At 74.2% G+C, this 115,343-nt stretch carries 40 protein-coding genes (2 of these 40 only partly in view); 12 read left to right on the forward strand and 28 right to left on the reverse strand.

Features of this window, described 5'->3' with window-relative positions; all coding sequences use genetic code 11:
• Positions 1-680 carry the 3' portion of a 4'-phosphopantetheinyl transferase family protein gene (locus OG403_RS07280; RefSeq protein ID WP_329562406.1) on the forward strand. Its footprint begins 61 nt before the window's first position, so only the last 680 of its 741 coding nucleotides appear in the window; the start codon falls outside the window, past its left edge; its stop codon occupies positions 678-680.
• 31 nt (positions 681-711) lie between these two features.
• Here OG403_RS07280 and OG403_RS07285 read toward each other — a convergent pair whose 3' ends face one another.
• Positions 712-984 carry a hypothetical protein gene (locus OG403_RS07285; RefSeq protein ID WP_329562409.1) on the reverse strand — a complete coding sequence of 91 codons (273 nt, stop codon included), beginning with the start codon at positions 982-984 and terminating at the stop codon, positions 712-714.
• 256 nt (positions 985-1,240) lie between these two features.
• Between OG403_RS07285 and OG403_RS07290 the strand changes: the two genes are divergently transcribed.
• On the forward strand, positions 1,241-2,191 hold the full coding sequence (locus OG403_RS07290) for a hypothetical protein (protein ID WP_329562411.1): 951 nt from the start codon (positions 1,241-1,243) through the stop codon (positions 2,189-2,191).
• 44 nt (positions 2,192-2,235) lie between these two features.
• Here OG403_RS07290 and OG403_RS07295 read toward each other — a convergent pair whose 3' ends face one another.
• The 8 genes from OG403_RS07295 to OG403_RS07330 are packed head-to-tail and all read right to left on the reverse strand — an operon-like array spanning position 2,236 to position 13,369.
• Complete coding sequence (locus tag OG403_RS07295) at positions 2,236-3,114, reverse strand: 4'-phosphopantetheinyl transferase family protein (protein WP_329562412.1); 879 nt, start codon at positions 3,112-3,114, stop codon at positions 2,236-2,238.
• Positions 3,111-3,464, reverse strand: coding sequence for a hypothetical protein (locus OG403_RS07300; protein ID WP_329562414.1), 354 nt, complete (start codon positions 3,462-3,464; stop codon positions 3,111-3,113). The genes OG403_RS07295 and OG403_RS07300 overlap by 4 nt, the downstream gene beginning before the upstream one ends.
• The gene (locus tag OG403_RS07305) at positions 3,461-5,371 is read right to left on the reverse strand and encodes an HAD-IIIC family phosphatase (protein WP_329562416.1); all 1,911 of its coding nucleotides are present in this window, start codon (positions 5,369-5,371) and stop codon (positions 3,461-3,463) included. The genes OG403_RS07300 and OG403_RS07305 overlap by 4 nt, the downstream gene beginning before the upstream one ends.
• Entirely contained in the window at positions 5,368-6,396 is a 1,029-nt protein-coding gene (locus OG403_RS07310; RefSeq protein WP_329562418.1) for a 3-oxoacyl-ACP synthase III family protein, read from the reverse strand. Before OG403_RS07310 ends, OG403_RS07305 begins: the two co-directional genes overlap by 4 nt.
• Before the next feature lie 17 nt (positions 6,397-6,413).
• Complete coding sequence (locus OG403_RS07315; protein ID WP_329562420.1) at positions 6,414-9,431, reverse strand: type I polyketide synthase; 3,018 nt, start codon at positions 9,429-9,431, stop codon at positions 6,414-6,416.
• Positions 9,431-9,754, reverse strand: coding sequence for an acyl carrier protein (locus OG403_RS07320; RefSeq protein ID WP_329562421.1), 324 nt, complete (start codon positions 9,752-9,754; stop codon positions 9,431-9,433). The genes OG403_RS07315 and OG403_RS07320 overlap by 1 nt, the downstream gene beginning before the upstream one ends.
• A 28-nt stretch (positions 9,755-9,782) precedes the next feature.
• Complete coding sequence (locus OG403_RS07325; RefSeq protein WP_329562422.1) at positions 9,783-11,549, reverse strand: acyl-CoA dehydrogenase; 1,767 nt, start codon at positions 11,547-11,549, stop codon at positions 9,783-9,785.
• Complete coding sequence (locus tag OG403_RS07330) at positions 11,546-13,369, reverse strand: fatty acyl-AMP ligase (protein ID WP_329562424.1); 1,824 nt, start codon at positions 13,367-13,369, stop codon at positions 11,546-11,548. Before OG403_RS07330 ends, OG403_RS07325 begins: the two co-directional genes overlap by 4 nt.
• Before the next feature lie 244 nt (positions 13,370-13,613).
• Between OG403_RS07330 and OG403_RS07335 the strand changes: the two genes are divergently transcribed.
• From OG403_RS07335 to OG403_RS07365, 7 genes are all read left to right on the forward strand, one after another.
• On the forward strand, positions 13,614-15,173 hold the full coding sequence (locus OG403_RS07335) for an acyl-CoA carboxylase subunit beta (RefSeq protein WP_329562426.1): 1,560 nt from the start codon (positions 13,614-13,616) through the stop codon (positions 15,171-15,173).
• Between the two features lie 16 nt (positions 15,174-15,189).
• Positions 15,190-15,423, forward strand: a complete 234-nt coding sequence (locus OG403_RS07340) for an acyl-CoA carboxylase epsilon subunit (RefSeq protein ID WP_329562428.1) — start codon at positions 15,190-15,192, stop codon at positions 15,421-15,423.
• Between the two features lie 135 nt (positions 15,424-15,558).
• Entirely contained in the window at positions 15,559-16,794 is a 1,236-nt protein-coding gene (locus tag OG403_RS07345) for a cytochrome P450 (protein WP_329562430.1), read from the forward strand.
• 93 nt (positions 16,795-16,887) lie between these two features.
• Positions 16,888-17,682: a hypothetical protein gene (locus OG403_RS07350; RefSeq protein ID WP_329562432.1), complete on the forward strand. Its 795-nt coding sequence runs from the start codon at positions 16,888-16,890 to the stop codon at positions 17,680-17,682.
• A gap of 260 nt (positions 17,683-17,942) precedes the next feature.
• A complete protein-coding gene (locus OG403_RS07355) occupies positions 17,943-19,157 on the forward strand; it encodes a cytochrome P450 (protein ID WP_329562434.1) in 1,215 nt (404 codons plus the stop codon).
• 58 nt (positions 19,158-19,215) lie between these two features.
• The gene (locus OG403_RS07360) at positions 19,216-22,248 is read left to right on the forward strand and encodes a condensation domain-containing protein (RefSeq protein WP_329562436.1); all 3,033 of its coding nucleotides are present in this window, start codon (positions 19,216-19,218) and stop codon (positions 22,246-22,248) included.
• A gap of 56 nt (positions 22,249-22,304) precedes the next feature.
• Entirely contained in the window at positions 22,305-24,128 is a 1,824-nt protein-coding gene (locus tag OG403_RS07365; RefSeq protein ID WP_329562438.1) for a non-ribosomal peptide synthetase, read from the forward strand.
• A gap of 99 nt (positions 24,129-24,227) precedes the next feature.
• Here OG403_RS07365 and OG403_RS07370 read toward each other — a convergent pair whose 3' ends face one another.
• The gene (locus OG403_RS07370) at positions 24,228-25,070 is read right to left on the reverse strand and encodes a patatin-like phospholipase family protein (RefSeq protein WP_329562440.1); all 843 of its coding nucleotides are present in this window, start codon (positions 25,068-25,070) and stop codon (positions 24,228-24,230) included.
• A gap of 87 nt (positions 25,071-25,157) precedes the next feature.
• Here OG403_RS07370 and OG403_RS07375 point away from each other — a divergent pair, with 87 nt between their 5' ends.
• Complete coding sequence (locus tag OG403_RS07375; RefSeq protein WP_329562441.1) at positions 25,158-25,721, forward strand: TetR family transcriptional regulator; 564 nt, start codon at positions 25,158-25,160, stop codon at positions 25,719-25,721.
• Positions 25,722-25,800: 79 nt separating this feature from the next.
• Here the strand turns inward: OG403_RS07375 and OG403_RS07380 are convergent, their stop codons facing one another.
• Together OG403_RS07380 and OG403_RS07385 are read right to left on the reverse strand one after the other, a co-directional pair.
• On the reverse strand, positions 25,801-26,625 hold the full coding sequence (locus OG403_RS07380; RefSeq protein WP_329562443.1) for an SAM-dependent methyltransferase: 825 nt from the start codon (positions 26,623-26,625) through the stop codon (positions 25,801-25,803).
• Between the two features lie 164 nt (positions 26,626-26,789).
• A complete protein-coding gene (locus OG403_RS07385) occupies positions 26,790-27,242 on the reverse strand; it encodes a MarR family winged helix-turn-helix transcriptional regulator (RefSeq protein ID WP_329562445.1) in 453 nt (150 codons plus the stop codon).
• Positions 27,243-27,322: 80 nt separating this feature from the next.
• Here OG403_RS07385 and OG403_RS07390 point away from each other — a divergent pair, with 80 nt between their 5' ends.
• Positions 27,323-28,222, forward strand: a complete 900-nt coding sequence (locus OG403_RS07390) for an alpha/beta hydrolase (protein WP_329562446.1) — start codon at positions 27,323-27,325, stop codon at positions 28,220-28,222.
• Positions 28,223-28,234: 12 nt separating this feature from the next.
• On the opposite strand, the gene OG403_RS07395 is transcribed toward OG403_RS07390, so the two are convergent.
• Positions 28,235-28,753, reverse strand: coding sequence for a DinB family protein (locus OG403_RS07395; RefSeq protein ID WP_329562447.1), 519 nt, complete (start codon positions 28,751-28,753; stop codon positions 28,235-28,237).
• A 104-nt stretch (positions 28,754-28,857) separates the two neighbouring features.
• Between OG403_RS07395 and OG403_RS07400 the strand changes: the two genes are divergently transcribed.
• On the forward strand, positions 28,858-29,346 hold the full coding sequence (locus tag OG403_RS07400; RefSeq protein ID WP_329562448.1) for a GNAT family N-acetyltransferase: 489 nt from the start codon (positions 28,858-28,860) through the stop codon (positions 29,344-29,346).
• A 148-nt stretch (positions 29,347-29,494) separates the two neighbouring features.
• Here OG403_RS07400 and OG403_RS07405 read toward each other — a convergent pair whose 3' ends face one another.
• From OG403_RS07405 to OG403_RS07475, 15 genes are all read right to left on the reverse strand, one after another.
• Complete coding sequence (locus OG403_RS07405; RefSeq protein WP_329562451.1) at positions 29,495-30,217, reverse strand: GntR family transcriptional regulator; 723 nt, start codon at positions 30,215-30,217, stop codon at positions 29,495-29,497.
• Between the two features lie 152 nt (positions 30,218-30,369).
• Entirely contained in the window at positions 30,370-31,524 is a 1,155-nt protein-coding gene (locus OG403_RS07410) for a M20/M25/M40 family metallo-hydrolase (RefSeq protein ID WP_329572161.1), read from the reverse strand.
• 23 nt (positions 31,525-31,547) lie between these two features.
• On the reverse strand, positions 31,548-33,020 hold the full coding sequence (locus OG403_RS07415; protein ID WP_329562452.1) for an MFS transporter: 1,473 nt from the start codon (positions 33,018-33,020) through the stop codon (positions 31,548-31,550).
• Entirely contained in the window at positions 33,017-35,155 is a 2,139-nt protein-coding gene (locus OG403_RS07420) for a molybdopterin-containing oxidoreductase family protein (RefSeq protein WP_329562454.1), read from the reverse strand. Before OG403_RS07420 ends, OG403_RS07415 begins: the two co-directional genes overlap by 4 nt.
• Positions 35,145-36,272 carry a hypothetical protein gene (locus tag OG403_RS07425; RefSeq protein WP_329562456.1) on the reverse strand — a complete coding sequence of 376 codons (1,128 nt, stop codon included), beginning with the start codon at positions 36,270-36,272 and terminating at the stop codon, positions 35,145-35,147. The genes OG403_RS07420 and OG403_RS07425 overlap by 11 nt, the downstream gene beginning before the upstream one ends.
• Positions 36,269-37,645, reverse strand: a complete 1,377-nt coding sequence (locus OG403_RS07430) for a DUF6002 family protein (RefSeq protein WP_329562457.1) — start codon at positions 37,643-37,645, stop codon at positions 36,269-36,271. Before OG403_RS07430 ends, OG403_RS07425 begins: the two co-directional genes overlap by 4 nt.
• On the reverse strand, positions 37,642-39,894 hold the full coding sequence (locus OG403_RS07435) for an FAD/NAD(P)-binding protein (protein ID WP_329562459.1): 2,253 nt from the start codon (positions 39,892-39,894) through the stop codon (positions 37,642-37,644). Before OG403_RS07435 ends, OG403_RS07430 begins: the two co-directional genes overlap by 4 nt.
• Positions 39,891-41,060, reverse strand: a complete 1,170-nt coding sequence (gene aepY, locus OG403_RS07440) for a phosphonopyruvate decarboxylase (RefSeq protein ID WP_329562461.1) — start codon at positions 41,058-41,060, stop codon at positions 39,891-39,893. The genes OG403_RS07435 and aepY overlap by 4 nt, the downstream gene beginning before the upstream one ends.
• Positions 41,057-42,040, reverse strand: a complete 984-nt coding sequence (locus tag OG403_RS07445) for an isocitrate lyase/phosphoenolpyruvate mutase family protein (RefSeq protein ID WP_329562463.1) — start codon at positions 42,038-42,040, stop codon at positions 41,057-41,059. The genes aepY and OG403_RS07445 overlap by 4 nt, the downstream gene beginning before the upstream one ends.
• A gap of 352 nt (positions 42,041-42,392) precedes the next feature.
• The gene (locus OG403_RS07450) at positions 42,393-43,160 is read right to left on the reverse strand and encodes a thioesterase II family protein (RefSeq protein ID WP_329562465.1); all 768 of its coding nucleotides are present in this window, start codon (positions 43,158-43,160) and stop codon (positions 42,393-42,395) included.
• Positions 43,161-43,187: 27 nt separating this feature from the next.
• Entirely contained in the window at positions 43,188-52,721 is a 9,534-nt protein-coding gene (locus OG403_RS07455; protein ID WP_329562466.1) for a type I polyketide synthase, read from the reverse strand.
• A gap of 84 nt (positions 52,722-52,805) precedes the next feature.
• Entirely contained in the window at positions 52,806-68,447 is a 15,642-nt protein-coding gene (locus tag OG403_RS07460; protein ID WP_329562467.1) for a type I polyketide synthase, read from the reverse strand.
• A gap of 58 nt (positions 68,448-68,505) precedes the next feature.
• A complete protein-coding gene (locus OG403_RS07465; protein WP_329562469.1) occupies positions 68,506-77,892 on the reverse strand; it encodes a type I polyketide synthase in 9,387 nt (3,128 codons plus the stop codon).
• Positions 77,893-77,935: 43 nt separating this feature from the next.
• Positions 77,936-113,305, reverse strand: coding sequence for a type I polyketide synthase (locus tag OG403_RS07470; protein ID WP_329562470.1), 35,370 nt, complete (start codon positions 113,303-113,305; stop codon positions 77,936-77,938).
• Between the two features lie 46 nt (positions 113,306-113,351).
• Positions 113,352-115,343 carry the end of a type I polyketide synthase gene (locus tag OG403_RS07475; protein WP_329562471.1) on the reverse strand. 14,190 nt of this gene lie beyond the right edge of the window, so 1,992 of the gene's 16,182 nt are visible here — the last part of the coding sequence; its start codon lies off the right edge, out of view; its stop codon occupies positions 113,352-113,354.

A 115,343-nucleotide genomic window follows, 5' to 3' on the forward strand; every position in this document is an offset into this window, starting at 1 on the left:
CGGCCGTGCTCTACCCCGAGGAGGAGGAGCTGATCCGCCACTCGGTGGCCATGCGGCGCGCCGAGTTCACCACGGTGCGCTGGTGCGCCCGGCGCGCGCTGGCCGGGCTCGGCCTGCCGCCGGCGCCGATCCTGCCCGGCCACCGGGGTGCGCCGCGCTGGGCGCCGGCGGTGGTGGGGAGCCTGACGCACTGCGCGGGCTTTCGCGGCGCGGCGCTGGCCCACGAATCGCAGTTCGCCTCGCTCGGGATCGACGCCGAGCCCAACGCTCCGCTGCCGGAGGGGATCCTCGACTCGATCGCGCTGCCGCAGGAGGGGCGCTGGGTCCGGCGACTGCTCGCCGAACGACCCGAGATCTGCTGGGACCGGCTGCTGTTCAGCCTGAAGGAGGCCGTCTACAAGACCTGGTTCCCTTATGTGGGACGGGAGTTGGACTTCGGCGACGCACTGATCAGCACCGACCCGGACACCGGCGCGTTCCGGGCCGAGATCCTGCTGGAGGCCGACGCCCGGCGGCTCGGCGACCCCCGGGAGTTCCACGGGCGCTGGCTGGCCGAGGACGGCCTGCTGCTCAGCGCGATCGCACTGCCCGCGCTGGCGCTGGCCCGGCCGGGGATCAGGCCCGTGAAACAGAGCACTCCCCACGGCGAGGCCGTGGGGAGCAGGTCCGGAAGGTGGTGAGACCGACCGGAAGGACGGGAGCCGGCTGGTGCTACGGCCAGCGGTCGTCGTCCAGCATGGTCGTACCGGGCGGGTTGGGCCAGCGGTCGTCCTGCGGAGCGACCTGACCGGGCCCGTCCGGCCAGCGGTCGTCCAGCGGCGCGACCAGAGCGGTCAGCGCGGGTGCCGGCGCCTGGTCCGCGACGACGGCGCCGACCCCTGCCTGGGCGATACCCTCCACCGCCGGGCTGAGCGCGACGACGGATATTCCGAGCAGGAGTCCCGCTACCGAAGCGCGGACCTTGTGCATTGCAGTCCCCTTCATGAAATCCCCCATTTGGCAGCCATTGAGCCAGTTCGTGGCTCCTGTCGGCGGGGCCGGATCCCGCTGCCGACATCGCTCACACTGCCGGACCTTCGGCGGGGGACACAGCGAAATCCCGCTGGCGTACAGTTGCGCTGCAGCAAGTTACGGAGCACCTGGCGGGGGCGGAATGTCACGGGCCGATCACTCTGGGTTTGGATTCGCAGAGCTGGATGACGCGAGCGCGGCCGCGTACCGCAAAGCCGTGGAACTAGGATTGTTCAATCGGAAACAGATCGCCAAGGAGCTCTCCCTCTCCGAGGACGAGGCCGTCAGGTCCGAGGCCACACTGCGTCAGCTCAATCTGCTGCAGCCGATGCCGGGTGCCCCGGAGGTCCTGGTCCCGGTGGGTCCCGACGTGGCGGCAGCCGAGCTGGTCTCGCCGACCGAGCAGGAGATCCACGAGCTGCAGCAGGCGGTCACCAGCGTGCGCACCAAGCTGCTCTCGCTGATGCCGGCCTACTTCGAGGGCCGCCGGCAGCGCAACCGGCTGGAGGCCTTCGACCTGATCACCGACGGCGCGATGGTGCAGTCGCTGATCGACGAGGTCGGCAAGCGCTGCCGCAGCGAGGTGCTCACCGTGCAGCCGGGCGGCGCCCGCCCCTCCGAGGCGCTGGCCTCCGCGCGCGAGGTGACCATGCAGTTCCTGGACCGCGGGGTCAAGGTGCGCACCATCTACCAGCACACCGCCCGCAGCGACCTGGCGACCCGCGCCTACGTGCGCGAGGTGACCGCGGCCGGCGCCGAGGTGCGCACCGCCGACCAGCTGATCGACCTGATGCTCATCTACGACCGGGAGCTGGTCTTCCTGCCGGAGCGCAGCGCGGCCTCGGGGCGGCCGGGTGCGGCCGTGGTGCGCGAGCCGACCCTGGTCGCCTTCCTCTGCTCGGTCTTCGAGTTCATGTGGGACAGCGCCTCGCCCTTCGTGGTGGAGTCGCAGAAGGCCACGGCCTCCTCCGACGACCTGAAGCAGTCGATCATCCGGCTGATGGTGCTGGGCTACAAGGACGAGATGGTGGCCCGCCGGCTCGGCATGTCGGTGCGCACCTGCCGGCGTCACATCTCGGAGATCACCGAGGAGCTGGAGGCGACCAGCCGGTTCCAGGCGGGCTACAACGCGGCCGTCTCGGACGCGCTGCGCGAGCTGCGACCACCCGGCGCGAGCTGAGGGCCCGCCTGGCGCGGGCCCGTCCGTCCGTCAGGGCTCGTTCGTCAGGCCTCGTTCTCCAGGGCCTCGTTCTCCAGGGCCTCGTTCTCCAGGGCCTCGGTGATCGCCTCCACGCAGTCCTGGTCGAGCATGGTGGTGATCTCGGTGTCCAGCAGGGTGCCGAACCCGGCGTCGTAGACGGCGGTGCTCACGGTGTAGCCGCTGTCCAGGACGAAGGTCCGGAACGCCCACTCCCGCCCGGTGCCGGTGGTCCCGTCCGGACGCTGCACCCGCACCGGCTTGCCGTCCGGCCCGAAGCCGAACTCGGTGAAGCGGAAGTGCATGCCCTGCCCGATCGCCTTGCTGTAGGCCTCCTTGAGCGTCCACAGCCGCACCAGGCTGGGGTTGCGCTCCGGCTCCGGCAGGTTGCGCAGCATCACCAGCTCGTACGGGGTGCAGACGTGTCGGCCGAGCCCGCTGCCGTACATCGGGCGGTCGGTGCGCTCGGCGTCCACGCCGACCAGGCCGCGGGTGGTCAACCCGACCAGCAGCAGGTCCTCGGTGTGGCTGAGGCTGATGTCGATCTGGTCGCAGCCGCGCAGGTAGGGGCGCCCGGTCGGGCCGTAGGCGAGTTCCAGGGCGCTCGGGTCGCCGCCGAGCACCGCACCGGCGGCGTGCTTGAGCAGCACCCGGGAGGCGGCGTAGCGGTCGCGGACCTCGGCGTGGCTGAGGTCCAGGAAGCGCGACCAGTCGCGGCCGAGCAGGGTGCGCAGCTCCTCGCCCTCGGGCAGCGCCTTGTACAGGTCGCTGAGCTGGGCGTACGCGAGTGCGGTGCCGTGGGCGACCAGGTCCTCACGCACCCGTGCCCAGTCCTGCTGGCCCGCGGTCACCGCGACCGGCTCGCCGAGCGGCGGCCCGAGCGGCGAGTTCCCTGGGGCGGTCATCCCTGTTCCTCCATCAGCGCGTGGATCTCCTTGAGGCTCTGGGCCTCCAGAATCTTTCGGACCGGGACTCGGCGGCCCGACTCCCGTTCCAGCAGGACCACCAGCCGTAGCAGATGGACCGAGTCCCAGCGGGGCAGGTCCGCCAGCCGGACGGTGGCGACGGCGGGGCCCTCGAGGTCCAGGCCCAGGTCGTCGCCGACCAGATCGAGGAAGCTCCGCAGGGTCATCGACCGATGACCCGGCCGCCGCACCGGCGGGTACGGCGACGCGTGCGGCGGCTCCTGCCGCGACGCGTGCGGCGGCTCCTGCGGCGACGTGTGCGGCGGCAGCTCGTCGGTGGCTCTGGTCATCGCACGGACTCCGGTTCGGGGGTGATCAGCCGCAGGTGCCCCGGCATCGCGGGGATCGATCGCAGGTCGTGGCGGTAGCCGAGACCGGGTCCGGCGGGCTCGGCGGGCTCGGCGGGCTCGGCGGGCTCGGCGGGGGTGAAGCCGACGGACGGGTAGCAGCCGGCCGCCCGGTGGTTGCGCCCGGTGGGCAGGTAGCGGGCGTGCACGGCCGGCAGCCCCTCGCCCCGGGCCCGGGTCAGCAGGGTGACCAGGCAGGCCTGTTCGAGGTCGCGGGCCAGCACCCGGCAGCTGAGCCAGAAATGCTCCAGGTGCAGCCCGTCGGCGGCCCGTCGGGCGAGCAGCGCCCCGACCAGGCCGTGCTCGCCGAACCGGTCACCGCTGCGGGCCACCAGCAGCAGGTCACCGTCGGGTCCCGCCGCGTGCGCGGCCAGCTCGGCCTGCGACAACCGGGCCCCGGTCAGGTTGAACTGGTTGGTGCGCTGAGTGAGTTGGGCCAACCTGGCCAGCTCGTGGCGGCGCGGCGGGCTGATCTCCAGCCAGCTCCCCAGCTCGTGCAGGAACTCCTGATGGGTACTCACCTGTGCGCCGAGCCGCGCTCGTTGCCGCTCCTGGCGGTGGTGCGCCGCCCGGCCGCGGTCCTCCTCGGTCAGCCGCAGGGTGGCGAACCAGCCGTCCCGCAGCAGGGTGTCCAGGTGCAGCGCGGGCTCCTCGTCGATCGGGACCACCGCGACGCCGCGGGCACCGTGGCGGACCTGGGCCCGCTCGGCCGGGGAGTCGTCCACGAAGACCAGCGCGTCCAGGCCGAGGCCGAGCTGCTCGGCGATCTCGCGCAGGTTTCCGTCCTTGGGCTGCCAGTTGGCGTTGATCACCGCGAAGTCGTCGGCCCGCAGGGCCAGATCGGGGTGGTCGCGCAGCACCTCGAGGACCGGTTCCCGGTCGTTCTTGCTACTGATCGCCAGCAGCACCCCCTGTGCTGCCAACTGGGCGATGCCGCGCTGGAACTGACCGAAGGCAGCGCCGCGCAGCGTGCCGGCGGCGGCGATGCCGTGCGGCCCGTCCTCGCTCAGCACGCCGTCCCACAGGGTCTGGTCGAGGTCGAGCACCAGTGCTTTGCGGCCCCGGCCGGTCAGCGTCCGGGCCAGCTGGGCGACCTCGCGCGCGTAGCCGGCCAGCAGCGGAGCGGCCAGCTGGGCACCTGCGTAGCAGGCCAGCCGCAGGTCGCGGACCGGGCCGCCCTCGGCGATCAGCGGATCCAGATCGAGCACCACCAGGTCCAGCCGGTCGGCTGCCAGACGCAGCAGAGCGGCATTGAACTCGCGCCACACCGCGCCGAGTTGTGCCCTGGCATGATAGTCGATCAACTGCCGGGCATAGTGCGCGGGCAGCGGCAGGGTGTTGAGCACCAGCAGGCCGCCGGTGCCGCGCTCGGCCGTGGCGGCCAGCCGGCGCAGCAGGTCGGCGGCGGCCCGCTCGACGTCGGCCACCTGCCAGGGGGTGGGGACGGTGGCGAAGACGGCCTCGGCGTCCAGCAGGCAGAGGGTGAGGTCGGGTTCGGCGCCCGCGAAGGCGCCGGCCGGGCTGCTCAGGTCGTGCGACCAGGCGCCGTGGTCGCCGAGCAGCGGGCGCAGCAGCAGGCCGTGCCTGGCCAGTTCGGCGGTGAGCGGGTCGATCAGCTCGCCGACCGTGGACTGGCCGGTGACCGCGACGGTGACCGCCCGGATGCCGGGGTGCTGGGCGAGCACGGCCGCCGGGTCGGCGGCGGCCAGCAGCCGACCGATCCGGGCCGGGTCGGTGGCGCCGGTGGCCAGGCCCTCGTCCGCCGCGAGCAGCGGCGCGACCTGGTCGTAGTCCGCTTCCAGCCGTCCCTGGGAGCGCAGTTCGCGCAGTCGCGCGATGGCCTCGCTCACCGCAGCACGGCTTTCTCCAGGGCGAACCCGGTCTTGATCCACTTGCTGGACTCGATGCTCACGGCGAGCGCCCGGTCCCCCTCGGCCAGGTCGCCCAGCAGCCGCTCCAGTTGCAGGAAGGGCAGCGCGTTCGCGGTGTTCCCGGTGGTCCGCACGCAGGAGACCTCGCGGGCACCGGGCAGCGCGATCCGCTCGACGATCCGCCCGGTCATCACCCCGGACAGCTGCGGCGGCAGCAGGTGGCCGACCTCCTCGGCCGCCCAACCGGTCAGCCCCAGCAGGTCGAGGACGGCCTCGACGGCCAGCTCCGGCACGCTGCTCTCGATCTCCCTGTAGTCCTCCAGCAGCATCCGGCGCGGCGAGTCGCGGTCGCTGATCCCGTACCAGTCCACCAGCTGGCCCGGCGCGCGGCCCAGGCCCACCAGGCGGTTGAGCACCGCCTTGACCTCGACGGCCTCGCCGAGCGGCTCGGTGCTCAGCACGGCGGCGCCCGCGCCGTCGCCGAAGATCAGGTAGTTGACCAGCTCCTCGGAGCTCAGTTCCACCGGGTCGCGGCGGATGTCCAGGTGACGGTGGGTCACATCACCGCCGATCACCAGGCCGGTGCGGTGCCGACCACCGAGCAGGGCGGCGGCCAGGTCGAGCGCCTGGACGGCGCCGGAGCAGCCCGCCTGCAGCTGGTAGACGGGCAGTTGGTCGAGGCCGAGCAGGTCGGCGACCTGGGTCGCGGTGGTCGGCAGCAGGGTGTCGGGCGTCGCGGTGGCCAGCACCAGGAACTCGATGTCGGCCGGCTCCAGGCCGGCCGCCGCCATCGCCCGGGCGCCGGCCTCGGCGCACAGCTCGGTCAGCGTGCGCAGCACCTCGCCGGTGGCCAGGTCCCAGCCGAAGTGCCGGGTCTCGGTGCCGACGAAGATGTCGATCCACTCGTCGCTGACCCCCAGCAGCTTGCCGAGCGTCGCGTTGTCCACCGGCTCGCCCGGCAGTGCGGTGCCGACCGCCCCCAGGAACGTCCTCGTGCCGTCCATCGTCTCCCCCCTCGCGATCACGCCACCTGCTCCGTGATCAGTTCCGCCAGAAAAGCTGTCAATGAGTCAACCGTGCGAAGGGCCGGCAAAAGTTCACGCACCGGGACAGCACCGAGCTGCGGCAGCCTGGTTTCGATCCGGTCCTTGAGCTGCATGGTCATGACGGAGTCGAAGGCGAGGTCCTCGTAGAACCGGGCCCCGCCCACCACGTCGCCCTCGTGGTAGCCGCCCAGCTCGACCACCGTCTCGATCACGGCGGCCAGCACCGGGGAGACCGGCTTCCCGGCGTTCGCGCCGGCGTTCACACCGGTGAGCGCACCGATGGGCCTGCCGACGGCCGCCGGGCGCGCCGCCGGAACACCGGCGCCGGCCAGCGGCCGCAGGGCGGCGCCCCCGACACCGGCCACCGCACCGCTGTCCGCACCGCCGCCCGCGGCACTCCCCGCAGCACTCCCCGCGGCGTTCCAGCGGAAGCGGTGCTCGGTGGCGAAGACGTAGGGCCGCAGCCGCTCGGTGCGCCGGTCCTCGGGCTCGTACAGCGCGTCCCACTCGGGGTCCAGACCGGCCCGGTAGAGCTCGGCGACCAGCTCGGCCAGCTCCCACCCGGTCGCCTCGGGGCCCGGGGCCGGGTGCAGCAGCGCGGCGCCGGGGGCCAGGCCGCCACGGCGCACCAGCGAGAGCAGCTGGCGCCTGGGGCCGATCTCCACCAGGTGGGTGGGCGCGGCCTGGGCGGCCAGGGCGGTGACCGCCTCGGCGAAGCGGACCGGTTCGGCGGCGTGCCCGGCCCAGTAGTGACCGTCCATCAACTCGGCGCCGAGCAGCTGCCCGCGCCGGGTGGAGGCCAGCGGGACGGCGGGCACCGCCGCACCGACGGTCAGCTCGCGCAGCCGCTCGGCGGCCGGTGCGATCAGCGGCGAGTGGAAGGCGCGGGAGACCCGCAGCGCCCGGCCGCGGATGCCGCGCGCGGTCAGCGCCGCCTCGATCCGGGCCAGCGCCGCCGTGCTACCCGAGAGCACCGTGTCCTTGGGACCGTTGACTGCGGCGACGGCCAACTCCGGCTCGTCGAGCAGCAGTTCGGTCAGCTCGGCGAGGCCGGCCCGGACCGCGAGCATGCCGCCCGGCGCGGTGGCCTCCATCGCCTCGGCCCGCACCACCACCAACTCGGCGGCGGTGTCCAGGTCGAGGGCGCCCGCGATGGTGGCGGCGGCGATCTCGCCCAGGCTGTGCCCGGTCACGGCGGCCGGCCGAACGCCGAGGTCGATCAGGGTGCGGGCCAGCGCGTAGCCGACCGCGAAGAGCGCGGGCTGGGAGGTCAGCGGGTCGTGGATCCGCTCGGCCCCACTGGTGATCAGCTCCGCCACCGAGAAGCCAAGATGGGCGCCGAGCGCCTGGTCCACCGCCGCCAGGTGCTGCCGGTAGCCGGCCGACTCGCGGTGCAGACCCGCCGTCATACCTGGGTACTGGCAGCCCTGGCCGGTGAAGACGAAGGCCACCACCGGCTGGTCCCAGGGCCGCTGCAGGATCTGCGGGCCGCTGTCCGGCCCGGCGGCCCGGCGCAGCTCGTCGGCCAGCTGCCCGCTGTCCCGCGCGGTGGCCGCGAAGCGGTACGGCAGGCCGGTCCGGGCCCGGTTGCTGCTCCAGCAGAGCGCGGCGGCGGCCGAGCGCGGGCGCTTGGCCAGCGCCTCGGCCTGCGCGGCCAGGTTGCGGCGCAGCGCCTCGGGGGTGTCGGCGGTCAGCGTGAAGACCCCGGCGGCGGGCTCGCGGCGCCGCAGTGGCGCGCGGCGGGGTGCCGGCGGGGCGCTGGCCAGCACGGCGTGCGCGTTGGTGCCGCCCATCCCGAAGCTGGACACCCCGGCCAGCTGCTCGCCGGCCGGCAGCCGCAGCGGGGAGCGCAGCAGGGTCAGGCCGCGCTCGGCGAGCCGCAGTTGCCGGTTGACCCGGTCGGCCCCCTTGCTGGCCGGCACGATCCGGTGGTGCAGCGCGAGCGCGACCTTGATCAGGCCGGCGATCCCGGCGGCGCCCTCGGTGTGCCCGAGGTTGCCCTTGACCGAGCCGATCGCCACCGGCTGCCGCCGCTCGATGCCGTGCACCGCGCCGAGCGCCGCGCACTCGATGGCGTCGCCGAGCGCGGTGCCGGTGCCGTGCGCCTCGATGAAGGCGATCTGCTCGGGGCCGACCCCGGCCCGGCGGTAGGCGGCCCGCAGCACCTGCTGCTGGGACCAGCGGTTGGGCGCGGTCAGGCCGTTGCTGCGGCCGTCCTGGTTGACGGCGGTGGACCTGAGCACGGCGTAGATCCGCTGCCCGTCGGCCTGCGCGTCCGCCAGCCGGCGCAGCACCACCACGCCCAGGCCGTCGCTGCGGCCGATTCCGTCGGCCTCGGCGCTGAACGGCTTGCACTGCCCGTCCGGTGCGGCCAGGCCCAGTTGGGCGTAGACCTGGTTCAGCGCGGGCGTGAGCTGGAGGTTGACCCCGGCGGCCAGCGCGGTGTCGCACTCCCCGGCCAGCAGCGCGTTGCCCGCCAGGTGCACGGCGACCAGCGCCGAGGAGCAGGCGGTGTCCACCGCGAGGCTCGGTCCGGTCAGGTTGAGGTGGTAGGAGATCCGGTTCGCGGCCATCCCGGCGCTGCTGCCGGCGCCGAGCTGGGGGGTGATCCGGGCCGTGTCGCCCATGGTGAGCCGACCCCACTCGCCGCCCATCACGCCGACGTAGACGCCGACCTCGGTGCCGGTGAGCCGGCCCGCCGGGCGGCCGGAGTCCTCCAGCGCCCGCCAGGCGCACTGCAGCAGCAGCCGGTGGTGCGGGTCCATCACCGCCGCCTCGCGCGGGGTGATGGTGAAGAACTCGTGGTCGAAGACGTCGGCGTCGGCCAGGAAGCCGCCCCGGGCCGGCGCCCCCGGCACGGCGGCGGGGTCCCAGCGCTGCGCGGGCACCTGGCCGGCCACCCGGCCGCCGCGCAGCAGCAGCTGCCAGTAGGCCTCCAGGTCCGCCGCGCCGGGAAACGCGCAGTCCATCCCGACGATGGCCAGCTCACCCATCAGCCGCGCTCCGCCGTCGGCTGGTCGAGACGTCCGCGCAGCGGCAGCTCCTCGGCCAGGAAGCCGAGCAGCGCGCGGACGGTGGGACGGTCCCAGAGCAGGGTCTGGTCCACCTCCAGGCCGAAGACCTCCTCGAGGTCCCCGCACAGGCTCAGCGCGCAGACCGAGTCCATGCCGTACTCGGCCAGCGGCACGTCCGGGTCGATCGCCAGGGCCGGGCGCTCCAGGTAGCAGGACAGGCGCTCCAGCAGCCAGTCCTGCAACGGGCGGCCGTCGACGAGCAGGGTGCTGAGGATCGCGGGCCGGTGCGCGGACGTTGTCATCACGAGTCTCCTTCGGAACCCGGCCGGGTCAGCCGGGAACGGGGGTGTTGAAGAGGTCGAAGCTGCGCAGCGTGGTGTGGCGCAGCTGGATCTCGTGGCGGATCCGCAGACCGCACTCGGGCGGCAGCTCGACCGGCGCGGTGCCCAGCCGCCGGGCGACCAGGTGCAGGGCGGCGGCCGCCCAGGAGGCGTCGGCCAGGAACGGGTCGTCGCCGCCCTGGCTGTGCTGCCAGACCCCGAGCACCGCCGCGGCCGCCAGCAGCAGCGCGTAGCGGTCCAGCAGGGCGAAGCAGGCGGCCCCGACCGGCAGCGCCCGGTCGCCCGCGGTCATCGCGAGCACCCGGTCGCGCAGCTCGGCCAGCTCCGCGCTGAGCAGCCCGGCCAGCTCGCGCAGCGCCCGCTCGGCCGGACCGCGCCCGGGGATCCGCTCGGCGGCGGTGACCAGCGCGGCGCTCAGGCTGTCGCGCCCGCAGGCCAGGCTGAGCGCCGCCGTGTCCAGCGGCGGCAGCGCGCCGTGCGGTTCGAACAGCGCGGCCGGCGCCGGCTCCTCGCGGAACCAGGAGCGGGCCGCCAGCCGGGGCAGTTGCGGGATCACGGTGGCCTGGCAGGCGACCGTGCCGGCGTGGCCGAGGCTGAGCACCGGCACGTCGCGGATGTGCTTCTGGAAGATCCCGCGGTTGCCCTCGTCGGTGTGGAAGCCGGCTCCGAGCACGATCGACAGGTCGTACATGGTGGCGATCGGCAGCTGCGGCAGCAGGTACTTGAGCGCGGCCGAGTAGACGCTGGTCTCGGCCGGGCGCACGTGCAGCGCCCGGGTGGCGACCACCGCGAGGCTGTCGTAGAGCAGCAGGTTGACGAAGGCTCCGGTGAAGGCGGACTCGGTGGTGGCCGAGTCGTTGCCGGCGGTGCGCCGGCCGCGGGTGCGGTGCTCGCCGTCGAAGCTGAGGGCGGTGCGCAGGTTGGTGTCCACCGCCGCCACCGCCAGCGCGCTGACCACGGTGCGGCTGATCTGGAACGAGCGCAGCGCGGTGGCGATGCCGCTGCCCTGCGGGCCGAGCAGCGCCTCGGGCGGGATCGGGCAGTCGCGGAACTCCAGGCCCGCGAAGGTCAGTCCGCGCAGGCCGACGGCCAGGTGCCGAGGCAGGATGGTGGCGTGCTCGCGCGGCAGCTCGCCGGGGTCGAGCAGCAGCACCGAGTGGCTGCCGCTGCCCGGGGCCGGGTCGGTGCGGCAGAAGAGCACCAGCGCCTCGGCCCGGTCCAGGTTGCTGATCATCGGCTTGGCGCCGTTCAGCAGGAAGCCGCCCGGCGCCTGCCGGGCGGTCATCTGGCTGCGCACGTAGTCGTTGCTGTGCGCGGTCTCGTGCTGGGCGATGGTGGCCCGCGCGCCGCCGAGCAGCAGGCCGGCCAGCCAGCGGCGCTGGCGTTCGTCGCCGGTGGTCCAGACGTCGTTGGCGGCCATGTAGCTGAGCATCCCGTAGCCCATGCCGAGGCCCACGTCACGGCGGAAGACCGGCCGCAGCATCCGGACCAGGTGGTCCATCCGCTCCAGCCGGCCGCCCAGCTCGCGCGGCACGAACTCGGTGTGGAAGGCGAGTTCGTCCAGTACCGCCTCGCCCTCGGTGAACGGCACCGCCGCCCGGTCGGCGCGCATCAGGGCGGCGAAGCCGAGCGGGTTGCCGGGGTCGGTCGGATCGCCCAGGCGCTCCTCCAGTTCGGCGACCCGCCGCGACAGCTCGACCGGGGCGGCGAGCGGGATGGCGGCGGCCGGGGTCCGGGCGGTGGCGGGACTGATCACGGGCGGGCCCCCTCGGTCAGGACGGGCGGCAGCAGGTCGTCGCCCAACGCCACGGCGCGGGACCTGACCAGCTGGTGCACCGCCGGGGTGAGCACCTCGTACTCGCCGCGCAGTGCGCCCTGGAGGAAGAGCCCGCGCATCGCGGTGCGCTGGATCTTGCCGCTGGTGGTGCGCCGCACGGTACCCGCCGGCACCAGCAGCACGTTGCCGGCCGGGATGCTGAACTCGCGGCCGATCAGCGCCTGGATCGCGTGCGCCAGGGTGCGCAGCGCCTGCGGGTCGGGGTTGGCGCCCCTGACCTCCTGGACCAGCACCAGCTGCTCGCGCTCGGCCTCGACGGCGAAGGCCGCGCCGACGCCCAGGGTCAGCACCGGGCTGACGGTGCGGGCCGCCCACTCGATGTCCTGCGGGTAGATGTTGCGACCGTTGAGGATCACCACCTCCTTGAGCCGCCCGGTGACGAACAGTTCGCCGCCGTCCAGCGCGCCGAGGTCGCCGGTGCGCAGGAACGGGCCCTCGCCGTCGGTCGGCATGGCGCCGAAGGTGAGTTCGCTCTCGGTGGGCCGCTTCCAGTAGCCCCGGGCCACGCTGTCGCCGCGCAGCCAGACCTCGCCGACCGCGCCGTCGGGCAGTGCCTGACGGGTGATCGGGTCGACGATCCGCACCGCGAGGTCGACCACCCGGCCGCAGCCGACCAGGGTGCGGGCCGGCTCGCCGGGCGCGGCGGCGACCAGCCGGTCGCGCTCGAGTGCGGCCGGGTCCACCCGGCGCTCGGTGTGCCCGGTGCCGGGCTCGCCGCCGGAGACCACCAGGGTGGCCTCGGCCAGGCCGTAGGCGGGGAAGAGCGCCTCAGGGCGGAAGCCGGTGGCCGCGAAGCGCTCGGCGAAGGCGCCCAGGCTCTCGGCCCGCACCGGCTCGGCGCCGTTCAGCGCCAGCCGCCAGCGGGACAGGTCCAGGCCCGCCAGCTGCTCGTCGGTGATCCGGCGCACGCACAGGTCGTAGCAGAAGTTGGGGCCGCCGGCCACGGTGACGCCGTACCGCTCGATCGCCTGCAGCCAGCGCAGCGGGCGCCGCACGAAGGAGTCGGGGGTCACCTGGACCGAGCAGCTGCCGAGCAGCACCGGGTGCAGCAGGTGCGCGATCAGGCCCATGTCGTGGTAGTACGGCAGCCAGCTGCCGAACCGGTCCGCCGCGGTGGTGCGCAGCAGGGTGCGCAGCGACTCCTGATTGGCCATCAGGTTCCGGTGCGTCACCATGACCCCGCGCGGGTCGGCCACCGAGCCCGAGGTGTACTGCAGGAAGGCCAGGTCGTCGGGGCCGGCCGGCACCTCGCGCCAGTCCTCGGGATCGCCGAGGCCGGGCAGGTCGACGGCCAGGCAGACGACGTCCTGGCGGTTGGCGCGGGCCAGCCAGAGCGAGACCTCGGGGGCTCCCTCACTGTCCGTCAGGACCAGGGTGGCGCCGGTGTCCTTGAGCACCGAGGTGGTGCGGTGCAGGCGCTTGCCGTGCCCGCCGTCGCCCGGCATCGGGGCGGGCACCGCGACGGCGCCGGCGTAGAGGCAGGCGGCGAAGGCGGTCAGGAAGCGGGCGGTGGAGGTGTGCGCCAGCAGCACCGGGGCGCCGGTGGCCCCCATCGACTGCAGGCAGGAGGCGATCCGGCGGGCCTCGCGGTCGAGCTGACCATAGGTCAGATGCTCGGCCACCGGTCCGCCGAGCGCGTCGCGCAGCTGGATGTGCACGTCCTGCTCCGGGAGTTCGGCCGCCCGGGCGCGCAGCAGCCCGGTGAACGTCTCGAATCGCTCTGCTCGCTCTGCGGCCATCGCGCTGTCCCCCCGGTGCAGTTCGTCTGCTGTCGAGATGGATCCTCGCCCATCGGCGCTAAAGCGGCCCTTAAGCGTTCTTCGAGTGACGCTCAGGGGTGGTCAGGGGTGCTCGGCGGCCGGTTCGCGGGGTGATCCTCGGTCGCACCACCGGCCCCGCTCCGGTCGGTCCTGCCGAGCGCGCGACGCCGGGCAGCGCGACCGCCGCGGGCCGACCGGCCTCGACCGACCAGATGGGTGGAGTATGTCTGCTACCGACCTCCGGGTGAGAGCGGCCGAACTGCGCGCGGTCAAGGAGGACGCCGCGTTCGGACCCTCGCTGGCCGCCACCGAGGCCCAGCGCCGGCGCGGCAAGCTCACCGTGCGCGAACGCCTCGACCTGCTCTTCGATCCGGGCACCTTCCGCGAGATCGAGCAGCTGCGCCGGCACCGGGCCACCGGCTTCGGCCTGGAGGACCGCCGCCCGCCCACCGACGGCGTGGTGACCGGCTGGGGCAAGGTCGAGGGCCGCACCGTCTTCGTCTACGCCCACGACTTCCGGATCTTCGGCGGCTCGCTCGGCGAGGCGCACGCCGAGAAGATCCACAAGGTGATGGACCTGGCGCTGGCCGCCGGCGCGCCGCTGGTCTCGCTCAGCGACGGCGCGGGTGCCCGGATCCAGGAGGGGGTCACCGCGCTGGCCGGCTACGGCGGCATCTTCCGCCGCAACGTGGCCGCCTCCGGGGTGATCCCGCAGATCTCGGTGATGCTCGGCCCGTGCGCGGGCGGTGCCACCTACTCCCCCGCGCTGACCGACTTCGTCTTCATGGTCCGCGACATCGCCCAGATGTACATCACCGGCCCCGACGTGGTGCAGGCGGTGACCGGCGAGCAGATCACCCACAACGGGCTCGGCGGCGCCGAGGTGCACTCCTGCGTCTCCGGCGCCAGCGCCTTCCTCTACGACACCGAGCAGGACTGCCTGGCCGAGGTGCGCCAGCTGATCTCGCTGCTGCCCCAGAACAACCGCGAACTGCCGCCCCGGGTGCGCCCCGAGGACCCGGCCGGGCACTCCGGCGAGCGGCTGCTGGAGCTGGTGCCGGCCGACCCCAACCGCTCCTACGACATGCGCGCGGTCATCGAGGAGATCGTCGACGACGGCGACCTGTTCGAGGTGCACGCCGGCTGGGCGACCAACATCATCTGCGCGCTGGCCCGGCTGGACGGCCATGTGGTCGGCGTGGTGGCCAACCAACCCGCCTCGCTGGCCGGGGTGCTGGACATCCACGCCTCGGAGAAGGCCGCCCGCTTCGTGCAGACCTGCGACGCCTTCAACATCCCGCTGGTCACCCTGGTCGACGTGCCGGGCTTCCTGCCCGGCGGCGACCAGGAGCACGGCGGCATCATCCGGCACGGCGCCAAGCTGCTCTACTCCTACTGCGCCGCGACCGTGCCCCGGGTCCAGGTGATCCTGCGCAAGGCCTACGGCGGCGCCTACATCGTGATGGACTCGCGCTCGATCGGCGCCGACCTGTCCTTCGCCTGGCCGACCAACGAGATCGCCGTGATGGGCGCCGAGGGCGCGGCCAACGTGGTCTTCCGCCGCGAGATCGCCGCCGCCGACGATCCGGAGGCGGCCCGCGCGCACCGGGTGAAGCAGTACAAGCAGGAGCTGATGCACCCGTACTACGCGGCCGAGCGCGGCCTGGTGGACGACGTCATCGACCCCGCCGACACCCGGGCGGTGCTGATTGACGCGCTCGACGTGCTGCGGATGAAGCACGCGCCGCTGCCCGAGCGCAAGCACGGCAACCCGCCGTTCTGACCCCCGAAGGCCAACGATGACTCCGAACCCCGAGGCCGCCGTTCCCGAGGCCGCCGTTCCCGAGCCCGCGCTGATCCGGGTGCTGAGCGGCCACCCGGACCCGGCCGAGCTGGCCGCCGTCACGCTGGCCGTGCTGCTGCGCGCCCGCGCGGCGGCATCGTCGGCCGGCACCGCGACCGCGACCCGCCGCCCGCGCTGGCGGGCGACCGCCCGCGGCTACCGCCAGGCCGGCAGCTGGGCGACCGGCTGACCTGCCCGACTTCGACCACCCGCTGAGGGGTGCGCGGCGCCCCGCTAGGGGTTCTCGCCCCGCCCAGCCCGCCGCTAGCTTTCCAGCCGGAAGGTCGCGCGGCACGACGGTTCACCACAGGCGAAGGAAACCCTGATGACTATTCCGGCGGGCGACCAGCTCCAGGAGCAGGCGAAGACCGCCACATTCGTGTGGCAGATGAGCGAACTCGGCGATCCTTACGCCAAGTTGCTGCTGCGCCAGGTCAATCCCTACCGCTTCTGCGAGCAGGCGAGGGAACTCGGCCCGATCCACCGCAGCAAGGTCGGCCCGTGGGTGACCGCGGACCACCAGCTGGCGCTGACCATCCTGCGCGACCGCCGGTTCGGCGTGCGCCGCGCCGACGGCACCCGCGACCTGGCCCAGTTCACCTCGATGGACGACTCCTTCCTCAAGCTCGACCCGCCGGACCACACCCGGCTTCGCCGGATGGTCACCCCGTTCTTCGGTGCCCGCCGGTTCAACGCGCAGCGCCCGCGGATCGAGGCGCTCTGCCACGAACTGCTGGACGCCGTCGACACCGAGGCGCCGTTCGACCTGATGGACCAGCTGATCAGGCCGCTGATGAACACCCTGGTCCGCGACCTGTTCCAGGTCCCCGAGGAGAGCGCCGAGCGCTTCGACCGCAACTGCACCACCACCGGACGGGTCTTCGAGGGCTTCGCCTCCCCCGAGCAGTACGAGGAGCTGGAGGCCGCCGTGGCCGACCTGCGCAGCGTGCTGAGCGAGCTGGTGGAGCTGCGGGCCGCCGAGCCGGGCGACGACGTGGTCAGCGAGCTGCTCACCGCCTACCGGGGCGGCGGGGTCACCATGGACGAGGTGATCGGGGTGCTCGGGCTGCTCTCGATCGCCGGCACCGAGTCCACCTCGCACCTGATGGGCAACGGCGTGCTGGCCCTGCTGGAGCACCGCGACCAGTGGGACCTGCTGTGCGCCGACCCGGAGTTGGCGACCAGGGTGGTGGACGAGACGCTGCGCTACGACCCGCCGAACCAGCTGATCAGCCGGGTCGCGCACGTGGACGTGGAGCTGGCCGGGGCCCGGATCGAGGCCGGCGACTCGGTGGTCATCCTCACCGGCGGCGCCAACCGGGACCCCAAGGCCTACCCGGACCCGAACCGCTTCGACATCACCCGCGAGGGCGGCCCCGAGTCCCTCACCTTCTCCACCGGGATCCACTTCTGCCTGGGCGCGGCGCTGGCCAGGACGGCGGCGGAGATCTGCTTCCGGGTGCTGGTCGACCGGCTGCCCACGCTGCGCCAGGCCGGCCCGGTGCGCCGCCGGATGGCCTCCTCGATCCGCGGCCTGCACCGCTTCCCGGTGTCGGCGTAGCGATCGCCCCCCGGGGCCGCTCCCGGTCCGCTCCCGGTCCGCTTCCGCTCCGCTTCCTGACGAACCTCGGCCTCACGCACTCTGGATGGGATCATGGCAACCACCAATTCCTGGGACATCATCAACGACACCGGCGAGGGCGCACTGGTGCTCGCCGTCGACTACTCGGTCAACGGCCGCCGGGAGGCGGGCTTTCGCGACCTGTCCGCCAACCTCGGCGCGGGCGTGACGATCTGGGAGACGCTGGCCCCGCCGGTCGGCGAGGAGACCGGGATGACCGCCGACGACTACCTGGCCCGCTGGCTGGACGAGGTGCAGGCCAGCGGCCGGCCGGTGCAGGCGGTGCTCGGCTACTGCGCCAGCAGCGCCTTCGCCAGCGCGATCGCCGAAGGCGTCGCCGCCTGGCAGCCGCAGGCGCCCAAGCCGGTGCTCTTCGACCCGACCCCGGCCACCGCCTGGACGATCCTGCACTTCGGCTTCTTCAAGGTGATCGAGACGCTGACCGCCTCGCTCTCCGAGGTCGACGTGATCGCCGCCCAGAAGGCCGGCTTCGAGGCCGCCGCCCGCAACGCCGAGGACCTGGCGACCTTCCGCACCGAGATCGTCGAGATCTACCGCGAGCTGGGCGACAAGGCCTTCGAGAAGCTGGGCCTGAAGGCCGAGTTGGGCGAGCAGCTGGTGGCCTGGTTCCGCGGCTACGTCGGCTACCTGATCGCGGCCGGCGAGTACACCGGCAAGTTCGACCTCACCGGCACCACCGTGGTCTGCTCCTCGGCGCTCGAGGAGAGCCCCGGCGAGGTGGCGGCCGAGTACCGCTTCGACGTCGACCACGCGGACCTGCTGCGCGACGTCGAGGTCGCCAAGGCGGTTGCCGAGATCCTCGGCTGACGATCCGTCAGTCGAACGAAGCGCCGGGACTCCCGCCCCCAGGGGAGCCCCGGCGCTTCGGCGTGCCCGGGTCTCCGGTCGCTGCCGCGGGGTGCCCGGGTACCCGCCGCGCCATAAGGGGCCGGGCGGCGCCGGATAGGGGATCTGTGCCAACCCCCGCATTGCTAGCGTCACTTGCGGCAGCGCCAGTTGCCGACGCGCCCGCAGCGCTCCCCTTCTCGCCCCCTAGGAGCACGATGCCCGCCCCGACGGACCAGGAAATGGAAGAGTATCTCCAGACCTCGCGGTTCATCTGGTACATGGGCGCGCTCGGCGACCCGTACGCGCTGCTGCTGCGCGGCCAGGAGGACCCGTACGAGCTGTTCGAGCAGGTCCGGGCCCGCGGCCCGCTGCACCTGAGCCGGCTGGGCACCTGGGTCAGCGCCGACCACGCGCTGGGCAACAAGATCCTGCGCGACGGCCGGTTCGGCACCCGCCGGGCCGACGGCGCCCGGGTGGCGCCCCAGTTCTCCTCGCTGGACGACTCCTTCCTCAAGCTCGACCCGCCGGACCACACCCGGCTGCGCCGCCTGTCGATCCCGCTGTTCAGCCCGAAGATGATGGCCGGCTACCGCCCGCACGTCGAGCACGTCTGCAACGAACTGCTCGACCGGCTCGACCTGGAGGGCGGCTTCGACCTGGTCCAGGACTTCGCCAAGCACCTGCCGATCGCGCTGATCCGCGGCCTGCTGGGGATCCCGGAGGAGTACCGGGAGAAGTTCGACCGCTGCTGCCACGGCTCCGCCCTGGTGCTGGAGGGCTTCGTCTCGCCCGAGCAGACCGAGGAACTCCAGCTCGCGGTGGACGGCCTCTACGAGGTCTTCAGCGACATGATGGAGCTGCGCGCCGCCGACCCCGGCGAGGACGTGATCAGCCGGCTGGTCGCCGCCGAGCGGGAGGGCCTGCTGACCCGCTCGGAGTCGATCGGCGTCTGCGGGATCATCGCGGTGGCCGGCACCGAGACCACCACCAACCTGGTCGCCAACGGCACCCTGGCGCTGCTGGACCGCCCCGAGCAGTGGGACCTGCTGCGCGAGAACCCCGACCTGGCCCCCGGCGTGGTCGAGGAGACGCTGCGCTGGGACTCCCCCGCCCAGCTGGCCACCCGGGTCGCGCACGCCGAGGTGGAGATCGCCGGCCAGACGCTGCCCGAGGGCTCGCTGGTCGCGATCCTGACCGCGGCCGCCAACCGCGACCCGGCGGTCTTCAAGGACCCGGACGTCTTCGACATCACCCGCAACTCCAAGACCGAGCACCTGGCCTTCTCCGGCGGCCCGCACTACTGCCTGGGCGCCCCACTGGCCCGGATGGAGGGCGACGTCGCGTTCCGCACCCTGGTGGACCGGCTGCCCCAGCTGCGCCAGACCGGCCCGGTGGACCGCTGGGTCTCCGCCTCCGCGCGCGGCCTGCGGCACTTCCCGGTCGCGGCCCGCTGAACCCCCGAACGCCCTTCGGGACACCCCTTACTGAGGACTGAGGACGGAGAACGGGGACATGGAACCTCGCGAGAACACGCCCGCGCCGCGGCCGGTGGCGCCGCGGCCGGTGGACCTGCCGGTCACCCGCAAGGAAGAGGCGATGTGGCTGCTGGAGCGGCTGGTGCCCGGCAGCAACGTCAACAACGTGCCCGGCGCCACCGTGCGGGTCGAGGGACGGCTGGACCAGCAGTTGGTGCTGGCCTCGGTGAACGCGCTGCTGCACCGCCACCCGGTGCTGCGCACCGTCTACACGGCCGAGGGGACCACGCTGCGCAAGGCGGTCCTGGCACCCGAGCAGGCCACCCTGCCGCTGCTGGCCCGCACCGTGACGGAAAGTGAACTCGCCGAGGCACTGCGCGAGTTCGTGGTCCGCACCTTCCCGCTGGACGGCAGCCCGCTGGTCCGCCTGGCGCTGTTCTCGACCGAGCGGGCCGACGTGCTCTGCCTGGCCGTGCACCACCTGGTCTTCGACAACACCTCCAGCACCGTCTTCCTGGAGGAGCTGGCCCACGTCTACGACCTGGCCGCCGCCGGGCAGGACCTGACGGCGATCCCGGTCGAGGAGGTGCCGACCTTCGAGGAGCGGCAGCCCGACGGGAAGAGCCTGGCGTTCTGGCGGACCCAGCTGGAGGGCTTCGACCCCGACAGCGGCGAGCTGTGGCTGGGCAGCCGCCCCGGCGGCTCCGGCACGCTGGCCGGCGACCACGTCACCCACCCGCTCTCCGCCGAGGCCTCGGCCGTGCTGCGCGGCGCCCAGCGCGCGCTGCGGGCCCCGGACGCGGTGGTCCTGCTGGCCGCCTACTTCCTGCTGCTCGCCCGGCACGGCGCGGGCCCCGACTTCGCGGTCGGCCTGCCGGTCAACATCCGTGACCAGAAGGTCCAGCGGACGATCGGCTACCACGTGAACATCCTGCCGCTGCGCACCACCGTCGACCTGAAGCTCAGTTTCAAGGACTTCGTCCGCCAGGTCCGCGACGCCTTCCTGGAGGCGGTCGCGCACGCCGACGCCCCGGTGGACGTGCTGCTCGCCGACGCCCCGCGGATCGAGGCCACCTGGCGCTCCGCGCTGTTCCGGCACGTCTTCAACTTCCTTCCCGGGCGCGGCACTCGGGAGTACCGGATCGGCGGGATGCCGGGCCGCCTGGAGATCGTGGAGACCGGGAGCAGCAAGTTCGACCTGGAGTTCCTGATCGTCCCGATCGGCGAGGGCTACGAGATCAAGGCGATCTACTCGACCGACGTGCACAGCGCCGAGGAGGTGGAGCTGCTGCTGCGCCGCTACGACGAGCTGCTCACCGGGCTCGGCGGCGCGCCCGAGCTGCCGCTGGCGGCCGTGCCGGCCTGGTCGGCGGCGGACCGCGCGGTGCTGGGCCGCGAGGTGCTCGACCGCGACGCGCAGGACCGTGAGGCGCTGCGCCGCGAGGTGCTGGACCGCGAGACGCTCGGCGCCGCGGCCGTCACCGCCTTCGACGGCCCCGGCCTGATCCCGGCGCTGGCCGCCCGGGTGGCCGCCGAGCCGACCGCCGTCGCCGTCCAGGAGCCGTCCCGCTCCACCAGCTACCGGCAGCTGTGGCAAGCCGCGCTGGCCACCCGCGAGCTGCTGGTGGCGCACGGCGTGGGCAGCGCGGACCTGGTGGGCATCGTCGCGCCGCCCGGCGCCGAGCTGGTCGCCGCCGCGCTGGGCGTCTGGCTGGCCGGCGCCGCGTATGTCGCCCCGGGCCCGCAGGAGGTGGCGGCGGACGTGAAGGTGCTGCTGGCCGCCCCCGGCGCCGCGCGGCTCGCGGCGCCGACCTGCCTGCCGCTGGTGGAGCTGACCGACGCCGACTTCCCCGAGCCGCTGGCGACCACGCCCGACCCGGACTCGGCCGCCACCACTGACCTGACACACCGTCAACTCTCGGTACTCCTGTCCCACTTCAGCACCGAACTGGCCGGCCCGGTGGACGCCGTGTGGCGCTCGCCACTGGCGGCCGAGGGTGCACTGCTCGAGGTCTGGCTGCCGCTCGCCACCGGCGGGCGGATCGTGCCGGCCGGCGCCGAGCCGGAGCTGGCGGCCACCCTGGACGCCCACCCGGGCGCGCTGCTGCAGGCGCCCGCCACCGACTGGTGGCGACTGCTCGCCACCGTCGAGGGACGGCTGCTGGACCGTCCGGTGCTGGTCGGCGGGGCGGGTCTGAACCACGCGCTGGCGACCCGGCTGCGCTCGGCCGGCGCCCGCCCGCACGCGGTGCGCGGCTGGTGGGGCGCGGCACCGGTGAAGGCGGACGCGGAGGCCGTGCTCCGCCCGCTGACCGGAGTGCGGGCCAAGATCACCGCCCCGGACGGCAGCGCGCTGCCGATCGGCGTGCGCGGCGAACTCCTGGTCGGCGCCGGGTCGGAACCCCTCTCCCCCACCGGCCTGCTGGGCCGCTGGACGCGCGGCGGCGAGCTGGCGGTGCTCGGTGACCTGGGGCGCCGGCTGCGGCGCAGGGGCGGCGCGGTTCAGCCCGAGCAGGTCGAACGGCTGCTGGCCGAGCACCCGTCGGTGGCAGCCGCCGCCGTGCTGGAGCTGCCCGGCCCGGCCACCGCACCGCCCGGCTCCGCGACGGCCGAGCCCGTGCTGGCGGCCCTGGTCCAGCGGATCCCCGGTCTGCGCCAGGACGACCCGCAGCTGATCGCCGAACTCCAGGACCTGACCACCGCCCGGCTGCCGCACGCCGCCGTCCCCGACCGGATCGCGGTCCTGCCCGCGCTGCCGACCAGGGCGGACGGCTCGCTCGACCACGCCGCGCTGCCCGCCGCGGCCACCGAGGCGCTCTCGCTGGCGGGTGAGCGGAGCAGCGAGCACCTGCCGCTGCTGGTCGGCCTCTGGCAGGAGCTGATCGGCCGTCCGGACCTCGACGCGGACGCCAACTTCTTCGCCAGCGGCGGCCATTCGCTGCTCGCCGCGCAGCTGGTGCAGAAGGTGGAGGAGCGCAGCGGGATCCGACTGAAGCTGGCCGACGCCTTCGAGCACCCCACCCCCGCGGCGCTGGCGACCCGGATGGCCGCCGTGGCACGGACGGCCTGACCGGCTCCGCTCGCCTCGATCTCCTCTTCCACTCCGCCTTCCAGGAGGACCCAGCTGTGGCAGGACCCGCGCCCCACCCCTCGCCGGACTGGAATCCGGCTCCCCACCCGCCGACCCGCGGGCAGACCGTGCACGAGCTGTTCGACTGGTGCGTCGAGCGCTGGCCGGAGGCCGTCGCGGTGCGCCACGGCGCCCGCGAGGTCTGCTACGCCGAGCTGGCCGAGGCCTCGTACGACTACGCCGCCGAGCTGGAGCGGCTGGGCGTCGGCCCCGGCAGCCTGGTCCCAGTGCTGATGCCCCGCTCCCCCGAGTTCCTGGCCGTCCTGCTCGCCGTGCTGCGGCGCGGCGCCGCCTACGCCGCGCTCGACCCGCGCTGGCCCCGCCCCCGGCTGGACGGCCTGCTGGAGCGGCTGGCCGGCCCGGTGCTGGTCACCACCGAGCCGGGCCCGTGGGCCAAGCCGACCTGGACCCCGCCCGCCGTGGACGCGGTCGAGGGCGGCCGGCGCCCCGGCGAGGTCACGGTGACCGGCGACGACCCGAGCGCCGTCTTCTTCACCTCCGGCAGCACCGGCACCCCCAAGGGCGTGCTCACCGCGCACCGCGGCAACGTGCGTCTCTTCGACCGCTGGGCGTTCGCCCCGGTCGGCGAGCGGGCCGTGATGCCGCAGTCGCTGGCCGCCACCTGGGACGCCTTCGGCCTGGACTCCTGGGCCGTGCTGCTCGGCGGCGGCACCATCGTGATCCAGCAGGACTCACTCGAACTGGCCCGCCGCCTGCGCGAGTTGATCGCCGATGAGTCCGTCGACACGGTCTTCCTACCGACCGCCGTCTTCCACCTGGTGGTCGACAGCGACCTGGACGCCTTCACCGGCCTGAAGGTGCTGGGCACCGGCGGCGAGCGGCTCTCCGCCACCCACGCCCGCCGGTTCCTCGAGCGCCACCCCGGCATCCCGCTGCACAACATGTACGGCCCGGTGGAGTGCACCATCGCCGCCACCGGCCACCTGGTCACCCTCGCCGACTGCGACGAGGCCACCGGCATCCCGATCGGCCGCCCCTACGACAACACCGCCGTGCACATCCTGGACCCCGAGGGCCGGCTCTGCGCCGTCGGCGAGAGTGGCGAGATCCACCTGTCCGGCGCCGGCCTGGCGCTCGGCTACCTGGACGACCCCGAGCTGACCGCACAGCGCTTCAGCACCCTGCCGCTGGGCCCGGACGGCGCGCCCGTCCTGGCCTACCGCACCGGCGACCTGGGCCGCTGGTCCGAGCAGGGCGTGATCCACTTCGAGGGCCGCGCCGACCGCCAGGTCAAGCTGCGCGGCTTCCGGATCGAGCTGGACGACGTCGAGCAGGCCGCCCGCACCACCACCGGTGTCGGCAGCTGCGCGGTCGTCCCGCTGACCGGCCCCGACGGCGCCTGCGAGGACCTCAGCCTCTTCTACGTCCCGGCGGGCGAGGGCGGTCTGACGGAGAATCAGCTTCGCACGGCGCTGACCGCCAAGCTCCCCGGCTACCTGGTCCCCGGCCAGATCCACCGCCTCGAGCAGCTCCCCGTCCTGGAGGACCGCAAGGTCGACCGCCACACCCTCACCGCCCTCGCCGTCCGCCTGCGCACCCAGGGCGCCGACGGCGACGCCCCGCGCGGCGCCACCGAACAGCTGCTCGCCGACCTGTTCCGCGAGATCCTCGGCATCGCCGCCGTCCCCCGCGACATCTCCTTCTTCGCCCTCGGCGGCACCTCCCTGACCGCCGCCCAACTCGCGGGCCGCCTGGAGCAGCAGTTCGCGGTCCGGCTGCGCCTCGCCGAGATCTTCGACGCCCCCACCGTGCGCGACCTGGCGACCGTGCTGGACGCCCACCCGGCACCGGTCGACTGAGCCGTCCCGCGCCGGACGCGTCGAGGCCCCGCCGAGTGGCGGGGCCTCAACGCGTCCGCGGGTCCACCGCCGTTCACCTGCAAGCGACCTGATCGGTGGTCAGACCGCGTCGGCGGCCGCCCGCCAGGTGGCGCGGAGCCGCGCGCCGAGATCGCCGGCCTGGCGAAGACCCGCCTGGTAGGCCGGCTCCCAGGCCGCCGGGTCGCCCAGGTCCGAGCCGAAAGCGCGCGCCGAGGCCGGATCGGGACCGATGGTCAGCACGGTGCCCAGCGCCGCCGACTCCTGGTCCAGCGGCTCATGGGGACGCAGGTGCGCCATCGGCTCGACCACGACCAGCGTGCGGGCGCCGGCCGCGAGATCGGCGTTGGTGCCCGACCGCAGCGCACCGTCCATGTACCGCCGGCCGTTGATCGCGACCGGCGGCGCGGCCCCGGGGAAGGCACTGCTCGCCGCGACCGCGGACACCAACGGCACGCCGCTGTCGCGGTCCCACACCGCCGGCTCACCCGTGGTCGCGTCCACTGCGGGGATCACCAGCCGCCGCTCCGGCCACGCCTCCGCGCCGATCAGGGCGGCGCGCCCCGCGATCAGCGCCTCCTCGGCCCGGGGGTCGGTGCCGTCGAGCGCGAGCCGGCCGACGCGGCGCCTGGCCTCCCCCGGTTCCAGACCGCGCTCGCCGAGCACCGCGAACACCGCGCCCATCCGCTCGGGATCCGCCGTGAGCCGGTGAGCGGCCAGGCGAGCCGGACTCGCGAGGCGCCCCGGGTCCTGCCCGGTGGCGAGCAGCGCTCCGACGATCGCGCCGGCCGACGTCCCGACGATCAGGTCGGCCTCGCCCAGATCCACGCCGTCGCGGCGCAACCCGTGGGCCAGCCCCGCCATCCAGGCCGTACCGGTATGCCCCCCGGGCCCCAGGACGAGCGCTCGGTCGAAGGTGTACATGGCGATCTCCCCCTCGTTGTTGAAACAGTCGTACCATATACGTCGGAGCCCTGTTTCGGCTCCGGAACTGCCGAGAGGAGAGCCGCCGTGGGGCGCCCCGCAGATCCCGACCGTCGCGACCGCACCCTGGCGCGGGCCACCGACTACGTGCTGGCGCACGGCCTGGCCGGACTGAGCCTGCGACCACTGGCCGCGGCCCTCGACACCAGCCCCCGGATGCTGCTCTACGACTTCGGCAGCAAGCAGGAGTTGGTCGCGGCGGTGCTCGCCGAGGCCCGCCGCCGGGGCGCGCTGCGGCTGGCCGGGCACCAGCCGCCGAGGACGGGCTCCGCGCAGGAGCGGCTGCGTGACATCTGGGCGTGGATCAGCGCGGACGAACGCGCGCCGTTCGTCCGGCTGTTCTTCGAGGTACACGCCGACGGCCTGGTCCACCCCGAGGCCTACCCCGACCAGGGCCAGGCGATCACGGACTGGTTCGGCACGCTCGGTGCCACCTTCCGCGACGTCTCCACCGGTCCTGACGACGTCGTCACGCCCACGCTGGTCATGGCCGTGATCCGGGGCCTGCTGTTCGACCTCACCACCACCGGCGACCGCGAGCGCACCGATCACGCGCTGGACCGCTTCGCCGAGCTCCTGGGCCGCGCGTGATGAAGGAGATACCCCCTTTCAGCACCAGGAGCTGGGCCCCTGTCGGCCCTGCTCGGCCCGGTCGCGAGCCACCGGCCGGCTACGGTTTGCGGGCCAGTGCGCAGGAGATCAGCTGCTCCCACACCGTCAACTCGGGCCCGCCCACGCCGTTGTCGGCGCCGCCGTCCCCCGGCGCGGGGTCCGGCCGCCACAGCGAGCAGTAGACCAGCCCCGGTTCGAGCAGCTCGAGGTCACCGAACAGGTCGATGATCTCCTCGTCGGTGCGCCAGCGGCCGCGGCCCAGACTGCCCTGCAGCTTCTGTTCCACCACCCGGGTCTCCCCGTTCTCGCCGGAGCGGAAGTGGGAGATGTAGAACCGACTGCCCGAGGGCACCCGGTCCGCCCACCAGCGCACCGGCTCGGCGGGCCGCTCGGCATCGTTGAGATGGTGCAGGACCCCGCTGAAGATGACGCCCACCGGCTCGTCGAAGTCGATCAACTCCCGTACGCCGGAGTCGTGGTAGATCACCTCCGGTTCGCGCAGGTCCGCCTGGACCACCGTGGTGCGGCCGTCGGCGGCCAGCAGGACACGGCTGCGGGCCACCACGCCCGGATCGTTGTCGACGTAGGCGACGCGCGCTTCGGCATTGTGCCGCCGGGCGACCTGATGCACGTTGTCGGCGGTCGGCAGCCCGCTGCCCAGGTCGACGAACTGGGAGATGCCGTCGCGGGCCATCGCACCCACGGCGCGAATCAGGGCCTGGCGATTGGCCAGCGCGATCGCCGGCGAACCGGGCAGTTCCTTGATGAAGATGTCACCGATCTCGCGGTCCACGGCGTAGTTGTCCTTGCCGCCGAGCAGGTAGTCGTAGACCCGGGCGATGCTCGGCTTCGACTGGTCGTCCGCTGTGGCGCGATCCGTCATGGGAACCAACTTCCTGCCCCCCGGACTGTTGTGACTTCAATCGTAGGGGAACCATCCCGGCCGAGGGCTTCCACCAACGGGTGATGTCGCGTGGAATCGGCGCACTTGCGGAGTCGCGACAGGCTGCGAGCAGCGACGAACCGGGCAGGCCGGCTGGTCTGGGGCTAGCCGGCGGGCATTCCCGCCGAGGCGTCCTCCAGCGTCCCGCGCAGCAGGGCGAGGGTGGAAGCCAACCGCTCCAGGGAGCCGGTTGTCAGCGGCTCGGCGAGCCAGGAGCGCAGCCCGTCCTCGAACGTGGGCGTGGCAGCGGCCAGCAGTCGGCCGCCATCGGGGGTCAGTTCCAGCAGGGACGAGCGGCGGTTGCTGGGATTGGGTCGCCGGACCACCCAGCCGGCGGCCGCCAAGCGGTCAACCGCCTTGCTGGTCGCCCCGACGGTGATGGCGGCCTCCTCGGCCAGGTCGTTGACCCGGCAGTCGTCCCGACTGTCGATGATGCGCAGGAACTCGAACTGGCCCATCGTCAGACCGTGTTCGACGCGCAGGTGTTCGCCCAGCGCGTTGTAGAGCCTGGTCTCGTAGCGGACGAGGTCCGTGAACACCCGTGTGAGGCCGGTCACACTCTGCTCCAGATTCGTGGGAATGACATTCCTAGGAATATAGTTCCTAGTGAAGAACAGCACTTCACCTGGAGGATCACATGAGCAAGGAACAGCGCGCGACAGTCGACGCCCTGATGCGGCAGGCCCCGTTCGACGGCAGCCTCCCGCCGGAGCGACTGCGCAAGGACTTCGAGGCCCAGATGACCTCGGGCCCGGCCCCGGCCGGGGTGACCGTCACCCCCTCCGTCCTCGGCGGGCGTCCCGCCCTGACCGTCGAGCCCGAGGGCAGCCCCGCCACCGGGACGATCCTCTACTTCCACGGCGGAGCCTGGGTCTTCGGCTCACCCGCCACGGCCCTGCAACTCACCGCCGCGCTGGTGCGCCGCACCGGCGTCCGCGCCGTCTCGCTCGACTACCGGCTCGCCCCCGAGCACCCCTTCCCGGCTGCCATCGAGGACGGCCTCGCCGCCTACCGCGACCTGCTGGACCAGGGCGTTCCGGCCGAGCAGATCGTCCTGGCCGGGGAGTCGGCCGGCGGCGGCCTCACCATCACCACCCTGCTCACCGCCCGCGATGCCGGACTGCCGATGCCGGCCGCCGCGGTCGCGTTCTCCCCAGGCCTGGACGCCACCCGCTCGGGCGAGAGCATGACCACCAAGCACGACGCCGACCCGCTCTTCACCCGCGCGGACCTGACCACCGTCTTCGCCCACTACCTGGCCGGACAGGACCCCGACCAGCCGCTGCTGAGCCCGGCCCTGCACGCCGACCTGACCGGGCTGCCCCCGCTGCTGCTCCAGGCCGGCTCCAACGAGGTCCTGCTGGACGACTCCACCCGGTTCGCCGTCCGGGCGGCCGCGGCCGGCGTCGACGTCCAGCTCGACATCACTGCCGACGTCCCCCACGTCTTCCAGGCCTTCGAGGGTCTGCTGGACGAGGCCGACGCCGCCCTGGCCCGCGCCGCCGGCTTCATCACCGCCGCACTGGCCCGCACCTGAACCGTTCCTCGACTAGTCGCCGGTGACGCCGTCGGTGAGCTCCCGGACGATGTCCAGGTGGCCCGCGTGACGGGCGTACTCCTGCAGGACGTGGAACAGGATCCAGCCCAGGGTCGGCCGCGCGGTGCCGTCGTCCGGGAAGCGCCCGCCGGCCGCGGCGACGGTGGACAGCGGCGTACCCGACACGACGGCTCGGGTGTACTCGCCGCCCGCGTGCAGCGCGGCGAGCAGGTCGGCGGCTGTCTCCTCCGGGCCGACGTACCAGCGGTCCGCCGGGCCGCGGTCGCCCCAGGGCGCCGATACCTGCTCGGCCCGGAAGGCCCAGCGCAGCCAGCGCTGCTCCATGTGCACGAGGTGCTTCAGCAACTCGAGCAGGGTCCACCCGGAAGGGAGCCGGCTGACACGCAGCTCCGCGTCGGACAGGCCCTCGGTCTTGGCGCTGACCACGGACCGGTAGTAGTCGAGATAGTCCAGCAGCAGCTCGCTGGGATCGGAGAGTTGCTGGTCCGGCTCGGGCAAGGAGGTAGTCATGGGCCTGAGTCTGCCACCACGCGGGCCGGCACCCGACGAAGCCCGCTGCCCGCTGCCCGCCGCGCTGGACGCGGGCATTGACCCTCGGCGGGCGTCTTGGTTCGATGACGTTCGTGCAGATCGTCGCCATGACCCAGGAATACGCGGCAGACATCGTCACCTGGCGGTACGCCGAGCCGTACGGACGCTACGACCTCGTTGCCGCCGATCCCGGGCTCTTCACCGACCCCGCCAACGGCTACGTCGCCCTCGTCGACGATGGGGTGCTCATCGGATACCGCTCCTTCGGCGTGGAAGGACGGGTACCCGGCGGCTCCTACGACGACTCCGCACTGGACACGGGCGGCGGTCTGCGGCCCGCGCTGACGGGGCTGGGGCGCGGCCTTGGCCGACAGGCGATCGCCACCGGCCTGGCCTACGGATACGAACGCTTCCGTCCTGCGGCCTTCCGGGTGACCGTGGCCGGCTTCAACACGCGGGCCCGCAAGGTCGTGGAATCGCTCGGGTTCGTCCACGTTGCCACGTTCCACGCCACCACTGACGGCACCAGCTTCGACATCCTCACCTGCCGGCAGTTCCTGGACCGACGGTAGTGCCAGCGCCCGTGATTCGTCATCAGGAAGCGCGTGTGCACCCGGCGTGATGGCCGTCGGTCCCTCGCCAAGGCGCTTCCAGAATCCGCCCGGCCAGCGAGCCGTTCCCGGTAGGTGATTGTGGCGCTGGGCGCTCGAACCACCCCCGTCAGACCCCGTACTCGTACCCGATGGTCAGCCGGGTCGGCAGGCACCACTCCGAGTACTGGATCACACCGTCCCCATCGCCCCACCGCGTGGCGCCGGCCAGGATCGGCGCACCGATGGCGAGCCCGAGGGCCGACGCCTCACGCGCGTCGGCCGCCCGGCCGTGCATGTCGTCGCGGGCGGTGGTGATGTGGCGGTCGGTGGCTTCCAGCACCCGGGCGGTGAGGCCGTCGTTCTTGCCGGGCGCCGTGCTGAGCAGGTCGGGCACCAGCACCGCGAACGGCGCCGGGAACCAGTCCACGGCGAACAGCGTCCGCACGCTGCTGCGACCCGCGACGTACTCCCGCCGGACCATCTGGTCGCCGTGGTCGAGGTCGAACAGGTCGGCCACGTAGACCGGCGGGAGCACGAGTTGAGCCGCCGTCACGATGCTGGTCGCGCCCTCCATGAACGTCCGCATGGTGTTGCGCACCGACGCGAGCCGATCGGCGGGGCTCGCGGTCGCCGGCGTCTCGTCCGCCACGAACGTGCCGCGCGGGCTGGTGCGGATCAGCTCCTCCACCTGGAGCTGCGAGAGCGCCTTGCGGACCGTCTCGACCGCGACGCCCCACTTGGTGGCGAGTTCCTTGTTGGTGGGCAGCTTCGCGCCTGCGGGGAGGTCGCCGGTGAGGATCAGGCGCCGGTAGTGGTCGGTGATTCGGGTGAACGTCTTCTCAGCAGGCATGTGGGCAACTCCGCAGGTGGCACCGTGTGCTGTCGGGACGGAGCGTACTGGTTGACCGGAATCGGTAGCGAGGAAGTCCAGGCTACCGCTCACTGACGGATCGTCATATCGGTGAGGTCGTCCTGGCTCCGGATGATCACCTCGTCGGTCCTTCAGCCCACCCGGGCCGCCCCCGCGAGCAGTTCCTCGACCAGGTGGGCCAGCAGCGCCGCGCGCTGCGGCAGGGCGGCGATCGAGACGTACTCGCCTTCCGCGTGCGCCCCGTCGCCGACCGCGCCCAGGCCGTCGAGGGTGGGGCAGCCGACCGCGGCGGTGAAGTTGCCGTCGGAGGCGCCGCCGACGGTGATGCTCTGCAGCCGGCCCAGGCCGAGCGACTCCGCCTGGGCGCGGGCCCGCTCGAACAGCGCGGTGCTCGACTCGACTGTCAGCGGCGGGCGGTGGGGGCCGCCGGTGACGGTCAGCGAGGTGCCGGGGACGACGGTGGTCAGGGCCTTCAGGGCGGCGTCGATGCGGTCGGCCTCGGCGTGGCTGCTGACCCGGACGTCCAACTCGGCGTAGGCGTGGGCCGGGACGGTGTTGTTGGCCGTGCCCGCCGCGCTCAGGGTCGGGGTGATGGTGGAGCCGAGGTCGGGCCGGGCCAGGGCGTCGACGGCCAGCAGCAGGTGGGCCAGGGCGGTCAGGGCGTTGGCTCCCTTCTCGGGTTCCAGGCCGGCGTGTGCGGCGCGGCCGGTGACCTCGAGGCGGTACATGCCGGTGCCCTTGCGTCCGGTCTTCAGCGCGCCGTGGCCGGAGGCTTCGAGGATCAGGGCGGCACTGGCCCGGCGGGCGGTCTCCTCGATCAGGTGCCGGCTGGTCTGCGAGCCGATCTCCTCGTCACAGGTCAGCAGGATCTCGACGCCGGACCGGTCCGCCAGCACCGAGACGGCGTGGAAGAGCTGCACGATGCCGGCCTTCATGTCGAAGCAGCCGGGTCCGGTGGCGGTACCGGCGGCCTCGTCCACGGCGAACGGCCAGCGCTCCAGCGTGCCCAGCGGCCAGACCGTGTCGAAGTGCCCGATCAGGGCGACGGTGGCGCCACCCGGGCGAGCGGGCCACCGCCAGCGCAGGTGGGTGCGACCGCCGGACTCGACGAACTCGGCCGGCTCCCCCAGGAGCTCCTTGCCGAGCTGGGAGACGACCTGCGCCCCGTCGGCACAGGCGGCCAGGTCCTCCGAGGGGGTCTCGGCGCGGACCAGCGTGCCCAGGTGCTCCACCATGCGGTCGGTGCGGCGGCGCAACTCGGCCGACCGGTCGTCCTTCTTGATCATCTCCACGCCACCATCATCGCCCATCATCGCCCGTCGGCTCCGTGCGCGGCGACTCCGGAGTGGATCGAGCGGAAGGCGACCAGCGCCGCCGCGGCCAGCAGGACGGCCGCCGTCCCCGCCGCCACCCGCAGGCCGGTGGCCATGCCGAAGCCCACGGGTGAGATCAGCAGGCCGAAGACGGTGACGCCCAGGACGCCGCCGGCCTGACGGCAGGAGCTCAGCAACCCCGAGACCACTCCGGCCCGTTCGGCGGGGACCGATTCGAGCAGGGCCGTCATCATCGGCGGCGAGGCCACGCCACCGCCGATGCCGATCGGCACCATCGCGAGCAGCAGCAGCCAGGTGGGCCCGTGCGCGCCGACCAGCAGGAGGGACAGGAAGCCGGCGGCCTCCAGGAGTTGGGCGCCCGCCATCGGATAGCGGGGGCCGATCAGCCGGGTGAGTCGGCCGGACAGGATGTTCGCGGCCAGCACGAAGACGGTCAGCGGCAGGAAGGCGAGGCCGGTACTGGCCGGCGACCAGCCGCGCTCCTCCTGGAAGATCAGCGAGAAGACGAACATGATGCCGTAGTAGGCGAAGTTGATCGCGAAACCGGTCAGCAGGCAGGAGGCGAAGACCGGCGACCTGACCTCGCGCAGGTTCACCATGGGGGCCAGGTCCCTTGACCGGCCCCGCGACAGGCCACGCGACAGGCCACGCGACTCGACCCGCAGGAAGCAGAGCGCGGCGGCGATCGAGACGAGCAGCGGGAGGAGCACCGCCGGTGAGTGCAGGCCCTTCGGCTCGATCTCGATCACGGCGAAGGTGAACCCGGTGAGCGCGACGATCGCGGCGAGCTGGCCGGGCAGGTCGATCGAGGAGCGTTGCGGCACCGACCGGGTGGCGCGGGCGACGCCCAGCATGGCCAGCAGGCCGAACGGGACGTTGACGAAGAAGATCGCCCGCCAGCCGAGCCCGGCGGTCAGGAAGCCACCGGCCACCGGACCGGCGGCGACGGCCGCCCCGCCGCCCGCCGCCCAGACGGCGATCGCCCTGGCCCGGGCCCCGGGGTCCGCCAGCGACTGGCGCAGCAGCGCCAGCGAGGCGGGCAGCACCGCGGCGGCGGCCGCGCCCTGCAGCACCCGGGCGACCACCAGGACGCCGGTGTCGGGCGCGAGTCCGCAGGCCGCCGAGGCGATCGAGAAGGCCAGCAGCCCGTAGCCGAACAGCCGGCTGGCGCCGATCCGGTCGGAGACCGCGCCGGCCGAGAGCAGCAGCCCGGCGAAGGCGAGCGTGTAGCCGGCCACCACCCACTGCAGACCGGACAGGCCCGTGTGCAGGCGCCGACCGATGTCCGGCAGCGCCACGTTCACGATGGTGGCGTCCAGGTTGATCAGGAAGAAGCCGAGACAGCAGGCCAGCACCACCAGGCCGGCCCGGGCCGGAGCGGCCGGCGCGGCGGGTGCCACCAGATCGGCGGGGCTGCCGTCCTGTTGACCGAGCGAGCTGGCGGTCATGCCTGGTTCGACCTTTCCTCGTGCTGCGCGCTGTCCTGCGTCGGATCCGGCGCGGCCACCGCCTCGATGTCCACCCGGTTGTCCTGGTACACGGCGCCCTGGCCCAGGTCGGCGTCGCGTTCGGCGACCGTGGCGTTGACGCCCGCCCCGCCGCTCAGCTTCGACCAGTACCCCTTGGTGGTCGCGGCCACGCCCGGCCGCACCGCCTCGCTGATCCGCAGCACGGCGGCGAACGAGCCCCGGTCGTTGAAGACCCGCACCCGCGTCCCGTCGGCCAGGCCGCGGCGGGCGGCGTCCTCGGGGTGCACGGCCACGCTCGGCGGTCCGGCGCGCTTGGCCAGGCCGGGGCGGTTGGCGAAGATCGTGTTCATGAAGTAGTGGGACGCGGCCGAGACCAGGACCAGCGGGAACCGTCGGGCCAGCGCCGGATCGGCCACCTCCCGCGCGGGCGTGTAGCCGGCCACCCGCTCCAGGCCCAGCGCCTTCGCGCCCTCGGAGACGAACTCCAGCCGGCCGGACGGGGTCGGGAAGCCGTCGCGGAACAGCACCTGGTCGGTGGGGTAGTTGAGCCGCGCCCAGCCCTCGGCGCGCAGCCGTTCGACGGTGATGCCCGCCAGCGACGGGTGCCCGCAGTCGAGGAGTTGGCGGGCCAGCTCCTCGTCCGAGTCGAACAGGCTCGGCTCGGTCAGCCCCAGCCGCCGGGCCAGCCGGCGGAAGATCTCGGTGGCCGGCAGGCACTCCCCGGGCGGTGCCACGGCCGGTTCGTTCCAGCCGAGGTAGAGGTGGCCGTAGCCGGTGTGCAGGTCCAGGTGCTCGGTCTGCATGGTGGTGGGCAGCACCAGGTCCGCGTAGTCGACGGTGTCGGTCGGAAACTGGTCGATGACCACGGTGAACAGGTCCTCGCGGGCCAGCCCGCGCAGCACGCCGGGCTGGTTCGGGGCGCTGGCCGCCGGGTTCGCCCCGTAGACGAAGAGGCATTTGACGGGCGGGTCGGCGAGGTCCCGCAGGCCCTCGGCGAGCCGGGTCATGGTCAGGGTGCGGACCGGCGCCCGGCGCAGGTCGTCGCGGCGCAGCGCGGCCACGTCGCCGCCGAAGGAGCCGCCGGTCGAGTAGGACAGGCCGCCGCCCAGGTGCTGCCAGTCCCCGGTCACCCCGGGCAGGCAGGCGAGCAGGCGCAGCGCGGCGCCGCCGCCCGCGTGCCGCTGCATGCCCATGCCCGCGCGGATCGCGGTCGGCCGGGTCCGGGCGAGCCGCTCGCCGAGTTCGCGGATCTGCCGCTCCGGCACCCCGGTGACGGCGGCCGCCCGGGCCGGCGGGAACTCCAGGACGCGTTCGCGGAACTCCGGCCAGCCGAGCGTGTGTTCGGCGAGGTAGTCGCGGTCCTCCAGCCCGAGGTCCAGGACCACGTGCAGCAGGCCGAGCACCAGCGCACCGTCGGTGCCCGGCAGCGGGGCGACGTGTTCGTCGGACTGCTTGCCGGTGCGGCTCAGCACCGGGTCGATCGCCACGACGTGGGCGCCGTTCTGCTGCGCCTCCTTGATGAAGCGCCACAGGTGGTGCCCGGTGGTGAGGGTGTTCACGCCCCAGAGCAGGATCAGCCTGGCGTGCGCCAGTGACTCCGGGTCGATTCCCTGCTTGGTCCCGGTGGCGAGCTTGACGCCTTCGGTGCCGGCCACCGAGCAGATGGTCATCCGGTGTTCGGAGGCGCCGAGCACGTTCCACAGGCGCTGGCCGGCCGGGCCGCGCATGCCCTGCAGGTGGCCGAGGCTGCCGGTGCCCCAGTAAGGCCAGATCGCCTCCCCGCCCCAGGTGCCGCGGATGGTGTCCAGCTGCTCGGCCAGTTCGTCCAACGCCTGGTCCCAGCTGACGCGTTCGAAGCGGCCGGCGCCCTTGGGTCCGACCCGGCGCAGCGGATGGCGCAGCCGGTCCGGGGCGGCGGTGTGCTCCAGGTACTGGTTCACCTTGACGCAGAGCGTGCCGCGGGTGAAAGGGTGGTCCCGGCGGCCGTCGAGTCGCACGGCGGTGCCGTCCTGGACGCCCACCGTCCAGCTGCAGCCGTCCGGGCAGTCCAGCGGGCAGGCGCCGGGCCGCTGGATCAGCGGCAGCTCCCGGCCACTGGGTCGGTCAGCGGTCACTGCGGGCTTCCTCGTTCCGTAGCCGGTCTCGTACCTCAGCCAACTCATCCGCCAGTGCGATGAGTTGTCCGGGTTCGGCGGTCGGGGGGAGCTTCAGGTGGGGTGCGCTCGCGGCCAGCACCCGGTCGGCGAACTCGGCGTTCCCGTGGCGGTCGACGGCCACGCCGTCCGCGCGTCCCCAGCGGGACTGCAGGTCGACGGCCTCGGCCTCGGTGATCCCGGGCGGCAGGTCCAGCGTGATCCGCCCCTCGGCCAGCCGCACGGGGTAGCCGCCGGGCAGGCCGAGCGGCCCGGGTACGTGCGCGCGGACCGCCCGTTCGCGCAGCAGGTCGCGCACCAGCAGCGCGGCGGTGTGCCCGGTCAGCTCGTGCAGCAGCCGCCGGTCGCAGGCCCGCATGGGTGCCAACCTGCGCCCGACGTCGGTGAGTTCGACGTCGCCGTGCCAGACCCGCGCCTCGTCGCGCGGGTCCGCGGGCGCGGCCAGGTGGTGGTGGTGCCCGAGCACCCGCAACCGCTGCCCGGGGTCGTCGGCGGCGCCGGCACCGAGGCCACCGCCGGGGTCGGCCAACGAGGCGGCCACGGTGGCGATGTTGCCGACCCCGCAGTGGATCGGGCCGCCGAGCGCCGCCAGCACCGGGTTGACGGCATCGGGCAGCGCCGCGTTCAGGAACAGCGTGCCGGGCCCGCCCGACCGGGCGACGGCCTCGCAGAGCCGCGCCGCGAAACTCGCGTGGAACGGCAGGGCCAGCGCGATGCCGGCCGCCCGGATCAGGTCGGTCCAGCCGGAGGGACGCGCCACGACCTCCGAAGGGGAGTGCGTGGAGGCGCAGTTGAGCACCACATCGGCGCCGACCGCGCCGACCAGCGCGGCCACCGAGTCCCCGGGCCGCTCGGCGTCCAGCCGGTGCGGGGTGAACCGCACCGGCGAGCCGAGCAGGGCGGCCCGGCAGGTCGCCACGTGGGCCATGGTGGACAGCCGGCCCGCGGAGCGGGCGATCAGGTGCACGGCGGTGGGCCCGGGATCGGTGTCGGCGAGCGCGTACACCACGCTCCGCGCCAGGGCACCGCTGCCGACCACCACCACCGTGCGCACCGGGCCGGTCGGCGCGACGTTCACCGGCCGGCTTCCACCGCGCGCCGCACCGCCCGGGTGAAGTCCTCGACGCCCTGGACCTGGACGCTGTGCGCGGGGCCGAGCTCGGTGTAGTCCTCGTCGCTGTAGCTGCCGGAGGCGTGGATCAGCACGTCGCGGTCGCCGATCAGCCCCCGGTCGATCCCGTTGAGCACTCCGGTCACCGCCATCACCAGACTCCACTCGCGCAGCCTGCGCGGGTCGGCGGGCAGGTGCACGCCGCCGGAGACCGCGATCAGGTCGCGGACCTCGTTGTAGCGCTGGAGGCACTCGTAGAGCGAGACGACGATCCCGGCGCCGCCGTTCTGCCGGATGACGGCGTTGATCCGCGGCGAGGTGACCGGCGTCCTGGAGTAGAAGGTCGCGTCCAGGTGCTCGGCCGGGTCGAAGGTGACCGAGGGGAAGTGCGGGTCCTGGTCCTGGACGTAGAGCCCGTCCGAGGCGCGCCGCCGGTAGGCCGGCACCAGGTCCGGGTCGAAGGAGTCGTGGTAGAGGCTGAGCACCATGTCCGGCGTGCCCAGGTGCTGGACCAGCATCAGCTGGAGGGCCGGCAGGTCGATGCCGAGCTTGGCGAGCTCGTCGTGGCCGAACTGCAGCCCGAGCAGGCCCAGGGCGCTCGACACCGAGTGCGCGTGGATCCGGCCGCGCCCGCTGTCGGGCATCAGGTCGTGCTCGGCCAGCGCCCGGACCATGTCCGCGACCATGTAGTTGCGCAGTTCGAGGGTGTGCCACAGGCGCACCCCGTAGCGCTGCTGGAACTCCTCGCTGTGCTGGGACATGAACTCGGCGATCATCAGCTTGACGTGCACCGGGACCTCGCACGGCAGCACCGCCATGGGGTTGAGCTCCCGCAGTCGCGGATCGTCGCTGAGCGCGGACGACCAGAGCTTGTGCCGCGAGGCCTCGGGGACCGCCGTGACGATCTGCAGCTCGGTGTCACGCACCAGGCCCACCGTCACCGCCCGTTCGACGGCGCTGCGCAGCGCCGTCGAACGGGCGGTGACGGTGGGCCTGGTGCGTGACGAGGGTGTGATGATGACGACCCGCTCGCCGGTGGTCCTGATGTGGTGCACCGCCCGCGCGACGTTGATCATCGAGCCGAAGGTCTTGGTGGTCCGCGTCCCGGGGTTGCCCATCAGGTTCAGCAGCCGCAGCGAGCAGTCGCCGTAGTCGCCCAGGTCGGCGACGCCGATCCCGGAGGGCTGGAGGAACTTCTCCATCGTGGCGTCGAGCACGGGCAGGTCGAAGTCCGGCAGGAACTGGTCCGAGGGGACGAAGTCGGCGGACCGCTGGTACCCGTTCATGGCGCCCTTGAGGACGTCGTAGTAGTGCGCCAGGGCGTTGTCGATGTGGTTCACGCGAGCCTCGCTGGTCTCGGGGTCCGGCCTTGGGATGTCTGCGGAGGTTCCCGGTGCGCCTCGGGCCCGGGGGCGGGCCTGCCGTCGAACGCGGCCCAGACGCCGTCCACCCAGCCGACGATCTCGCGCATCACGGCGTCGTTGTGCTGCGGACGCAGCGCCGAGAACTGGTAGGTGCTGCGGGCGGCGGCGGGCGGGCCGAACACGGTCAGCGCCTCGACCGGCCGGCCGTCCTGGCCGATCGGCCGGTAGTGCCGGTCGAGGTCCAGGAAGCCGGGCACGAAGTCCGGTTGGCCCGGGGTGGTGTTGCGCCAGAGCCGGATCAGCCCGCGGTCGACCAGGTTGCGGTAGAGCGGGCGGATGTCGCGGGCCGCGTCGAAGGGGTGCACCCGGCCGTCGAGCAGCACGTCCAGCGGCACCCGCAGCGAGGTGTCCCGGCCGTGCAGGACGAACCGCCCGTGCTCCTCGTCCAGCAGGACGGTGGCCCGCGGCCCGGCCGAGATGTCCAGCACGCCGTGTTCGACGAGCGCCCGGATCTTCGCCATCACCACCGGCGCGGCGCCGCCGGAGAGCTTGTTCTGGCAGCGGCGGTGCTCGTCCAGGAACCGGCGGTGCGAATCGGCGCTCAGCCCGCCGCCGTCCACCGCGTGGCTGACCACGAAGCGCAGGTCGCGCCAGACGCAGTCGACGGCGGCCTTGTACGGGTTGTCCAGGCTGCCGTGGTTCGCCCAGAGCAGATCGCGGTCCAGGAAGTCCAGGTAGGCCGCCTTGAACTCCTGTGCACTGGCGCCGGGCGGGGTCCGCACGGGGTGCAGCAGTTCCTGCCAGTCGAAGCGGTTGAGCGCCGGATCGGTCTCCAGCCGCCACCGGGAGGTCTGCGGCAGCACGACGGGCTCACGGCGGTGGCAGTCGAGCGCCACCGTGCCGGCCAGCTCCGGTCCGAAGACCACGGTCAGCCAGCGGGCCAGCGAACCGGTGGCGTCCCAGCCGGGCAGCGCGTGGGCGGCCGCGGCGAGCGAGCACCGGCCGGCCAGTACCTCGCGCAGCGCGTCACCGATCCGGTCGGCCATCCGGTCGACGTCCGGCAGCAGCCGCTCGACCGTCCCGGGCTCGATCGGTCCCGCCAGGAAGCGCTCGTAGGCGTCCCGCACCGCCGCCTCGATCAGGTCGCCGGCCGTCGGCCCGAAGAGCGTGCGGTAGTGCACGTACGCCATCTCCAGGACGATCAGCGGCAGCACGTGCGCCTCGAAGTCCAGCCGGGGCCGCTCGCCCTCCCCCGTCGCCAGGCCGACGGAGGCCCGCAGGCGGTCGATCGCCTCCAGGGTCAGGAACCGTCCCTGGTGCGGTCGGTCCTTGCGGCTCAGCGGCCGGGTGTACGGGAAGACCCCGCTCGGGCTGAACGCGTACACCGTGGCCGGCTCGGCACCGCAGGCCTGGTAGCTCAACCGGTCGCCGTCGGGCTGGAAGTGCCCGCCGCGCCCCTCGGTCAGGTAGAGGATCTGGTCGATCGCGGTCAGCCCGAGTCCCGCGCAGCCGACCGTGCCGCCGGGGGCCAGCGCCTGCGGCGACAGGCGCTGCTGCAGCGGATAGGCGCTCGGCAGGTAGCCGGCGCCGGTGCGCCGGGCGAAGTCCTGGTAGGCCTCGGGGCCGGGGTCGCCCGCGCAGTCGTTGCTGGAGTGCCCGGTGATCAGCAGTACCCGGTCGGCCGTGCAGTGCACGCCCGAGGTGGAGACCACCGCGAACCGGCCGTCCCCGGTGGGCGCCAGGTCGGTCACCTCCTCGGTGTGCAGCACGACGCCGACCCCGGGCACCCGACGCAGTTCCGCCAGGTAGCGGTCGAACATCTCCCGCAGTGCCAGGCCGTGTTGACGCCGGCGCGGTGAGTCGGCGGGCGCCAGGTCGAAGGCCGGGTCACCGGTCGCCTCGAACCGCCGGCGGCACCACTCGTGCAGGGTCGGCCGCTCCTTCGGCGCCCGGATCGGGTCCGCGCCCAGCACCGTCGGGTCGGCCGCGAAGGAGACCTGGGAGCCGGCCCGGTTGAGGTAACTGCTGTGCGGCTGCTCGGCGCTGTGCACCTGCCCGGCGCCGAACTCGCCGGCCAGCTCGTACACGTGGACGACCAGCCGGCGGCCGTTCAGCCGGTCGATGGTCGCGGCGAGCCGCTCCAGCGCGTAGGTCGAGCGCGGGCCACCACCCACCACCGCGAGCCGGAAGGCCTCGGACCGACCCCGGGCCCGTTCGTCCGTCATGCCCGCACCGCCCGGCCGAACCGGGCGGCCACCTGGGAGGGCGCCAGCGCCGGGCGGCCCAGCGCCGGGTCGGAGCCCGGCCGGATCCGCACCCGCAGGAAGTGCGGACCGGGCACCGCCTGGGACCGGCGCACCGCCTCGGCCAGCTCGTCGAGGTCCGCCACGTCCACCTGGCTGCGGTAGCCGCAGGCGGCGGCGATGGCGGCGAAGTCCACTCCGGCGGACTGGGTGGGCTGGCCGCCGGTCGACTCGTAGGACTCGTTGTCGAGCACCACGTGGGTGAACCCGCAGGCGGCGCTGCGGCCGATGGTCGCCATCGCCTCCATCCGCATCAGCACGGCGCCGTCACCGTCGATCACCGTGACGAAGCGCTCGGGCGCGTTCAGCGCCACACCGAGGCCGATGCTGGAGGCGCAGCCCATCGAGCCGACCACGTAGAGGTTGCCGCCCCGGTCCCAGTCCCGCTCCAGCTCGCGCGCGGTCTTGCCGGTGGTCGCGATCAGCAGCGTGTCCGGGTCCGAGGCCTCGACCACGGCGGCGATCGCCTCGCTGCGCAGCGCCAGTCCGGCGAACGCGCTCACCTCGTCGGAGGACGCCGCCGGGGCGGGGGTGTACGGCGCCATGCTCCCCTTCGGGACGATGAAGGCGAACGGCAGCCCGGTCTCGCGCATGTGCTCGGCCGCCCGCTCCAGCGCGGCGGGCAGCTCGGCCAGGTCCTGCGGGAAGAGCTCCGAGCGGACCTCCATCGAGGCCAGCAGGTCCGGGGTGATCCGGCCCATCAGGCGGTGCTGCGGCTCGTCCGGCTGTCCGGGCCGACCGCGCCAGGTGACCAGCATCAGCACCGGGGTGCGCAGCGTGTGGCAGAGCGAGGTGAGCGGGTTCACCGCGTTGCCGAGTCCGGAGTTCTGCAGGATCACCACCGGCTGCCGGCCGGCCAGCTTGGCCCCGGCGGCCAGCGCCACCGCCTCGCCCTCGTTGCCGGCCGCCTGGTACACCCCCGGGTGCCGTTCCTGGAGGACGCTGATCAGCGGCCCGAGGAACGAGCAGGGCACGCCGTAGAACGGGCCGAAGCCCGCTTCGAGCAGCGTCCGCGCGACGGCGGCGGCCTCCAGCGGCGTGGCGGTGGTGGCGGGCGCGGTGGCGGTGGCGGCGGGCGGCGGGGTCATCGCACGGCCCCTTCGACCTGGGCCGGGCCCGGCACGACCCCTTCGACCTGGGCCGGGCGCCGCACGAAGCGCTTCTCCGCCTCCAGGAACCGCCCCATGCCCTGCAGGTCGAAGACGGTGCTCAGCGGGGTGATCCGGTCCTCGATGCCGGTGGTGCGCCCCTCGCGCAGGATGGTGTCGAAGGCGGCGGAGACCGCCGTGATCGCCGCGCGCAGACCGTGGTTGGCGTAGATCACCAGCTTGGCGCCGGCCTCGGACAACTCGTCGGCGGTGACCGTGTGGTAGGTGGTCGGCACCACGGCCACCGGCTGCGGCATCCGCCACAGCTTGAGGAAGTCGAGGACCGGCTGCGGCGAGGAGCCCTTGGCGTGGATCAGCACCATGTCGGCGCCGGCCTCGGCGTAGGCCTCGCCCCGGGACATCGCCTCGTCCAGGTCCCAGCCGGCCACCAGGGCCTCCAGCCGCGCGATCACCACCAGGTCCGAGCCGGACTGCGCGCTCTTGGCCGCGGCGATCTTGCCGCAGAACTCCTCGGTGGGGACCAGTTCCTGACGTCCCGGGATGAAGCTGTTCACCTTCGGGAAGCACTTGTCCTCGATGCAGACCGCGGCGATGCCGGCGGCCTCGTAGCGGCGGACCATGTGCATCACGTTGTTCGCGTTGCCGTAGCCCGCGTCGCAGTCGGCGATCACCGGCACGCCGACGCCGGCGGCCATCGCCTGTGCCACCGAGAGCAGTTCGCTCATGGTGAGGATGTCGGCGTCCGGCAGCCCCTGGGAGGCGGAGATCTCCAGGCCGCTGGACCAGACCGCGTCGAACCCGGCGCGCTCGGCGAGCCGGGCCCCCAGCGGGTTGTGCGCGCCCGCGGCGCGTACCGGGCCGGGTCTGTCGAGCAGCTCGCGCAGCTTGGCGGCGGCGCTGGACCGCAGCACGGACTCACGCTGGACGGGGGTCGGCACGGGGAGTCGGTCAGCACTCAAGACGACCATTCCTTTCCAAGGCACACGGCGCGCACACGGCAGCCCGGATGACGAAGGTGCCAGAGTGGGGGGCGTCCTGACGGTCCATCAGGGAAATGGCCGATCGATCGTGCAGGACGCGGACTGGCTTTCGGATCCTCGCCGACCCCGTCTTCACGCGTCAACGACATCGTTGGACCCCGGCCACACTCGTGCAACTAGGACGTTCCCTGCCGCTCATCGGGCCGTCGCGGATCCGCCACGGACACCACAGGCCATCCACTTCACGGACAGCCAGAACACCCCCGGCCCGCAGCGGACTGCGGGCCGGGGGTGGCCGGGGTGGTGCGGGGGCGGCGGGCGCCGCCTTGGACTAACGGACCAGTTGGGCCATGGTCTGCGAGATCACCTCGATCACCCGGCCCGCGTGCTGCTCCAGGTAGAAGTGGCCACCGGTGAAGGTGTGCAGGTCGCTGGCCCCGGTGGTGTGGTCGGACCAGGCGCGGGCCTCCTCGACGGTGGTGCGCGGGTCGTCGTCGGCGGTCAGCACCACGATCGGGGCGCTGATCCTGGCCTCCGTGCCCCGGCTGTAGCGCTCCACGGCCCGGTAGTCGTTGCGGATCGCGGGCAGCACCATCTCCAGCAGCTCGGGGTCGCCGAGCACCCGGGAGTCGGTGCCGCCGAGGTTGCGCATCTCCCTGACGATGCCCGCGTCGTCGCGCAGGTGCACGTTCTCCTCGCGCAGCCGGCTGGGGGCGCGGCGGCCCGAGGCGAACAGGGCGACGGGGCTGACGCCGTCCCGCTCCTCGAAGCGGCGGGCCACCTCGAAGGAGAGCACCGAGCCCATGCTGTGACCGAAGAACGCGAACGGGGTGCCGTCGAGCACCGTCGGGGCGAGGGCGAGGTGGATCACGTCGGCCAGTTCCTCGATGGTGTCGATGAACGGGTCGGCGCGGCGGTCCTGTCGGCCCGGGTACTGGACGGCGAAGACGTCCAGCTCCGGCGAGAGGGCGGCGGAGACCGGGAAGTAGTAGCTGGCCGAACCGCCGGCGTGCGGGAAGCAGACCAGGCGGGCCCGGCTCTGCGGCGCCGGGTGGTAGTTGCGGAGCCAGAGGCTGCTGTCCACCACGGGAGTCGTCATCTTCGTTTCCTCTCTGAGGGGTTCAGGTCAGCGGGTCGCGGCGGCGAGCCGGTCGTGGACCAGCCGCGCGGTGGCGGCGGCGTCGGCGCCCAGGATCTCCAGCGGGTCGCCGGTCAGTTCGGCGCTGCGGTGCTCGCCCGGCCAGGCCGGGCGGTCGGCGCCGGTGGGGCCGGTCAGCGCCGGGCCCGCCGGAGTGAGCAGCAGGGTGGGGGTGGCGGTGAGGGCGGTGGGCTGCCAGGGCGGCAGGATCCGCCGGTAGCCGCCGGTGGCGATCAGCCGGGCGTCGTCGCCGACCAGCGGGTCGGCGGTCACCAGGCCGCCGACCAGCTCGACGGTCAGCGCCTCGGTGAGATCGGCACCGGGGGCCGGCGCGTCGATCAGGACCAGCGCGGCGGCGGGCGTGCCCCGCTCCTCCAGTGCCCGGGCCAGCTGGTACGCGACCAGGCCACCCGTACCGGCACCGAGCAAGGTGATCATACCGCTTGGCAGCGCGTCCAGTTGACGGTTGATCACCTCGTCGAACGAGGCGGGCACCCGCTCCCCCGGCGCGAAGCCGGGCGCGGGCAGGAAGACGGCCTCCCGCTCGCCGTCCAGCGCGGCGGCGAACCGCAGGTAGCGACCGGGGCCCGCCACGGCGGTCAGCGCGGAGCAGCAGACCAGCGTCTCGCCCGCCGGGCCGCCGGCCAGCCGCAGCGGCGCGAGGGCCGTGGCGCGGGAGCCGGAGCCGGCCTGGAGCGCGGCGGCCGCGCTCAGCAGGTCGAGCAACTCGCCGGTGCGGCCGGTGCCGCAGGCGGCGGTGAGCAGGGTCGCGAAGCTGCCGAGCGAGGGCGACAGGGCGGGGGCCGGGGACGGGGCGGGCTCGACCACGGGGGTGGGGACGGGGGCGGCGGGCGCCTCGGGTACCGCGGGCGGGAGCGACGCGGGCGCGGCGGGCGTGACCTCGTCCGGCCCGCTGCCGGCCAGCTCATCGGCCAGCAACTCCGCGAGGAAGTCGGCCAGTTCGACCGGCGTCGGGTAGTCGTACACCACCGCGACCGGCAGCGCCTGCCCGGCGAGCACGCCGAGGCGGTCGCGCAGTTCGACGGCGGAGAGCGAGGCGAAGCCCTGCTCCAGGAACTCCCGGGTCGCCTCCACGGTGTCCGCCGAGGCGTGGCCGAGCACCTCGGCCGCCTGCGACAGCACCACCTGCAGCAGCAGGCCCCGGCGCTCCTCCTCGTCGGTGGCACCGGCCAGCCGCTCCAGCAGAGTTGACGGTTCGTCAGAGATGTCGGCAGTCACCGGCTCGGCGAAGCCCAGCTGCTCCCGGCTGCGCCGCACCCACCCCGACAGCAGCGGCAGCGCGGGCCGCAGTGCCGCCAACTCCGCCTCCCCACCGTCCAGTGCGGCGGCCAGCTCCGCCAGGTCCTCGCGCTCCACGGCCTCCCAGAACCGCGCGTCCACCGACCCCGGCCGCACCACCGGCAGCGCGCCGTCGGCCTCGCGCAGCCAGTACCGCTCGCGCTGGAAGGCGTAGGTCGGCAGGTCCACCCGCCGCGCGCCGGTGCCGGCGAAGTACGCGGTCCAGTCGACCGGGACGCCGCGCACGTGCAGCCGGGCGACGGCCGCGGTCAGCGCCTGCGGCTCGGTCAGGTCGGCGCGGTCGGCGCGCTGGGTGGGGATGCAGCTGCCGCCCTCGCCCAGGGCGCTCAGCACACCGTCGGGGCCGAGTTCGACGAAGGTGGTCACGCCCTGCTCGCGCAGGGTGCGCAGGCCGTCGGCGAACCGCACGGCCTCCCGCACATGGCGCACCCAGTACTCGGGGTCGGCCGGTTCCGCGATCTTGCCGGTCAGGGTGGAGACCACCGGGATGCGCGGCTCGGCGTAGTCCAGCGACTGCGCGACGGCCCGGAACTCCGCCAGCATCGGCTCCATCAGCCGGGAGTGGAAGGCGTGGCTGACGGTGAGGCGCTTGACCTTGCGGCCCTCGGCACGCCACGTCGACTCAAGGGCCGCGACCTCCGCCTCGATCCCGGAAACCACCACCGCCGTGGGCCCGTTGACGGCCGCCACGTCGACCTCTCCGGTCAGCGCGGCCCGGACCTCCTCCTCGGTGGCCTGGACGGCGAGCATCGCGCCGCCGGCCGGCAGCGCCTGCATCAGCCGGCCGCGCGCCGCGACCAGCTTGCAGGCGTCCGCCAGCGACCAGACGCCGGCGACATGCGCCGCCGCCAGTTCGCCGATCGAGTGGCCGGCCAGCAGGTCGGCCCGCACCCCCCAGGACTCCAGCAGCCGGAACAGCGCCACCTCAAAGGCGAACAGCGCGGTCTGGGTGTAGAGGGTCTGGTCCAGCAGCTCGGCGTCGGTGCCGAACAGCACCTCCCGCAGCGGCTTGGGCAGCAATGGGTCCAGCTGCTCGCAGACCGCGTCCAGCGCGGCAGCGAACACCGGGTGGGCGGCCTGGAGTTCGCGGCCCATGCCGAGCCGCTGGCTGCCCTGGCCGGTGAAGAGGAAGGCCACCCGGGCCTCGGCCGCCAGCCCCTGCACGGTGCCCGCCGCCGGCTCACCGGCCGCGAACGCGTGCAGCGCGCGCAGCAGTTCGTCCCGGTCGCCGCCCGGCAGTGCCGCGCGGTACTCCAGCGCGGCCCGGCCGGTGGCCAGCGAGGCGGCCAGGTCGGCCAGTTCGACCTCCTGGTGTGCCGCCAGGTGCTCGGCCAGCCGCCGCGCCTGGCCGCGCAGCGCGCCGGCCGAACGGCCGGAGAGCAGCACCGGCAGGCCGCCCGGCAGTTCGGCCCGCTCGCCCGCCGGCTCGGCGGCGGCCGGCGCCTGCTCGAGGACCAGGTGCGCGTTGGTCCCGCTCACCCCGAAGGAGGAGACGCCCGCCCGGCGCGGCCGTCCGGTCCGCGGCCAGGGCAGCGCCTCGGTGGCCAGCCGCACCGCGCCGGCCGTCCAGTCCACGTGCGGGCTCGGCTCGTCCACGTGCAGGGTGCGCGGCACCACACCGTGCCGGATCGCCTGCACCATCTTGATCACGCCCGCCACCCCGGCCGCGGCCTGGGTGTGGCCGATGTTGGACTTGATCGAGCCGAGCAGCAGCGGCCGCTCCTCGGCCCGGCCCTGACCGTAGGTGGCGAGCAGCGCCTGGGCCTCGATCGGGTCGCCCAGCGTGGTGCCGGTGCCGTGCCCCTCGACCACGTCGACCTGGTCGGCCGTCAGCCGGGCACCCGCCAGCGCCTGGCGGATCACCCGCTGCTGGGACGGGCCGTTGGGAGCCGTCAGACCGTTGGAAGCGCCGTCCTGGTTGACGGCCGAGCCGCGCAGCACCGCGAGCACCGGGTGGCCCAGGCGCTGCGCGTCGCTCAGGCGCTCCAGCAGCAGCATGCCCGCGCCCTCGCCCCAGCCGGTGCCGTCGGCCGCCGCCGCGAACGGCTTGCAGCGGCCGTCGGCGGCCAGGCCGCGCTGGCGGCTGAAGTCGATGAAGACACCCGGCGTGGAGAGCACGGTCACGCCGCCCGCCAGCGCCATGGTGCACTCGCCGCCGCGCAGCGCCTGGGCTGCCAGGTGCAGCGCGACCAACGAGGAGGAGCAGGCCGTGTCGACGGTCACCGCCGGGCCCTCCAGGCCGAGCGTGTAGGCGATCCGGCCGCTGGCCACGCTGCCCGAGCTGCCGGTGCCCAGGAAGGCGTCGACGCCCTCGGGGAAGGAGCGCAGCCGGGAGGCGTAGTCGTGGTACATCACCCCGGCGAAGACGCCGGTCCGGCTGCCGCGCAGGCCCTGCGGATCAAGGCCGGCCCGCTCGAAGGCCTCCCAGGAGGTCTCCAGCAGCAGCCGCTGCTGCGGGTCCATGGCGAGCGCCTCGCGCGGCGAGATGCCGAAGAAGGCCGGGTCGAACTCGTCGGCGTCGTGCACGAAGGCGCCGTGCCGGGTGTAGCTGCGGCCGGGCAGGCCGGGCTCCGGGTCGTAGAGCGCCGTCAGGTCCCAGTCCCGGTTGCCGGGCAGCTCGCCGACCGCGTCCCTCTCGCTGAGCACCAGCTCCCAGAGCTGCTCGGGCGTGCTGACCCCGCCGGGGTAGCGGCAGGCCATGCCGACGATGGCGATCGGCTCTCCGGGCGCGGCGGCGGTCGGTGCGGCGGCGGCCCGGGTGGCGGCTGCCGTGGCCGCGCCCAGCAGGCTCTCGCCCAGGCGGCCGGCCAGCGCGCCCGGCGTGGGGTAGTCGAAGACCAGGGTCGCGGGCAGCCGCACGCCGGTGGCGCCGGCCAGCCGGTTGCGCAGCTCGACGGCCATCAGCGAGTCGAAGCCCAGCTCCTTGAAGGCCCGCCCGGCGCCGACCGCCTGCGCGCCCTCATGGCCGAGGACGGCGGCGGCCTGGGTCCGGACCAGGTCGAGCAGCGCGCGCTCGGCCTCGGCCGGCGCGAGCCGGGCCAGCTGCGCCGCCCAGTCGGGCGCGGTGTCGCCGGCCGCGGCGGCGACCCGGCGCGGCCGGTGCGGTACCAGGGTGCCGAAGAGCGGGGGCAGGCCGACCGCCGCCGCCTGCGCACGCAGTGCGCGCAGGTCCAGCCGGATCGGGACGGTCAGCGCCTGGCCCGAGAAGCAGGCGAGGTCGAAGAGCGCCATGCCGTCCTCGTTGGAGAGCGGCAGCACGCCCTGCCGGGCCATCCGGCGCCGGTCGCCGCTGCCCAGGTGCGCGGACATCGCGCTGCTCTGCTCCCAGAAGCCCCAGGCCTGCGAGACGGCGGGCAGCCCGGCGGCGCGGCGGTGGGCGGCGAGCGCGTCCAGGAAGACGTTGGCCGCCGCGTAGCCGGCCTGGCCCGCGCTGCCGACGATGCCGGAGAAGGAGGAGAAGAGCACGAAGGCCGTCAGGTCCAGGCCGGCGGTGAGGCGGTGCAGGTTCCAGGCGGCGTCCACCTTGGGGCGCAGCACCGCGCTGAGGCGCTCGGGCGTCAGCGCGTCGAGCATGCCGTCGTCCAGCACGCCCGCGACGTGCACCACGCCGCGCAGTTGCGGGCCGAGTTCGGCTATCAGCGCGGCGAGCTGGGCGTGATCGGCGGCGTCGCAGGCGCGCACCGAGGCCTCGGCGCCCAGCTCGGCCAGCTCGCGGACCAGTTCGGCGGCGCCCTCGGCGGCGGGGCCGCTGCGCCCGGCCAGCACCAGGCGGCGGACGCCGTGCTCGGTGGCCAGGTGGCGGGCGGTCAGCGAGCCGAGCAGGCCGGTGCCCCCGACCACCAGCACGGTGCCGGCCGGGTCCCAGACTGGGGCGGCCACCGCACCGTCGGCGGTGACGGCGGCCGCGCGGGCCAGCCGGGGCACTCGTGCCACGCCCTCGCGCAGCACGGCCTGGGTCTCGTCCGAGCCGAGCAGCCGGGCCAGCGCGGCCCAGGAGCTGGCGGTACGGTCCAGGTCGGCGAGGAGCAGGCGGCCGGGGTTCTCGGTCTGCGCGGTGCGGGCCAGGCCCCAGACGGCGGCGGCGGCCAGGTCGGTGGGGGCGGCCGGCTCGGTGGCAGTGTCGGTGTCGGTGTCGGTGTCGCCGAGCGGGGCGCCGCCGGTGGTGAGCAGCGCCAGCCGGGTCTCGGCCAGGTTCTCGGCCGCCAACCACTGCCGCAGCTCGCCGAGCACCGCGCCGGTGACCCGGTGGACGGTGGCCGGCAGGTCCTCCGCGTCCGGCGCGGTGTCGCCGTGCGCCTCCAGCAGCAGCACCTCGGGCGCGGGCGCACCGGCCGCGACGGCGGCGGCCAGCGCCGCGACGTCGGGGTGGCAGGTCAACTCGACGCCGAGCGCCGCCAGCGCGCCGGCGGTGCGCGGGGCGGGCGCGCCGAGCAGGGTCCAGCGCTGCCCGGTCGGGTCCTGGTCGGGCAGCGTCCGCTCGGTCCAGTCCACCCGGTAGAGGTCGTCACCGACCGTCGGCGCGGCGGCCTCGGCGGACATCGGGCGCAGCAGCAGCGGTTCGATGGTGGCCACCGGCGCGCCCTCGGCGTCGGCGACCAGGATCTCCACCGCGTCGGGGCCGGTGCGGCGCAGCCGGGCCCGCAGCACGGACGCGCCGGTGGCGTGCAGGGTGACCTGGTTGAAGGAGAAGGGCAGCCGGCCGGGGCTCTCGGGGTCGTCGTCGAAGAGGCCGCCCACCGCGATGGCGTGCAGCGCGGCGTCGAGCAGCGCCGGGTGCAGCGCGAAGCTCTGCGCCTGGGCGCGGAACTCGGCGGGCAGCGCGACCTCGGCGTAGACCTCCTCGCCCAGTCGCCAGGCGGCCCGCAGGCCCTGGAAGGACGGGCCGTAGCCGTAGCCGCGCTCGGCCATCGCGGGGTAGAGCGAGGCGGCCTCCAGTGCGGTCGCCTCGGCGGGCGGCCAGGCGGTGAGCGGCTCGGCGGTGTCGGGGGCCGGGGTCAGCGCGAGCACACCGGCGGCGTGCCGGGTCCACGGCTGGTCGTTCGGCGCCCAGGCGTCCTGGCCCTCGTCCGGCTGCGCGTGGACGGTGACGGTGCGCCGGCCCGACCCGTCGACGGCGCCGACCCGGACCTGCACCCGGACCGCGCCGCGCTCGGGGACCACCAGCGGGGACTCGACGGTCAGCTCCTCCACGCTCTCGCAGCCCAGTTGCTCGGCGGCGTGCAGGGCCAGTTCGAGGAAGGCGGTGCCGGCCAGGATGACGGTGCCGTTGAGCGCGTGGTCGGCCAGCCAGAGCTGCGCCTTGACGGAGAGCCGGCCGGTGAGCACCAGGCCGTCGTCCTCGGCGAGGGTGACGGCGGCCCCGAGCAGGCCGTGCTCGACGCCGCGCAGGCCGAGGCCGGCCGGGTCGCCGACCAGCGACGGGCGGGCCGGGGGCCAGTAGTCCTGGCGCTGGAAGGCGTAGGTGGGCAGTTCGACCCGGGCGGCGGGGGCGGCAGCGTGCTCGGCGGCGGGCTCGGCGGCGGGCACCAGGGTGCTCCAGTCGACCGCGACGCCACGGGTGAAGGCCTGGCAGAGCGAGCGCAGGAAGCGGTCCGGGCCGCCCTCCTCGCGTCGCAGGGTGCCCACGGCCACGCCGTCCAGGCCGAGTTCGGCCAGCGTGTCGTCGATCGCGGCGGCGATCACGGGGTGGGCGCTGGCCTCGATGAAGACCCGGTGACCGGCGCGCGCCAGGGTCTCGATGCCCTCCTGGAAGCGGACCGGGTGGCGCAGGTTCTCGAACCAGTAGTCCGCGTCCAGTTCCGGGCCGGACACCCAACTGCCGCGCAGCGTGGAGAGCATCGGCACGCTCGGGGCCAACGGCACCACGGGTGCCAGCGCCTGGCGGATCTCGTCGGCCAGCAGCTCCATCTGCGGCGAGTGCGAGGCGTAGTCCACCTTCACCCGGCGGGCGTCGACGCCGGCCTCGGCGGCGACCAGCATGAACTCGTCCAGCGCGGTGGCCTCGCCCGAAATCACCACCGAGCCGGGGCCGTTGACGGCGGCGATGCCGACCCGGCCCTCGAAGCCGGCCAGCAGCTCGCCGGCCTGCTCGGCGGAGGCGAAGAGCGACACCATGCCGCCCGAACCCGCCACCCGCGCAATGGCCTTGGCCCGCAGCGCGACGACGCGGGCCGCGTCCTCCAGCGAGAGCGCGCCCGCCACGCAGGCTGCGGCGATCTCGCCCTGCGAGTGGCCGATCACGGCGGCGGGCGTGACGCCCAGCGAGCGCCACAGGGCGGCGAGCGAGACCATCACGGCGAAGAGCACCGGCTGCACCACGTCGACGCGCTCCAGCAGCGCGGCGTCGGTGAGCGCGTCCGCCAACCGCCAGTCCACGAAGGGCTGCAGAGCCGCCGAGCAGGCCGCGATCGACTCCGCGAACACCGGCGAGGCCTCGATCAGCCCGGATGCCATCCCGACCCACTGCGAACCCTGACCCGGGAAGACGAAGACCGGCCGGCCACCGCCGGCGGCCACGCCCCGCAGCAGGCCCGGCGACTCCACCCCGGCGGCCAGCGCCTCGGCCCCGCGCAGCAGTTCGCTCCGGTTCCCGCCCAGCAGCACCGCCCGGTCCTCGAAGACCGAGCGCCCGGTCAGCGCTTCGGCCACCGCCGCCGGGTCCAGCTCCGCCGCGAACGCCACGAGCCGCGCCGCCTGACCGCTCAGCGCCTCGGCCCCGCGCGCTGACAGCACCCATGGCACGACCGGGAGTTCACCCAGCGGGCGCGGCGCCCGAGCGGGCGGATCGGCCAACTCCTCGACCGGCTCCGGCTCCGGCGCCTGCTCGATGATGGTGTGCGCGTTGGTCCCGCTCACGCCGAAGGAGGAGATACCCGCCCGGCGCGGCTCGCCGGTGGCCGGCCAGGCCACCTGCTCGGTGAGCAGCTCCACCCCGCCTACCGACCAGTCGATCTGCGAGCTCGGCGCGTCCACGTGCAGCGTCCTGGGCAGCACGCCGTGCCGGATCGCCAGCACCATCTTGATCACGCCCGCGACACCGGCCGCCGCCTGGGTGTGGCCCAGGTTGGACTTCACCGACCCGAGCCAGAGCGGCCGGTCCTCCGCCCGGTCGCGCCCGTAGGTGTTCAGCAGGGCCTGCGCCTCGATCGGGTCGCCCAGCTTGGTGCCGGTGCCGTGCGCCTCCACCACGTCGATCTGACGACTCGTCAGGCGAGCGCTGTCCAGCGCCTGCTGGATCACCCGCTGCTGGGACGGACCGTTGGGGGCGGTCAGCCCGTTGCTGGCGCCGTCCTGGTTGACGGCGCTGCCGCGCACCACCGCGAGGATCGGGTGACCCAGGCGCCGCGCGTCGCTCAGCCGCTCGACCAGCAGCACCCCGACGCCCTCGCCCCAGCCGGTGCCGTCCGCCGACTCGGCGAAGGCCTTGCACCGGCCGTCCTCGGAGAGGGCGCCCTGCCGGCTGAGGTCGACGAAGACCCCGGGCGTGCACATCACCGAGACGCCGCCGGCCAGCGCCAGCGAGCACTCGCCCTGGCGCAGCGCCTGGACGGCGAGGTGCAGCGAGACCAGCGACGAGGAGCAGGCCGTGTCGACGGTGACCGCCGGGCCCTCCAGGCCGAGCGCGAAGGAGACCCGGCCGGAGAGCACGCTGGCCGCGTTGCCGGTGCCGATGTAGCCCTCGGCGCCGTCCACCGTGCCGATCAGCAGGCCCGCGTAGTCCTGGCCGTTGGAGCCCATGAAGACGCCGGTGCGCGAGCCGCGCAGCTCGGCCGGGTCCAGGCCGGCCCGCTCGAAGGCCTCCCAGGAGGTCTCCAGCAGCAGCCGCTGCTGCGGGTCCATGGTGAGCGCCTCGCGCGGCGAGATGCCGAAGAAGCCGGCGTCGAACTCGGCGATGCTGTCCAGGAAGGAGCCGTTGCGGGCCAGCGAGGTGCCCAGCTTCTCCTGGTCCGGGTCACAGAGGGTCTCCAGGTCCCAGCCCCGGTCCTCCGGGAACGGGGTGCGGGCCTCGCGGCCGTCCGCGAGCAGCTCCCAGAGCTGCTCGGGGGTGCGCACGCCGCCCGGGAACCGGCAGCTCATCCCGATGATGGCCACGGGCTCGGGGGCGCCGCTCTCCACCTCGTGCAGCCGCTGCCGGGTCTGGTGCAGGTCAGCGGTCACCCGCTTGAGAAAGTAGCGGAGCTTGTCCTCGTTTGCGGTAGCCATGTCTGCTCTCACCTCAGGAAGTCACGGGAAGTCTTGGGGCCGGGTCCTGCCGGGGCCGGTACTGCGGACGGGGGCGGGGCGGGGTCAGGAGATGCCGAACTCCTTGCCGATGAAGTCGAAGACCTCGTCGTCGCTCGCCCCCTCCAGCACGTCGGGGACCGCCTCGGCGTCCGCCCCCGTCCGGGCGGTCTCCAAGGTGGAGAGCAGGGTGCGCAGCCGGGCGCCGATCGCCTCGCGCCGCTCCTGGTCAGCGCTGCCGAGCGTGGCCAACGCGGATTCCAGGGCGTCGAGTTCGCGCAGCCCGTGGTCGGCCTCGGCGTCCGCCTCGGGCGACAGCTCCAGGTAGAGGTGGTCGGTGAGGGCGAGCGGGGTGGGGTAGTCGAAGACCAGGGTCGAGGTCAGCCGCGAACCGGTCGCCAGGCTCAGGCGGTTGCGCAACTCGACGGCGGTGAGCGAGTCGAAGCCCATCTCGCGGAAGGCCCGCTGCGGGTCGATCGCCCCGGCCGAGGCATGGCCGAGGACCAACGCGACCTCGGTGCAGACCAGTTCCTGGAGCAGCCGGCGGCGCTCGGCGGCGGAGGCCGCCGCCAGCCGGCCGAGCAGCGCCGGGGCGGCGCTCGCGCTCTGCACGGCGGCCGCCGTGACGGCCTCGCGGGCGGCCGGGATCCCGGCGAGCAGCGGGCTGCGGCGAACGGCCGTGTAACCGGGGGCGAAACGCTGCCAGTCCACGTCGACCACCGCGAGCAGCGTGTCGTCCACCCGGACCGCCTGCTCGAGCGCGGTCACCGCCCGGTCGGCCGCCATCACGGGCAGGCCGCCCCGGCTGGTCCGCCCCTCGACCAGCGCGCTGTCGGCCACCATGCCGCCCTCGGCCCACGGGCCCCAGGCGATCGAGGTGGCCACCAGCCCCTGGGCGCGGCGCCACTGGGCGAACGCGTCCAGATAGGCGTTGGCGGCAGCGTAGTTGCCCTGCCCGGGACCGGCCAGGGTGCCCGCGATCGAGGAGAACAGCACGAAGGCGGACAGATTCTGATGCTGCGTCAACTCGTGCAGGTGGCGGGCGGCGGCGGCCTTCGCGGCGAGCACGGTGTCGAACCGGTCGGGCGCCAAGCCGTCGAGCACGCCGTCGTCCAGCACGCCGGCGGTGTGCACCACCGAGGTGAGCGGGTGATCGGCGGGAATCCCGGCGAGCACCCGGGCCAGCGCGTCCCGGTCGGCCGCGTCGCAGGCGGCCACCGTGACCCGGGCGCCGAGCGCGGTCAGCTCCTCGACCAACTCGGCCGCGCCCGGCGCCTGCGCACCGCGCCGGCTGAGCAGCAGCAGGTGCTCGGCTCCGTTGCCGGCCAGCGAGCGGGCCACCTGGGCGCCGAGCGCCCCGGTGCCGCCGGTGATCAGCACGGTGCCCTCGGGACGCCACGGGGTGCCCGGGTCGGCGACGGCCGAGGCCGCTACCGGCGCGTGGGCCAGGCGAGCGGCGAAGGTGCCGGAGGCACGCAGCGCCAGCTGGTCCTCCTCGCGCTGGGCCAGCACCGAGCGCAGGCGGCCGGCGATCCGGCTGTCCAGCAGCGGATGGGGGTCCCCCCAACCGGAGGCTGGGGGAAGGTCGATCAGGCCACCCCAGCTCTCCGGGCGCTCCTGCGCGGCCACCCGGCCCAGGCCCCAGACCATCGCCTGCTCGGGCCGCTGGACGGCGTCCTGTCCGCCGACCGACACCGCGCCCCGGGTCGCGCACCAGAGCGGGGCGTCCAGGTCCAGCTCACCGAGCGCCTGGATCAGCGCCGCCGTGGCCGGCAGCCCGGCCGGGGTGGCGGAACTGCCCGGCAGCGGCTGCGCGTCGAAGCCGAGCAGCGAGAGCACGCCGCTGACCTGGAACAGCGCGTCCAGCGCGTCGATGTCGGAGAGCGCGGTCTCCGCCAGGGCGTCGCGCAACTGCTCGGCGTAGGCGGCCCGGTCCGGCTTCGCGGCGTTCAGCCGGGCCCGGACCACGGTCGCGCCGCCGGCCTCCAAGGCCTGCGCCAGCTCCTCGGTCGGCTGCTCGGCCACGCCGGTGGCGGAGACCAGCAGCCAGCTGCCGTGCAGCGTGGCCGCCGACTCCGGGACGGCGGGCACCCAGTCCACCCGGTAGCGCCAGGCGTCCAGCACCGACTGGGCGCTGCGGCGGCGGTGGTAGGTGGAGAGGGCGGGCAGGAGTTGGCCGAGGGCGGCGGGGTCGGGGAGGTCGAGGGTGGTGGTGAGGGTGGCGAGGTCCTGCTGCTCGACGGCCGCCCAGAAGCGGGCGTCCAGGTCGGTGGCGGCTGTCGTGGGCGCCGGGGTGGTGGCTGCGGTGGGCCAGAAGCGGGTGCGCTGGAAGGCGTAGGTGGGCAGGTCGACGCCGTGGGCGTCGGCGGGCAGGGTGGTGGCCCAGTCGACGGCCGTGCCGCGCGTGTAGGCGCTCGCAAGGGCGGTGAGCAGGGTCTCCGCCTCGGGGCGCCCGGCTCGCTGGGTGGGGATGCAGCCGGTCTCGGCGGCCATCGCGGAGAGCACGGTGTCGGGGCCGATCTCCAGGAAGGTGCGCACACCATGGCCCTGGAGGGTGGCGAGGGCGTCGGCGAAGCGGACGGCCTCGCGGACGTGGCGCACCCAGTAGCCGGGGGTGGTGAGGTCCTCGGCGAGGGCGGTGACCAGCGGGATCCGGGGCTGCGCGTAGGTGAGGGACTCGGCGACCGCGCGGAACTCGGCGAGCATCGGGTCCATCAGGGCGGAGTGGAAGGCGTGGCTGACGGTGAGGCGCTTGACCTTGCGGCCCTCGGCGCGGAACGCCGACTCAAGGGCGGTGATGTCGGCCTCGGCGCCAGAGACGACGATCGAGTCGGGCCCGTTGACGGCGGCGATGTCCACCATGCCGGTCAGGGCGGCGCGGACCTCGTCTTCGGTGGCCTGGACGGCGAGCATCGCGCCACCGGCGGGGAGCGCCTGCATCAGGCGACCGCGCGCGGCCACCAGCTTGCAGGCGTCCGCCAGCGACCAGACCCCCGCGACATGTGCGGCGGCGAGTTCGCCGATCGAGTGGCCGGCCAGGTAGTCGGGCCGGACACCCCAGGACTCCAGCAGGCGGAACAGCGCCACCTCGATGGCGAACAACCCGGCCTGGGTGTAGGCAGTCTGGTCGAGCAGCGCGGAGTCCTGGTCGAACAGCACCTCGCGCAGCGGGCGTTCCAGCTCGGCGTCGAACCGCGCGCAGACCGCGTCCAGCGCGTCCGCGAACACCGGGAAAGCGGCGTGCAGTTCACGCCCCATCCCGGCCCGCTGACTGCCCTGCCCGGAGAAGAGCAGCGCCACCTTCGGGTCATCCGCAGCAGCACCACTGACCACACCCGGCACCTCGCGACCCTCGGCGAGAGCGGCCAGCCCGGCCAGCAGCGCCTCACGACCCCGACCGACCACCACCGCCCGACGCTCCAGCGCAGCCCGCTGCGTCGCCAACGAGAAGGCGACGTCGACGGGTTCGAGCGTGGGCGCCGCCGTCACCGTGGCCAGCAGGCGCGCCGCCTGCTGGCGCAGCGCGGCCTCACTCCTGGCCGAGAGCGGCCAGCCGACCACCTGGTCCGGCTGAGCCGTCGGCTCGCCCTCGGTCAACTCGGCCACTGCCTGGGTGACTTCGAGGATCGCGTGCGCGTTGGTGCCGCTCACGCCGAACGAGGAGACACCCGCACGACGCGGACCCTCACCCTCCGGCCACACCCGCTTCTCGGTGACCAGCTCCACCGCACCCGCCGACCAGTCGATCTGCGGCGACGGCTCATCCACGTGCAGCGTCTGCGGCACGACCCCGTGCCGCATCGCCAGCACCATCTTGATCACACCCGCCACACCCGCAGCCGCCTGAGTGTGCCCGATGTTCGACTTCACCGACCCCAGCAGCAGCGGCTTCTCGGCCGGACGACCCTGGCCGTAGGTCGCCAGCAGCGCCTCCGCCTCGATCGGATCACCCAACGCCGTACCCGTCCCATGCGCCTCCACGACGTCAACCTGACCAGCCGACAGACCGGCGCTTGCCAAAGCCTGCCGGATCACCCGCTGCTGCGACGGACCGTTCGGCGCCGTCAAGCCGTTCGACGCACCGTCCTGGTTCACCGCCGTACCACGCACCGTCGCCAGCACCCGGTGCCCCAACCGCTCGGCATCGGACAGCCGCTCCACCAGCAGCAGGCCCACGCCCTCACCCCAGCCGGTGCCGTCGGCCGCCGCAGCGAAGGCCTTGCAGCGACCGTCCGCCGCCAGGCCGCCCTGACGCCCGAACTCGGCGAACAGGCCCGGCGTGGACATCACGGTGACACCGCCGGCCACGGCCATCGCGCACTCGCCGTTGCGCAGCGCCTGGACGGCCAGGTGAAGAGCAACCAGGGAGGAGGAGCAGGCCGTGTCCACGGTGACCGCGGGGCCCTCGAAGCCGAAGGTGTAGGAGAGGCGGCCCGAGACCACGCTCGCCGCGTTGCCCGTCAACAGGTGGCCTTCGAGCCCCTCGGCCGCCGCCGTCGCGCTCAGCAGCGCCGGGTAGTCCTGGCCGTTGCTGCCGACGAAGACGCCGGTCGAACTCCCGCGCAGCGCCGAGAGATCGATCCCGGCCTGCTCGAACAGCTCCCAGGAGGTCTCCAGCAGCAGCCGCTGCTGCGGGTCCATCGCCAGCGCCTCGCGCGGCGAGATCCCGAAGAAGTCCGCGTCGAACTCGCCCGCCTCATAGAGGAAGGCACCGCGAGGCGTGAAGGAAGTGGTCGAACCGAGCTGCCAGCCACGGTCATTGGGGAACTCCGCGATGGTGTCGGTACCCGACTCCAGCAACTTCCAGAGCGCCTCGGGCGAAGCCGCGCCGCCCGGGAAGCGGCAGGCCATCCCGACGATCACCACCGGGTCGTCCTCGACCACCGACCGCACCGGCGTCACCATGTCGACGACCGCCGCCTCCGAGCCCGAGAGCTTGCCCAGCAGGAACTCGCCCAGCACCCTCGGTGTCGGGTAGTCGAAGACCAACCCGGCCGGCAGCCGCTGACCCGACAACTTCGCCAGCCGGTTCCGCAGTTCCACCGCCGTCAGCGAATCGAACCCCAGATCCCGGAAGGCCCGCCCCGCCGCCACCGCGTCCACCGAGCCATAGCCCAGCACCGACGCCGCCTCGGCACAGACCCAGCCCACCACCGCCGACAACCGCTCCCCCGCCACCAGACCCGCCAACCGACCAGCCCAACCGGCCGCCTGCGGCGCCGCTTCGGCCGGCGCACTCGGAGCACCGGAGGCCAGTCCTGCCAGCACATCGGCCAGCAGCGCGGACGGCCGCACCGAGACGAAGGAGGGCGCGAACCGCTCCCAGGCCACGTCGGCCACCGCGAGCGTGGTGTCACCCGAGGCCAACACCCGGCCCAGCGCGGTGAGTCCGGCCTGCGGCGCCATGCCCGGCAGGCCGCTGCGCCGCATCCGGGCACCGACCACCGCGCTCTCGGCCGCCAGGCCGTCCTCCGCCCACGGACCCCAGCCGATCGAGCTGGCCGCCAGGCCCTGCGAACGGCGGTACTCCGCCAGCGCGTCCAGATAGGCGTTGGCGGCGGCGTAGTTGCCCTGACCGGCCGCACCCAGGGTGCCCGCCAGCGAGGAGAAGAGCACGAACGCGGCCAGATCCTGACCCTTCGTCAGCTCGTGCAGATGCCAGGCCGACTCCGCCTTCGCCGCCAGCACCGCGTGCAGCCGCTCGGCCGTCAGCCCCTCCAGCACACCGTCATCCAGGACGGCGGCCGTGTGCACCACGGCCGTGAGCGAGAGACCGTCGACCAGCCGGGCAAGTGCGTCCCGGTCGGTCACGTCGCAGGCCACGATGTCCACCGCCGCACCCAGGCCGCGCAGTTCCTCGGCCAGTTCGCCGGCTCCCGGTGCCTGCGGGCCACGACGGCTCACCAGCACCAGGTGCTCGGCACCCTGCCCGACCAGCCAGCGCGCCACCTGCGCACCCAGACCGCCCGTCCCACCGGTCACCAGCACCGAACCCGAGACCGACCAACCGGCCTCCACCGCGATCCCCGGCAACGCCCGCTCCAACCGGGCCCCGAAGACCCCGGACGCCCGAACCGCCACCTGGTCCTCAACCGACTGCGCCAGCACCGCGCAGAGCCGCGCACCAGCCCGCGCGTCCAACTCCTCGGGAACGTCGACCAGACCACCCCAGCGCTCCGGGAACTCCAGCGCCGCCACCCGACCCAAACCCCACACCGGCGCGGCGCCCGGCGCCGTCAGCGCATCCGAGCGACCCACCGACACCGCACCCGACGTCACCCACCACAGCCGCGCCTCGATGCCGAGTTCACCCAGCGTCTGGAGCAGCCGCAGCTGCTCCGCCGGAGCGACCGGGGCCAGCGCGTCGCTGCCCGCCAGCGAGAGCACCCCGGCGAACTCCCGCCCGGCAACCGCCTCCGCCAGCCCCGAAGCGTCATCGATGACCTCGACCGCCTCGGCGCCACCGGCCCGCAGCGCCGCCAGCACACCAGCCGCGTCCCGGCCATGCGTCACCACCAACCAGGCGCCGGCCAGCGCGACACCGACCTCCACCGACACCGGCCGCCAGACCACCCGGTAGCGCCACTCGTCCACCACCGAGGCCTCACGCCGCCCACGACGCCACGCCGCGATCGCCGGCAGCACCTCACCGAACGGCTGCGCCCCATCGACACCCAGCGCATCCGAGAGCCCCGCCAGGTCACCACCGTCAACCGCCGCCCAGAAACCCGCCTCCGCCGGATCGACGGCCGCCGCAGCCAGCGCGGCCGCCGCGATCCCGGAGTCCAACCAGAGGCGCTCGCGCTGGAACGCGTAGGTCGGCAGCTCCACGCGCTCGACCTCGCCGCCGAACAGGCAGGACCAGTCGACGGTGGCGCCGTTGACGAAGGCCTCGGCCACGGAGGTCAGGAAGCGGGTGGCATCGCCCTGTTCGCGGCGCAGGGTCCCCAGCGCAATGCCGCCGCCGTTGGCGTCCAGGGTGTCCTGCACGCCCACGGTGAGCACCGGGTGCGGGCTGGACTCCACGAAGACCCGGTGCCCGGCCTTGGCCAGCTCCTCCACCGCGAACTGCAGCCGGACCGGGTGCCGCAGATTCTCGTACCAGTAACGCCCGCCCAGCTCACCGGCCTTGACCCAGTCACCGGTATACGTCGAGAACATCGGGATACTCGGCGCCAGACCCGTCACCGGCGCCAGCGCCTCGACAATCTCCGCCTCCAGCACCTCCATCTGCGCGGAGTGCGACGCGTAGTCCACCTTCACCCGACGGGCATCCACACCCACCGCAGCACACCGAGCCAGGAACTCGTCCAGACCAGCGGCCTCACCCGAAACCACCACCGAACCCGGCCCGTTCACCGCCGCGATGCCGACCCGGCCCTCAAACCCCGCCAGCAACTCACCCGCCGTCGACGCCGAAGCGAAGAGCGACACCATGCCACCCGAACCCGCCACCCGCGCCAGCGCCTTCGCCCGCAGCGCCACCACCCGCGCAGCATCCTCCAACGACAACGCACCCGCCACACAAGCCGCCGCGATCTCACCCTGCGAGTGACCCACCACAGCCGACGGCGTGACGCCCATCGAACGCCACAGCGCCGCCAACGACACCATCACCGCGAAGAGCACCGGCTGCACCACGTCAACCCGCTCCAGCAACGCGACATCCGTCAGCGCATCCTCCAACGACCAGTCCACAAAAGGCTTCAGCGCCTCAGCACAGGCCGCGATCGACTCCGCGAACACTGGCGAAGCCGCCAGCAACCCCGACGCCATCCCCACCCACTGCGAACCCTGACCCGGGAAGACCAGCACCACCCCACCGTCACCGACCGCCCGACCGGTCACCTGCTCGCCACCGAGCAGCACCGCCCGGTCCTCGAACACCGAGCGCCCGCGCACCAGCGCGGCAGCCAGCGCCGCCGGGTCAGCCTCGACCGCCGACAGCCGCTCGAGCTGCGCCCGCAGCGCCGCCTCGCCGCGCCCGGACACCACCAGCGGCAGCACCGAAGCGTCAACCAGCGGCGCCACAGCGGCAGTCGAGCGGGACTCCAGCTGCTCCTCGGTAACCTGCTCAAGAATCACATGCGCGTTGGTCCCGCTGATCCCGAAGGAGGAGACCCCCGCCCGGCGCGGCTCGCCCGTCTCCGGCCAGGCCAGCGCCTCGGTCAGCAGCTCGACGGCGCCCACCGTCCAGTCCACGTGCGGGGTGGGCTCGTCCACGTGCAGGGTCTGCGGCAGCAGTCCGTTGCGCATCGCCAGCACCATCTTGATCACACCCGCGACACCGGCAGCCGCCTGGGTGTGGCCGATGTTGGACTTGATCGAGCCAAGCCGCAGCGGTTCCCCCGCACCCCGATCACGCCCGTACGTCGCCAGCAGCGCCTGCGCCTCGATCGGGTCGCCCAGCGCCGTACCCGTGCCGTGCGCCTCCACCGCGTCGATCTGATCGGCCGTCAGCTTGGCGTTGGCCAGCGCCTGGCGGATCACCCGCTGCTGCGACGGACCGTTGGGCGCCGTCAGGCCGTTCGACGCGCCATCCTGGTTCACGGCCGTACCGCGCACCACCGCCAGCACCGGGTGGCCCTGGCGGCGCGCCTCGGAGAGCGGCTCGACCAGCAGCATGCCCGCGCCCTCGGACCAGCCGGTGCCGTCCGCGCCGGCCGCGAAGGCCCGGCAGCGGCCGTCGGCCGACAGGCCGCCCTGCTTGGAGAACTCGGTGAAGATCCCCGGCGTCGCCATCACGGTCACGCCACCCACCAGCGCCATCGAGCACTCACCACTGCGCAGCGCCTGGCCCGCCAGGTGCAGAGCGACCAGCGAGGAGGAGCACGCGGTGTCGACGGTGACCGCCGGGCCCTCCAGGCCGAAGGTGTAGGAGAGGCGGCCGGAGATCACGCTCGGGGTGTTGCCGGTGAGCAGGTGGCCCTCGACGCCCTCGGGGACGCTGACCAGGCCGGTGCCGTAGCCGGAGGCCGCGGCGCCGACGAAGACGCCGGTCCGGCTGCCGCGCAGCGAGCGCGGGTCGATCGCAGCCCGTTCGAAGGTCTCCCAGGCGGTCTCCAGCAGCAGGCGCTGCTGCGGGTCCATGGCCAGCGCCTCGCGCGGCGAGATCCCGAAGAACCCGGGGTCGAACTCGCTGGCGCCGTAGAGGAATCCACCGGACTGCACATAACTCGTGCCGGGCGTCTCGCCGTCGGGGTCGTAGAGGCCGTCCAGGTCCCAGCCACGGTCGGCCGGGAAGCCGCCGATCGCGTCGCCGCCGGTGCTGACCAGCTGCCAGAGCGCCTCGGGCGAGTCCACCCCGCCCGGGAAGCGGCAGGCCATCCCGACGATCGCCAGCGGCTCTTCCGCCATCGCCGCCGTCGCCACGGCGACACCGGCAGCCGAGGCGGCGACCCCACCCAGTTCGCCGGCCAGTTCGCCCAGCACGTACTCGGCGAGCAGCTGCGGGGTCGGGTAGTCGAAGACCAGGGTGGCCGGCAGCCGCAGACCGGTGGCTCCGCCCAGGCGGTTGCGCAGCTCGACGGCGGTCAGCGAGTCGAACCCCAGCTCCTTGAACGCCCGCCCCGGCTCCACCGCGTCCGCCGAACCATGGCCCAGCACGGCAGCCGCCGCACCACGCACCAGCTCCAGCACCGCGCGCCCGCGCTCGGCCTCGGCCAGCGGCGCGAGCCGCTCCACCAGCGCCGAACGCCCGCCGCCGGCGGCGGCACCGCCGACCACCCGGCGGCCGGTGCCGCGCACCAGGCCACGGAAGACCGGTGCCAGCGCCCCGGCAGCCGCCTGTCCACGCAGCACGGCGAGGTCGATCCGAAGCGGGACCAGCGCGGCGCTCGCCGAGCCGATGCCCGCGTCGAGGAGCGCCAGCCCCTCGGGGCGGGAGAGCGGCAGCAGACCGCCGCGCGCCATCCGCGAGACGTCCGCGCCGGCCAGCCCGGCCGTCATGCCGCCGCCCGCCTGGTCCCACGGTCCCCAGGCGAAGGAGGTGCCGGGCAGGCCCAGCGCGTGGCGGTGCTCCGCCAGACCGTCCAGGAAGGCGTTGGCCGCCGCGTAGTTGCCCTGGGCCGTGCCACCGAGGGTGGCGGCGGCCGAGGAGAAGAGCGCGAAGGCGGCCAGGTCCTGATCTATCGTCAGTTCGTGCAGCGCCCAGGCCGCACCGGCCTTCGGCGCCCAGACACCGGCGATCCGCGCGGCGTCCAGCGAGCCGATGACCCCGTCGTCCAGCACACCGGCGGTGTGCACCACGGCGGTCAGCGACCGGCCCGCCAACACGGCCGCCAGCGCGTCGCGGTCGGCCACATCGCACGCGACCAGCTCAGCGGTGGCACCCAACTCGGCCAGCTCGGCGACCAGTTCCACCGCACCGGCGGCCTTGGTGCCGCTGCGGCTGAGCAGCAGGAGCTTGCGGGCGCCGTGCTCACGCACCAGGTGGCGGGCGACCAGCGCGCCGAGCGAGCCGGTGCCGCCGGTGATCAGCACCGTGCGCTCGGGGTCCAGCGACTGTGGCACGGTCAGCACGACCTTGCCGATGTGCTTGGCCTGGCTGACGAACCGGAACGCCTCCGGGGCCCGGCGGACGTCCCACACCTTCACCGGCGACAGCTCGATGGCCCCCGCCGCGAACAGGTCCAGCAGCTCGGCGAGCAGTTCACCGATCCGCGCCGGGCCGGCCTCCACCAGGTCGAACGCCCGATAGGCGACGCCCTCGGGAGCCTCCGTGCGGATGTCGGTCTTGCCCATCTCCAGGAACCGCCCGCCGCGCGGCAGCAGTTCCAGCGAGGCGTCCACGAACTCGCCCGCCAGGGCGTTCAGCACCACGTCCACGCCGTCCCCGCCGGTGACGGCGAGGAACTTGTCACGGAAGCCGAGGTCACGCGAGGAGGCGATGTGGTCCTCGTCCAGACCCAGCGAGCGCAGCGTGTCCCACTTGCCGGGACTGGCGGTCGCGAAGACCTCCGCGCCCAGGTGGCGGGCCAGCTGGATCGCCGCCATGCCCACACCACCGGCGCCCGCGTGCACCAGCACCCGCTCACCGGCCTTGACCGCACCCAGATCGGTCCAGGCGTAGAGCGCGGTCAGGAAGACCGTCGGCACGGACGCGGCCTCGGCGAAGGACCAGCCGGCCGGGATCCGGGCCAGCAGCCGGTGGTCGGTGACCACCTGCGGACCGAAGCCGCCGACGAACATGCCGAGCACCCGGTCACCGACGGCAAGGCCCGTGACCCCCGGACCCACCTCGGCGACCACACCCGCGCCCTCGCCGCCCAACAGCCCGGCCGGGCCGGGGTACATGCCGAGCGCGTTGAGCACATCACGGAAGTTGACTCCGGCCGCCCGCACCGAGATCCGGACCTGACCCTGCGTCAACTCCTCGACCGGGGTCTCGAACAGCGCCAGCGCGTCCAGCGTGCCGCGCTCGGCGCTGTCCAGCCGCCAGGCCACCGCGCCGGCGGGCACGGCGAGTTCGGCGTCGACCGCGCCCCGGGCCAGCCGCGGCAGCAGGGCCGCACCGGCGCGCAGCGCCAGCTGCGACTCGCCGGAGGCCAGCGCACCGGGCAGCGCGGCCCAGGACTCCGGGGAGCCGTCCACGTCGACCAGCACCACCCGGCCGGGGTTCTCCGACTGCGCGGAGCGGACCAGGCCCCAGACGGCCGCGGCGGGCACGTCGCGCACCTCGTCGCCCGGGACGGCGACGACGGCGCCGCAGGTCACCACGGCCAGGCCGGCCTCGCTCAGCCGGTCCTCGGCCAGCCACCGCTGGAGCAGCAGCAGGGTCCGCTCGACGGCCACCGGACCGGTCAGGCCGGCCAGCGTGACCAGCGGCGCCCCGTCCGGCTCGGGGACCTCGGTCAGCGTGGCGATCGCCTGGACCGTCAGGCCCAGTCCGCGCAGCGGCTGCTCGGCCGCCTCGACGCCCTCGCCGAGCAGCAGCCAGCGGGCCTCGGCCAGCTCGGTCGGCCCGTTCGGCGCAGCAGTCGGCGCAGTGGTCGGCGCAGCGGGCGCAGCGGCGGGCGTCCAGTCCAGCCGCAGCAGCGCGTCGTCGGGCTCGTCCTGCGGCTGCTCCAGCTGCTGGGCGGTGACCCGGCGGACCGCAAGCGAGTCGACGGTGGCGACGACCTCGCCGGCCTGGTCGGTCACCAGCACGCTGACGGCGTCCGTCCCGGCCGGGGCCAGGCGCACCCGCAGCGCGGCGGCGCCGGTGGCGTGCAGCGACACGCCGCTCCAGGAGAACGGCAGCCGGCCCTCGCCGGCGGCCGGCGCCTCGCCGCCGACGAAGCGGCCCAGGCCGATCGCGTGCAGGCCGGCGTCCAGCAGGGCGGGGTGGATGCCGTAGTCGGCGGCGTCGGCCTCCTCCGGCAGCACCACCTCGGCGAAGACCTCGGTGCCGCGCCGCCAGGCGGCCCGCAGGCCGCGGAAGGTCGGGCCGTACCGGAAGCCGGTCTCGGCCCAGCCGGCGTAGAAGTCGCTGACGTCGATCGGGGTGGCCTCGGCGGGCGGCCACTCGGCCAGCGAGCCGACCGGCGCGGCCGCCGTCGCCAGCAGCTGGCCCTGGGCGTGCCGGGTCCAGGACTGCTCACCGGCCAGGTCGAGTTCGCCCGTGCCCTGGCGGCGCGAGTGGATGCTGATCGGGCGGCGCTCGGCCTCGTCCGGCGCGCCGACCCAGACCTGGAGCTGGACGGCGCCCTCGGCGGGCAGCACCAGCGGGGTCTCCAGGGTCAGTTCGTCGACCTGGCCGCAGCCGACCAGGTCGCCGGCCCGGATGGCCAGTTCGAGGAAGGCGGTGCCGGGCAGCAGCACGGTGCCGAGGATGCCGTGGTCGGCGATCCAGGGGTGGCTGCGCAGCGAGAGGCTGCCGGTCAGCAAGGTGCCCTCGGTGTCGGCGAGTTGGATCGCGGCGCCGAGCAGCGGGTGGCCGACGCCCGCCAGGCCGATCGCCGCCGCGTCGCCGAAGAGCGCGCCGCCGGGCTCCAGCCAGTAGCGGGTGCCCTGGAAGGCGTAGGTCGGCAGGTCGATCCGGCGGGCGCCGGTGCCGGCGTAGTAGGCGGACCAGTCGGGGGCCGTGCCGTGCACGGCCAGGCGGGCGATCGCGGTGGTCAGCGCGGCCGTCTCGGCCCGCCCGGCGCGGGCCAGCGGGACGGTGACCGTCGCGCCGTCGACGGTGTCGAGGGCGTCCAGGACGTGCTGGGCCAGCGCGGTCAGCACGCCGTCGGGGCCCAGCTCCACGAAGGTCCGCGCGCCGTGCTCGAGCAGGGTGGCGATGCCGTCGGCGAACCGGACCGCCTCGCGCACGTGGCGCACCCAGTAGCCCGGGTCGGTCAGGTCCGCGGCGAGCGTGCCGGTGAGGTTGGAGACCACCGGGACGGACGGCGCGTGGTAGGTCAGCGACTCGGCGACGGCTCGGAACTCGGCCAGCATCGGGTCCATCAGCGGCGAGTGGAAGGCGTGGCTGACCGGCAGCCGCTTGACCTTGCGGCCCTGGGACCACCAGGTCTCGGCCAGCTCGTCGACGATCGCCGCCACGCCCGAGACGACGACGGACTCGGGGCCGTTGACCGCCGCGATCGCCACGTCGTCCGCGCGCCCGGCCAGTTCGGCCCGGACCTCCTCCTCGGTGGCCCGCACCGAGAGCATCGCGCCACCGGACGGCAGCGCCTGCATCAGGCGGCCGCGCGCGGCCACCAGCTTGCAGGCGTCCGCCAGCGACCAGACGCCCGCGACGTGCGCGGCCACCAACTCGCCGATCGAGTGGCCGGCCAGCTGGTCGGGGCGCAGGCCCCAGGACTCCAGCAGGCGGAACAGCGCGACCTCGATGGCGAACAGGGCGGCCTGGGTGTAGACGGTCTGGTCGAGCAGCTCGGAGTCCTGATCGAACATCACCTCGCGCAGCGGGCGCGGGAGTCCGGCGTCGAACTGCTCGCAAATCTGGTCCAGGGCGGCGGCGAACTCCGGGTAGGCGGCGTACAGTTCACGGCCCATACCGGCCCGCTGGCTACCCTGGCCGGAGAACAGGAAGGCGGTCCGGCCGGTGACCACCGACCCGCGCACGGCGCTCGCGGCCTCGCCGTCGGTGGCCAGCGCGGCCAGGGCGGCGGTCAGTTCCGCGCGGGTGGCGCCGACCACGGCGGCGCGGTGCTCCAGCGCGGAGCGGGTGGTGGCCAGCGAGTGGCCGAGGTCGAGCAGGTCCAGCTCGGGCTGCTCGGCCAGCAGCACGGCCAGCCGGGCCGCCTGCTCGCGCAGCGCCTCGTCGGTGCGCCCGGAGAGCGGCCACAGGCCCAGCGGCAGCTCGCGGGTGGGCTCGGCGGCCGGGGCGGCCACCGGAGCCGGGGCCTGCTCGATGATGGTGTGCGCGTTGGTGCCGCTGACGCCGAAGGAGGAGATGCCGGCCCGCCGGGGGCGCCCGGTCTCGGGCCAGGCCACCGCCTCGGTGAGCAGCTCGACGGCGCCCGCCGACCAGTCCACGTGCGGCGACGGCGCGTCCACGTGCAGGGTCTGCGGGATGGTGCCGTGCCGCATCGCCAGCACCATCTTGATCACACCCGCCACACCGGCCGCCGCCTGGGTGTGGCCGATGTTGGACTTGATCGAACCGAGCAGCAGCGGTGCCGCCTCACCCCGGTCCTTGCCGTAGGTGGCGAGCAGCGCCTGCGCCTCGATCGGGTCGCCGAGCGCGGTGCCGGTGCCGTGCGCCTCGACCGCGTCCACCTGGTCCGGGGAGAGGCCGGCGCCGGCCAGCGCCTGGAGGATCACCCGCTGCTGGGACGGGCCGTTGGGCGCGGTGAGCCCGTTGCTGGCACCGTCCTGGTTGACGGCGCTGCCGCGCACCACGGCGAGGACGGGGTGGCCCAGGCGCTGGGCGTCACTCAGCCGCTCGAGCAGCAGCATGCCGACGCCCTCGCCCCAGCCGGTGCCGTCCGCACCGGCCGCGAAGGCCTTGCAGCGGCCGTCGCCGGCCAGGCCGCGCTGCTTGCTGAACTCGATGAACGGGCTCGGGGTGGACATGATCGTCACGCCGCCGGCCAGCGCCAGCGAGCACTCGCCCTGCCGCAGCGCCTGGGCGGCCAGGTGAAGGGCGACCAGCGAGGAGGAGCACGCGGTGTCGACGGTGACGGCCGGGCCCTCCAGGCCGAGCGCGTAGGAGAGGCGGCCGGACATCACGCTGGCGGCGTTCCCGGTGCCGCCGTAGCCCTCGACGTCCTGCGCGGCGCCCATCAGCAGCGCGGCGTAGTCCTGCCCGTTGGAGCCGACGAAGACGCCTGTCCGGGTGCCGCGCAGCGCCTGCGGGTCGACGCCCGCCCGCTCGATCGCCTCCCAGGAGGTCTCCAGCAGCACCCGCTGCTGCGGGTCCATCGCCAGCGCCTCGCGCGGCGAGATGCCGAAGAAGGCCGCGTCGAACTCGGTGGCACCGGAGACGAATCCGCCCTGGCGGGCGTAGGAGGTGCCGGGCCGGTCGGGGTCCTCGTCGAAGAGGCGGTCCAGGTCCCAGCCACGGTCGGTCGGGAAGTCGGTGAGCGCGTCCCGCCCTTCGGCGAGCACCTCCCAGAGCTGCTCGGGCGAGCGCACCCCGCCGGGGAAGCGGCAGGCCATCGCCACGATGGCGATCGGCTCCTGGTCGCCCTCCTCCAGCTCCCGCAACCGGCGGCGGGTCTGGTGGAGGTCGGCGGTGACGCGCTTCAGGTAATCGAGCAGCTTCTGTTCGTCGCTCATGTCTACTGGCCCCTCGGGAAGTTGTTCGGAAGAAGGTGCTCTGGCTGGAGCCAGCGACTCAGGACATGCCGAGTTCTTGATCGATGAAGGCGAAGACCTCGTCGGAGGTCGCCTCGTGCAGCTGGTCGGCGACGGCGGCGGCCTCGACCGGAGCGTTCGCGCTCCGCGCGGCCGAACCCGAACCCCACTTCGCCAGCACGGCGTTGAGGCGCACCGCGATCCGGGTCCGGTCGTCCTCCTCGGCCGTGAGCGCGGCCAGCGCCGCTTCCAGGCGGTCGAACTCCGCCAGCACCGAGGCCACGCCGCCCTGGTCCTGCGGGCAGAGTTCGGCGTGCAGGTGGGCGGCCAGGTCGACCGAGGTGGGGTAGTCGAAGACCAGGGTGGGCGGCAACTGCCGCCCGACGGCGGCGCCGAGCTGGTTGCGCAGCTCGACGGCGGTCAGCGAGTCGAACCCGAGGTCCTTGAACGCCCGGTTGGGCTCGACGGCCTGGGCAGAGCTGTGGCCGAGCACCAGCGCCACCTTGCCGCGCACCAGCGTGAGCAGCGCCTCCTCCCGTTCGGCCGGGGCCAGTTGGGCCAGCCGCTGGGCGAGGTCGGGAGCCGCCGGGTCGACCGCCCCGGCGGACTCCTGGAGCGAGGCCAGGATGCCTGCCACCTCCGGCAGTCGGTCGAAGAGGCGGCTCGGACGGGCAGCGGTGAAGCCGGGGGCGAAGCGGGCCCAGTCGATGTCCACGATGGCGAGCAGGGCGGGGCCGGTGCCGAGCGAGCGACGGTAGGCGGCGGTTGCCGCCTCGGGCGGCATCGCGGGCAGCCCGGCCCGCCGGGTGCGCTGCTCGACCACGCTGCCGTCCGCCGCCAGGCCGCCCTCGGCCCACGGGCCCCAGGCGATCGAGCTGCCGGGCAGGCCGGCGGACCGGCGCTGCTCGGCCAGGATGTTGAGGAAGGCGTTGGCGGCCGCGTAGTTGGCCTGACCCGCGCCGCCGATGGTGCCGGAGACGGAGGAGAAGAGGACGAACTCGCTCAGCTGCTGATCCAGCGTCAGCTCGTGCAGGTTCAGCGCGGCGGTCACCTTGGCGCGCAGCACGGGAGCCAGGCGCTCCGGCGTCATCCGGTCGGCGACGCCGTCGTCCAGCACACCGGCGGTGTGCACCACCGAGGTCAGCGGGTGGGCGGCCGGGATCGCGCCGAGCAGCTCGGCGAGCGCCGCGCGGTCGGCGACGTCGCAGGCCGCCACCGCGACCTCGGCGCCGAGCGCGGTCAGCTCGGCCGCGAACTCCTCGGCCCCTGGGGCGTCGAGACCGCGCCGGCTGACCAGCAGCAACCGCGCGGCGCCGTCCTCGGCGTAGGCGCGGGCCACCTGGCGGCCGAGCGCGCCGGTGCCGCCGGTGATCAGCACCGTGCCGTGCCGCGGCGCGGGCTCGGGCCGGGCGGCGGGAAGCGGCGCGCGCTCCAGGCGGCGTACGTAGCAACCGGACTGACGGATCGCCAGCTGATCCTCGCCCTCGGAGTCGGCGAGCAGCCGGCAGAGCAGGTCGAGGGCGGCATCGCCGGGCTCGGGCTCCAGGTCGACCAGACCGCCCCAGAGCGCGGGCGACTCCAGTGCCACGGCCCGGCCCAGGCCCCAAACGTGTGCCTGGAGCGCACCGCTGAGGCGCTCGCCGGGAGCGACCGCGACGGCGTCCCGGGTCAGGCACCAGAGCGGGGCGTCCAGCGCGTCGGCCGCGTCGCCGAGGGCCTGGAGCAGCGCCAGGGTGGCGGCCAGACCGGCCGGGACGGAGGGGTGTTCGGGGTGGGCGGACTCGTCCAGCGCGAGCAGCGACAGGACGCCGGCGGCCGGGGCCTCGGCGCGCAGCAACTCGGCCAGGCGGTCCCGGTCGAAGCGGTCGGCCGCCGAGAGCGCGAGGTGACGCACCTGGGCGCCGTGGCGGGTCAGCGCGGCGGCGGCCGCGGTGACGAACGGGTCCTCGGCCAGCTCGGCGGGGACGGCGAGCAGCCAGCTGCCACCGAGCCGGGCGGTGCCCGCGAACGGCGCGGGACGCCAGCTGAGGCTGTAGCGCCACGCCTCGGTCCGCGCGTCGGCGCTGCGGCGGCGGTGGTAGGTGGAGAGGGCGGGCAGGAGTTGGCCGAGGGCGGCGGGGTCGGGGAGGTCGAGGGTGGTGGTGAGGGTGGCGAGGTCCTGCTGCTCGACGGCCGCCCAGAAGCGGGCGTCCAGGTCGGTGGCGGCGGCTGCCTTGGGAGCGGCCACCACGGTGGGCCAGAAGCGGGTGCGCTGGAAGGCGTAGGTGGGCAGGTCGACGCCGTGGGCGTCGGCGGGCAGGGTGGCGGCCCAGTCGACGGCCGTGCCGCGCGTGTAGGCGCTCGCAAGGGCGGTGAGCAGGGTCTCCGCCTCGGGGCGCCCGGCTCGCTGGGTGGGGATGCAGCCGGTCTCGGCGGCCATCGCGGAGAGCACGGTGTCGGGGCCGATCTCCAGGAAGGTGCGCACACCATGGCCCTGGAGGGTGGCGAGGGCGTCGGCGAAGCGGACGGCCTCGCGGACGTGGCGCACCCAGTAGCCGGGGGCGGTGAGGTCCTCGGCGAGGGCGGTGACCAGCGGGATCCGGGGCTGCGCATAGGTGAGGGACTCGGCGACGGCCCGGAACTCGGCGAGCATCGGGTCCATCAGCGCGGAGTGGAAGGCGTGGCTGACGGTGAGGCGCTTGACCTTGCGGCCCTCGGCGCGGAACGCCGACTCAAGGGCGGTGATGTCGGCCTCGGCGCCAGAGACGACGATCGAGTCGGGCCCGTTGACGGCCGCGATGTCCACCATGCCGGTCAGGGCGGCGCGGACCTCGTCCTCGGTGGCCTGGACGGCGAGCATCGCGCCACCGGCGGGCAGTGCCTGCATCAGGCGACCGCGAGCGGCCACCAGCTTGCAGGCGTCCGCCAGCGACCAGACACCCGCGACATGTGCGGCCGCGAGTTCGCCGATCGAGTGGCCGGCCAGGTAGTCGGGCCGGACACCCCAGGACTCCAGCAGGCGGAACAGCGCCACCTCGATGGCGAACAACCCGGCCTGGGTGTAGCCGGTCTGGTCCAGCAGGTCCGACTCGGTGTCGAACAGCACCTCGCGCAGCGGGCGTTCCAGCTCGGCGTCGAACCGCGCGCAGACCGCGTCCAGCGCGTCCGCGAACACCGGGAACGCGGCGTACAGTTCACGCCCCATCCCGGCCCGCTGACTGCCCTGCCCCGAGAAGAGCAGCGCCACCTTCGGGTCATCCGCAGCAGCACCACCCACCACACCCGACACCTCGCGACCCTCGGCGAGAGCGGCCAGCCCAGCCAGCAGCGCCTCACGACCCCGACCGACCACCACCGCCCGACGCTCCAGCGCAGCCCGCTGTGTCACCAGCGAGAAGGCGACGTCCTGCGGACGCAACTCGCTGTCGTGCTCGACCCGTTGCAGCAACTGCCGCGCCTGGTCCTGGAGCGCGCGCTCCGTGCGGCCCGAAAGCACCCACGGAGTGACGCAGTCGACCGCCTCGGAAGCCACCTCAACGGTCTCCGGGGTGACTTCGATGATCGCGTGCGCATTGGTGCCGCTCACGCCGAACGAGGAGACACCCGCACGACGCGGACCCTCACCCTCCGGCCACACCCGCTTCTCGGTGACCAGCTCCACCGCGCCCGCCGACCAGTCGATCTGCGGCGACGGCTCATCCACATGCAGCGTCTGCGGCACGATCCCGTGCCGCATCGCCAGCACCATCTTGATCACACCCGCCACACCCGCCGCCGCCTGAGTGTGCCCGATGTTCGACTTCACCGACCCCAGCAGCAACGGCCGCTCAGCCGGACGACCCTGGCCGTAGGTCGCCAGCAGCGCCTCCGCCTCGATCGGATCACCCAACGCCGTACCCGTCCCATGCGCCTCCACGACGTCAACCTGACCAGCCGACAGACCGGCGCTTGCCAAAGCCTGCCGGATCACCCGCTGCTGCGACGGACCGTTCGGCGCCGTCAGACCGTTCGACGCGCCATCCTGGTTCACCGCCGTACCACGCACCGTCGCCAGCACCCGGTGCCCCAACCGCTCGGCATCGGACAACCGCTCCACCAGCAGCAGCCCGACCCCCTCACCCCAGCCGGTGCCGTCCGCTGCCGCCGCGAACGCCTTGCACCGGCTGTCCGCCGCCAGGCCGCCCTGACGCCCGAACTCGGCGAACGAGGCGGGGGTCGACATCACGGTCGCGCCACCGGCTACCGCCATCGCGCACTCGCCGTTGCGCAGCGCCTGGACGGCCAGGTGAAGAGCAACCAGGGAGGAGGAGCAGGCCGTGTCCACGGTGACCGCGGGGCCCTCGAAGCCGAAGGTGTAGGAGAGGCGGCCCGAGACCACGCTCGCCGCGTTGCCCGTCAGCACATGGCCGGCCACGTCCTCCGCAGCGGCGGCGAGCAGGGCCGGGTAGTCCTGGCCGTTGGTGCCGACGAAGACGCCGGTCGAACTCCCGCGCAGCGCCGAGAGATCGATTCCGGCCTGCTCGAACAGCTCCCAGGAGGTCTCCAGCAGCAGCCGCTGCTGCGGGTCCATCGCCAGCGCCTCGCGCGGCGAGATCCCGAAGAAGTCCGCGTCGAACTCGCCCGCCTCATAGAGGAACGCGCCCTGGCGTGCCCCCTCGCTCGCGGCGAAGAGCGACTCCAGGTCCCAGCCACGGTCGTTGGGGAACTCCGCGATGGTGTCGGTGCCCGACTCCAGCAGCCGCCAGAACTCCTCCGGCGAGGCGGCCCCGCCCGGGTAGCGGCAGGCCATCCCGACGATCACCACCGGGTCGTCCTCGACCACCGACCGCACCGGCGCGGCGACTTCCGCACCCACCGCCTGCGCGCCCGAGTCCGAGAGCTTGCCCAGCAGGAACTCGCCCAGCACCCTCGGCGTCGGGTAGTCGAAGACCAACCCCGCCGGCAGCCGCTGACCCGACAACTTCGCCAGCCGGTTCCGCAGTTCCACCGCCGTCAGCGAATCGAACCCCAGGTCCCGGAAGGCCCGCCCCGCCGCCACCGCGTCCACCGAGCCATACCCCAGCACCGACGCCGCCTCGGCACAGACCCAGCCCACCACCGCCGACAACCGCTCCCCCGCCACCAGACCCGCCAACCGACCAGCCCAACCGGCGAGTTCGGCCGTGGCCTCGGCCGAGGTGTCGGCCGCCAGCCCGAGGCTCTCCAGCACATCGGCCAGCAGTGCGGACGGCCGAACGGAGACGAAGGAGGGCGCGAACCGCTCCCAGGCCACCTCGGCCACCGCGAGCGTGGTGTCGCCGACCGCCAACGCCCGTGCCAGTGCGGTCAGTCCACCGGCCGGGGCCATCGCGGGCAGGCCGCTGCGCCGCATCCGGGCGCCGACCACCGCGCTGTCCGCCGCCAGACCGTCCTCCGCCCACGGACCCCACGCGATGGAGGTCGCCGGCAGGCCGAGGGTGGCGCGGTACTCGGCGAGGGCGTCCAGGTAGGCGTTGGCGGCGGCGTAGTTGCCCTGACCGGCCGCACCCAGGGTGCCCGCCAGCGAGGAGAAGAGCACGAACGCCGAAAGATTCTGACTCTTCGTCAGTTCATGCAAATGCCAAGCCGATTCCGCCTTCGCCGCCAGCACCGCGTGCAGCCGCTCGGCCGTCAGTCCCTCCAGCACACCGTCATCCAGCACACCCGCCGCGTGCACGACCGCCGACAGCTCAACGCCCTCGATGGCCTGGGCGAGCGCGTCCCGGTCCGCCACATCGCAGGCCACGATGTCGACCCTGGCCCCCAGGCCGCGCAGTTCCTCGGCCAGTTCGCCGGCTCCCGGTGCCTGCGGGCCACGACGGCTCACCAGCACCAGGTGCTCGGCACCCTGCCCGACCAGCCAGCGCGCCACCTGCGCACCCAGCCCGCCCGTCCCACCGGTCACCAGCACCGAACCCGAGACCGACCAGCCGGCCTCCACCGCGATCCCCGGCAACGCCCGCTCCAACCGGGCCCCGAAGACCCCGGACGCCCGAACCGCCACCTGGTCCTCAACCGACTGCGCCAGCACCGCGCAGAGCCGCGCACCAGCCCGCGCGTCCAACTCCTCGGGAACGTCGACCAGACCACCCCAGCGCTCCGGGAACTCCAGCGCCGCCACCCGACCCAGACCCCACACCGGCGCGGCGCCCGGCGCCGTCAGCGCATCCGAGCGACCCACCGACACCGCACCCGAGGTCACCCACCAGACCCGGGCGTCCGCCCCCAGCTGGGCCAGGGCCTGGAGCAGCGAGAGCTGACCGACCGGCGCGACCGGGGCGACAGCAGCGGGCCCCACCAGCGAGAGCACCCCGGCGAACTCGCGCCCGGCAACCGCCTCCGCCAGCCCCGAAGCGTCATCGATGACCTCGACCGCTTCGGCGCCACCGGCCCGCAGCGCCGCCACCACGGCACCAGAATCCTGACCATGCGTCACCACCAGCCAGGCGCCGGCCAGCGCGACACCGGCCTCCACCGACACCGGCCGCCAGACCACCCGGTAGCGCCACTCGTCCACCACCGAGGCCTCACGCCGCCCACGACGCCACGCCGCGATCGCCGGCAGCACCTCACCGAACGGCTGCGCCCCATCGACACCCAGCGCATCCGAGAGCCCCGCCAGGTCACCACCGTCAACCGCCGCCCAGAAACCCGCCTCCGCCGGATCCGAACCGGCCGCCGCACCGGCGCCGACCGCCGACTCCAGCCAGAGCCGCTCCCGCTGGAAGGCATAAGTCGGCAGGTCGACATGGACATCCGAGGTCAGCACGCGCGACCAGTCCACCGTGGCGCCGTTGACGAAGGCCTCGGCGACAGAGGCCAAGAAGCGACGCGCATCGCCCTGTTCGCGACGCAGAGTCCCCAGCGCGATACCGCCACCGTTGGCGTCCAGGGTGTCCTGCACGCCCACGGTGAGCACCGGGTGCGGGCTGGACTCCACGAAGACCCGGTGCCCGGCCTTGGCCAGCTCCTCCACCGCGAACTGCAGCCGGACCGGGTGCCGCAGGTTCTCGTACCAGTAACGCCCGCCCAGCTCACCCGGCTTGACCCACTCCCCCGTATACGTCGAGAACATCGGGATACTCGGCGCCAGACCCGTCACCGGCGCCAACGCCTCGACAATCTCCGCCTCCAGCACCTCCATCTGCGCGGAGTGCGAGGCGTAGTCCACCCTCACCCGACGGGCATCCACACCCACCGCAGCACACCAAGCCAGGAACTCGTCCAGACCGGCAGCCTCACCCGAAACCACCACCGAACCCGGCCCGTTCACCGCCGCGATGCCGACCCGGCCCTCAAACCCCGCCAGCAGCTCACCCGCCGTCGACGCCGAAGCGAAGAGCGACACCATGCCACCCGAACCCGCCACCCGCGCCAGCGCCTTCGCCCGCAGCGCCACCACCCGCGCAGCATCCTCCAACGACAACGCACCCGCCACACAAGCCGCCGCGATCTCACCCTGCGAGTGACCCACCACAGCCGACGGCGTGATCCCCATCGAACGCCACAGCGCCGCCAACGACACCATCACCGCGAAGAGCACCGGCTGCACCACGTCAACCCGCTCCAGCAACGCGACATCCGCCAGCGCATCCTCCAACGACCAGTCCACAAAAGGCTTCAGCGCCTCAGCACAGGCCGCGATCGACTCCGCGAACACCGGCGAAGCCGCCATCAGCCCCGACGCCATCCCCACCCACTGCGAACCCTGACCCGGGAAGACCAGCACCACCCCACCGCTGCCCTCACCCCGGCCGGTCAGCCCGCCACCGGCGGCGATCTCGCGCAGCCCGGCGAGCAGCTCGTCCCGGTCGGTACCCAGCACCACCGCGCGGTCCTCGAAGACCGAGCGCCCACGCACCAGCGCCGCACCCACCGCCGCCGGCTCGCCCTCGACCGCCGTCAGCCGCTCCGCCTGCGCCCGCAGCGCCGCCGCTCCCCGCCCGGAGAGGACCCACGGCACCACCGGCGACTCGAGCGCCGCAACGGCGACAACCGGGGCCTCCGAGACCTCATCTGACACGTCATCAGCGAGCGCGGCGACCGGCGCCTGCTCAAGAATCACATGCGCGTTGGTCCCGCTGATCCCGAACGAGGAGACGCCCGCCCGGCGCGGCTCCCCCGTCTGCGGCCAGGCCGCCGCCTCGGTCAGCAGCTCGACCGCACCGGCCGACCAGTCCACGTGCGGGGTCGGCTCGTCCACGTGCAGCGTGCGCGGCAGCAGGCCGCCGCGCATCGCCAGCACCATCTTGATCACACCCGCCACCCCGGCCGCCGCCTGGGTGTGGCCGATGTTGGACTTCACCGAGCCGAGCAGCAGTGGCGCGCGGCCCTCCTCGCGGCCCTGGCCGTAGGTGGCCAGCAGCGCCTGGGCCTCGATCGGGTCGCCCAGCGGGGTGCCCGTGCCGTGCGCCTCGACCACGTCGACCTGGTCGGCCGTCAGCCGGGCGTTCTCCAGCGCCTGGCGGATCACCCGCTGCTGCGAGGGGCCGTTCGGCGCCGTCAGGCCGTTCGACGCGCCGTCCTGGTTCACGGCCGAGCCCCGGACCACGGCCAGTACCTGGTGGCCCAGCCGCTCGGCGTCGCCGAGCCGCTCGACCAGCAGCATGCCCACGCCCTCGGAGCTGCCGAAGCCGTCGGCGGCCGCCGCGAAGGCCTTGCAGCGGCCGTCGGCGGCCAGACCGCGCTGCTTGCTGAACTCGGTCAGCGTGCTCGGGTTGGTCATCACGGTCACGCCGCCGGCCAGCGCCATCGAGCACTCGCCGCCGCGCAGCGCCTGCACCGCCAGGTGCAGCGCCACCAGCGAGGAGGAGCAGGCCGTGTCCACGGTGACCGCCGGGCCCTCCAGGCCCAGCGTGTAGGAGACCCGGCCCGAGGCGGCGCTGGTCACGTTGCCGGTGAGCAGGTGGCCTTCCAGGCCCTCGGGGAGCGGGTAGACGCCGGTGGTGTAGCCGCTGTAGGCGGCGCCGACGAAGACGCCGGTCCGACTGCCTTGCAGGGTCGCGGGGTTGAGCCCGGCCCGCTCGACGGCCTCCCAGGCGGCCTCCAGGACCAGGCGCTGCTGGGGGTCCATCGCCAGCGCCTCACGCGGCGAGATCCCGAAGAAGCCGGGGTCGAAGTCCGCGGCGCCGGTCAGGAAACCGCCGCCGCGGACGTAACTGGTGCCCGGGCCCTCGGCGTCGGGGTCGTAGAGGGCGCCCAGGTCCCAGCCCCGGTCCTCGGGGAAGCCGCCGATGGCGTCCTGCTCGCCGAGGACCAGCTGCCACAACTCCTCGGGAGAGGAGATCCCGCCGGGGAACCGGCAGGCCATGCCCACGATGGCGATGGGCTCCTGCTCGGCCGCCTCGATCTCGCGCAGCCGCTGCCGACTGCGACGCAGATCGGCGGTGACGCGCTTCAGGTAGTCCCGGAGCTTTTCTTCGTTCTCCACGTGAATCACCTATCGAGGCAGCCAAGCATGACGTGAGGTCAGCTCAGGACAGCCCGAACTCTTCGTCGATCAGATCGAAGAGGTCGTCGTCCGTCGCTGTGTCGATCTCCCGGGCCCCGGCCTCCGGGCCGGTACCGGTGTCCTGGATCGCCCGCCACTTGGACAGCAGCGTCTCCAGGCGGGCGGTGACCGCCGCCCCCGTGCTGTCGCCGGGTGCGATGGCCGCCAGTGCGGCTTCCAGGGCGTCGAGTTCGCGCACGGCCGGGGTCGGCGCCGCCGACTCGTCCAGCTTGAGCTCGACGCGCAGGTACTCCACCAGGGCCTTGGGGCTCGGGTGGTCGAAGACCGTGGTCGCGGGCAGCCGCAGGCCGGTGGCCGCGCCCAGGCGGTTGCGGAACTCCACCGCCGTGAGCGAGTCGAAGCCGAGTTCCTTGAACGGGCGCTCGACGTTGACCGCGCTCGCCGACTCGTGGCCGAGCACCACCGCCACCTGGCCGCAGACCAGGTCGAGCAGCGCCCGGTCCCGCTCGGCGGGGGCCAGCCCCGCCAGGCGCTGGGCCACGCTCGCCTCGCCCTCGGTGCCGGCCGGGCCGGCGGTGGCGGTGCGGCGGACCGGGCCCCGGACCAGGCCGCGCAGCAGCGGCGACAGGCCGCCGTGCGCCGCCTGGGTCCGCAGCGCGGCCAGGTCCAGCTCGATCGGGACCAGCAGCGCCTCGGGCCGCGTGAGGGCGGCGTCGAAGAGCGCGAGTCCGGTCTCGGTGGCCAGTCGCAGGGTGCCGCCACGGGCGGTCCGGCTGAGGTCGGCCTGGTCGAGGTGGCCGGTCATCGTGCTGGACTGCTCCCACAGGCCCCAGGCCAGCGAGCTGCCGGGCAGGCCGTGGGCCTGCCGGTGCTGCGCCAGTGCGTCCAGGTAGGCGTTGGCCGCCGCGTAGTTGCCCTGTCCGGCCGCTCCGAAGGTGGAAGCGGCGGAGGAGAAGAGCACGAAGGCGGCCAGGTCCAGGTGGGCGGTGAGGCGGTGCAGCTGCCGGGCGGCGTCCGCCTTGGGCCGCAGCACGGTGTCCAGGCGCTGCGCGGTCTGCGAGCCGATCACGCCGTCGTCCAGCACGCCCGCCGCGTGCACCACCGCGGTCAGCGGGTGCTCGGCCGGGATGGCGTCGAGCACGGCGGCCAGTTCGGCGGCCTCCGCCACGTCGCAGGCCTCCAGCTGCACGGTGGCGCCCAGCTCCTGGAGCTCGTCCAGGAGTTCCGGTGCACCGGCGGCCTTGAGACCGCTGCGGCTGAGCAGCAGCAGGTGCTTGATGCCGTGCTCGGTGACCAGGCGGCGGGCCACCAGGGCACCCAGGGTGCCGGTGGCGCCGGTGACCAGGGCGGTGCCCTGCGGGTCCAGCGGCCGGGGCACGGTCAGCACGACCTTGCCGATGTGCTTGGCCTGGCTGACGAACCGGAAGGCCTCGCGGGCCTCGCGGACGTCCCAGGTGCGCACCGGCAGGGTGCGGATCGCCCCGGCGGCGAAGAGCCGCAGCAGTTCGGCGAGCAGTTCGGCGGTGCGCTCCGGCCCGGCCTCGGCCAGGTCGAAGGCGCGGTAGCGGATGCCCCGCGGCGCCTCGGAGCGGATGTCCGTCTTGCCCATCTCGATGAACCGGCCGCCGCGCGGCAGCAGTTCGAAGGAGGCGTCGACGTACTCCCGGGCCAGCGAGTTGAGGACCACGTCCATGCCCTCGCCGCCGGTCACCGCGTGGAACTTGTCGCGGAAGTCCAGGTCGCGCGAGGAGGCGATGTGGTCGTCGTCCAGGCCGAGTTCGCGCAGCGTGTCCCACTTGCCGGGACTGGCGGTGGCGAAGACCTCCGCACCCAGCCGGCGGGCCAGCTGGATCGCGGCCATCCCGACACCGCCGGCGCCGGCGTGCACCAGCACCCGCTCACCGGCGCGCAGGCCGGCCAGGTCATCGAAGGCGTAGAGCGCGGTGAGGAAGACGATCGGCACCGAGGCGGCCTGGGCGAAGCTCCAGCCCTCGGGGATCCGGGCCACCGTGCGGTGGTCGGTGACCGCCAGCGGGCCGAAGCCGCCGGTGACCATGCCGAGCACCCGGTCGCCGACCGCGAGGCCGGTGACGGCGGCGCCGGTCTCCACCACCACACCCGCGCCCTCGCTGCCGAGCAGCGACGGGTCCGGGTACATCCCGAGCCCGATCAGCACGTCGCGGAAGTTCAGGCCGCCGGCCCGCATCGCCAGGCGCACCTGGTGCGGCTCCAGCTCCCGTTCGGCGTCCGGGGCGGCCTGCAGTGCCAGGCCCTCCAGGGTGCCCTCGTCCACCACGGCCAGCCGCCACGGCGCGGTGGCCGTGGCCGGTACCGGGATCGGGGTGGACAGGGCCGCCGCGGTGGCCGTCCGGGCCAGTCGCGGGGTGAGCACCGCGCCGCCGCGCAGCGCGAGTTGCGGCTCGGCACAGGCGAGGGCGGCGGCGAGCGCCTCGGCGGAGTCCACCGTGTCGTCGGTGTCGACCAGTTGCAGGCGCAACGGGTTCTCCGACTGCGCGGAGCGCACCAGACCCCAGACGGCGGCCGCCGCCAGGTCGGTGACGTCCTCGCCGGCGCCCGTGGCCAGCGCGCCACGGGTGACCACGCTGAGCCGCAGCGCCTCGAAGGCGGGCTCGGCGAGCCACTGCTGGAGCAGCTCCAGCGCCTGGTGGGTGGCCGGGTGCACGTCCTGGGCGGGGCCGTCGGACGACAGCCGGACGACCACCGGGCGACCGGCCGCCGCCAACTCGGCGGCGTGCGGCACCAGATCGGCCAGCGTCTGACGGTCCGTCAGAGTCCAGGGCTCGACCGCCGAGGCGGCGTCGGCGGCGTCGGCCGCGCGGACCCACTCCATCCGGTAGAGGGACTGGGCGGCGGGGCCCTCCTGGGCCGCGTTCAGCAGTTCGGCGGCGATCGGCCGCAGCGTCAGCGCGTCGGCCAGCGCCACCGGGGCGCCGGTGGCGTCCGCCACCTCGACCGAGACGGCGTCGGCGCCGGCCGGGGCCAGCTTGACCCGCAGCGCGGTGGCGCCGCCGGCCAGCAGCGAGACGTTGGACCAGGCGAACGGCAGCAGGGCCCGGGGCCCGGCGTTCTCGTCCACCAGGCCGACCTTGGCGCCCAGGCCGATGGTGTGCAGGGCGGCGTCGAGCAGCGCGGGGTGCAGGCCGAAGGCCGCGGCCTGGGGCCGCTCCGCCTCGGGCAGCCGGACCTCGGCGAAGACCTCGGTGCCGCGCTTCCAGACGGCGCACAGGCCCTGGAAGGACGGGCCGTAGCCGTAGCCGCGCTCGGTCAGGCCCTCGTAGAGGCCCTCGATGTCCACCGGCTGCGCACCGGCCGGCGGCCAGCTGCGCAGGTCGGTGGCGGTGCCGGCGGGCGCGCCCTGGGCCAGGATGCCGCTGGCGTGCCGGATCCAGATCTCCTCGGTGATCCCGGCCTCGCCGGCGCCCTCGGGGCAGGAGTGGACCTCCAGCGTGCGCCGACCGTCGGCGTCCGCCCCACCCACCCGGGCCTGGAGGCGCACGCCCCCGCGCTCGGGCAGCACCAGCGGGCTCTCCAGGGTCAGCTCCTCGATCAGGTCGCAGCCGACCTGGTCGCCCACGTGCACCGCCAGTTCGACGAACGCGGTGCCGGGCAGCAGCAGCGTGCCCAGCACGGCGTGGTCGGCGATCCAGGGGTGGGTCTGGGTGGAGAGGCGGCCGGTGAAGAGCAGGCCGGCGCCGTCGGCCAGCGCGATCGCCGCGCCGAGCAGCGGGTGCTCGGCGGTGCCGAGACCGGCGGTGGTCACGTCGCCCGTGCGGGCGGCGAACATCGGCGGCCAGTACCGGCGGCGCTGGAAGGCGTAGGTGGGCAGGTCGACATGGTCGGTGCTGCCGTAGAGCCGGTTCCAGTCGACAGTGGCGCCGTTGACGAAGGCCTCGGCGAGCGAGGTCAGGAAGCGGGTCGCGTCGCCGCGGTCGCGGCGCAGGGTGCCGAGCGCGATGCCGCCGCCGTTGGCGTCCAGGGTGTCCTGGACTCCGACGGTGAGGACGGGGTGCGGGCTGGACTCGACGAAGACGCGGTGTCCGGCCTTGGCCAGTTCGGCGATGGCGTCCTGGAGCCGGACCGGGTGGCGCAGGTTCTCGTACCAGTAACGCCCGCCCAGCTCACCGGGCTTGACCCAGTCGGCGGTGTAGGTGGAGAACATCGGGATGCTCGGCGTGAGCGCGACCACCGGGGCCAGCGCCTCGGTGATCTCCGCCTCCAGCAGCTCCATCTGCGCCGAGTGCGAGGCGTAGTCCACCTTCACCCGGCGGGCGTCGACGCCCGCCTCGGCGCAGACCACCATGAACTCGTCCAGCGCGGCGGCCTCACCCGAGACCACCACCGAGCCGGGACCGTTGACGGCGGCGATGCCGACCCGGCCCTCGAACCCGGCCAGCAGCTCACCCGCCGTCGAAGCGGAGGCGAAGAGCGACACCATGCCACCCGAACCCGCCACCCGTGCCAGCGCCTTGGCCCGCAGGGCCACCACGCGGGACGCGTCCTCGAGCGAGAGCGCACCGGCCACGCAGGCGGCGGCGATCTCACCCTGCGAGTGGCCGACCACGGCGGACGGCGTGATGCCCATCGAGCGCCAGAGGGCGGCCAACGACACCATCACGGCGAAGAGCACCGGCTGCACCACGTCAACCCGCTCCAGCAGCGCGGCATCCGTCAGCGCATCCTCCAACGACCAGTCCACGAACGGCGCCAGCGCCGCCGAGCAGGCCGCGATCGACTCCGCGAAGACCGGCGAAGCGGCCAGCAGACCGGAGGCCATGCCGACCCACTGCGAACCCTGACCCGGGAAGACCAGCACCATCCCGCCACTGCCCAGCGCCCGGCCGGTCAGCGCGTTCTCGAAGTCGCCGTCCAGCACGACCATCCGGTCCTCGAAGACCGAACGCCCGCGCACCAGCGCCGCGCCGACCGCCGCCGGCTCCGGCGCCAGCTCCGGCTCCGTGCCGAAGGCGGCCAGCCGCTCGGCCTGCGCCCGCAGCGCGGACTCGCCCTTCGCGGAGAGCACCCAGGGCACCACCGGAGCGTCGATCACCATGTCGGCCTCGATGCTTGACGGAACGTCAGCGACCGGCGCCTGCTCCAGGATGGTGTGCACGTTGGTGCCGCTGACCCCGAAGGAGGAGACCGCCGCACGGCGCGGGGCCGCGGTCGCGGGCCACTCGGTCGCCTCGGTGAGCAGTTCCACCGCTCCGGCCGTCCAGTCCACATGCGGGGTGGGCTCGTCCACGTGCAGGGTCTTCGGCAGCACGCCGCTGCGCATCGCCATGACCATCTTGATCACGCCCGCGACGCCCGAAGCCGCCTGGGTGTGGCCGATGTTGGACTTGATCGAGCCCAGCCGCAGCGGGTTCGCGGCGTCCCGGTCGCGGCCGTAGGTGGCCAGCAGCGCCTGCGCCTCGATCGGGTCGCCCAGCGTGGTGCCGGTGCCGTGCGCCTCGACCACGTCGATCTGGTCGGCCGTCAGGCGGGCGTTGGCCAGCGCCTGGCGGATCACCCGCTGCTGCGACGGACCGTTGGGCGCCGTCAGACCGTTCGACGCACCGTCCTGGTTGATCGCCGAGCCCCGCACCACCGCGAGCACCGGGTGGCCCAACCGCTGCGCGTCGCTGAGGCGTTCGACCAGCAGCATGCCGACGCCCTCGCCCCAGCCGGTGCCGTCGGCCGCCGCCGCGAACGGCTTGCAGCGGCCGTCGGCGGCCAGGCCGCGCTGGCGGCTGAACTCGATGAAGGCACCCGGGGTGGTCATGATCGTCACACCACCGGCCAGTGCCATCGTGCACTCGCCGTTGCGCAGTGCCTGGACCGCCAGGTGCAGCGCGACCGAGGACGAGGAGCAGGCGGTGTCGACGGTGACCGCCGGGCCCTCCAGGCCGAAGGTGTAGGAGAGCCGGCCCGAGACCACACTGGCCGCCGCGCCGGTGCTGCCGTAGCCCTCGGCGGTCTCCGGCGCACCGAGGAAGAGGGCCGGGTAGTCCTGGCCGTTGGAGCCGACGAAGACACCGGTCCGCGAGCCGCGCAGGCTCTGCGGGTTGAGACCGGCCCGCTCCATCGCCTCCCAGGAGGTCTCCAACAGGAGCCGCTGCTGCGGGTCCATGGCCAGCGCCTCGCGCGGCGAGATCCCGAAGAACTCGGCGTCGAACTCGCCGGGCCCGGTCAGGAAGCCGCCGGTGCGGACGTAGGAGGTGCCGCGCTGGTCCGGGTCCGGGTCGTAGAGCCGCTCCAGGTCCCAGCTGCGGTCGGTCGGGAACTCGCTGACCGCGTCCCGCTCCGCCACCACCAGCTCCCAGAGCTGCTCGGGCGTGCTGACCCCGCCGGGGAACCGGCAGCTCATCGCGACGATGGCGATCGGCTCGCCGTCAGCGGTACCGGCGGCGGTGGTGAGCTGCTCGGCGCCCGCGTCGCCCAGCAGTTCGACGCGCAGCAGGGCGGCCAGGTGCTCGGCGGTCGGGTAGTCGTAGATCAGCGTGCTGGGCAGGCTGAGCCCGGTCACCGCGTTGAGGCGGTTGCGCAGTTCGACGGCGGTCAGCGAGTCGAAGCCGAGGTCCTTGAAGGCGCGGCCGGGGTCGACCGACTCGAAGGACGGGTAGCCGAGCGCGATCGCCACCTGGTTGCGGACCAGGGTGAGCAGGATCCGGGCCCGCTCCTCCTCGGTGCGGTCGGCCAGGTCGCGGAGCAGGCCGTTGGACTGCTCGTTCTCGGCGGCGGCGGTGCGCTCCAGCTCGGCGATCGCCTCGCGGGCCTCGGGGATGCGGCGCAGCAGCCGGCTGGGCCGGGCCGACACCTGGGCGGAGACCAGGCGGCTCCAGTCGATGTCGGCGACGGTGACCAGCGTGTCGTCCTGGTCCAGGGCCTGCTGCAGCGCGTTGATCGCGGCCTCGGGCGCCATCGGCAGCACCGCGCCACGGCGCATCCGCTCCTCGGCCGCACCCTGGGCGGCCATGCCGCTCTCGGCCCACGGGCCCCAGGCGATCGAGGTCGCCGGGAGTCCGGCGGCCCGGCGCTGGGCGGCGAGCGCGTCCAGGTGGGCGTTGGCGGCGGCGTAGTTGCCCTGGCCGGGGCCGCCGAGGGTGCCGGCGATGGAGGAGAAGAGCACGAAGGTGTCCAGCTCCCGCTCCTCCCGGGTCAGTTCGTGCAGGTGCTGGGCGGTGGTCGCCTTGGCGGCGAGCACGGTGTGCAGCCGCTCGGGGGTCAGGGTGTCGAGGATCCCGTCGTCCAGCACGCCGGCCGCGTGGAACACGGCACCGAGCGGACGCTCGGCCGGGATCCCGGCGAGCAGCGCCCGGACCGCCTCGCGGTCGGCCATGTCGCAGGCCGCCACGGTGGCTTCGGTGCCCGACTCGGCCAGCTCGGCGACGAGTTCCGCCGCGCCGGGGGCGGCCGGACCGCGCCGGCTGGTCAGCACCAGGTGCTGGGCGCCGTTGCGTGCCAGCCAGCGGGCCACCTGGGCGCCGAGCGCGCCGGTGCCGCCGGTCAGCAGCACGGTGCCGCGCGGACGCCACGGGCCGTTCGCCGGGGTGACGGCGGGCAGCGCCCGCTCCAGCCGAGCCCCGTAGAGGCCGGTGGTGCGAACGGCCAGCTGGTCCTCGGCGCCCTGCAGCAGGGCGGTGCCGATCCGGGTGGCGCTCGGCCCGTCCAGTTCGGCGGGGAGGTCGAGCAGGCCGCCCCAGCGGTCCGGGTGCTCCAGCGCGGCGACCCGGCCGAAGCCCCAGAGCTGCGCCTGGGTCGGCACCGCGCCACCGTCGGCGGCGTTCACCGCGACCGCGCCGCGGGTGGCGCACCAGAGCGGCGCGGCCAGCTCGGCGTCGCCGAGTGCCTGGAGCAGCAGGAGCGTCGCGGCGAGCGGCTCGGGGTCGGTCAGCGCGAGCAGCGAGAGCACCCCGGCGGGCGTCTCGCCCTCAGTGGCCTCCCGGGCCAGCCGCTCGGCCAGCTCGGCGCGGGACGGCGAACCGTCGACCAGCAGCTGACGGAGGGTGAAGCCGGCCGCGGCGAGGGCCTGGCCGATCTGCTGGACCTGGTCGTCCTGGTCGGCCGAGTTCACCACCCACCAGGTGCCGGACGGCGCCGACGGGGTGGCGCCCGCCAGCGACTCCCAGCGCAGCGCGTACCGCCAGCCCTCCAGCAGTCGCTGGCCCTGGTGGCCGCGCCGCCAGGCGGAGAGCGCCGGGAGTACCTCGCTCAGCGAGCCCGCGCCGTCCAGCCGCAGAGCGGCCGCCACGGACTCCAGGTCCTCGCGCTCGACCGCCTCCCAGAACAGCGCGTCCACGCCGTCCTGGTCGTCGGCCGCGCCCGGGCGGCGGGCACCGCTGGCGATCTCCGGCCAGTAGCGGTCGTTCTGGAAGGCGTAGGTCGGCAGGTCGGTGGTGGCGGACCCGGTGCCGGTGAAGACGGCGGACCAGTCCAGCTCCAGGCCGCGCACATAGGCGCCGGCCAGGCCGGTGAAGAGCGCCTCGACCTCGCCGCGCCCGGCCCGGGCCACCGGCAGCGCGGCGGCCGCGTCGGGAACCAGGGCGGCGAGCACGCCGTCGGGGCCCAGCTCCAGGAAGGTGCGGACACCGTGCTCCTGGAGGGTGGCGACGCCGTCGGCGAACCGGACGGCCTCGCGGACGTGGCGCACCCAGTAGCCGGGGTCGGTCAGGTCCTCGAAGCCACCGGTCAGGTTGGAGACGACCGGGATCCGGGGCTGCGCGTAGGTGAGGGACTCGGCGACGGCCCGGAACTCGGCGAGCATCGGGTCCATCAGCGCGGAGTGGAAGGCGTGGCTGACGGTGAGGCGCTTGACCTTGCGGCCCTCGGCGCGGAACGCCGACTCAAGGGCGGTGATGTCGGCCTCGGCGCCCGAAACGACGATCGAGTCGGGCCCGTTGACGGCGGCGATGTCCACCATGCCGGTCAGGGCGGCGCGGACCTCGTCCTCGGTGGCCTGGACGGCGAGCATCGCGCCACCGGCGGGGAGCGCCTGCATCAGGCGACCGCGAGCGGCCACCAGGCGGCAGGCGTCCGCCAGCGACCAGAGGCCCGCGACGTGCGCGGCGGCCAGCTCACCGATCGAGTGGCCGGTGAGGTAGTCCGGGGTGACGCCCCAGGCCTCGAGGAGGCGGAAGTAGGCGACCTCGATCGCGAAGAGTCCGGCCTGCGTGTAGACGGTCTGGTGCAGCAGCTCGGAGTCCTGGTCGAACAGCACCTCGCGCAGCGGGCGGGCCAGCTCGGCGTCGAACTGGGCGCAGACCGCGTCGAGCGCGTCGGCGAACACCGGGAACACGGCGGACAGCTCGCGGCCCATCCCCACGCGCTGGCTTCCTTGACCGGACATCATCACCGCCACCCTGCCCCCAGCAGTAACCCCGCGCACCACTCCCGGTGCCTCTCCGCCGGCGGCGAGCGCATTGAGCCCGGAACGGAACCCGTCCGCTCCTGCCGCGATCACCACCGCACGGTGTTCGAACCTAGAGCGACCCCGGGCCAGCGAGAACCCCACATCGGCCGGGCTCGACCCCGCACCGTCCCCTAGCCAGGCCGCCAGCCGCCCCGCCTGCCCGGCAAGAGCAGCGGTTCCCCGGCCCGCGAGCACCCACGGGACGACCGGGAGGTCCACCCCTGCCGCCGGCTCGGGGGCCGGGGCGGGCAGGCCCTGTTCGATGATCACGTGGGCGTTGGTGCCGCTGATCCCGAAGGCCGAGATGCCGGCCCGGCGCGGCCGCTGGTGCTCCGGCCAGGCGGTCTGCTCGGTGAGCAGCTCGACGGCGCCGGCGGTCCAGTCGACGTGCGAGGACGGGGCGTCCACGTGCAGGGTCTGCGGCAGCACCCCGTGCCGCATCGCCATCACCATCTTGATGATGCCCGCCACACCGGCAGCCGCCTGGGTGTGGCCGATGTTGGACTTCACCGAGCCGAGCAGCAGGGGTGCCGCCGCGTCCCTCCCCTGACCGTAAGTGGCCAGCAGGGCCTGCGCCTCGATCGGGTCACCGAGCGCGGTGCCGGTGCCGTGCGCCTCCACCGCGTCCACCTCGGCGGCGCTCAGGCCGGCGCTGGCGAGCGCCTGGCGGATCACCCGCTGCTGGGACGGACCGTTGGGCGCCGTCAGGCCGTTCGACGCACCGTCCTGGTTGACGGCCGAACCACGGACCACCGCGAGGACGGGGTGACCCAGCCGCTGCGCGTCGCTCAGCCGCTCCACCAGCAGCATGCCGACGCCCTCGCCCCAGCCCGTACCGTCCGCCGCCTCCGCGAAGGCCTTGCAGCGGCCGTCGGCGGCCAGGCCGCGCTGGCGGCTGAAGTCGATGAAGACACCCGGGGTGGACATCACGGTCACACCGCCGGCCAGCGCCATCGTGCACTCGCCACTGCGCAGCGCCTGCATCGCCAGATGCAGCGCGACCAGCGAGGACGAGCAGGCCGTGTCCACCGTCAGCGTCGGACCCTCAAGACCCAGCGTGTAAGCCACCCGGCCCGACACCACCGCAGCCGCGTTGCCCGTGCCCAGGTGGCCCTCGGCCGACTCCACCGCACTCAGCAGCAGCACCGGATAGTCCTGACCGTTCGTCCCGACGAACACACCCGTGCGGGAACCACGCACCGACAGCGGATCAACCCCCGCCCGCTCGAACGCCTCCCAGGAGGTCTCCAGCAGCAACCGCTGCTGCGGATCCATCGACAGCGCCTCACGCGGCGAGATCCCGAAGAACGACGGGTCGAAGCCGCCCGGCTCCTCCAGGAAGGCACCCACCCGGACATACGAGGTCCCCGCGTGATCGGCATCCGGGTGATACAGCCGCTCCAGATCCCACCCGCGATCGGCCGGGAACTCACCCACCGCGTCCACACCCGACGCCAGCAGCGACCACAACCCCTCGGGCGAGACGATCCCACCCGGGAACCGGCACGCCATCCCGACGATCGCCACCGCGTCGTCCACCGACGCCTGGACGAGGCCGGTGGACTCCAGCAGCGCCTCGGGCGCGGTGCCCAGCAGTTCGCCGGCGAGGTACTCCGCCAGTACGGCGGCCGTCGGGTAGTCGTAGACCAGCGTGGTCGGCAGCCGCAGGCCGGTCATGCCGTTCAGGCGGTTGCGCAGGTCGACGGCGGTCAGCGAGTCGAACCCCAGGTCGTGGAACGGCCGTTCGGCGTCCACGGCGTCCGCCGTGGCGTGGCCGAGAGCCAGGGCGGCCGACAGGCGGACCGCCTCCAACAGGGCCGCCGCCCGGTCGGCCGGCGAGAGCGCGGCGAGCTTGCCGGCGAAGCCGGACTGCTCACCACTCTCGGTGTCGCTCGGCCGCGAACCGGCCTCGAGCGCCCGCACGGCCTCCGGCACGCCGTCCAGGACCGGCAGGCGGCGAGCGGCGGTCAGACCGGGTGCGTAGCGCGACCAGTCGATGTCGGCGACGACCGCGGTGGTCTCGCCCTTCGCCAGCAGGAGTTCGAGCGCCTGGAAGGCACCCTCCGCCGTCAGCGGGGCGAGCCCGCCCCTGCGCATCCGGTCCTCGACCACGGACTCGTCGGCGGCCATTCCGGCGCCCGCCCACGGACCCCAGGCCACCGAGGTGGCCGGCAGACCCAGCGAACGACGGTGCACCGCAAGCGCGTCCAGATAGGCGTTCGCGGCCGCGTAGTTGCCCTGACCCGCCGCACCCAGCGTCCCCGAGAGCGAGGAGAAGAGCACGAACGCATCCAGCTCCTGACTCTGCGTCAACTCGTGCAGATACCAGGCCGCATCGGCCTTGGCTGCCACTACCGAACGCAGCCGCTCGACCGTCAGACCCTCGAGCACGCCGTCGTCCAGCACGCCGGCCGTGTGCACCACGGCCGACAGCTCGACACCCGCCAGCACCTCCGCCAACGAGTCGCGATCGGCCACATCAGCGGCAACCAGCGACACCTCGACACCGCTGCCGCGAAGCTCCTCAGCAAGGTCGGCAGCACCCGGCGCATCCGCACCACGACGGCTCAGCAACACCAACCGCTCAACACCCCGACCCGCCAACCAGCGCGCCACCCGCACACCCAGCGCACCCGTCCCGCCGGTCACCAGCACCGTGCCGCGCGGCTCCCAGCCTTCGCCGTCGGTGGCCAGGGCGGCCCGCTCCAGCCGGGCCGTGAAGACGCCCGACCCGCGCACCGCCACCTGATCCTCGACCGACTGCCCCAGCACCGCACACAACCGAGCCGCAGCCCGCGCGTCCAACACCTCCGGAACATCGACCAGACCACCCCAGCGCTCCGGGAACTCCAGCGCCGCCACCCGACCCAGACCCCAGACCAGGCCGCCCCTCGGAGCGGTGAGCACATCCGAACGCCCCACCGACACCGCACCCCGGGTCAAGCACCACACCGGCGCAGCCAACCCCAACTGCACCAGCGCCAGCACCGACTCGACATCGTCCAGCAGCGACACCACGGCACGGAAGTCACCGTCGCTCACCGCCTCGACCGACTCCGCACGCACCACCTCAGCGGCACCATGCGCCAGCAACGCCGCAGCAACCGCATCCGCCAGACCATCCGCCGCACCCACCAGCAGCCAACGACCGGACAGCGAAGCCTTGTTCGCACCCGCCCACGGCTTCCAGCCGAGCCGGTACTGCCGGCTCTCGCTCGCCGACTGCTCACGCCGGCGACGGCGCCAGGAGGAGAGCACCGGGAGCACCGGCGCCAGCGCCTCCAGCGGGGAACCGCCCTCCAGGACCGCGAGCGCGTCCAAGTCCTCGCGCTCGACGGCCTCCCAGAACCGCGCCTCCACCGGATCGCCCGCACCGGCCACCGGCGCGACGGCGCCGGGCAGGCCCATCTCCAGCCAGTAGCGGGTGCGTTGGAAGGCGTAGGTGGGCAGCTCGACCCGGCTGGCCGGCGAACCCGCGAAGTAGGCCGGCCAGTCGACCGCGACACCGCGCACGTGCAGCGCACCGAGCGCGGCGACCAGCGTCCGCGGCTCCTCGCGGTCCCGGCGCAGCGCGGCCACCAGGCGGGACGGCGTGCTCTGCGCCGCCTCCCGCTCGGCCAGCACGTCCGCGGCCATCGCGGTCAGCACGCCGTCGGGGCCCAGCTCCAGGAAGGTGCGCACGCCCTGCTCGTGCAGCGTCCGCACGCCGTCGGCGAAGCGCACTGCCTCGCGGACGTGGCGCACCCAGTAGCCGGGGTCGGTCAGCTCGCCGGCCAGCGAGCCGGTCAGGTTGGAGACCACCGGGATCCGGGGCTGCGCATAGCTCAGCGACTCGGCGACCGCACGGAACTCCGCCAGCATCGGCTCCATCAGCGGCGAGTGGAAGGCGTGGCTGACCGCCAGCTTCTTCACCTTGCGACCCTCGGCCCGCCAGGCCGTGGCCAGCTTCGCGACGGCCGTCCTGCTGCCGGATACCACGACCGACCGCGGGCCGTTGACCGCCGCGATGTCCACCCGACCGCGCAGCGCGGCGCGGACCTCCTCCTCGGTGGCCTGCACCGCGAGCATCGCACCGCCCGCCGGCAGTGCCTGCATCAGCCGGCCGCGGGCGGCAACGAGCGTGCAGGCGTCGGCCAGCGACCAGACACCCGCGACATGCGCGGCGGCCAGCTCACCGATCGAGTGCCCCGCCACGAAGTCCGGGGTCACCCCCCACGACTCGAGAAGCCGGAACAGCGCCACCTCGATCGCGAACAACCCGGCCTGGGTGTAAGCGGTCTGGTCCAGCAGGTCCGAGTCGGTGTCGAACAGCACCTCCCGCAGCGGCCGGTCCAGCTCCGCGTCGAACCGCGCGCAGACCGCGTCCAGCGCGTCCGCGAACACCGGGAACGCGGCGTGGAGTTCACGCCCCATCCCGGCCCGCTGGCTGCCCTGCCCGGAGAACAGCACCGCGGACTTGGCGGCCGAGGTGCTGCCCCGCACCGCGCCCGGCGCCTCGCCGTGCTCGGCGAAGGCGGCCAGCGCGTCGAGCAGGGTGGCGCGGTCGGTGCCGGTGATCACCGCGCGGTGCTCCAGGGTGGCGCGGCCGGTGGCCAGCGAGTAGCTGACGTCCAGCGGCGCGGCCTCGGGGTTCCGGGTCAGATGCTCGTGCAGGCGCGCGGCCTGGGCGAGCACCGCCTGCGAGTCGCGCGCCGAGACGAGCAGCGGCAGCACGGCCGGGGCCATCCCGTCGGCGTCCTGCGCGACCTCGACCGGCGCGGCCTGCTCCAGGATGACGTGCGCGTTGGTCCCGCTGACGCCGAAGGAGGAGACGGCGGACCGGCGCGGGCGGCCGGTCTCCGGCCATTCCTGATGCTCCGTCAGCAGCTCGACGGCGCCCGCCGTCCAGTCCACGTGCGGGGTGGGCTCGTCCACGTGCAGGGTCTGCGGCAGCAGTCCGTTGCGCATCGCCAGCACCATCTTGATCACACCCGCGACACCGGCGGCCGCCTGGGTGTGGCCGATGTTGGACTTGATCGAGCCCAGCCGCAGCGGTGCTCCCGCACCACGGTCGCGACCGTAGGTGGCCAGCAGCGCCTGCGCCTCGATCGGGTCACCGAGCGCGGTGCCGGTGCCGTGCGCCTCGACCGCGTCGATCTGATCGGCCGTCAGCTTGGCGTTGGCCAGCGCCTGGCGGATCACCCGCTGCTGCGCGGGGCCGTTGGGAGCGGTCAAACCGTTCGAAGCGCCATCCTGGTTGACGGCCGAGCCGCGCACCACGGCGAGCACCGGGTGGCCCTGGCGACGCGCCTCGGAGAGCGGCTCGACCAGCAGCATGCCCGCGCCCTCGGACCAGCCGGTGCCGTCCGCGCCGGCCGCGAAGGCCCGGCAGCGGCCGTCGGTGGAGAGCCCGCCCTGCTTGGAGAACTCGGTGAAGATCCCCGGCGTCGCCATCACGGTCACGCCGCCCACCAGCGCCATCGAGCACTCACCACTGCGCAGCGCCTGAGCGGCGAGGTGCAGGGCCACCAGCGAGGAGGAGCACGCGGTGTCGACGGTGACCGCCGGCCCCTCGAAGCCGAAGGTGTAGGAGAGGCGGCCGGAGACCACGCTCGGGGTGTTGCCGGTGAGCAGGTGCCCCTCGACGCCCTCCGGCATGCTCAGCAGGCCGGTGCCGTAGCCGGAGGCCGCAGCGCCGACGAAGACGCCGGCCCGCGAACCGCGCACCGTGGCCGGGTCGATGCCGGCCCGCTCCAGGGTCTCCCAGGCGACCTCGAGCAGCAGGCGCTGCTGCGGGTCCATGGCCAGCGCCTCGCGCGGCGAGATGCCGAAGAATCCGGGGTCGAACTCGCTGGCGCCGTAGAGGAATCCGCCCTCGCGGACGGAGGAGGTGCCGGCCCGCACGGCCTCGGGGTCGTAGAGGCCGTCCAGGTCCCAGCCACGGTCGGTCGGGAAGTCCCCGATCGCGTCGCCGCCGGTGCTGACCAGCTGCCACAGTGCCTCGGGCGAGTCCACCCCGCCCGGGAAGCGGCAGGCCATCCCGACGATCGCCAGCGGCTCTTCCGCACCGACAGTGGTCACGACCGCCGCCGCAGTGGCAGCGGAGGCCGTCACCCCGCCCAGTTCGCCCGCCAGTTCGCCCAGCACGTACTCGGCGAGCAGCTGCGGCGTCGGGTAGTCGAAGACCAGGGTGGCCGGCAGCCGCAGGCCGGTGGCTCCGCCCAGGCGGTTGCGCAGCTCGACGGCGGTCAGCGAGTCGAACCCCAGCTCCTTGAACGCCCGCCCCGGCTCCACCGCGTCCGCCGAACCATGGCCCAGCACGGCAGCCGCCGCACCACGGACCAACTCCAGCACCGCGCGGCCACGGTCGGCCTCGGCGAGCGGCACGAGCCGCTCCACCAGCGCCGAGCGGCCACCGGTCGCGGTCGCCGCGCCCGCCACCCGGCGCACCGTGCCGCGCACCAGACCGCGCAGCACCGGCGGAAGCGCCCCGGCGGCAACGGCACCGCGCAGCGCGGCCAGGTCGATCCGCAGCGCGACCAGCGCGGCACCGGCCGAGTTGATGCCCGCGTCGAGGAGCGCCAGGCCCTCGGTGCGGGAGAGCGGCAGCAGGCCGCCGCGCGCCATCCGCGAGACGTCCGCGTCCGACAGGGCGGCCGTCATGCCGCCCGACTGGTCCCACGGGCCCCAGGCGAAGGAGGTGCCGGGCAGGCCGAGCGAGTGCCGGTAACCGGCCAGACCGTCCAGGTAGGCGTTGGCGGCGGCGTAGTTGGCCTGGCCGCCGGCGCCCAGGGTGCCCGCGACGGAGGAGAAGAGGACGAAGGCGGCCAGGTCCTGACCCAGCGTCAGCTCGTGCAGCGCCCAGGCCGCACCGGCCTTCGGCGCCCAGACGCCCGCCAGGCGCTGCGCGGTCTGCGAACCGATCACGCCGTCGTCCAGCACACCGGCGGTGTGCACCACGGCGGTCAGCGACCGGCCCGCCAACACGGCCGCCAGCGCGTCACGGTCGGCCACATCGCAGGCCACCAGCTCGGCGGCGGCACCCAACTCGGCCAGCTCGGCGACCAGTTCCACCGCGCCGGCGGCCTTGGCGCCGCTGCGGCTGAGCAGCAGCAGGTGCTTGATGCCGTGCTCGGTGACCAGGTGGCGCGCGACGAAGCCGCCCAGGGTGCCGGTGGCGCCGGTGATCAGCACCGTGCGCTCGGGGTCGAGTTGCCGAGGCACGGTCAGCACGACCTTGCCGATGTGCTTGGCCTGGCTGACGAAGCGGAAGGCGTCACGCGCCTGGCGCACGTCCCAGGACCGGACCGGGGAGAGCTCGATGGCCCCGGACGCGAACAACTCCAGCAGCTCGGAGAGCAGTTCACCGATCCGCGCCGGACCGGCCTCCACCAGGTCGAACGCCCGGTAGGCGACACCCTCGGGAGCGGCGGCGCGGATGTCGGTCTTGCCCATCTCCAGGAACCGGCCACCGCGCGGCAGCAGGCTCAGCGAGGCGTCGACGAACTCGCCGGCCAGCGAGTTGAGCACCAGGTCCACGCCTTCGCCACCGGTGACGGCGAGGAACTTCTCGGCGAATCCGAGGTCACGGGAGGAGGCGATGTGCTCGTCGTCCAGGCCGAGTCGGCGCAGCGTGTCCCACTTGCCGGGGCTGGCGGTGGCGAAGACCTCCGCGCCCAGGTGGCGGGCCAGCTGGATCGCCGCCATGCCGACGCCGCCGGTGCCGGCGTGCACCAGCACCCGCTCACCGGCCTTGACCGCACCCAGATCCGTCCAGGCGTAGAGCGCGGTGAGGAAGACGATCGGGACCGAGGCCGCCTGCGCGAAGCTCCAGTCCTGCGGCAGCCGGGTGACCATCCGCTCATCGGCGATCGCCAGCGAGCCGAAGCCGCCCGCGAACATGCCGAACACCCGGTCGCCGACAGCAAGGCCGGTGACGCCCGGACCCACCTCGGCGACCACACCCGCGCCCTCGCCGCCCAGCAGGCCGGCCGGACCGGGGTACATGCCCAGCGCGCTGAGCACATCACGGAAGTTGACGCCGGCCGCCCGCACCGAGATCCGCACGTGGCCCTCGGGCAGCTCGACCTCGGCGTCCGGGGCGGGCACCAGGCGCAGCGCGTCCAGCGTGCCGCGCTCGGTGCTGTCCAGCCGCCATGCCACCGACTCGGCCGGGACGGCGAGTTCGGCCTCGGCGGTGACCCGGGCCAGGCGCGGCGCCAGGGCGGCGCCGCCGCGCAGCGCGAGCTGGGCGGTGTCAGCGGTCAGACCGGCCAGGGCGCCGGGCAGCGCGGCCCAGGAGTCGGCCGTGCCGTCCACATCGGCGAGCACGAGGCGGCCGGGGTTCTCGGCCTCGGCGGAGCGCACCAGGCCCCACAGGGCCGCGCCCGCCAGGTCGGTGACCGGCTCGCCGGGCACGGTGGCGACCGCGCCCTGGGTGAGGATCACCAGGCGGGCGGCGGCGAACCGGTCCGCCGCCAGCCAGCGCTGCACCAGTTCCAGCACCCGCTCGGGCGCTCCCGCGCCGCCGCTGGGCGCGAGCACCAGGGCGGGGGCGGGGTCGGCGAGGGCGTCGAGGTCGGCGACGGACACGACCGCCAGGCAGGCGGCGGCCGGGTCGAGCGCACCGAGCACGGTCAGCGGCTCGGTGACCACGGCCGGAGCCTCGGCGGGCAGCGTCTCCCAGGCCAGCCGGTACATCGGATCGTGGTCGGGCGCCGGTTCGCTGCGCAGCTGCTCGGCGGAGACCGGGCGCAGCACCAGCGAGTCCACCGAGGCCAGCGGCGCGCCGGCCGGGTCGGCGATGGTGAGCGCCACCGCGTCGGGCCCGGCGGCGGACAACCGCACCCGCAGCGCGGACCCACCGGTGGCGTGCAGCGAGACACCGGTCCAGGCGAACGGCAGCCGGCCCTGGCCGGCGGCCCGCTCGGCCTCGGTGACCGCGATGAAGTCGCCCAGGCCGACCGCGTGCAGGGTGGCGTCGAGCAGCGCGGGGTGCAGGCCGTAGGCAGCCGCGTCGGCCTGCACGCCCTCGGGCAGCACCACCTCGGCGAAGACCTCGGCGCCGCGCCGCCAGGCGGCGCGCAGGCCCTGGAACATCGGGCCGTAGCCGTAGCCCTGGGCGGTCAGGTGCTCGTAGTGGCCACCGACCTCCAGCACGGTCGCACCCGCCGGCGGCCACTCCAGCAGGCTCTCGGGCGCGCTGCCGGCAGTCGCCGGGCTCAGCTCGCCGAGCGCGTGGCAGGTCCAGCTCGCCTCCGCGTCGAGCGCGGCGGTGGCCGCCTCGGCCGGGCGGGAGGAGATGGTGACCGAGCGCCGGCCGTCCTGGTCCGCGCCGCTGACCCGCACCTGCACCCGGACGGCCGCGTCCTCGGCGAGCACCAGCGGTGTCTGGAGGGTGAGTTCGTCCAGGCGGTCGCAGCCGAGCAGGTCGCCCGCGTGCAGCGACAGCTCGACGAACGCGGTGCCGGGCAGCAGCACCGCACCCAGGATCGCGTGGTCCGCGAGCCAGGGGTGGGTGCGGGTGGAGAGCAGGCCGGTGAGCACCAGGCCCTCGTCATGGGCCAGGTGGACGGCCGCGCCGAGCAGCGGGTGCTCGGCCGGGCTGAGCCCGAGGCCGGTCGCGGAGCCGACCGGCGCACCGGTCAGGCGCGGCCAGATGTGGCTGCGTTGGAAGGCGTAGGTGGGCAGCTCGACGCGCTGGGCGCCGGTGCCCGCGAAGTAGGCACTCCAGTCGACGCGCACGCCCTGGACGTGCAGCCGGGCGACGGCGGTGGCCAGGGCCTGCGCCTCGGGGCGGCCGGCGCGCTGGGTGGGGACGCAGGTGGCGTCGGCGACCATCGCGGAGAGCACGCCGTCGGGGCCCAGCTCCAGGAAGGTGCGCACGCCCTGCTCCTGGAGGGCGGTGACACCGTCGGCGAAGCGGACGGCCTCGCGGACGTGGCGCACCCAGTAGGCGGGGGTGGTGAGTTCCTCGGTGAAGGTGCCGGTGAGGTTGGACACCACCGGGATGCGGGGCCGCGCGTAGGTCAGCGACTCGGCGACGGCCCGGAACTCGGCGAGCATCGGGTCCATCAGCGCGGAGTGGAAGGCGTGGCTGACGGTGAGGCGCTTCACCTTGCGGCCCTCGGCCCGCCAACTCGCCTCCAGGGCAGTGACATCCGCCTCGACGCCGGAAGCCACCACAGCCTGAGGCCCGTTGACGGCGGCGATGTCCACCGTGCCGCGCAGCGCGGCGCGGACCTCGTCCTCGCTCCCCTGCACCGCGAGCATCGCACCGCCCGCCGGCAGCGCCTGCATCAGGCGACCGCGCGCGGCCACCAGCTTGCAGGCGTCCGCCAGCGACCAGACGCCGGCGACATGCGCCGCCGCCAACTCGCCGATCGAGTGCCCGCCCAGGAAGTCCGGACGCACCCCCCAAGACTCGACGAGCCGGAACAGCGCCACCTCGATCGCGAACAACCCGGCCTGCGTGTAGACGGTCTGGTCCAGCAGCTCCGATTCGGTGTCGAACAGCACCTCGCGCAGCGGGCGTTCGAGTTCCGCGTCGAACTGCGCGCAGACCGCGTCCAGCGCGTCCGCGAACACCGGGAACGCGGCGTGGAGTTCACGCCCCATCCCGGCCCGCTGGCTGCCCTGGCCGGACATCAGCACCGCGAGCGGGTCGGCGCCGCCGCCGTCCGCCACGCCCCGGACCAGGCCCGGGTGCTCGGCGTCCGTGGCGAGGGCGGTCAGCGCGGCCGTCAGCTCGGCGCGGTCGCCGCCCAGCAGCACCGCGCGGTGCTCGAAGGCGGAGCGGCTGGTGGCCAGCGAGTGGCCGAGGTCGAGCGGTGCGAGGCCGGGCTGCTCGGCCAGCAGGGCGGCCAGCCGCTCGGCCTGCTCGCGCAGCGCCTCGCCGGTCCGGCCGGAGAGCGGCCACGGGACCACCGGCAGGTCACGGGCGGGCCCGGTGACCGCCGCCGCCTGCGGGGCGGGGGCCTGCTCGATGATGGTGTGCGCGTTGGTGCCGCTGACCCCGAAGGAGGAGACGGCGGCCCGGCGCGGCTGTCCGGTCTCGGGCCAGGCCACCGCCTCGGTGAGCAGCTCGACGGCGCCCGCCGTCCAGTCCACGTGCGGGGACGGCGCGTCCACGTGCAGCGTGCGCGGCAGCACGCCGTTGCGCATCGCCAGCACCATCTTGATGATCCCGGCCACACCGGCCGCCGCCTGGGTGTGCCCGATGTTCGACTTCACCGAACCGAGCAGCAGCGGCCGGTCCTCGGCGCGGCGGCGGCCGTAGGTGGCCAGCAGCGCGTCGGCCTCGATCGGGTCGCCGAGCGCGGTGCCGGTGCCGTGCGCCTCCACCGCGTCGACCTGCTCGGCCGCCAGACCGGCGTTGGCCAGCGCGGCGCGGATCACCCGCTGCTGGGACGGGCCGTTGGGGGCGGTCAGGCCGTTGCTGGCGCCGTCCTGGTTGACGGCGCTGCCGCGCACCACCGCGAGGACGGGGTGGCCCAGGCGCTGCGCGTCGCTCAGCCGCTCCACCAGGAGCATTCCGACGCCCTCGCCCCAGCCGGTGCCGTCCGCACCGGCCGCGAAGGCCTTGCAGCGGCCGTCGGTGGCCAGGCCGCGCTGGCGGCTGAACTCGATGAAGACACCCGGGGTGGACATCACGGTCACACCGCCCGCGAGCGCCATCGTGCACTCGCCGCTGCGGATCGCCTGCGCGGCCAGGTGGAGTGCCACCAGCGAGGAGGAGCAGGCAGTGTCGACGGTGACCGCCGGGCCCTCCAGCCCGAAGGTGTAGGAGAGGCGGCCCGAGACCACGCTGGCCGCGTTGCCGGTGCCGAGGTGGCCGCCCAGCTCGTCCTGGGCGCCGACCAGCAGGTGGCCGTAGTCCTGGCCGTTGGTGCCGACGAAGACACCGGTCTGCGAACCGCGCAGCGTCTGCGGGTCGAGGCCGGCCCGCTCGAAGGCCTCCCAGGAAGTCTCCAGCAGCAGGCGCTGCTGCGGGTCCATGGCGAGGGCCTCGCGCGGCGAGATGCCGAAGAAGCCGGGGTCGAAGGAACCGGCCTGGTCGAGGAAGGCGCCGACCCGCACGTAGGAGGTGCCGACGTGCTCGGGGTCGGCGTCGAAGAGACTGCCGAGGTCCCAGCCACGGTCGGTCGGGAACGGGCCCACCGCGTCGCCGTCCGCCGCCAGCAGCTGCCAGAGCTGCTCGGGCGTGCTGATGCCGCCGGGGAAGCGGCAGGCCATCCCGATGATCGCCATCGGCTCTTCTGCGGCCGGCGCGGTGGTGGCGCGGGTCGCCGGGACGGCGGCTGCCGCCTCGTCGCCCGGCTGGTCGCCCGGCTGGTCGGCGGCGAACAGCTCGCCGTGCAGCCAGCCGGCCAGCACGGCGGGGGTCGGGTGGTCGAAGACCAGGCCGCCGGGCAGCCGCAGGCCGGTGGCCCGGCTGAGCCCGTTGCGCAGTTCGACGGCGGTCAGCGAGTCGATGCCCAGCTCGCGGAAGGCCCGGTCGGCCTTGACCGCGTCGGCGGAGCTGTGGCCCAGGACCAGCGCGGTGTGGGTGCGGACCAGCTGGAGCAGCGCGCGCTCGCGCTCGGGGGCGGCCAGCGCGGCGAGTTGGGCGGCCAGGCCCTGGCCGGCGGGCGTGGCGGCGGTGTCGGCGGCGGCCTCGGGGGCGGTGCTGCGGGCGTCCGGCAGGTCGGCGAGGTAGCGGGCCGGGCGGGCGGCGGTGTAGGCGGGGACGAAGCGGTCCCAGTCGATGTCCGCCACGGCCAGCACCGGCTCGTCCTCGGCGACGGCCTGGGCGAGGATCGCGATCGCGGGCTCCCCCGCCATCGGGCGCAGGCCTCCCCGCCGCATCCGCTCCTCGACCAGCGCCTCGTCGGCGGCCATGCCGGTGCCCGCCCACGGACCCCAGGCGAGCGAGGTGGCGGGCAGGCCGAGCCCGTGGCGGTGCACCGCCAGTGCGTCCAGATAGGCGTTGGCAGCGGCGTAGTTGGCCTGTCCGGCGGCGCCGAGCGTGCCGGTGGTCGAGGAGAAGAGCACGAAGGCCGCCAACTCCTGGTCCAGCGTCAGCTCGTGCAGGTTGCGGGCCGCGTCCGCCTTTGCGGCGAGCACGGCGCGCAGCCGCTCGGGGGTCAGGGCGTCGAGGACACCGTCGTCCAGCACGCCGGCCGTGTGCACGACGGCGGTCAGGGTACGGCCGCCGATCGCCCGCGCGAGATCCTGACGGTCCGTCACATCGGCGGCGATCAGCGAGACCTCGGCGCCCAGCTCGCGCAGCTCGGCGGCGAGTTCGGCGGCGCCGGGGGCCTCGGGGCCACGGCGGCTGAGCAGCACCAGGTGCTCGGCACCCCGGCCGGCCAGCCAGCGGGCCAGCTGCCCGCCGAGCGCGCCGGTCCCGCCGGTGACCAGCACGGTGCCGGACGGCGTCCACTCCCCGACCGCGAGTTCGGCGCGCGGTGCCCGGGCCAGGCGGGCCGCGAAGAGGCCGGAGGCGCGGATCGCAAGCTGGTCCTCGCCGCCGCTCTGCGCGAGCGCGGCGCAGAGCCGGGCGGCGGCGCGCTGGTCCAGCTGGGCCGGGAGGTCGAGCAGACCGCCCCAGCGGTCCGGCTGCTCCAGGGCCACCACCCGTCCCAGGCCCCAGAGTTGCGCCTGCTCGGGCGCGCTCAGGGTCTCCGAGCGGCCGACCGAGACCGCGCCCCGGGTGAGCAGCCAGAGCGGGGCTGCGACGGCGGCGTCGCCGAGCGCCTGCACCAGGGTGAGGGTGGCGACCGCGTCGTCCAGCAGCGAGAGCACACCGTGCACCCCGCCGGCGGCGGCCTGGCCGAGCAGCTCGGCCAGTTCGGCGCGGGTCGCGTCGGCGCCCACCGTCAGGCGGACCGGCTGCGCGCCGTGGGCGGTGAGCGCGGCCTCGATGGCGGCCGGGTCACTGGCGGCCGGGTCACTGGCAGCCGGGGTCAGCAGCAGCCAACTGCCGTTCAGCGCGGCGGCGGTGAGGTCGGTGACGGGCTTCCACTGGGTGCGGTAGCGCCAGCTGTCCGTGGTGTGCCGCTCACGGCGGCGGCTGCGCCAGGTGGCCAGCACCGGGAGCGCCGGGGAGAGCGCCTCGGCGGCCGACTCGGGGTCGGCGACGTCCTCGGAGCGCAGCACGGCGGCGAGCGCGGCCAGGTCCTCCTGCTCGACGGCGGCCCAGAAGGAGGCGTCGAGCGTGTCGGTGGCGGCGGGCGCGGGGGTGGCGACGGCGATGGTGGGCCAGTAGCGGGTGTTCTGGAAGGCGTAGGTCGGCAGGTCGATCCGGCTGGTGCCGGGGTCGGCGAAGTAGGCCGTCCAGTCGAGCGGGGTGCCGTGGGTGTGCAGGCGGGCGACGGCCGTGACCAGGGTCTCGACCTCGGGGCGCCCGCTGCGGGCGACGGGCACCGCGAGGGCCGCGTCCGGGACGAGGGCGGCGAGGACGGCGTCGGGGCCGACCTCCAGGAAGGTGGTCACGCCCTGCTGGTGCAGGGTGGCGACGCCGTCGGCGAAGCGGACGGCCTCGCGGACGTGGCGCACCCAGTAGTCGGGGTCGGTGAGGTCGGCGGTGAGGGTACCGGTCAGGTTGGAGACGACCGGGATGCGTGGGGCGGTGTAGGTCAGGGACTCGGCGACGGCCCGAAACCCGGCGAGCATCGGGTCCATCAGCGCCGAGTGGAAGGCGTGACTGACGGTCAGGCGCTTGACCTTGCGGCCCTCGGCGCGGAACGCCGACCCCAGGGCGGTGATGTCCGCCTCGGCGCCCGAAACGACGATCGAGTCAGGGCCGTTGACGGCGGCGATGTCCAGCACACCCGTCAGGGCGGCGCGGACCTCGTCCTCGGTGGCCTGCACGGCGAGCATCGCGCCACCGGCGGGAACCGCCTGCATCAGGCGACCGCGAGCGGCCACCAGGCGGCAGGCGTCCTCCAACGACCAGAGACCCGCGACGTGCGCGGCGGCGAGTTCGCCGATCGAGTGACCGGTGAGGTAGTCGGGCCGGACGCCCCAGGACTCCAGCAGGCGGAAGTAGGCCACCTCGATGGCGAACAAGCCCGCCTGGGTGTAGACGGTCTGGTCGAGCAGCTCGGACTCGGTGTCGAACAGCACCTCGCGCAGCGGGCGGGCCAGCTCGGCGTCGAACTGGGCGCAGACCGCGTCCAGCGCGTCCGCGAACACCGGGAAGGCGGCGTGGAGTTCACGCCCCATCCCGGCCCGCTGGCTGCCCTGGCCGGAGAAGAGCAGGGCGGTGCGCGGTGCACCCTTGGCCTCGCCGAGCACGACGGCCGGCGAGGGCAGACCCTCGGCCAGCGCACTCAGCGCGGTGCGGAGCTCCTCGCGGGTGGCGCCGACCAGGACGGCCCGCTGCTCGAAGGTCGAGCGGGTGGTCGCGAGCGAGAAGGCGAGGGCGTTCAGGTCGAGTTCGGGGCTCTGCTCGACGAAGGCGGCCAGGCGGCGCGCCTGGTCGGCCAGCGCCTCCTCGGAGCGGGCGGAGACCAGCCAGGGCAGCACCGCGTCGCCCGGACGCTCGGCGGCAACCTGCGGAGTCGGCGAACTCGGCTGCGGGGCCTGCTCGATGATGGTGTGCGCATTGGTGCCGCTGACGCCGAAGGAGGAGATGCCCGCACGGCGCGGACGGCCGGTCTCCGGCCATTCCTGACTGTCCGTCAGCAGCGCGACGGCGCCGGCGGTCCAGTCGACGTGTGAGGACGGAGCGTCGACGTGCAGGGTCTGCGGCAGCACCCCGTGCCGCATCGCCATCACCATCTTGATGATGCCCGCCACACCGGCAGCCGCCTGGGTGTGGCCGATGTTGGACTTCACCGAACCGAGCAGCAGGGGTGCCGCCGCGTCCCGACCCTGACCGTAGGTGGCCAGCAGCGCCTGCGCCTCGATCGGGTCACCGAGCGCGGTGCCGGTGCCGTGCGCCTCCACGGCGTCGACCTCGGCGGCCGACAGGCCGGCACTGGCCAGCGCCTGGCGGATCACCCGCTGCTGGGACGGACCGTTGGGGGCCGTCAGACCGTTCGACGCGCCGTCCTGGTTGACCGCGCTACCACGCACCACCGCGAGGACGGGGTGGCCCAGGCGCTGCGCGTCGCTCAGCCGCTCCACGAGCAGCATGCCGACGCCCTCGCCCCAGCCCGTACCGTCCGCCGCCTCCGCGAACGCCTTGCAGCGGCCGTCCTGCGCCAGACCACGCTGACGACTGAACTCCACAAACGTCGCCGGGGTCGACATCACGGTCACACCGCCGGCCAGCGCCATCGTGCACTCGCCACTGCGCAGCGCCTGCATCGCCAGATGCAGCGCGACCAGCGAGGAGGAGCAGGCCGTGTCCACCGTCAGCGTCGGACCCTCGAGCCCCAGCGTGTAAGCCACCCGGCCCGACACCACCGCAGCCGCGTTGCCCGTGCCCAGGTGGCCCTCGGCCGACTCCACCGCACTCAGCAGCAGCGCCGGATAGTCCTGACCGTTCGTCCCGACGAACACACCCGTGCGGGAACCACGCACCGACAGCGGATCGACCCCCGCCCGCTCGAACGCCTCCCACGAGGTCTCCAGCAGCAACCGCTGCTGCGGATCCATCGACAGCGCCTCACGCGGCGAGATCCCGAAGAACGACGGGTCGAAGCCGCCCGGCTCCTCCAGGAAGGCACCCACCCGGACATACGACGTCCCCGCGTGATCGGCATCCGGGTGGTACAGCCGCTCCAGATCCCAGCCGCGATCGGCCGGGAACTCACCCACCGCGTCCACACCCGACGCCAGCAGCGACCACAACCCCTCGGGCGAGACGACCCCGCCCGGGAACCGGCACGCCATCCCGACGATCGCCACCGCGTCATCGGCGGCAGCGGCGGAGACCGAGGCCTCGAGGGCGGCACCGGTCTGCGCGCCCAGCAGCTCGCCGCGCAGGAACTCCGCCAGCACGGCCGGCGTGGGGTGGTCGAAGACCAGCGAGCTGGGCAGCGCGAGGCCGGTGACGGCGGTGAGGCGGTTGCGCAGCTCGACGGCGGTCAGCGAGTCGACGCCGAACTCCTTGAAGGCCCGGTCGGCCTCGACGGCGGCCACGGAGGCGTGGCCGAGGGTCGCGGCGACATGGGTGCGGACCAGGTCCAGCACCGCGCGCGCCTGGTCGGCCTCGGTCATCGCGCGCAGCTCGCGCACCAGGACCGCGCCGGCGGGCTCGTCGGCCGAGGCGGTCGTCGTGGCCACCGCCTCGATGGCCTGGCGGGCCTCGGCGATGCCGCTGATCAGGCGGCTGGGCCGGGTCGCGGTGAAGGCCGGGGCGAAGCGGGCCCAGTCGATGTCGGCGGCCACCACGGCCGCCTCGGACCGGCCGACCGCCTGCCGCAGCGCGGCAAGGGCCAGCTCCGGGGCCATGGCGGGGATGCCGGCCTTGCGCATCCGGTCCTCGACTGCCGCCTCGTCGGCGGCCATTCCGGCGCCCGCCCACGGACCCCAGGCCACCGAGGTGGCCGGCAGACCCAGCGAACGACGGTGCACCGCAAGCGCGTCCAGATAGGCGTTGGCCGCCGCGTAGTTGCCCTGACCCGCCGCACCCAGCGTCCCCGCCAGCGAGGAGAAGAGCACGAAGGCATCCAACTCCTGACTCTGCGTCAACTCGTGCAGATGCCAGGCCGCATCGGCCTTCGCCGCCAGCACCGAACGCAACCGCCCGACCGACAGCCCCTCCAGCACACCGTCATCCAGCACGCCGGCCGCATGCACCACGGCCGACAGCTCGACACCCGCCAGCACCTCCGCCAACGACCCGCGATCCGCCACATCGGCGGCAACCAGCGACACCTCGACACCAAGCGCACCCAGCTCAGCCGCCAACTCCACCGCACCCGGCGCATCCGCACCACGACGGCTCAGCAGCACCAGCCGCTCAACACCCCGACCCGCCAACCAGCGCGCCACCCGCACACCCAGCGCACCCGTACCACCCGTCACCAACACCGTGCCACGCGGCACCCAACCATCAGCGGCACCAGCCCCCAGCGCAGCCCGCTCCAGCCGGGCCACGAACACACCCGACCCACGCACCGCCACCTGGTCCTCGACCGACTGCCCCAGCACCGCACACAACCGAGCCGCAGCCCGCGCGTCCAACACCTCCGGGACATCGACCAGACCACCCCAGCGCTCCGGGAACTCCAGCGCCGCCACCCGACCCAGACCCCAGACCAACGCACCCCTCGGAGCGGTGAGCACATCCGAACGCCCCACCGACACCGCACCCCGGGTCAAGCACCACACCGGCGCCGCCAACCCCAACTGCACCAGCGCCAGCACCGACTCGACATCGTCCAGCAGCGACACCACACCCCGGTACTCGCCACCGGCCACCGCCTCGACCGACTCCGCACGCACCACCTCAGCGGCACCATGCGCCAGCAGCGCCGCAGCAACCGCATCCGCCAGACCATCCGCCGCACCCACCAGCAGCCAACGACCGTCGAGTCGGCCACCTGCCGTCTCGGTCTGCGGGTACCAGGCGACGCGGTAGCGCAGGCCACCGGCGGTCTGCTGCTCGCGGTTGCGGCGCCGCCAGTCGGCGAGCACCGGCAGCAGCTCGCCGAGGCGCTCCTGGGCGCCGGGCTCGGCGACCTCCAGGGTGGCGAGCAGGCCGTCCAGGTCCTCACGCTCGATCGCGCCCCAGAAGCCCGCGTCGAGCGTGTCGGCCACGGCCGCGTCCGGTGCGACGACCGCCGCCAACTCCGGCCAGTAGCGCTCACGCTGGAAGGCGTAGGTGGGCAGCTCGACCCGGCGGGCGCCGGAACGGGCGTAGTACGCCGCCCAGTCGACCGGGACACCGTGCGCGAACAGCTCGCCGAGCGCCGTGGCCAGTGCCCGGGGCTCCGGGGTGCTGCGGCGCAGCGTCGGCACGAACGAAAGCTCCGCGTCCTGCGCCAGGGCGTCCTGGGCCATCGCGGTCAGCACGCCGTCGGGGCCCAGCTCCAGGAAGGTGCGCACGCCCTGCTCGTGCAGCGTCCGCACGCCGTCGGCGAAGCGCACCGCCTCGCGGACGTGGCGCACCCAGTAGCCCGGGTCGGTCAGCTCGCCGGCCAGCGAGCCGGTCAGGTTGGAGACCACCGGGATCCGGGGCTGCGCATAGCTCAGCGACTCGGCGACCGCACGGAACTCCGCCAGCATCGGCTCCATCAGCGGCGAGTGGAAGGCGTGGCTGACCGCCAGCCGCTTGACCTTGCGGCCCTCGGCGCGGAACGCCGCCTCCAGTGCCGCGACCTCCGCCTCGGCGCCCGAAATCACCACAGCTTCAGGCCCGTTGACGGCGGCGATGTCCACCGCACCACGCAGCGCAGCCCGGATCTCGTCCTCGCTGCCCTGCACCGCGAGCATCGCGCCACCGGCCGGCAGCGCCTGCATCAGCCGGCCACGCGCCGCAACGAGCGTGCAGGCGTCGGCCAGCGACCAGACACCCGCGACATGCGCGGCGGCCAGCTCGCCGATCGAGTGCCCCGCCACGAAGTCCGGGGTCACCCCCCACGACTCGAGGAGCCGGAACAGCGCCACCTCGACCGCGAACAACCCGGCCTGGGTGTAAGCGGTCTGGTCCAGCAGGTCCGATTCGGCGTCGAACAGCACCTCCCGCAGCGGGCGTTCCAACTCCGCGTCGAACTGCGCGCAGACCGCGTCCAGCGCATCCGCGAACACCGGGAACGCGGCATACAACTCACGCCCCATCCCGGCCCGCTGGCTGCCCTGCCCGGAGAACAGCACCGCACTGCTCGGCACGCCGCGCACGGTCGAGCCGGCCGTGCGGCCGGCCGCCAGCGCGGTCAGGCTCGCCAGCAGCTCCTCGCGGCTGCCGCCGACCACGGCGGCCCGCCGCTCCAGCGCGGCCCGCGCGGTGGCGAGGGTCAACGCCACGTCGGCCGGGGCGAGTTCGGGGTGGACGGTCAGCTCGTCGGCGAGCCGCTCGGCCTGCGCGCGCAGCGCCTCCTCGGTGCGCCCGGAGAGCAGCCAGGTGTGCGCGGCGCCGTCCACGGCGACCGGCTCGGCGGCGTCGACCGGAGCGACCGGCGGGGCCTGCTCCAGGATGGTGTGCGCGTTGGTGCCGCTGACCCCGAAGGAGGAGACGGCCGCCCGGCGCGGCTGCCCGGTCTCGGGCCAGGCCACCGCCTCGGTGAGCAGCTCGACGGCACCCGCCGTCCAGTCCACGTGCGAGGACGGCGCGTCCACGTGCAGGGTCTGCGGCAGCATGCCGTGGCGCATCGCCTGCACCATCTTGATCACACCCGCGACACCCGAAGCCGCCTGGGTGTGGCCGATGTTGGACTTCACCGAACCCAGCCAGAGCGGCTGGTCGGCGCCGTGCTCCTGGCCGTAGGTGGCCAGCAGTGCCTGCGCCTCGATCGGGTCGCCGAGCGCGGTGCCGGTGCCGTGCGCCTCCACCACGTCGATCTGATCGGCCGTCAGGTCGGCGGAGGCCAGCGCCTGGCGGATCACCCGCTGCTGCGCGGGGCCGTTGGGAGCGGTCAAACCGTTCGAAGCGCCATCCTGGTTCACGGCCGAACCGCGCACCACGGCCAGCACGTCGTGCCCGAGCCGCTGGGCGTCGGAGAGCCGCTCGACCAGCAGCAGGCCGACGCCCTCGCCCCAGCCGGTGCCGTCGGCGGCGTCCGCGAACGGCTTGCAGCGGCCGTCGGCGGCCAGGCCGCGCTGACGGCTGAACTCGATGAACGCGCCCGGGGTGGACATGATCGTCACACCGCCCGCGAGCGCCAGGTCGCACTCGCCACCGCGCAGCGCCTGGACGGCGAGGTGCAGGGCGACCAGCGAGGAGGAGCAGGCGGTGTCGACGGTGACCGCCGGGCCCTCCAGCCCGAAGGTGTAGGAGAGTCGGCCCGAGACCACGCTGGCCGCGCTGCTGGTGGCCAGGTAGCCCTCGCCGTTCTGCGCGGCGGCGGCCAGCAGGGCGGCGAAGTCCTGGCCGTTGGAGCCGACGAAGACACCGGTCCGGCTGCCGCGCACCGAGCGCGGGTCCAGCCCGGCCCGCTCGAAGGCCTCCCAGGCGGTCTCGAGCAGCAGCCGCTGCTGCGGGTCCATGGTCAGCGCCTCGCGCGGCGAGATGCCGAAGAGCGCCGCGTCGAAGGTCTCCGCGCCCCGGACGAAGCCGCCCTGGGTCGCGTAGGTGGTGCCGGGGTGGTCGGGGTCGGCGTGGTAGAGCCGCTCGACGTCCCAGCCGCGCTCGGCCGGGAAGTCGCCGACCGCGTCACGGCCGGCCGCGACCAGCTCCCAGAGCTGCTCGGGGGTGCTGACGCCACCGGGGTAGCGGCAGCTCATGGCGACGATGGCGATCGGGTCTTCGGCGGCAAGCACCAAGCTGGCGGCGACCGGGGCCGCCGTCTCCTCGGCGAACCGGGCAGTCGAGCGCAGGAAGTCGGCCAGCGCGGTCGGGGTCGGGTGGTCGAAGGCGACCGTGGTGGGCAGGTGCAGTCCGGTGAGCGCGCTCAGCCGGTTGCGCAGCTCGACCGCGATCAGCGAGTCGAAGCCCATCTCCCGGAAGGCCTTGCCGGGCTCGACGCTCTCGGCGGTGGCGTGGCCCAGCACGGCCGCGACCTCGGTGCGCACCAGGGTGAGCAGCGCACGGGTCTGCTCGGTGGCGGTCAGCCCGGCCAGCCGCTGGAGCAGCGCCGGCTCGCCCGCCGCGCCGGTGGCGGCAGCGGCGCCGACCAGCGCGGCGCGCACCTCGGGCAGTCCGGCGAGCAGCGAACTCTCGCGGGTGGCGGTGAAGTTGGGGGCAAACCGGTCCCACTGGACGTCGGCCACCACGACGGCGGTGTCCTGCGCGGCGACGGCGGTCTGCAGAGCGGCGACGGCGCGCTCGGGGGACATCGCGGTCACGCCACGGCGGGCCAGGTGGTCGCGGGCGGCCTCGTCGGCGGCCATGCCGCCCTCGGCCCAGGGGCCCCAGCCGATCGCGGTGGCGGCCAGGCCGGCCCGGCGGCGGGACTCGGCCAGCGCGTCCAGGTAGGCGTTGGCGGCGGCGTAGACGGCCTGGCCGGCCGAGCCCCAGGCGGCGGCGATCGAGGAGAAGAGGACGAAGGCGTCCAGCGGCTGCTCGCCGAGCAGCTCGTGCAGGTGGGCGGCGCCGCCGACCTTGGCGGCGAGCACCTCGGCGGCTTCCGGGAGGCCGGTCTCGGCCAGCGGGCGGATCTCGCCCACCCCGGCGGCGTGCACGACGGCGGTCAGCGTGCCCTCGGCGGCGATCCGGGCCAGCAGCTCGGCGACGGCGGCGCGGTCGGCCACGTCGCAGGCGGCGATGGTGACCTGGGCGCCGAGCCCGGTCAGCTCCTCGGCCAGCTCGGCCGCGCCCGGGGCGGCCAGGCCACGGCGGCTGGTCAGCACCAGGCGGTCGGCGCCGGTGCGGGCCAGCAGGCGGGCCACCTGGGCGCCGAGCGCGCCGGTGCCGCCGGTGATCAGCACGGTGCCGCGCGGGCGCCACTCCCCCAGGCCGGCCGGCACGGGCGCGTGGGCGAGGCGGCGGCCGAAGACGCCGGAGGCGCGGACGGCGACCTGGTCCTCGGCCTGCTGGCCGAGGGTGGCGGCGATCCGGGCGGCGGCGCGCTCGTCCAGCGTCTCGGGGAGGTCGAGCAGGCCGCCCCACAGACTCGGGTACTCCAGCGCGGCGACCCGGCCCAGACCCCAGAGCTGCGCCTGGGCGGGCGACAGCGCGGCGTCCGAGCGGCCGATCGAGACGGCGCCCCGGGTGACGCACCAGAGCGGGGCGGCCGACTCGTGGGCGGCCAGGGTCTGCACCAGCGTCAGGGTGTGGGCCAGGCCCCGGGTGAGGGCGGGGTGGGTGGCGTGCGGGCGCTCGTCGAGGCTGGTGAGGGCGAGGATGCCGCGCAGCTCGAGCTGGGCGGCGAGGATCTCGGCCAGCCGGGCAGCCAGCTCCTCGCCTGCGGCCAGGCGCAGCACGGTGCCGCCGACGCGCTCGATCGCGGTGGCGAGGTCATCGGTGGTCGAGCAGGCGGTCTCGGGGTGGACCAGCAGCCAGCTGCCGGTCAGCGCCTCGGGCTCCGCCTGCTCGACCGGCTCCCACTGCACGCGGTAGCGCCAGGCGTCGACCACGGACGCCTCGCGGCGACGGCGGCGCCAGGAGGAGAGCACGGGCAGCACGGCGCCGAGGTCCGGCGCGCCGCCGGCGGCGTCCAGTTCGAGCGCGGCCTCGACCGCGGTGAGGTCCTCGCGCTCGACGGCGTCCCAGAAGCGGGACTCGATCAGGTCGGCCGACTCGGCCGGGCCCGCCGTCCCCGCCGGAGCGGCGGCGGGGTCGCCGGCCAGCCAGAAGTGGGTGTGCTGGAAGGCGTAGGTGGGCAGGTCGACGCGCTGGGCGCCGGTGCCCGCGAAGTAGGCGTTCCAGTCGACGCGCACGCCCTGGACGTGCAGCCGGGCCACGGCGGCGGCCAGCGACTGCGCCTCCGGGCGGCCCGCGCGCTGGGTGGGGATACCCTCGGCCAGCGCGGACAGCACACCGTCCGGGCCGATCTCCAGGAACGTGCCGACACCCTGCTCACGCAGGCTGCTGACGCCGTCCGCGAAGCGCACGGTCTCCCGCACATGACGCACCCAGTACTCCGGGGTGGTCACGTCGCCACCACTGCCCGAGACCACCGGGATCCGGGGCCGGGCGTAACCCAGGGACTCCGCGACCGTGCGGAACTCGGCCAGCATCGGATCCATCAGCGCGGAGTGGAAGGCATGGCTGACCGTCAACCGCTTCACCCTGCGGCCCTCGGCACGGAACGCCGACTCCAGCGCCGCGACAGCCGCCTCGACACCCGACACGACCACCGAGTCGACACTGTTGATCGCCGCGATGTCGACGCCATCGACCAGCGCGGCACGCACCTCGGCCTCGCTGCCCTGCACCGCGAGCATCGCACCACCCGCCGGCAGCGCCTGCATCAAGCGACCGCGAGCAGCCACCAGCTTGCAAGCGTCCTCCAGCGACCAGACACCCGCCACATACGCCGCCGCCAACTCACCGATCGAGTGCCCGCCCAGGAAGTCCGCACGCACCCCCCACGACTCCACCAGCCGGAACAGCGCCACCTCGACCGCGAACAACCCCGCCTGCGTGTACACCGTCTGGCCCAGCAGCGCCGACTCGCTGTCGAACAGCACCTCCCGCAACGGCCGTTCCAGTTCAGCGTCGAACTGCGCGCACACCTCGTCCAACGCCGCCGCGAACACCGGGAACGCGGCGTAGAGTTCACGCCCCATCCCGGCCCGCTGACTGCCCTGCCCCGAGAACAGGAACGCCGTCTTCCCCGCCGCCCCCGGCGCAGCCACGCCCTGGACGACGGCGCCGGAGCTCTCGCCCCGGGCCAGCAGCTCCAGGCCCGCGACCAGTTCGTCACGGGTGGTGCCGAGCAGCACCGCGCGGTGCTCGAAGGCGGACCGGCTGGTGGCCAGCGAGAAGCCCAGGTCCCACGGGTCGAGGTCGTCCTGCGCCTGGAGCAGGCCGGCGGCCTGACCGCGCAGCGCCTCGGGGGTGGTGCCGGAGAGCAGCCAGGGCAGTGCGGCGGTGCGGCGCTGCGGCGCGGGCGCCGCGGCCTCGTCCGCCGCCGCTGCCTCGACCGGCTCCTGCTCGATGATCACGTGGGCGTTGGTGCCGCTGATGCCGAACGAGGAGACTGCGGCCCTGCGCGGCTGGCCGGTCTCCGGCCACTCCTGATGGTCCGTCAGCAGTTCGACGGCGCCCGCCGTCCAGTCCACGTGGGTGGACGGAGCGTCCACGTGCAGCGTGCGCGGCAGTACGCCGTGCCGCATCGCCAGCACCATCTTCATCACGCCCGCCACGCCGGAGGCGGACTGGGTGTGCCCGATGTTCGACTTCAGCGAGCCGAGCAGCAGCGGGCGGCCCGCCTCGCGGCCCTGGCCGTAGGTGGCCAGCAGCGCCTGCGCCTCGATCGGGTCGCCGAGCGCGGTGCCGGTGCCGTGCGCCTCCACCGCGTCGACCTGCTGGGGCGTCAGGTGGGCGTTGGCCAGCGCCGCGCGGATCACCCGCTGCTGGGCCGGACCGTTGGGGGCGGTCAGGCCGCTGCTGGCGCCGTCCTGGTTGGTCGCGGTGCCCCGGACCACCGCGAGCACCTGGTGGCCGAGCCGCTGGGCGTCGGAGAGCCGCTCGACGAGCAGCATGCCGACGCCCTCGCCCCAGCCGGTGCCGTCCGCCGCGTCCGCGAAGGCCTTGCAGCGGCCGTCGCCCGCCAGGCCGCGCTGGCGGTGGAACTCCACGAAGAGCCCGGGGCTGGACATGATCGTCACACCGCCGGCCAGCGCCATCGAGCACTCGCCGTTGCGCAGCGCCTGGACGGCCAGGTGCAGCGCGACCAGGGAGGAGGAGCAGGCGGTGTCGACGGTGACCGCCGGCCCCTCCAGGCCGAAGGTGTAGGAGAGCCGGCCCGAGACCACGCTGGTGGCGTTGCCGGTGAGCAGGTGACTGTCGGCCCCGTCGCCCGCCTCCTGCGCCGCCGCGCCGTAGCCCTGCCCGGCCGCGCCGACGAAGACGCCGACCTGGCTGCCGCGCAGCGAGTTCGGCACGATGCCGGCCCGCTCGAAGGCCTCCCAGGAGGTCTCCAGCAGCAGCCGCTGCTGCGGGTCCATGGCCAGCGCCTCGCGCGGCGAGATGCCGAAGAAGGACGGGTCGAACTCCCCCGCGTCGTAGACGAATCCGCCCAGCAGCGTCGGAATGTCGGCGAGCACCTCGGAGCCGGCCGCGCCGGTACCCGGCAGCGGCCAGCCCCGGTCGGCCGGGAACTCGGCGATGGCGTCCACCCCGCCGTCCACGATCCGCCAGAGGTCCTCCGGTGAACGCACGCCCCCCGGGAAGCGGCAAGCCATGCCGACGATGGCGATCGGCTCGCGGCTGGCCTCCTCCACCTCACGGAGCCGACGACGCGCCTCCCGAAGGTCAGCGGTCGCCCGCTTCAGGTAGTCGAGGTACTTCTCCTCATTCACCATTTCGCGTCCCTCTTTGCGGCATTCGTCAGACGGGGGGCGGAGCAATTCAGGACGTGCCGAGCTCGCTGTCAAGGAGGTCGAACAGCTCGTCCGCGGTGGCAAGCTCGAGCGTGTCGGCGGCTGCCTGGTCCGCCGGGCTCTGGTTCTTCTGCCAGGTCGACAGCAGCTCACGCAGGCGCGTGGTGATGCTGTCGCTTTCGGTGTCACCCGGTGTGACGCCGGCCAGCAGCGTCTCCAGCCGGTCCAGTTCGGCGTGCACCTGCGGAGCCGGGGCCTTCGCCCCGCCGCTGGGCAGCTGTTCGCCGAGGTACTGGGACAGCGCGGTGGGTGACGGGTAGTCGAAGATCAGCGTCGCGGGCAGCCGGCGGCCCACCACGGCGCCGAGCCGGTTGCGCAGTTCGACCGCCGAGAGCGAGTCCAGGCCGAGCTCGAGGAAGCCCCGACCCGGATCGATCCCGCCCGCCGAGGCGTGGCCGAGGACCAGCGCGGTGTGCGACTGGACCAGCTCCAGCAGCGCCCGCTCGCGGTCGGCACCCGCCAGGGCGCCGAGCCGCTGCTGGAACTCCGCCGCCGGGTCCGCCGTCGCCGCGTGCGCGGCGGCCACCGACCGCTTCGGCCGCTGGCGCACCAACCCCTGCAGCAGCGGGGGAAGTTCGCCGGTCGCTGCCTGGCGGCGCAGCGCCGCCGGGTCGAGCGCCAGCGGCACGAGCGCGGCCTCCGGGCGCTCCAGCGCGGCGTCGAAGAGCGCCAGACCGGTCTGCGCCGTCAGCGCGGACACCCCGGAACGGGCCATCCGCTGCAGGTCCGCCTCGCCCAACTCGCCGGTCATGCCGCCGGTCTGCGACCAGAGGCCCCAGCCGAGCGAGCCGGCCGGCAGGCCTAGCGAGCGGCGGTGCGCGGCCAGGGCGTCCAGGTAGGCGTTGGCCGCCGCGTAGTTGGCCTGCCCGGCGCCGCCGAAGATGCCCGACGCCGAGGAGAACAGCACGAAGGCGGCCAGGTCCTGGTGCCGCGTGAGCTCGTGCAGCTGCCAGGCCGCGGCGGCCTTCGGCGCCCAGACGGTGGCGAGTTGGGCGGCGGTCATGGTCTCCACCACGGAGTCGTCCAGCACGCCCGCGGTGTGCACCACGGCGGTCAGCGGACGCCCGGCCAGCGCGCGCTCCAGCGCGGCGCGGTCGGTGATGTCACACTCGATCACATCGGTGGTGGCACCCAACTCGGCCAGGTCGTCGACGAGTTCCTTGGCGCCGGGCGCCTCGGGGCCACGCCGGCTGAGCAGCAGGAGCTTGCGGGCGCCGTGCTCACGCACCAGGTGGCGGGCGACCAGCGCGCCGAGCGAGCCGGTGCCGCCGGTGACCAGCACCGTGCGCTCGGGGTCCAGCGGCTGCGGGACCGTGAGGACGACCTTGCCGATGTGCTTGGCCTGGCTGACGAAGCGGAACGCCTCCCGGGCCTGGCGCACGTCCCAGACGCGGACGGGCAGTGTCTCGATCGTGCCGGACGCGAACAACTCCAGCAGCTCGGAAAGGAGTTCACCGATCCGCGCCGGGCCGGCCTCCACCAGGTCGAACGCCCGGTAGGCAACACCCTCGGGGACGTCCGTGCGGATGTCGGTCTTGCCCATCTCCAGGAACCGGCCACCACGCGGCAGCAGGCCGAGCGAGGCGTCCACGAACTCACCGGCGAGGGCGTTCAGCACCACGTCCACGCCGTCCCCGCCGGTCACGGCCAGGAACTTCGCGGCGAAGGACAGGTCACGCGAGGACGCGATGTGGTCCTCGTCCAGACCCAGCGAGCGCAGCGTCTCCCACTTACCCGGGCTCGCGGTCGCGAAGACCTCCGCGCCCAGGTGGCGGGCCAGTTGGATCGCCGCCATACCCACACCACCGGCACCCGCGTGCACCAGCACCCGCTCACCGGCCTTGACCGCCCCCAAGTCCGACCACGCGTACAGCGCCGTCAGGAAGACGATCGGCACCGACGCCGCCCGCGCGAACGACCACCCGGCCGGAACCGGCGCCACCATCCGGTGGTCGGCGAT

This window comes from Kitasatospora sp. NBC_01266 (assembly GCF_036242395.1).
In the GTDB taxonomy this organism is placed as follows: domain Bacteria; phylum Actinomycetota; class Actinomycetes; order Streptomycetales; family Streptomycetaceae; genus Kitasatospora.

Excerpts from the sequence above, each read along its gene's own strand:
- OG403_RS07285 (WP_329562409.1), bottom strand. The coding sequence starts at position 984 with ATGAAGGGGACTGCAATGCACAAGGTCCGCGCTTCGGTAGCGGGACTC.
- OG403_RS07295 (WP_329562412.1), bottom strand. The coding sequence starts at position 3,114 with ATGACCGCCCCAGGGAACTCGCCGCTCGGGCCGCCGCTCGGCGAGCCG.
- OG403_RS07300 (WP_329562414.1), bottom strand. The coding sequence starts at position 3,464 with ATGACCAGAGCCACCGACGAGCTGCCGCCGCACACGTCGCCGCAGGAG.
- OG403_RS07310 (WP_329562418.1), bottom strand. The coding sequence starts at position 6,396 with ATGGACGGCACGAGGACGTTCCTGGGGGCGGTCGGCACCGCACTGCCG.
- OG403_RS07315 (WP_329562420.1), bottom strand. The coding sequence starts at position 9,431 with ATGGGTGAGCTGGCCATCGTCGGGATGGACTGCGCGTTTCCCGGCGCG.
- OG403_RS07320 (WP_329562421.1), bottom strand. The coding sequence starts at position 9,754 with ATGACAACGTCCGCGCACCGGCCCGCGATCCTCAGCACCCTGCTCGTC.
- OG403_RS07330 (WP_329562424.1), bottom strand. The coding sequence starts at position 13,369 with ATGGCCGCAGAGCGAGCAGAGCGATTCGAGACGTTCACCGGGCTGCTG.
- OG403_RS07335 (WP_329562426.1), top strand. The coding sequence starts at position 13,614 with ATGTCTGCTACCGACCTCCGGGTGAGAGCGGCCGAACTGCGCGCGGTC.
- OG403_RS07340 (WP_329562428.1), top strand. The coding sequence starts at position 15,190 with ATGACTCCGAACCCCGAGGCCGCCGTTCCCGAGGCCGCCGTTCCCGAG.
- OG403_RS07345 (WP_329562430.1), top strand. The coding sequence starts at position 15,559 with ATGACTATTCCGGCGGGCGACCAGCTCCAGGAGCAGGCGAAGACCGCC.
- OG403_RS07350 (WP_329562432.1), top strand. The coding sequence starts at position 16,888 with ATGGCAACCACCAATTCCTGGGACATCATCAACGACACCGGCGAGGGC.
- OG403_RS07355 (WP_329562434.1), top strand. The coding sequence starts at position 17,943 with ATGGAAGAGTATCTCCAGACCTCGCGGTTCATCTGGTACATGGGCGCG.
- OG403_RS07360 (WP_329562436.1), top strand. The coding sequence starts at position 19,216 with ATGGAACCTCGCGAGAACACGCCCGCGCCGCGGCCGGTGGCGCCGCGG.
- OG403_RS07370 (WP_329562440.1), bottom strand. The coding sequence starts at position 25,070 with ATGTACACCTTCGACCGAGCGCTCGTCCTGGGGCCCGGGGGGCATACC.
- OG403_RS07380 (WP_329562443.1), bottom strand. The coding sequence starts at position 26,625 with ATGACGGATCGCGCCACAGCGGACGACCAGTCGAAGCCGAGCATCGCC.
- OG403_RS07390 (WP_329562446.1), top strand. The coding sequence starts at position 27,323 with ATGAGCAAGGAACAGCGCGCGACAGTCGACGCCCTGATGCGGCAGGCC.
- OG403_RS07395 (WP_329562447.1), bottom strand. The coding sequence starts at position 28,753 with ATGACTACCTCCTTGCCCGAGCCGGACCAGCAACTCTCCGATCCCAGC.
- OG403_RS07400 (WP_329562448.1), top strand. The coding sequence starts at position 28,858 with ATGACGTTCGTGCAGATCGTCGCCATGACCCAGGAATACGCGGCAGAC.
- OG403_RS07405 (WP_329562451.1), bottom strand. The coding sequence starts at position 30,217 with ATGCCTGCTGAGAAGACGTTCACCCGAATCACCGACCACTACCGGCGC.
- OG403_RS07410 (WP_329572161.1), bottom strand. The coding sequence starts at position 31,524 with ATGATCAAGAAGGACGACCGGTCGGCCGAGTTGCGCCGCCGCACCGAC.
- OG403_RS07415 (WP_329562452.1), bottom strand. The coding sequence starts at position 33,020 with ATGACCGCCAGCTCGCTCGGTCAACAGGACGGCAGCCCCGCCGATCTG.
- OG403_RS07435 (WP_329562459.1), bottom strand. The coding sequence starts at position 39,894 with ATGACGGACGAACGGGCCCGGGGTCGGTCCGAGGCCTTCCGGCTCGCG.
- aepY (WP_329562461.1), bottom strand. The coding sequence starts at position 41,060 with ATGACCCCGCCGCCCGCCGCCACCGCCACCGCGCCCGCCACCACCGCC.
- OG403_RS07450 (WP_329562465.1), bottom strand. The coding sequence starts at position 43,160 with ATGACGACTCCCGTGGTGGACAGCAGCCTCTGGCTCCGCAACTACCAC.
- OG403_RS07455 (WP_329562466.1), bottom strand. The coding sequence starts at position 52,721 with ATGGCTACCGCAAACGAGGACAAGCTCCGCTACTTTCTCAAGCGGGTG.
- OG403_RS07460 (WP_329562467.1), bottom strand. The coding sequence starts at position 68,447 with ATGAGCGACGAACAGAAGCTGCTCGATTACCTGAAGCGCGTCACCGCC.
- OG403_RS07470 (WP_329562470.1), bottom strand. The coding sequence starts at position 113,305 with ATGGTGAATGAGGAGAAGTACCTCGACTACCTGAAGCGGGCGACCGCT.